The sequence below is a fragment of the Methylobacterium sp. ME121 genome, assembly GCF_000974725.1.
Taxonomy (GTDB): Bacteria; Pseudomonadota; Alphaproteobacteria; order Rhizobiales; family Beijerinckiaceae; genus Methylobacterium; species Methylobacterium radiotolerans.
Genome location: NZ_BBUX01000012.1, coordinates 1 through 111031, shown reverse-complemented (window position 1 = coordinate 111031; position 111031 = coordinate 1). Strand labels below are relative to the sequence as shown.

The 111031-nt window shown below is 71.6% G+C and carries 109 protein-coding genes (1 of these 109 cut by a window edge); 48 read left to right on the top strand and 61 right to left on the bottom strand.

Features of this window, described 5'->3' with window-relative positions:
- Positions 1-828 carry the 3' portion of an acyl-CoA dehydrogenase gene (locus ME121_RS11165; RefSeq protein WP_012321999.1) on the top strand. It extends 402 nt beyond the left edge of the window, so 828 of the gene's 1230 nt are visible here — the last part of the coding sequence; its start codon lies beyond the left edge, outside the window; its stop codon occupies positions 826-828.
- 76 nt (positions 829-904) lie between these two features.
- On the opposite strand, the gene addB is transcribed toward ME121_RS11165, so the two are convergent.
- A complete protein-coding gene (gene addB, locus ME121_RS11160; RefSeq protein ID WP_059408847.1) occupies positions 905-4069 on the bottom strand; it encodes a double-strand break repair protein AddB in 3165 nt (1054 codons plus the stop codon).
- A gap of 121 nt (positions 4070-4190) precedes the next feature.
- Positions 4191-5687 (bottom strand): FAD-dependent tricarballylate dehydrogenase TcuA, encoded by a 1497-nt coding sequence (gene tcuA, locus ME121_RS11155; protein WP_043074920.1) that lies wholly within the window; start codon positions 5685-5687, stop codon positions 4191-4193.
- 114 nt (positions 5688-5801) lie between these two features.
- Here tcuA and ME121_RS11150 point away from each other — a divergent pair, with 114 nt between their 5' ends.
- A complete protein-coding gene (locus ME121_RS11150; protein WP_012321996.1) occupies positions 5802-6455 on the top strand; it encodes a GntR family transcriptional regulator in 654 nt (217 codons plus the stop codon).
- A 13-nt stretch (positions 6456-6468) separates the two neighbouring features.
- Here ME121_RS11150 and ME121_RS11145 read toward each other — a convergent pair whose 3' ends face one another.
- From ME121_RS11145 to ME121_RS11110, 8 genes are all read right to left on the bottom strand, one after another.
- On the bottom strand, positions 6469-7776 hold the full coding sequence (locus ME121_RS11145) for an MFS transporter (RefSeq protein ID WP_024828298.1): 1308 nt from the start codon (positions 7774-7776) through the stop codon (positions 6469-6471).
- Positions 7777-7800: 24 nt separating this feature from the next.
- A complete protein-coding gene (locus tag ME121_RS11140; RefSeq protein WP_024828299.1) occupies positions 7801-9183 on the bottom strand; it encodes a 2-hydroxycarboxylate transporter family protein in 1383 nt (460 codons plus the stop codon).
- Positions 9184-9511: 328 nt separating this feature from the next.
- Positions 9512-11107, bottom strand: a complete 1596-nt coding sequence (locus ME121_RS11135) for a porin (RefSeq protein WP_012321993.1) — start codon at positions 11105-11107, stop codon at positions 9512-9514.
- 965 nt (positions 11108-12072) lie between these two features.
- On the bottom strand, positions 12073-13719 hold the full coding sequence (locus ME121_RS11130) for a porin (protein ID WP_024828301.1): 1647 nt from the start codon (positions 13717-13719) through the stop codon (positions 12073-12075).
- 434 nt (positions 13720-14153) lie between these two features.
- Positions 14154-14843: a hypothetical protein gene (locus ME121_RS11125; protein WP_012321991.1), complete on the bottom strand. Its 690-nt coding sequence runs from the start codon at positions 14841-14843 to the stop codon at positions 14154-14156.
- A 123-nt stretch (positions 14844-14966) separates the two neighbouring features.
- Positions 14967-15245: a winged helix-turn-helix domain-containing protein gene (locus ME121_RS11120; protein ID WP_024828303.1), complete on the bottom strand. Its 279-nt coding sequence runs from the start codon at positions 15243-15245 to the stop codon at positions 14967-14969.
- Between the two features lie 107 nt (positions 15246-15352).
- Positions 15353-15961, bottom strand: a complete 609-nt coding sequence (locus ME121_RS11115; RefSeq protein ID WP_059408846.1) for a HupE/UreJ family protein — start codon at positions 15959-15961, stop codon at positions 15353-15355.
- A gap of 114 nt (positions 15962-16075) precedes the next feature.
- On the bottom strand, positions 16076-16615 hold the full coding sequence (locus ME121_RS11110; protein ID WP_012321989.1) for a PilZ domain-containing protein: 540 nt from the start codon (positions 16613-16615) through the stop codon (positions 16076-16078).
- A 403-nt stretch (positions 16616-17018) separates the two neighbouring features.
- On the opposite strand from ME121_RS11110, the gene ME121_RS11105 reads away from it, so the two are divergent.
- From ME121_RS11105 to ggt, 6 genes are all read left to right on the top strand, one after another.
- The gene (locus ME121_RS11105) at positions 17019-18506 is read left to right on the top strand and encodes an ABC transporter substrate-binding protein (protein WP_012321988.1); all 1488 of its coding nucleotides are present in this window, start codon (positions 17019-17021) and stop codon (positions 18504-18506) included.
- Positions 18506-19450 (top strand): ABC transporter permease, encoded by a 945-nt coding sequence (locus ME121_RS11100; protein ID WP_029359158.1) that lies wholly within the window; start codon positions 18506-18508, stop codon positions 19448-19450. The genes ME121_RS11105 and ME121_RS11100 overlap by 1 nt, the downstream gene beginning before the upstream one ends.
- Complete coding sequence (locus ME121_RS11095) at positions 19447-20376, top strand: ABC transporter permease (protein WP_043074915.1); 930 nt, start codon at positions 19447-19449, stop codon at positions 20374-20376. The genes ME121_RS11100 and ME121_RS11095 overlap by 4 nt, the downstream gene beginning before the upstream one ends.
- Positions 20373-21389 (top strand): ABC transporter ATP-binding protein, encoded by a 1017-nt coding sequence (locus ME121_RS11090; RefSeq protein WP_043074914.1) that lies wholly within the window; start codon positions 20373-20375, stop codon positions 21387-21389. Before ME121_RS11095 ends, ME121_RS11090 begins: the two co-directional genes overlap by 4 nt.
- Complete coding sequence (locus ME121_RS11085) at positions 21386-22309, top strand: ABC transporter ATP-binding protein (RefSeq protein ID WP_012321984.1); 924 nt, start codon at positions 21386-21388, stop codon at positions 22307-22309. The genes ME121_RS11090 and ME121_RS11085 overlap by 4 nt, the downstream gene beginning before the upstream one ends.
- A gap of 202 nt (positions 22310-22511) precedes the next feature.
- Complete coding sequence (ggt, locus tag ME121_RS11080) at positions 22512-24113, top strand: gamma-glutamyltransferase (RefSeq protein ID WP_059408845.1); 1602 nt, start codon at positions 22512-22514, stop codon at positions 24111-24113.
- A gap of 186 nt (positions 24114-24299) precedes the next feature.
- On the opposite strand, the gene prfB is transcribed toward ggt, so the two are convergent.
- A protein-coding gene (gene prfB, locus ME121_RS11075; RefSeq protein WP_106427873.1) for a peptide chain release factor 2 occupies positions 24300-25428 on the bottom strand; the annotation gives its coding sequence in 2 pieces (ribosomal slippage) (positions 24300-25358 and positions 25360-25428; 1128 coding nt in all).
- Between the two features lie 188 nt (positions 25429-25616).
- Between prfB and ME121_RS11070 the strand changes: the two genes are divergently transcribed.
- Entirely contained in the window at positions 25617-25955 is a 339-nt protein-coding gene (locus ME121_RS11070) for a DUF3140 domain-containing protein (RefSeq protein ID WP_024828311.1), read from the top strand.
- A gap of 21 nt (positions 25956-25976) precedes the next feature.
- Here the strand turns inward: ME121_RS11070 and ME121_RS11065 are convergent, their stop codons facing one another.
- The 4 genes from ME121_RS11065 to ME121_RS11050 form a co-directional block, all read right to left on the bottom strand.
- The gene (locus tag ME121_RS11065; protein WP_059408844.1) at positions 25977-26336 is read right to left on the bottom strand and encodes a hypothetical protein; all 360 of its coding nucleotides are present in this window, start codon (positions 26334-26336) and stop codon (positions 25977-25979) included.
- Positions 26337-26449: 113 nt separating this feature from the next.
- Entirely contained in the window at positions 26450-26662 is a 213-nt protein-coding gene (locus ME121_RS11060; protein ID WP_012321979.1) for a hypothetical protein, read from the bottom strand.
- A gap of 134 nt (positions 26663-26796) precedes the next feature.
- The gene (locus ME121_RS11055; protein WP_024828312.1) at positions 26797-28014 is read right to left on the bottom strand and encodes an LL-diaminopimelate aminotransferase; all 1218 of its coding nucleotides are present in this window, start codon (positions 28012-28014) and stop codon (positions 26797-26799) included.
- A gap of 111 nt (positions 28015-28125) precedes the next feature.
- The gene (locus tag ME121_RS11050; RefSeq protein WP_106427872.1) at positions 28126-28512 is read right to left on the bottom strand and encodes a hypothetical protein; all 387 of its coding nucleotides are present in this window, start codon (positions 28510-28512) and stop codon (positions 28126-28128) included.
- 216 nt (positions 28513-28728) lie between these two features.
- Between ME121_RS11050 and ME121_RS11045 the strand changes: the two genes are divergently transcribed.
- Positions 28729-30510, top strand: a complete 1782-nt coding sequence (locus ME121_RS11045) for a PHA/PHB synthase family protein (protein WP_041372857.1) — start codon at positions 28729-28731, stop codon at positions 30508-30510.
- 181 nt (positions 30511-30691) lie between these two features.
- Here ME121_RS11045 and ME121_RS11040 read toward each other — a convergent pair whose 3' ends face one another.
- On the bottom strand, positions 30692-31981 hold the full coding sequence (locus ME121_RS11040) for an OmpP1/FadL family transporter (protein WP_244413137.1): 1290 nt from the start codon (positions 31979-31981) through the stop codon (positions 30692-30694).
- 435 nt (positions 31982-32416) lie between these two features.
- Here ME121_RS11040 and ME121_RS11035 point away from each other — a divergent pair, with 435 nt between their 5' ends.
- The 3 genes from ME121_RS11035 (at position 32417) to bioB (ending at position 35681) form a co-directional block, all read left to right on the top strand.
- The gene (locus ME121_RS11035) at positions 32417-33301 is read left to right on the top strand and encodes a fumarylacetoacetate hydrolase family protein (protein WP_012321974.1); all 885 of its coding nucleotides are present in this window, start codon (positions 32417-32419) and stop codon (positions 33299-33301) included.
- A 219-nt stretch (positions 33302-33520) separates the two neighbouring features.
- A complete protein-coding gene (locus ME121_RS11030) occupies positions 33521-34636 on the top strand; it encodes a methyl-accepting chemotaxis protein (protein ID WP_089231446.1) in 1116 nt (371 codons plus the stop codon).
- Between the two features lie 31 nt (positions 34637-34667).
- Complete coding sequence (gene bioB, locus ME121_RS11025; protein WP_012321972.1) at positions 34668-35681, top strand: biotin synthase BioB; 1014 nt, start codon at positions 34668-34670, stop codon at positions 35679-35681.
- Positions 35682-35807: 126 nt separating this feature from the next.
- Here bioB and ME121_RS11020 read toward each other — a convergent pair whose 3' ends face one another.
- From ME121_RS11020 to mnmA, 4 genes are all read right to left on the bottom strand, one after another.
- Positions 35808-37295: a sensor histidine kinase gene (locus ME121_RS11020; protein ID WP_012321971.1), complete on the bottom strand. Its 1488-nt coding sequence runs from the start codon at positions 37293-37295 to the stop codon at positions 35808-35810.
- 223 nt (positions 37296-37518) lie between these two features.
- Entirely contained in the window at positions 37519-38322 is an 804-nt protein-coding gene (locus ME121_RS11015; protein WP_029359152.1) for a TVP38/TMEM64 family protein, read from the bottom strand.
- Complete coding sequence (locus ME121_RS11010) at positions 38319-38972, bottom strand: class I SAM-dependent methyltransferase (RefSeq protein WP_012321969.1); 654 nt, start codon at positions 38970-38972, stop codon at positions 38319-38321. Before ME121_RS11010 ends, ME121_RS11015 begins: the two co-directional genes overlap by 4 nt.
- Before the next feature lie 25 nt (positions 38973-38997).
- Positions 38998-40152, bottom strand: coding sequence for a tRNA 2-thiouridine(34) synthase MnmA (gene mnmA, locus ME121_RS11005; RefSeq protein ID WP_012321968.1), 1155 nt, complete (start codon positions 40150-40152; stop codon positions 38998-39000).
- 335 nt (positions 40153-40487) lie between these two features.
- On the opposite strand from mnmA, the gene ME121_RS11000 reads away from it, so the two are divergent.
- The 8 genes from ME121_RS11000 to flbD all read left to right on the top strand — a co-directional run bounded on the left by ME121_RS11000 (position 40488) and on the right by flbD (position 48576).
- Complete coding sequence (locus ME121_RS11000; RefSeq protein ID WP_408902481.1) at positions 40488-41972, top strand: flagellar hook-length control protein FliK; 1485 nt, start codon at positions 40488-40490, stop codon at positions 41970-41972.
- 95 nt (positions 41973-42067) lie between these two features.
- Positions 42068-42754 carry a flagellar hook assembly protein FlgD gene (locus ME121_RS10995; RefSeq protein WP_043074908.1) on the top strand — a complete coding sequence of 229 codons (687 nt, stop codon included), beginning with the start codon at positions 42068-42070 and terminating at the stop codon, positions 42752-42754.
- Between the two features lie 91 nt (positions 42755-42845).
- Complete coding sequence (sciP, locus tag ME121_RS10990; RefSeq protein WP_007569077.1) at positions 42846-43121, top strand: CtrA inhibitor SciP; 276 nt, start codon at positions 42846-42848, stop codon at positions 43119-43121.
- 369 nt (positions 43122-43490) lie between these two features.
- Positions 43491-45122: a flagellar basal-body MS-ring/collar protein FliF gene (gene fliF, locus ME121_RS10985; RefSeq protein WP_024828321.1), complete on the top strand. Its 1632-nt coding sequence runs from the start codon at positions 43491-43493 to the stop codon at positions 45120-45122.
- Positions 45123-45147: 25 nt separating this feature from the next.
- Positions 45148-46206 (top strand): flagellar motor switch protein FliG, encoded by a 1059-nt coding sequence (gene fliG, locus ME121_RS10980; protein ID WP_012321964.1) that lies wholly within the window; start codon positions 45148-45150, stop codon positions 46204-46206.
- Positions 46203-46814, top strand: a complete 612-nt coding sequence (locus ME121_RS10975; RefSeq protein ID WP_024828322.1) for a FliH/SctL family protein — start codon at positions 46203-46205, stop codon at positions 46812-46814. Before fliG ends, ME121_RS10975 begins: the two co-directional genes overlap by 4 nt.
- Positions 46815-46824: 10 nt before the next feature.
- Positions 46825-47157 (top strand): flagellar motor switch protein FliN, encoded by a 333-nt coding sequence (gene fliN / locus ME121_RS10970; protein WP_012321962.1) that lies wholly within the window; start codon positions 46825-46827, stop codon positions 47155-47157.
- A 57-nt stretch (positions 47158-47214) separates the two neighbouring features.
- Positions 47215-48576 (top strand): sigma-54-dependent transcriptional regulator FlbD, encoded by a 1362-nt coding sequence (flbD, locus tag ME121_RS10965; protein WP_059408841.1) that lies wholly within the window; start codon positions 47215-47217, stop codon positions 48574-48576.
- A 134-nt stretch (positions 48577-48710) separates the two neighbouring features.
- Here the strand turns inward: flbD and ME121_RS10960 are convergent, their stop codons facing one another.
- Both ME121_RS10960 and ME121_RS10955 read right to left on the bottom strand, forming a co-directional pair.
- Positions 48711-48995, bottom strand: coding sequence for a hypothetical protein (locus ME121_RS10960; RefSeq protein WP_012321960.1), 285 nt, complete (start codon positions 48993-48995; stop codon positions 48711-48713).
- Positions 48996-49100: 105 nt separating this feature from the next.
- A complete protein-coding gene (locus ME121_RS10955; protein WP_059408840.1) occupies positions 49101-50411 on the bottom strand; it encodes a KpsE/RkpR family capsule polysaccharide export protein in 1311 nt (436 codons plus the stop codon).
- A gap of 191 nt (positions 50412-50602) precedes the next feature.
- Here ME121_RS10955 and ME121_RS10950 point away from each other — a divergent pair, with 191 nt between their 5' ends.
- Genes ME121_RS10950 through fliP form a run of 3 tightly spaced genes read left to right on the top strand, consistent with a single transcriptional unit; the run spans position 50603 to position 52963 of the window.
- Positions 50603-51034 (top strand): hypothetical protein, encoded by a 432-nt coding sequence (locus tag ME121_RS10950; RefSeq protein WP_029359980.1) that lies wholly within the window; start codon positions 50603-50605, stop codon positions 51032-51034.
- Positions 51035-51089: 55 nt separating this feature from the next.
- Positions 51090-52157 (top strand): lysylphosphatidylglycerol synthase domain-containing protein, encoded by a 1068-nt coding sequence (locus tag ME121_RS10945; protein ID WP_012321957.1) that lies wholly within the window; start codon positions 51090-51092, stop codon positions 52155-52157.
- A gap of 38 nt (positions 52158-52195) precedes the next feature.
- Positions 52196-52963 (top strand): flagellar type III secretion system pore protein FliP, encoded by a 768-nt coding sequence (gene fliP / locus ME121_RS10940; protein WP_245337839.1) that lies wholly within the window; start codon positions 52196-52198, stop codon positions 52961-52963.
- An 18-nt stretch (positions 52964-52981) separates the two neighbouring features.
- Here the strand turns inward: fliP and ME121_RS10935 are convergent, their stop codons facing one another.
- The 4 genes from ME121_RS10935 to ME121_RS33550 all read right to left on the bottom strand — a co-directional run bounded on the left by ME121_RS10935 (position 52982) and on the right by ME121_RS33550 (position 57942).
- Positions 52982-53461: an AAA family ATPase gene (locus tag ME121_RS10935; protein ID WP_059408838.1), complete on the bottom strand. Its 480-nt coding sequence runs from the start codon at positions 53459-53461 to the stop codon at positions 52982-52984.
- On the bottom strand, positions 53458-55701 hold the full coding sequence (locus ME121_RS10930; protein ID WP_491892833.1) for a hypothetical protein: 2244 nt from the start codon (positions 55699-55701) through the stop codon (positions 53458-53460). The genes ME121_RS10935 and ME121_RS10930 overlap by 4 nt, the downstream gene beginning before the upstream one ends.
- A 1278-nt stretch (positions 55702-56979) precedes the next feature.
- On the bottom strand, positions 56980-57663 hold the full coding sequence (locus ME121_RS10925) for an invasion associated locus B family protein (protein ID WP_012321953.1): 684 nt from the start codon (positions 57661-57663) through the stop codon (positions 56980-56982).
- A gap of 102 nt (positions 57664-57765) precedes the next feature.
- Entirely contained in the window at positions 57766-57942 is a 177-nt protein-coding gene (locus tag ME121_RS33550) for a hypothetical protein (RefSeq protein ID WP_012321952.1), read from the bottom strand.
- Positions 57943-58319: 377 nt separating this feature from the next.
- On the opposite strand from ME121_RS33550, the gene ME121_RS10920 reads away from it, so the two are divergent.
- Positions 58320-59765 carry a homospermidine synthase gene (locus ME121_RS10920; RefSeq protein WP_012321951.1) on the top strand — a complete coding sequence of 482 codons (1446 nt, stop codon included), beginning with the start codon at positions 58320-58322 and terminating at the stop codon, positions 59763-59765.
- Between the two features lie 219 nt (positions 59766-59984).
- Here the strand turns inward: ME121_RS10920 and ME121_RS10915 are convergent, their stop codons facing one another.
- The 3 genes from ME121_RS10915 to ME121_RS10905 all read right to left on the bottom strand — a co-directional run bounded on the left by ME121_RS10915 (position 59985) and on the right by ME121_RS10905 (position 62509).
- Positions 59985-60878 (bottom strand): transporter, encoded by an 894-nt coding sequence (locus tag ME121_RS10915; RefSeq protein ID WP_012321950.1) that lies wholly within the window; start codon positions 60876-60878, stop codon positions 59985-59987.
- Positions 60879-61019: 141 nt separating this feature from the next.
- Positions 61020-61871 (bottom strand): metallophosphoesterase, encoded by an 852-nt coding sequence (locus tag ME121_RS10910; RefSeq protein ID WP_179240004.1) that lies wholly within the window; start codon positions 61869-61871, stop codon positions 61020-61022.
- Positions 61872-61903: 32 nt separating this feature from the next.
- Positions 61904-62509, bottom strand: a complete 606-nt coding sequence (locus ME121_RS10905; RefSeq protein ID WP_012321948.1) for a cation efflux transmembrane domain-containing protein — start codon at positions 62507-62509, stop codon at positions 61904-61906.
- A 189-nt stretch (positions 62510-62698) separates the two neighbouring features.
- Between ME121_RS10905 and croR the strand changes: the two genes are divergently transcribed.
- The 7 genes from croR to ME121_RS10870 all read left to right on the top strand — a co-directional run bounded on the left by croR (position 62699) and on the right by ME121_RS10870 (position 69665).
- Positions 62699-63172 carry a 3-hydroxybutyryl-CoA dehydratase gene (gene croR / locus ME121_RS10900; protein ID WP_012321947.1) on the top strand — a complete coding sequence of 158 codons (474 nt, stop codon included), beginning with the start codon at positions 62699-62701 and terminating at the stop codon, positions 63170-63172.
- A 1-nt stretch (position 63173) separates the two neighbouring features.
- Positions 63174-64049, top strand: a complete 876-nt coding sequence (locus ME121_RS10895) for a TrmH family RNA methyltransferase (protein ID WP_179240005.1) — start codon at positions 63174-63176, stop codon at positions 64047-64049.
- Positions 64050-64188: 139 nt separating this feature from the next.
- Complete coding sequence (locus tag ME121_RS10890; protein ID WP_012321945.1) at positions 64189-65190, top strand: helix-turn-helix domain-containing protein; 1002 nt, start codon at positions 64189-64191, stop codon at positions 65188-65190.
- A 234-nt stretch (positions 65191-65424) separates the two neighbouring features.
- The gene (gene crtI, locus ME121_RS10885; protein ID WP_012321944.1) at positions 65425-67014 is read left to right on the top strand and encodes a phytoene desaturase family protein; all 1590 of its coding nucleotides are present in this window, start codon (positions 65425-65427) and stop codon (positions 67012-67014) included.
- On the top strand, positions 67011-67478 hold the full coding sequence (locus tag ME121_RS10880) for a DUF2141 domain-containing protein (RefSeq protein WP_024828329.1): 468 nt from the start codon (positions 67011-67013) through the stop codon (positions 67476-67478). The genes crtI and ME121_RS10880 overlap by 4 nt, the downstream gene beginning before the upstream one ends.
- A gap of 4 nt (positions 67479-67482) precedes the next feature.
- On the top strand, positions 67483-68460 hold the full coding sequence (locus tag ME121_RS10875; RefSeq protein ID WP_024828330.1) for an ABC transporter ATP-binding protein: 978 nt from the start codon (positions 67483-67485) through the stop codon (positions 68458-68460).
- Positions 68457-69665 (top strand): ABC transporter permease, encoded by a 1209-nt coding sequence (locus ME121_RS10870; RefSeq protein ID WP_012321941.1) that lies wholly within the window; start codon positions 68457-68459, stop codon positions 69663-69665. The genes ME121_RS10875 and ME121_RS10870 overlap by 4 nt, the downstream gene beginning before the upstream one ends.
- Before the next feature lie 29 nt (positions 69666-69694).
- On the opposite strand, the gene ME121_RS10865 is transcribed toward ME121_RS10870, so the two are convergent.
- Positions 69695-70204: a cache domain-containing protein gene (locus tag ME121_RS10865; RefSeq protein WP_012321940.1), complete on the bottom strand. Its 510-nt coding sequence runs from the start codon at positions 70202-70204 to the stop codon at positions 69695-69697.
- Between the two features lie 103 nt (positions 70205-70307).
- The gene (locus tag ME121_RS10860) at positions 70308-70622 is read right to left on the bottom strand and encodes a hypothetical protein (RefSeq protein ID WP_059408836.1); all 315 of its coding nucleotides are present in this window, start codon (positions 70620-70622) and stop codon (positions 70308-70310) included.
- A gap of 198 nt (positions 70623-70820) precedes the next feature.
- Between ME121_RS10860 and ME121_RS10855 the strand changes: the two genes are divergently transcribed.
- From ME121_RS10855 to ME121_RS10840, 4 genes are all read left to right on the top strand, one after another.
- Positions 70821-71669 carry a type 1 glutamine amidotransferase gene (locus ME121_RS10855; protein ID WP_012321938.1) on the top strand — a complete coding sequence of 283 codons (849 nt, stop codon included), beginning with the start codon at positions 70821-70823 and terminating at the stop codon, positions 71667-71669.
- 97 nt (positions 71670-71766) lie between these two features.
- Complete coding sequence (locus ME121_RS10850) at positions 71767-73296, top strand: phytoene desaturase family protein (protein WP_012321937.1); 1530 nt, start codon at positions 71767-71769, stop codon at positions 73294-73296.
- A gap of 95 nt (positions 73297-73391) precedes the next feature.
- Positions 73392-74150 carry a lysophospholipid acyltransferase family protein gene (locus tag ME121_RS10845; RefSeq protein WP_059408835.1) on the top strand — a complete coding sequence of 253 codons (759 nt, stop codon included), beginning with the start codon at positions 73392-73394 and terminating at the stop codon, positions 74148-74150.
- A gap of 67 nt (positions 74151-74217) precedes the next feature.
- Positions 74218-75354, top strand: a complete 1137-nt coding sequence (locus tag ME121_RS10840; protein ID WP_012321935.1) for a glycosyltransferase family 2 protein — start codon at positions 74218-74220, stop codon at positions 75352-75354.
- Positions 75355-75400: 46 nt separating this feature from the next.
- On the opposite strand, the gene ME121_RS10835 is transcribed toward ME121_RS10840, so the two are convergent.
- Complete coding sequence (locus tag ME121_RS10835) at positions 75401-76012, bottom strand: cupin domain-containing protein (protein ID WP_012321934.1); 612 nt, start codon at positions 76010-76012, stop codon at positions 75401-75403.
- A 324-nt stretch (positions 76013-76336) separates the two neighbouring features.
- A complete protein-coding gene (gene cutA / locus ME121_RS10830; RefSeq protein ID WP_059408834.1) occupies positions 76337-76690 on the bottom strand; it encodes a divalent-cation tolerance protein CutA in 354 nt (117 codons plus the stop codon).
- A gap of 143 nt (positions 76691-76833) precedes the next feature.
- Between cutA and ME121_RS10825 the strand changes: the two genes are divergently transcribed.
- Positions 76834-77601 carry an NAD kinase gene (locus ME121_RS10825; protein WP_020090865.1) on the top strand — a complete coding sequence of 256 codons (768 nt, stop codon included), beginning with the start codon at positions 76834-76836 and terminating at the stop codon, positions 77599-77601.
- 2 nt (positions 77602-77603) lie between these two features.
- Positions 77604-78086 carry a GNAT family N-acetyltransferase gene (locus tag ME121_RS10820; RefSeq protein ID WP_029359971.1) on the top strand — a complete coding sequence of 161 codons (483 nt, stop codon included), beginning with the start codon at positions 77604-77606 and terminating at the stop codon, positions 78084-78086.
- 10 nt (positions 78087-78096) lie between these two features.
- On the opposite strand, the gene ME121_RS10815 is transcribed toward ME121_RS10820, so the two are convergent.
- From ME121_RS10815 to ME121_RS10790, 6 genes are all read right to left on the bottom strand, one after another.
- Complete coding sequence (locus ME121_RS10815; RefSeq protein ID WP_012321930.1) at positions 78097-78297, bottom strand: hypothetical protein; 201 nt, start codon at positions 78295-78297, stop codon at positions 78097-78099.
- A 36-nt stretch (positions 78298-78333) separates the two neighbouring features.
- Positions 78334-78702, bottom strand: a complete 369-nt coding sequence (locus ME121_RS10810) for a DUF6481 family protein (RefSeq protein WP_012321929.1) — start codon at positions 78700-78702, stop codon at positions 78334-78336.
- 124 nt (positions 78703-78826) lie between these two features.
- On the bottom strand, positions 78827-79036 hold the full coding sequence (locus ME121_RS10805; RefSeq protein ID WP_012321928.1) for a cold-shock protein: 210 nt from the start codon (positions 79034-79036) through the stop codon (positions 78827-78829).
- A gap of 370 nt (positions 79037-79406) precedes the next feature.
- Complete coding sequence (locus ME121_RS10800; RefSeq protein WP_059408833.1) at positions 79407-80549, bottom strand: beta-ketoacyl-ACP synthase; 1143 nt, start codon at positions 80547-80549, stop codon at positions 79407-79409.
- Between the two features lie 7 nt (positions 80550-80556).
- Positions 80557-81036 carry a 3-hydroxyacyl-ACP dehydratase FabZ family protein gene (locus ME121_RS10795; RefSeq protein WP_012321926.1) on the bottom strand — a complete coding sequence of 160 codons (480 nt, stop codon included), beginning with the start codon at positions 81034-81036 and terminating at the stop codon, positions 80557-80559.
- A gap of 22 nt (positions 81037-81058) precedes the next feature.
- Positions 81059-81367, bottom strand: a complete 309-nt coding sequence (locus ME121_RS10790; protein ID WP_012321925.1) for an acyl carrier protein — start codon at positions 81365-81367, stop codon at positions 81059-81061.
- A gap of 301 nt (positions 81368-81668) precedes the next feature.
- On the opposite strand from ME121_RS10790, the gene ME121_RS10785 reads away from it, so the two are divergent.
- Positions 81669-82787 carry an AI-2E family transporter gene (locus ME121_RS10785; RefSeq protein WP_012321924.1) on the top strand — a complete coding sequence of 373 codons (1119 nt, stop codon included), beginning with the start codon at positions 81669-81671 and terminating at the stop codon, positions 82785-82787.
- 13 nt (positions 82788-82800) lie between these two features.
- Here ME121_RS10785 and ME121_RS10780 read toward each other — a convergent pair whose 3' ends face one another.
- Complete coding sequence (locus ME121_RS10780) at positions 82801-83292, bottom strand: thermonuclease family protein (protein WP_234741058.1); 492 nt, start codon at positions 83290-83292, stop codon at positions 82801-82803.
- 222 nt (positions 83293-83514) lie between these two features.
- Between ME121_RS10780 and ME121_RS10775 the strand changes: the two genes are divergently transcribed.
- Positions 83515-83793, top strand: a complete 279-nt coding sequence (locus ME121_RS10775; protein ID WP_059408832.1) for a hypothetical protein — start codon at positions 83515-83517, stop codon at positions 83791-83793.
- 26 nt (positions 83794-83819) lie between these two features.
- Here the strand turns inward: ME121_RS10775 and ME121_RS10770 are convergent, their stop codons facing one another.
- Positions 83820-84500, bottom strand: coding sequence for a L,D-transpeptidase (locus tag ME121_RS10770; RefSeq protein WP_012321921.1), 681 nt, complete (start codon positions 84498-84500; stop codon positions 83820-83822).
- Positions 84501-84671: 171 nt separating this feature from the next.
- Here ME121_RS10770 and ME121_RS10765 point away from each other — a divergent pair, with 171 nt between their 5' ends.
- A complete protein-coding gene (locus ME121_RS10765; protein ID WP_012321920.1) occupies positions 84672-85112 on the top strand; it encodes a VOC family protein in 441 nt (146 codons plus the stop codon).
- Here the strand turns inward: ME121_RS10765 and ME121_RS10760 are convergent, their stop codons facing one another.
- Complete coding sequence (locus ME121_RS10760) at positions 85113-85556, bottom strand: cyclic nucleotide-binding domain-containing protein (RefSeq protein WP_012321919.1); 444 nt, start codon at positions 85554-85556, stop codon at positions 85113-85115.
- Between the two features lie 61 nt (positions 85557-85617).
- Between ME121_RS10760 and ME121_RS10755 the strand changes: the two genes are divergently transcribed.
- A complete protein-coding gene (locus ME121_RS10755; protein WP_053622342.1) occupies positions 85618-86451 on the top strand; it encodes a thioredoxin domain-containing protein in 834 nt (277 codons plus the stop codon).
- A gap of 16 nt (positions 86452-86467) precedes the next feature.
- On the opposite strand, the gene ME121_RS10750 is transcribed toward ME121_RS10755, so the two are convergent.
- Positions 86468-86665 (bottom strand): hypothetical protein, encoded by a 198-nt coding sequence (locus ME121_RS10750; RefSeq protein ID WP_012321917.1) that lies wholly within the window; start codon positions 86663-86665, stop codon positions 86468-86470.
- A gap of 240 nt (positions 86666-86905) precedes the next feature.
- On the opposite strand from ME121_RS10750, the gene ME121_RS10745 reads away from it, so the two are divergent.
- Positions 86906-87094 (top strand): con-10 family general stress protein, encoded by a 189-nt coding sequence (locus ME121_RS10745; protein ID WP_010683678.1) that lies wholly within the window; start codon positions 86906-86908, stop codon positions 87092-87094.
- Positions 87095-87258: 164 nt separating this feature from the next.
- Here ME121_RS10745 and ME121_RS10740 read toward each other — a convergent pair whose 3' ends face one another.
- Together ME121_RS10740 and ME121_RS10735 are read right to left on the bottom strand one after the other, a co-directional pair.
- Positions 87259-87621: a hypothetical protein gene (locus ME121_RS10740; RefSeq protein ID WP_012321916.1), complete on the bottom strand. Its 363-nt coding sequence runs from the start codon at positions 87619-87621 to the stop codon at positions 87259-87261.
- Between the two features lie 446 nt (positions 87622-88067).
- Positions 88068-88871 carry a response regulator gene (locus ME121_RS10735; protein ID WP_012321915.1) on the bottom strand — a complete coding sequence of 268 codons (804 nt, stop codon included), beginning with the start codon at positions 88869-88871 and terminating at the stop codon, positions 88068-88070.
- Positions 88872-89045: 174 nt separating this feature from the next.
- Between ME121_RS10735 and ME121_RS10730 the strand changes: the two genes are divergently transcribed.
- Positions 89046-89384, top strand: a complete 339-nt coding sequence (locus tag ME121_RS10730; protein ID WP_234741054.1) for a NepR family anti-sigma factor — start codon at positions 89046-89048, stop codon at positions 89382-89384.
- A gap of 206 nt (positions 89385-89590) precedes the next feature.
- On the opposite strand, the gene ME121_RS33545 is transcribed toward ME121_RS10730, so the two are convergent.
- Positions 89591-89767, bottom strand: a complete 177-nt coding sequence (locus ME121_RS33545; RefSeq protein WP_007568853.1) for a DUF1328 domain-containing protein — start codon at positions 89765-89767, stop codon at positions 89591-89593.
- A 205-nt stretch (positions 89768-89972) separates the two neighbouring features.
- Here ME121_RS33545 and ME121_RS33540 point away from each other — a divergent pair, with 205 nt between their 5' ends.
- Together ME121_RS33540 and ME121_RS10725 are read left to right on the top strand one after the other, a co-directional pair.
- Positions 89973-90149 (top strand): hypothetical protein, encoded by a 177-nt coding sequence (locus ME121_RS33540; protein ID WP_012321913.1) that lies wholly within the window; start codon positions 89973-89975, stop codon positions 90147-90149.
- A gap of 271 nt (positions 90150-90420) precedes the next feature.
- On the top strand, positions 90421-91299 hold the full coding sequence (locus tag ME121_RS10725) for an MBL fold metallo-hydrolase (RefSeq protein WP_373866316.1): 879 nt from the start codon (positions 90421-90423) through the stop codon (positions 91297-91299).
- Between the two features lie 13 nt (positions 91300-91312).
- Here ME121_RS10725 and ME121_RS10720 read toward each other — a convergent pair whose 3' ends face one another.
- Both ME121_RS10720 and ME121_RS10715 read right to left on the bottom strand, forming a co-directional pair.
- Complete coding sequence (locus tag ME121_RS10720) at positions 91313-92092, bottom strand: DUF1499 domain-containing protein (RefSeq protein WP_029361197.1); 780 nt, start codon at positions 92090-92092, stop codon at positions 91313-91315.
- A gap of 67 nt (positions 92093-92159) precedes the next feature.
- Positions 92160-93992 carry an AsmA family protein gene (locus ME121_RS10715; RefSeq protein WP_059408857.1) on the bottom strand — a complete coding sequence of 611 codons (1833 nt, stop codon included), beginning with the start codon at positions 93990-93992 and terminating at the stop codon, positions 92160-92162.
- Between the two features lie 307 nt (positions 93993-94299).
- Here ME121_RS10715 and ME121_RS10710 point away from each other — a divergent pair, with 307 nt between their 5' ends.
- The gene (locus ME121_RS10710) at positions 94300-95040 is read left to right on the top strand and encodes a CoA transferase subunit A (RefSeq protein ID WP_012321909.1); all 741 of its coding nucleotides are present in this window, start codon (positions 94300-94302) and stop codon (positions 95038-95040) included.
- Between the two features lie 24 nt (positions 95041-95064).
- Entirely contained in the window at positions 95065-95727 is a 663-nt protein-coding gene (locus ME121_RS10705; protein ID WP_012321908.1) for a 3-oxoacid CoA-transferase subunit B, read from the top strand.
- 227 nt (positions 95728-95954) lie between these two features.
- Here the strand turns inward: ME121_RS10705 and ME121_RS10700 are convergent, their stop codons facing one another.
- From ME121_RS10700 to ME121_RS10640, 13 genes are all read right to left on the bottom strand, one after another.
- Positions 95955-96248, bottom strand: a complete 294-nt coding sequence (locus ME121_RS10700; protein ID WP_059408831.1) for a formate dehydrogenase subunit delta — start codon at positions 96246-96248, stop codon at positions 95955-95957.
- A gap of 9 nt (positions 96249-96257) precedes the next feature.
- Entirely contained in the window at positions 96258-99119 is a 2862-nt protein-coding gene (fdhF, locus tag ME121_RS10695; protein ID WP_059408830.1) for a formate dehydrogenase subunit alpha, read from the bottom strand.
- Positions 99120-99129: 10 nt separating this feature from the next.
- Positions 99130-100689 (bottom strand): formate dehydrogenase beta subunit, encoded by a 1560-nt coding sequence (locus ME121_RS10690; protein ID WP_059408829.1) that lies wholly within the window; start codon positions 100687-100689, stop codon positions 99130-99132.
- Positions 100686-101159, bottom strand: a complete 474-nt coding sequence (locus tag ME121_RS10685) for a formate dehydrogenase subunit gamma (RefSeq protein WP_010684574.1) — start codon at positions 101157-101159, stop codon at positions 100686-100688. The genes ME121_RS10690 and ME121_RS10685 overlap by 4 nt, the downstream gene beginning before the upstream one ends.
- A gap of 399 nt (positions 101160-101558) precedes the next feature.
- Positions 101559-102215, bottom strand: coding sequence for a glutathione S-transferase family protein (locus tag ME121_RS10680; protein ID WP_029361201.1), 657 nt, complete (start codon positions 102213-102215; stop codon positions 101559-101561).
- Between the two features lie 96 nt (positions 102216-102311).
- Positions 102312-102776, bottom strand: coding sequence for a cytochrome c-type biogenesis protein (locus tag ME121_RS10675; protein WP_012321903.1), 465 nt, complete (start codon positions 102774-102776; stop codon positions 102312-102314).
- The gene (locus ME121_RS10670) at positions 102776-104776 is read right to left on the bottom strand and encodes a heme lyase CcmF/NrfE family subunit (RefSeq protein WP_012321902.1); all 2001 of its coding nucleotides are present in this window, start codon (positions 104774-104776) and stop codon (positions 102776-102778) included. The genes ME121_RS10675 and ME121_RS10670 overlap by 1 nt, the downstream gene beginning before the upstream one ends.
- A 10-nt stretch (positions 104777-104786) precedes the next feature.
- Positions 104787-105299 carry a cytochrome c maturation protein CcmE gene (gene ccmE, locus ME121_RS10665; RefSeq protein ID WP_012321901.1) on the bottom strand — a complete coding sequence of 171 codons (513 nt, stop codon included), beginning with the start codon at positions 105297-105299 and terminating at the stop codon, positions 104787-104789.
- Positions 105300-105497: 198 nt separating this feature from the next.
- Entirely contained in the window at positions 105498-106985 is a 1488-nt protein-coding gene (gene ccmI / locus ME121_RS10660; RefSeq protein WP_059408828.1) for a c-type cytochrome biogenesis protein CcmI, read from the bottom strand.
- A 199-nt stretch (positions 106986-107184) separates the two neighbouring features.
- Complete coding sequence (locus ME121_RS10655) at positions 107185-108603, bottom strand: ATP-binding protein (RefSeq protein ID WP_012321899.1); 1419 nt, start codon at positions 108601-108603, stop codon at positions 107185-107187.
- Positions 108604-108618: 15 nt separating this feature from the next.
- The gene (locus ME121_RS10650) at positions 108619-109779 is read right to left on the bottom strand and encodes a 2-methylaconitate cis-trans isomerase PrpF family protein (protein WP_089231452.1); all 1161 of its coding nucleotides are present in this window, start codon (positions 109777-109779) and stop codon (positions 108619-108621) included.
- Positions 109776-110453 (bottom strand): response regulator transcription factor, encoded by a 678-nt coding sequence (locus tag ME121_RS10645; protein WP_012321897.1) that lies wholly within the window; start codon positions 110451-110453, stop codon positions 109776-109778. The genes ME121_RS10650 and ME121_RS10645 overlap by 4 nt, the downstream gene beginning before the upstream one ends.
- Positions 110454-110488: 35 nt before the next feature.
- Positions 110489-110860, bottom strand: a complete 372-nt coding sequence (locus ME121_RS10640) for a PepSY domain-containing protein (RefSeq protein WP_012321896.1) — start codon at positions 110858-110860, stop codon at positions 110489-110491.
- Between the last annotated feature and the right edge of the window lie 171 nt (positions 110861-111031).

Genomic DNA, 111031 nt, shown 5'->3' with positions numbered 1-111031 from the left:
CGGCAGAAGTTCCTGCCGAAGCTCGCCTCGGGCGAGTGGATCGGCTGCTTCGGCCTGACCGAGCCCGATGCCGGCTCGGACCCGGCCGGGATGAAGACCAAGGCCGAGAAGATCGACGGCGGCTACCGGATCTCCGGCGCCAAGATGTGGATCTCGAACGCGCCCTTCGCGGACGTGTTCGTGGTCTGGGCGAAGTCCGACGCGCACGAGGGCGCAATCCGCGGCTTCGTCCTCGAGAAGGGCATGAAGGGCCTGTCCGCACCGACGCTCAAGGGCAAGCTGTCCCTGCGCGCCTCGACCACCGGCGAGATCGTCATGGAGGGCGTCGAGGTCGGCGAGGACGCGCTCTTGCCGAACGTCTCGGGGCTCAAGGGGCCGTTCGGCTGCCTCAACCGGGCGCGCTACGGCATCTCGTGGGGCGCGATGGGCGCCGCCGAGGATTGCTGGCACCGCGCCCGCAGCTACACCTTGGAGCGCAAGCAGTTCGGCCGGCCCCTGGCGCAGACGCAGCTCGTCCAGAAGAAGCTCGCCGACATGCAGACCGAGATCGCGCTGGGCCTCCAGGCCTCGCTCCGGGTCGGGCGGCTGATGGACGAGGGCCGGATGGCCCCGGAGATGATCTCGCTGGTCAAGCGCAACAATTGCGGCAAGGCGCTGGACATCGCCCGCACCGCCCGGGACATGCACGGCGGCAACGGCATCATGGGCGAGTACCACGTGATGCGCCACGCCCAGAACCTCGAGACGGTGAACACCTACGAGGGCACCCACGACGTCCACGCCCTGATCCTGGGCCGGGCGCAGACGGGGCTGCAGGCGTTCTTCTGAGATCCAGGAACGCGCCTCCCACCCGCACCCACATCCTGAGGTGCGGGCGGGATATCACCGCAGCGCTGGGGTGGGCTTACTCCCCGCCCTCGTCGCCGGCGAGCGACCATTCGAGCACCCGGGCCAAGTGATCGTAGGCGCCGTACTTGCTGGCATATTGCGGGTAGGGCCGCGCCGTGTAGGCCGCCTCGCCGGTCATGAACCGGGCCACCAGCCCCTTGAGCCGCGCGGCGTGCTCGGCCACGATCGCCTCCACGCCGCGCTCCTCGCCCCGGGGCGGCTTCACCGGGATCGGGACGAAGGGCTTCCGCCCGCCCGAGGCGTGGACGTAGAGCAGGTCCGGCGTCGTCTTCGCGGCCGGGAGGTCCGCGAAGGCGCCGTGCATCAGCATCGCCGCCTCCAGGGTGAGCTGCGGCGAGAACCCGGTGAAGATCATCTTCGCCGAGGGCGGCGTCCCGGTCTTGTAGTCGACGATGCAGGCGGTGCCGTCCGGCCGCAGCTCGATCCGGTCGGCCCGGGCGCGCAGCGTGAAGGTCTCGCGCCCCATCGGGATCACCCAGCGCCCGGAGACCTCCGGGTAGACCCGGGTCAGGCCGGGCCGGCGCTGCGCCTCCCAATCGAGATAGGCCGAGGCCATGCGCTCGTAGCGCGGCCACCACTCGGCGTAGAGGTTCGGGTACTCCGCCTCGATCTCGCCGAAGGCGTTCACCGCGAGGTTAAGCAGACGCTCCGCCGCGTCCGGCGGCAGGTCCGCCGGGTGGCGTGCGGCGAACTCCGCGAAGACGTCGTGCACCAGGGAGCCGCGGGTGGCGACGCCCGGCGCCGCCGCCAGGGGATCGAGGGGATCGAGCCCGAGAACGTGGCGGGCGAAGATGCTGTAGGGATCGCGCACCAGCGTCTCGATCTCGGTGACGCTGAGCGAGCGCGGGAACAGGGCCGGGTCCGGCTTCGGCGCGGGGCGCTTCAGCCGCGGCTCCGGCGGCGCCGCGTCGAGCCGCGCGGCGAGGCCCGTGAGCCGGCGCCCCGCGCGCAGGACGGCGTCCCAGCGGGCATCGCCCGAGAGGGCGCGCAGGCGCTGGATCAGGCGCGACGGCACGGTCGGCGCGCCCTCGCGCTTCAGCGCCCGGGTGATCACCGCGTCGCGGCAGCCGAGCGCCTGCACGAAGTCGTGGGCCATCTGACCGATCCGCCGCTCGGGCGGGTTGAGGCCGACCCGCTCGCGCATCGGCCGGTTGAGGAACGAGTCGGTCAGCGTGCGCACCGGCCAGACGCCCTCGTCCAGCCCGCCGAGCACCACGCGGTCCACCGAGAGCAGGCGCGCCTCCAGCAGCCCGAGGATGCGCAGGCGCGGATGCGGCGCCTCGCCCGAGCAAGCGACCTTGCGCTCCCGGGCCAGCGACGTGAAGAAGGTGGCGTAATCGTCGAACCGCCCCGGCATCAGGCCGGGTTCGGCCATTTCCAGGTCGTCGAACAGCGCGTCGAGGCAGGACAGAGATCCGTCCGTCTCCGCCGGGGAAGCGTCCTCCGGTCCGGCGATCAGGCGGTCGCACGCCTCCCGGTGCCCCGTGGCGGTGGTGACGAGGTCGCAATCCCCGGCCCCGTCCGGGCCCGGGAAATCCCGGAACACCAGATCCAGCCGGTCCAGCAGGTCCGCCGCCAGCTCCCAGTCGACGTCCTTCAGGCGGCGCTTGGCCCGGGGCCGGTGCTCGGGCGGTCCGGCGCGCTCGGCGGCGAGGGCCTTGCGCAGGCCGTCGAAGCCCGGGGCCGGGACCGGGCCGCGCAGCAACCCGATCTCCAGGGCCGCGGCGCCCCGGACCACGTCGGGGCGCGGCAGCCCGAGATGGACCATCGGATGGGAGAGCAGTGCGATCAGCCGGGCGGGGATCGCGTCGGCCTGATCGCGCGCGAGGTCGGCGGCGAGTTCCGCCGCGAGCCGGGCGAGCCGCCCGGCGGCGCTTCCGGCGAGGGACAATCCGGCGGAATCCTCCGCCACGATGCCCCAGCGCAGCAGTTCGACGGCGACCCGGCCGGCGAGCCCGCGGTCGGGCGTGATGAGGGCCGCGGTGGCGCCGGGGGTCTGGAGGGTCTCGCGCAGCGCCAGCGCCGCGACCAGCGCCTCCTCGCGCTCGTCGGCCGCCTCAGCGAGCGCGAGCCCGTCGAGGCCCAGGCGGGCGACGGTGTCGCGCTCGGCCGGGTCGAGGGCGGCCCACGCATCGGTGGTGTCGGCCGGACGGAGAGCCTGCGACAGGAGCGCGGCCCGCGCCGCCTGGCCGGCATCGGGCTCGCCGAGGGCGACGACCTCCGCGCGGCCGATGTTGAGGTTCTCCGGCCCGAGCAGCCGGTGCAGCACCGCCTGCGGGTGGCCGTGCGCGATCACGCGGGAGAAGCCCTCGCCGGTGTCGATGCCGTCCCATCCGGCCGCGTCGAGGTCGAGATCGAGCCCGGGCAGGACCACGGCGCCGTGGGGCAGCTTGGCCACGGCGGCGATGAGCCGGGCCGTGGCCGGCACGGAGCCCAGCGACCCGGCGACGATCACCGGGTCCTGGGTCGCGCTGCGCGACAGGCGCCGCTCCTCAGCGAGGACGAGCCCGCGGGCGCGGGCGACCGGATCGGCGAGTCCCCGCTCGGCCAGGAGCTTCGGCCAGTTCTCGGCGGCGATCTTCACGAAGTCGAGGGTCAGGCCGAAATAGCGGGAATACTCGGCCTCGACGGCCGCGCCGATCTCCGACCAGGGCAGGCCCTCGACGGTGAGCGCGTCCATCAGGCGCTCGAGATCGCCGGCGAGCCCGACGGCGTCGGCGGGGGAGGACGGCACGAGGAACGGCACCTCGGCATCCAGCGGCAGCAGCGTCCGGTCGACGGTCTTGGCCCAGGCCTGGACGAGGCGGGCCAGGATCAGACGACGCTCCAGCGGCGGCATCGGGATGCTCAGGGGGTCGGCGTTCTCCTCCAGCAGCGGCTCGGCGGCGAGGTCGAGCTCGGCCTCGTCGGCCTCGCCGAGGGGTATCATCCGCGGGAGCAGCGTCGCCCGGCCTGGCGCGTCCCGGCCGACCCTCTCGGCCAGGATCGCGCCGAGGGCCCGGGCCGCGCGGCGGGTCGGCAGGTAGATCGTGACCGCGGCGAGGGCCAGCGGATCGCCCGCCACCGGACCGACGAGGCGGCCGGAGAGCAGCGCCTCGGCGAGCGTCGGCAGGAACGGAACGCCGCGGGAGATGGTGAAGACGGCCTGTCGGGCGGGCATGGGGGCTTCTACGCCCCCGCCGGGCCCGCGGACAGGGGGCGATGGGCCGCTGGGGAAACGATCGCGCGGCTCCCCCCACCCCCGCGAAGGTCAGGGATCCGGGCGCGTTCCGCCGCGGACCTCAGCCCTTCGCCCTCGCGGCGGCGCCGTAGCCGGCGCGGCGGCCGAACACGACGCCGGAGGTCAGCCCCGAACCGCCGGGATAGCCGTTGAAGAAGACGCCGCCGACCATCTCGCCGCAGGCGTAGAGGCCGGGAATCGCGCCGCCGTCCGCGCGCTCCACGCCGCCGTCGTCGCCGACCTCGACGCCGCCGTAGGTGAAGGTGATGCCGCCCGTGACCGGGTAGGCCTTGAACGGCCCGGTCTCGATCTTCTGCGCCCAGTTCGACTTCGGCAGGGCGAGCCCCCGTGTGCCGCGCCCGTCCTTCACGGTCGGATCGAACGGCACGCTCTCGTCCACGGCGGCGTTGAACGCCGCGATGGTCCGCCGCGCCGCCGCCCGGTCGATGCCCTCGAGCCGCTCGAGGAGCCCGTCCAGCGTGTCGGCCTCGACGTAGTGCGCGTCGTGGAACCGGTACTCGCTGTAGAGCAGGTGATCGACCTTGGCGTCGAAGATCTGCCACGCCACGTGCCCGGGCTGCTCCATGATCGAGCGGCCGAACTGGGCGTAGGTGTAGTTGCGGAAATTCTTGCCCTCGTCGACGAAGCGCTCGCCGTTCGCGTTCAGCATCAGACCCAGGAAGTAGCAGATCTTCCGGTAGTGCTTGCGCTCGCCGTGCGGCAGGTCGAGGTTGCCGTAATCGGGGGTGTGCAGGTCCATCGGCGTGGCGTGGCAGCCGCCGTAGAAGCCGTGGGCCTTCGCGCCGAGGTCCAGGGCCATCTGGAGCCCGTCGCCCTGGTTGTGGGGCGTGCCGCGCACCCGCGCCCTGTCCCAGCCCGCGCCGATGAAGCGCGTGCGGAGGGCGGCGTTCGACTCGAAGCCGCCGCAGGCCAGCACCACGGACGCCGCCCGGACCGGCCCCTGCGGCGTCTCCACGCCGACGACGCGCCCGTCCTCCACGATCAGACCCCGGGCCGGGCAGCCGTAGCGGATCTCGCCGCCGGCCCTCGTGAAGGCCTCCAGCTCGGCCCGTGCGAGCCCGAAGCCCTCGTCGTGCGTGGCGAGCGTCAGGCCGCCCCAGAACACGAAGCGCCCGTCCTTCTCGAAGGATTGGCGGGAATAGATCGGCTCGAACTTCACCCCCTGCGTGGCGAGCCAGCGCAGAGCCGCGCCGCTCTCGTCGATCAGGATGCGCTGCTCGCGCGAGAGCGGCCGCCCGTCGTTGAAGCCGAGCAGGTCCTCCTCGAACTTCTGCGCCGTGTAGGCGCCGAAATCGGTCCGCGGCAGGCGCGGATCCTCGGGATCGACCAGCAGCGGAATCAGGTCGTCGTTGCCCGCGTAGACGAAGCGCATGGCGCCGGCCGTGTAGGCGGTGTTGCCGCCGGCGAGGTCCCGCTCGGCCTTCTCGATCATCAGCACCGAGGCGCCGCGCTCCAGAGCGGCGAGACCGGCGCTCATGGCGGCGTTGCCCGACCCGACCACGACCACATCCCACCGCGCATCGTCCGGACGCTGCATCCCTGCCTCCTCTCACCGGCCTCTCTAGTCTCATTGTATACGACTGCATGCAATTGGCGGCAAGCGTTTCGGCCCCCTCGGTTTCGCGCTATGGCCGAGCGAGGAGAGCCGGACATGAAGGCCAGCGAAGCGGAGCGCTCCAGCGGCGCCGGCGCCTATGAGCGGCTGCTGCGGGCGATCGAGGAGGGCGAACTCGCGCCCGGCAGCCGCCTGCGCGAGGCCGAACTCGCCGAGCGGTTCCAGATCAGCCGCACGCCGGTGCGGGAAGCCCTCGGCCGGCTGGAGGCGCAGGGACTCGTCGCCCACGAGCCGCATCGCGGCGCCAGCGTGGCGCAGCTCGACTACGGCCAGGTGAGCGAGCTCTACGACCTGCGCGAGGTGCTGGAGGGGACGGCCGCGCGCCTCGCGGCGATCCACGCCAGCGCGGTCGAGACCGAGATCCTGGAGGAGATGGTCGCCCGGGACCGGACGCTGCTCGGGGACGCGCCCGCGCTGGCCCGGACCAACCGGCTGTTCCACCGGCAGATCCACGGGGCGGCGCGCAACCGCTTCCTGCAGAGCACGCTGGAGACGATGCGGCTGTCGCTGGTGCTGCTGCCGGGCGCCACAACCCTGGCGGCCCCGGATCGCGCCGCGGAGTCGCTCGCCGAGCACGCCGCCATCGTGGCGGCGATCCGGGTCCACGACGGGGATGCCGCCGAGGCCGCCGCCCGGGCCCATATCCGCGCCGCCTTCAAGGCGCGGATCCGGATCTGGCAGGAGAGCTGAGCGGCCCCGGCCCTCAGGCGTGAGCGGGCACGCGCTCCAGTCCCGCCCGGCCCCGGAACAGGGCGAGCGTCGCGACGATGCCGCAGGCGGCCGCCGCCATCAGCCAGTAGCTCGGCGCCGCCCGGTCGCCGGTCTTCTCGATCAGGAAGGTCGAGACCATCGGCGTGGCCGTGCCGAACAGCGCGGTGGCGAGGCTGTAGGCCAGCGAGAAGCCGCTCGCGCGGACGTGCGGCGGCACCACCTCGGAGAGGGAGACCACCATCGCGCCGTTGTAGACGCCGAAGAAGAACGAGAACCACAGCTCGACGGCGAGCATCTTGCCGAAGGTCGGGTCGGCCACGAGCCAGTGCAGGGCCGGGTAGGTCGTCAGCAGCGACAGGGTCGAGATCGTCAGCAGCACCGGCTTCCGGCCGACGGCGTCCGACAGGGCCCCGCCCACGGGCAGCCAGATGAAGTTCGTGATCGCCACGAACAGCGTGACGATCAGGCTGTCGGTCTCGGTGAGCTTGAGGACGTTCCTGCCGAAGGTCGGGGTGTAGACGGTGATCATGTAGAAGGTCACCGTCGTCATCGTGGTCAGCATCATGCCGAGCAGGACGATCCGCCAGTTGGCCGCCACCGTGGTCAGGATCTCGCGGGTGCTCGGATGGTGGGTCCGCTTGGCGAAGTCCTGCGTCTCCTGGAGCGAGCGCCGGATGAAGAAGATGAACGGCACGATCAGGCAGCCGATCAGGAACGGGATGCGCCAGCCGAAATCGCCGATCTGCTGCTTGGTCAGGAAGGCGTTCAGCCCGTAGCCGATCAGGGCGGCGAACATGATCGCCACCTGCTGGCTCGCCGACTGGAACGACGTGTAGAAGCCGCGCCGACCGGGCGTGGCGATCTCGAACAGGTAGATCGAGACGCCGCCGATCTCGACGCCCGCCGAGAAGCCCTGCAGCAGGCGCCCGGCGAGGACGATCAGCGGGGCCGCGACGCCGATCGTGTCGTAGCTCGGGCAGAAGGCGATGAGCACCGTGCCGCTCGCCATGATGGCGAGCGTGATGATCAGGCCCTTCCGGCGACCGATCCGGTCGATATAGGCGCCCAGCACGATCGCCCCGAGCGGCCGCATCAGCGCCCCGAGCCAGAACGTGCCGAAGGTCAGGAGCAGCTCGGTGGTCTCGTTGCCCGAGGGGAAGAACGCCCGCGCGATGTAGGTGGCGTAGAACCCGAACAGAAAGAAGTCGAACATCTCCAGGAAGTTGCCGCTCGTCGAGCGGAGGATCGCGCCGATCCTCGACTGGAGCGTGGCCCCGACGGCCCCGGGATCACCGGCCATGACGACGTCCTTTCCGGGTGCCCATCAGGCACCGATCCACTTCATGGCGACGATCGTGCCGGTCACGGTCAGCGCGCCGCCGATGCGGGTGGCGATCTGCGCGAAGGGCATCAGCGCCATGCGGTTCGCCGCCGTGAGGATCGCCACGTCGCCGGTGCCGCCCTGGCCGCTGTGGCAGGCGTTCACGATGGCGGTCTCGATCGGGTACATCCCGAGCCAGCGGCCGACGAAGAAGCCGACGGCCATCAGCGTCACGACGGTCGACACGATCGTGATCAGATTGACCAGGGTGAAGGCGGCCATCAGCTCGTGCCAGGGGGTGAGCGCCACGCCGATGGCGAAGAGCAGCGGGTAGGTCATCGAGACCTGCACGAACTTGTAGACGACGAAGCCGCCGGCCTGGAGGTGGGGCGACACCGCGCTGGCGAGCTTCGCCAGGACGGCGAGGAACAGCATCGCCACCGGCGCCGGCAGGCCGACGAGGTGATGGGCCATGACACCGAGCAGGTAGAGGGTGATCGCCGTGAGCCCGGCCGCGCCGATCGTCGCGGGGTCGATCTGGCCCTTGGCGGCCTCGGCCCTGGCCTGGGCGTCGCTCGACTTGATGCCGTCGGAATCGGGCTGGAGACGGCCCTCGCCGGTGAGGTGCGGGTAGCGCTTGCCGACGGAGTTCAGGGCTCCCGACAGGATGATCGCGGTCAGGGAGCCCAGCATCACCGGCGGCAGCACCTGGGCGAAGACCACGCCCTGCTGCAGGCCGAGGATCGCCGCGTAGCCGATGGAGAGCGGAATCGCTCCCTCCCCGACGCCGCCGGCCATGATCGGCACGACGATGAAGAAGAACGTCTTGTAGGGGCCGAGGCCGAGCAGTGTGCCGACCAGCGTGCCGACCAGGGCCGCCGCCACCGAGCCGAGGGCGAGCGGCGCGAAGATCTTGAGGAAGCCCTTGATCAGGACCTCGCGGTCCATGCCGAGGATCGAGCCGACGATGATCGTGGCGATGTAGATGTAGAGGAAGTTGGTGAACTTGGTGAAATCGGTGATCGCCTTCACCATCTGCGGCGGCACCAGCGCGTAGTAGACCAGCGCCGACGGGATGAAGGTCGCGAAGATCGCGCCGGCACCGATGTTCTTCAGGATGGGGATCCGCTTGCCGATCTCCGCGCAGGTGAAGCCGCCCATCACCAGCACGGCGATCATGGTCGGCCCGTCGGGCTTGATCTCGCCCTCCTGAACCAGGACGGTGAGGAGGATCGCCAGAATGACGAAGATCGGGAGCGGTATGATGCCGATCTTGAAGTCGATCAGGCGCCACCAGACGTCCGGCCAGAACCGGGCCGCGCGCCCGTTCTCCACCCGCCCCTCTGCCGGCGAGGGGATCGGGCTCGGTGATGCGGTGCTGGTCATGGCGTCCCCCCGGATCTCTGACCGCTTGCGGGCCGTTTCGCCGCGCCCTCGCGACCGCGGCCTGAACCGCGATTCGTCGAGTCCCGCACGATTGGCGGCGGATTGAGTGATCTCCGGCGTAGCAGCGCGGATAAGGGGCGGCAACGCGATCCAGGGAACAAAGGACGCGACCTGTCCCGTCGGCCGGGATTAAGACCCCGGCTCCGTCGTGGTCACCGGGCACGGAGATGGCCCGGTGTCGCCCGGGCCATGACGGCGTCGACCGGGCCATGACGGCATCGCGCGGGGACAGGCGACGGGACCGAGGCCCCGCCGCCGGGATCGTCGATCAGAAGTCGCGCTGGACGCGGAAGCGGACCTGCGAGACCGAGTCCTGCGTCACGGTGCGCGGGACGAAGGTGCCGTTGTTGATGCCGGCGACGTTGGCGTAGGCGGTGGGGCTCTTGTCGGAGTCGATGGCGCGTCCGTGCTTCACGCCGATCTGGGTGTAGAAGGCCTCGACGCCGATATCGAGATCGCGCACGGGCGACCAGATGATGCTGCCGCCGGCGACGAACTGGTAGGTGTCGCGCAGAGCTTGGCTCAACTGGTAGAAGCGCGTTCCGGGCGCGCCGACCGCGTTGGAGCCGAAATTGGCGGCGCCGTTGAAGTTCAGGACGTTGTAGAGCGCGCCCTGGGCGAGGCGGGCATTGCGGGAGAAATCCTGCTCTCCGTAGGAGCCGAAGACCGCCGAGCGCCATTCCGGCGTCCAGTAATGCAGGAACGACGCGACCGCCGAGAAGGATTGCGATGTCTGCAGCTGGCCGGTGAACGGGTTGACCGTCGCGTCCGAGAAGCTCTGGTAGATCTTCTGGCCATGGAAGCCGTTGTTGAGCTGCGTGTAGCAGCCGGTGAAGGCGCAGTACCCCGTGTACATCTGCGCCCCGTCGGCGTAGGCGCCCTGGAGATAGAGGGCATCCCCCAGCGCGACGAAGGGTGCGTTGATCTTCAGGCCGCCCTGCACGGCCCAGCCCTCGACGCTCTTGGTGTGCGCGACGCTGACATTGGCGCCCGGCGCGGGCGTCGCCGCGATGTTGCCCACGTTCAGCTCGTGCACCGCGGCGGAGAGCTGCGCCGAGCCCCAACCCTGATCGACGCGCAGGACGCCGACGACGTCGGGCAACCGCTCGCGCTGGACGCTGTCGATGCTGCTGACCCCGATCGGGGCACCTCCGAAGTAGCCGACGAAGACCGGGCTCGCCGGCGACGCGGTGCCGGCCGGCGCGTAGATCGGGCTGCGCCGGAAGACCGGGTCCTCGACCGACAGCGTCGCCGACAGGCCGTAGCCGGCCGTCACCGTGTAGGCGAGAAGGTTGGTGGAGGAGACATCCGAGCCGGAGGTCGCGCCGTAGATCTCGAAGTCGTGGGCGTAGAAGTCGAAGAACGACGACGCGCGACCGGCCGTGAGGCCGGCGAACTGGATGAACGCCTTGTCCACGTTCATGAATTGCTGCGCGTGCCCGGCCTCGTCGACGCCCGTGGCGTCGTAGGCCTGCCCGATGCGGGCCTGGGTCCCCGAGCGCGCGTACCCGGTGCGGGACCCGGCATCGAGGCGAACGAAGGCGCGCAGCGTGCCGTAGGCGGTCTGCGTGCGGGCATCGAGATTGATGCGCAGACGGCCCTGATAGCCCGCACTGTCACCGGCGTTCGTTCCGGCCTGCCGCGTCGACGCCGTCATGTATCCGCCCTCGAACCGGGCACGGCCGGAGATGCGAAGGCAGGTATCGGTGCCGGGAATGTAGAAGAAGCCTGCGCCGTACGCGCCGCAGACGCGGACGTACTCGACCGGAACACCCTTCCTGATCGGCAAGTCGGCGGCGTGTGCAGCGCCCACGGCCGCGAACGCGGCAGCAGACCCCAACAGCGATGATCTCAATAACGGCATCGACGTCTCCGGATTTTGAAGCTCAAATCTCGCAAACGGATGAGCAAGACCGGAAATTCCAAGTATAATCTGTGATTATCTCACGGACTTCTGGGTCGTTCTAGCTTGCTACGACGGTTCTGTGGCCCATTTGCCGGGATACACTGTGCATCGGCCGTCGTGCGCGCAACAAAGATTCGATCTTTTCTCCGATCTTCCAAGATAATGTTGTACGATCGCAACAAAACGCGCCAAAATAATACAAGAAAGATCGATCATTACTGATTTTATTAGCCGACCCGAAGATTAAAGGCGCAGGTCAGATAGTGTTATTTCAAGCTCTCTCGCGCGATCCCCACCAATCGACGGGCGCCGGTCCGGAAGGCGGGTCAGGGCTGTCGCGCGGGCCGCATCCGGCCAGTGAGTCATCGCGGCCGCGGTCGAAACCGGCTCGGCGTCCCGCAGCGGACCTGCGGCCGCCGGCAATCGATTCGAAGCGCGTGCCGCGCTTGTCCGGCTCGTCGGCCTGAAGACCGGATTGTCCGTCGGATGGCGTGCGCCGCACGACGCGGCGGCACCGTTCCGGCTGGATAGAAGCGGAGCACGCTCGGACAGTGGAGCCGGGCAAACGAGGCCGCGCAGCGTCAGCTGCCCGCGCGCGGCGCGGAGCAGCGCCGGCGCTCCTCACCGGCAGGTCATCGACCGGGGCACGCGCAGCGAGTCGCCCGGCGGGGCGCCGGACCGTGCCCGCCCGGGAACGGAGGTTCCGTCAGCGGACCCGCGCCCGGTCACCGCTCCGCGCGACGCCACGACGGCGCGGCGGCGGTCGCGCCGGATCGCGTCGGCGACCTCGTCCGCGAGCAGACTGCCTCACGGGCCGGGGGCGGCCCGACACAACGAAAAAGGCCCGGCCGAAGCCGAGCCTTGAGGTTTCTGAAGCACGGGGACCGGCGCGGAGGCCGAAGCCCCGGCGCCGGTGGAGTGGCTTAGAAGTCGCGCTGGACGCGGAAGCGGAAGGTGGAGACGCTGTCCGCCGTAGTGGTCCGCGGCACGAAGGTGCCGTTGTTGATGCCGGCGACGTTCGCGTAGGCCGTCGGGGTCTTGTCGCGGTCGATCACGCGGCCGTTCTTGACGCCGATCTGGGTGTAGAAGCCCTCGACACCGATATCGAGATCCTTCACCGGCGACCAGATGATGCTGCCGCCCGCCACGAACTGGTAGGTGTCGCGCAGCGCCTCGCTGAGCTGGAAGAACCGGGTGCCCGGCACGCCGACGGCGTTCACGCCGAAGGAGTTACCGGTCGGGTTGGCGAGCGCGAAGGCCGCGCCCTGGGCGAGACGGGCACCGCTGCTGTAGCTCATCTCACCGTACGACCCGAAGAAGGCCGAGCGCCACTCCGGCGTCCAGTAGTGGAGGTACGAGGCCGTCGCGGTGAAGCTCGTCGACTGCTCCAGTCGGCCCGAGAACGGGTTGATCGTCGCGTCGTTCATGTACTGCGCGAACTTCTGGCCCTGGATGGTGGCCGGGTTCTGCGAGTAGCAGCCGCTGAAGGCGCAGTAGCCGGTGTACATCTGGGCACCGGAGCCGTAGGCGCCCTGCAGGTAGAGGGCGTCGCCCGGCGCGATGAACGGCGTGTTGATCTTCAGGCCGCCCTGCACCGCCCAGCCGTACGAGTTGCTGGTGTGCGGGATGCTGATGTTCGAGCCGGTGCCGGTGCCGGCGCCGCTCTGCACGTTGCCGACATTCAGCTCGTGGACGGCCGCCGAGACCTGAGCCGAACCCCAGGCCTGGTCGAGGCGCAGGGCGCCGACGAAGTCGGGCAGGCGCGAGCGCTGGATCGCGTCGACGAAGCTGAACCGGGTCGGCACGCCGCCGGTGTAGCCGATGAACACTTCGGCGGGCGCGGCCGTCTGAGCGAAGTTCTGGATCGTCGCGTTAACGGTGGCGCCGGTCGGGTTGTTGGTCTGGGAGAAAATCGGGCTTCGGCGGAAGACCGGGTCTTCGACCGAGATCGTGGCGGACAGGCCGTTGCCGAGCGTGGCCGTGTAGGCGAGCAGGTTGGTCGAGGCGACGTCGGAGCCGAGCGTGGCGCCGGCGAACTCGAAGTCGTGGGCGTAGAAGTCGAAGAACGACGAGGCGCGACCGGCGGTCATGCCGGCGAACTGGATGAACGCCTTGTCGACGTTCACGAACTGCTGGGCGCGGCCGAACTGGTCGATACCGAGGCCCGGGAAGGCCTGGGCGATACGCTGCTGGGTGCCGGAGGTGCCGACGCCGGAGTAGCCGGTGCGGGAGCCGGCGTCGAGGCGGACGAAGGCGCGCAGCGTGCCGTAGGCGGTCTGGGTGCGGGCATCGAGGTTGATGCGCATCCGGCCCTGGTAGCCCGACGTGTCGCCGTTGGTGCCCTGACGCGAGTAGCTGGTCATGTACCCGCCCTCGAACCGGGCGCGGCCGGAGAGACGCAGGCAGGTGTCGGTGCCGGGAATGTAGAAGAAACCGGCGCCGTAGGCGCCGCAGACGCGGACGTACTCGATCGGGACCGCCTTCTTGACCGGCAGGTCGGCGGCATGAGCAGCACCCACCGCCGCGAACGCAGCAGCAGACCCGAGCAATGAGCTCTTCAAGAGCTTCATAGACATCTCCAAAGCTTCGAGACCCAATGATGCGGACGTGCCCGGTTATCCGGGTCTAGCCGCACGTTCTGTAGGTTTGGCCCGCGTCTTAAGTGGCAGGCTCCTGCGGGCTCTCGCTTGGCGATGCCCCCGTGCACGATCACCATGTGCGAACGGGTTTCTGCGAGCAACGAGGATTCGCGGCCGCCTCGGCAGTTCCAGCGCGATGTTGCGGCCTGGCAACATTCTCGGGGTGCTTTAGTCGGCAATGGTTCGCCGAATGTGCACGAATGCTGTCCTGAGCGGCTGACCTGCCGCTCCGACGGGCAGCGGCCCGCCCGGACCCGATCCGGGTCCGGGCGGGCTCTCGCCGTCTCAGGCGATTCGTTGGCGCGGCGGCACCGGAAAGCCGCCGCTCGTGGATGTGTCGGGCGGCGGCCTCACCATGGACCGACTCACATGGGCGGCGTCAGTCCATCCTTGCCGACGGCGACGCGCCGGGCGGTGATGCGCCCGTCATCCCCGCGCGCGGCGATCACGAAGACCTTGGCGCCGGGCGTCACGGCCGAGGCGCTGGCGGGCTCGAAGCTGACGACCGGCGCCTGCGGCGGCACCAGGATCTGCAGGGACTGGCCCTGGCCGTAATCGACCGTGAGGGTCCGCTCCGCTCCGCCGCCGCTCGCCTTCACCGTCCCGTTGGTCATCGCGCTCTTCACGCGCGGCGCGTCCGGCGCGGTCGAGCGCATGTCCGCCTTCACCGTCCCGTTGGTCATGGCGCTCTTCACCGGCGCGCCGCCCGCGGTGCGGTCGGGGATCATGTCCCAGTCGTAGTGTCCCTCGCCGGTGCCGCGCATCGCCTCGGGAAACAGCACCACCTCCAGGGCCACCGGCGGCTCGCCCTTCGTGGCGGTGCCGATGAAGACGCCGTCCTTGATCGCGTCGAGGCTCGACGGGACGACCCAGGAGACCTTCGCGTCGGGGGCGAGCGCCACGGTTTCCGACGCGCCGTCGATCGTCTTCAGCGTGAAGCCGCCGCCCGCGACCGCCTCGACGGTGCCGCGCAGGCGCTCGACCTTCGGCGCCGCCTGCGCAGCGGTGGTGACGGCCAGCAAGCCCATCAGGGCGAGCGTCGTGAGTTTTGCCATGGGTACTATCTCTTCTCGCTGCCGGGATCGTCGCGACCGGCGGGACGTGGGGCGGGATCGCGTGACGTCAGCCCTCGAGGGCCTGTGACATCGCACCCGGGTTCGCGCCCGCGCCCGGCCCGGTTACGCGTCCCCGGCCTCTCCCAGGCGACTCAGGAACGGCGCGGCCGCCGCCTCCGCGGCCGCCTCCACAGCGCGGTATCGGCGCACCACGTCGGCGCCCAGGGCGGAGAGGCGCGCGCCGCCGCCGGCCCGGCCGCCGGTCTGCGCCTCGACCACGGGCCGGCCGAAGCCGGTGTTCATCGCCTCCACCAGCAGCCACGCCCGGCGGTACGACATGCCGAGCGCGCGGCCCGCGCCCGCGATGGAGCCGTGCTCGGCGATCATCTCGAGAAGCCGCACCTTGCCGGGACCGAGGCGGTGCCCCGGTCCGAGATCGATGCGGATGCTGAGCCGGGGCGCCTCGCCCGCGGCCGGGGCGGGGCTCCGGAGCGGGCCGGGTGAGGCGCTCAGGCGGGGAGCGCCAGCAGCGCGAGGCCGGCCGCGGCGAGGCCGGCGCCGAGGGCCGGGGCGGCCCGCGTCGCTCCGATCCGCGACGCCGCGACGCCGACGCCGATCCCCGCGGCGTGCAGGAGCGCGGTGGCCGCGAGGAAACCGAGGCCGAAGGAGAGGCCGGAGGCGGTCTCCGGCATCTCGGCCCCGTGGGCGTAGCCGTGGAACACCGCGAAGACGCCGACCAGGGCGGCCAGCAGGGCGACCGGCGCGCGGAGGCCGACGACGGAGGCGAGACCGAACACGACGATGGACAGCGCGATCGCGATCTCGACATGCGGCAGCACCACGCCGGCCAGGCCCAGGCCCGCCCCCACGCTCATCAGCGCCAGGAACGACAGGGGCAGCGCCCAGAGCGCCCGCCCGCCGCGCAGGCTGGCGAGGAGGCCGACCGCGACCATCGCGAGCACGTGGTCGGCGCCCAGAAGCGGATGGAGGAAGCCCGCCTCCGCGCCCGTCGCGGCGCCGTGGCCCGGATGGGCGAGCGCCGCCTGGGGCAGCAGGATGAGTGCCGCCGGCAGGAGCGCCAGGGATGCGGCGGGTCGGGAGGAGAGCAGGCGCTTCATCGAGGATCCTTCGCTGGACCCGCGAAGATGTAGCGCCCTTCCGCCGCCGCTGCGAGGGGCCGGCGAACGATGATGCGGCCGCGCGGCCGCGCGGCGGCGCCGCGAGCCGGGGCCTCAGAGCGACATCGCCTCGTGGACCGCGGATGGGGCGAACGGCTCCGAGAAGGCGGCCCCGACGCCGTGGGTGAAGTGGCGCATCACCGTGGCGGTCTTTCGCCCGACGCGGATCATCGCTCCGATCTCCAGCTCGTGGTCGACGAGCAGGGCGACGCCGGAGGCCGAGACATTGAGGACGTGGCCCTGGAAGGCCTCGCCCGTCGCGGTCGTGACCTGGACGATCTTCTGCCTCGGTACGATTCGCCGGTGAGCCCGGACCGGCTCGGGCTGCAGATCCTGGGCGCGCGCCAGCGTCACGAACTGCCGGGCGAGATCGGTGAGGATCGCGCGCCCGCCCCGGACACAGACGATGAATTCCTGGCCGGCCACGCGGGCGATGCGGGCCTCGAGTGTCCCGATATGGCGGATGCTGCAGGTGAGATCCTCACCCGGCGCCAGGAGCGAGGAGGATCGGAACCGGATGCCCTCGGTCGAGACGTCGGCGGTCACGGCGTAGAAATCGCGACGCCGCTGGTTCCAGCACAGAGCAGGCAACATGACGATGTGCCGCCGAACCATCGCACCCGTATCATCATGAAGAAGACATCGGTGACCTTCTGGGGCCCGAGATTTTTCCGGGCTGTTCAGACAAACCGTAAAATTGGCCTGATCCCAATCTCCGGCGGGCCGCGTTCCCGATGCCGGGCCGCACGGCGCGGAACCAACCTTTCCGTCCCACCTGGGCGATCGGCGCGGGTTGCGCGAACGCCGCGCTCCGAGGGCCGCCGACCGCGGCGGTGCGATCGCGCCACCAACTGAATACAAGATGCATCTTGACCCTATGGCACGGATGCTGCCTTGGGATTGTGCATGCCACACGGCCGCGCAACACTGCCGGTCGCCCCTGGAACGGACGCGGCCGATCCGCACCGCTCCTCCCGCCTCCATCCGGACCGGTCTCATGTTGCGTCTCGCCGCCTGTCTCCTCGCCGGGTTCGTCCTCGCCGGCCCCGCCGCCGCGCAGACCCTGCGCTACGGCATGATGGAGGATCCGGACGCCCTCGACCCGACGCTCGCCCGGACCTTCGCGAGCCGGATGGTGTTCGCGGCGCTCTGCGACAAGCTCGTGGATATCGGGCCCGATCTGAAGCCGGTGCCGCAGCTCGCCACCTCCTGGGAGCTGTCGCCCGACGAGAAGGCGCTGACCATGCACCTGCGCCCGGGTGTCCTGTTCCACGACGGCGAGAAGCTCGACGCCGCGGCGGCCAAGTTCTCGATCGAGCGGCACATGAAGATGCCGGGCTCGCAGCGCCGCTCGGAGATCGCGCCGATCGACTCGGTGGACGTCGTCGACGACCTGACCTTCCGGATCAACCTGAAGCAGCCGTTCGCGCCGTTGCTGGCGCAGTTCACCGACCGGGCCGGCATGATGGTCTCGCCCAAGGCCGCCGAACGGCTCGGCGACAAGTTCGCCACCGCGCCGGTCTGCGCCGGTCCGTACAAGTTCGTGGAGCGGGTGCCGCAGGACCGGATCGTGGTCGAGCGCTTCCCCGACTACTGGAACAAGGACGCGATCCACATCCAGCGGATCGAGTTCCGCCCGATCCCCGACGCCACCGTGCGGCTCACGAACCTGCGCGCCGGGCAGCTCGACCTGCTGGAGCGGCTCGCCCCGACGGACGTGGCGCAGGTGAAGCGCGACGCCAAGCTGAAGCTCGATTCGACCACCGAGCTCGGCTTCCAGGAGATCCTGTTCAACCCCAACAAGGCCGGCTCGCCGGTTTCCGACCCGAAGGTGCGCGCCGCCTTCGAGGCCGCCATCGACCGCAACGCCATCAATCAGGTGGTCTATAACGGCGAGTTCCTGGCCGGGAACCAGTGGGTCAACCCGAAGAACCCGAACTACGTCAGCGAGTACCCGATCCCCAAGCGAGACGTCGCCAAGGCGAAGGCCCTGCTCGCCGAAGCCGGCAAGCCGAACCCGCAGATCACCCTGACCGTCTACGCCAACAGCGAGTCGCCGCAGGTGGGCCAGGTGATCCAGGCCATGACCAAGGAGGCGGGCTTCGACGTGAAGATCCAGGCCGTGGACTTCACCACCGCGCTCGATGCCGCCGACAAGGGCAATTACGAGGCGCAGCTCTATTCCTGGAGCGGCCGCTCGGACCCGGACGGCAACACGTTCAGCTTCCTGGCCTGCAAGGCGGCGCTGAACTATCCCAAGTACTGCAGCCCCGAGGCCGACGCGGCGCTCCAGGCCGAGCGCGGCACCGTCGATCCGGCCAAGCGCAAGGCCGCCTGGAAGGCGCTCGCCGACCAAGTCCTGAAGGACCGGCCGGGCATCTACATCCTGCACCGCAAGCTGCTCTGGGCCTACAGCCAGAAGATCACGGGCTTCGTGCCCTACCCGGACGGGCTGGTGCGCTTCACCGGGCTGAAGCTGAACTGATGCTGCGGTTCCTGGCGCGTCGCCTCGCCCTGGCGGTCCCGACCCTGATCCTCGCCTCGATGATCATCTTCGCCCTGCAGCAATTGCTGCCGGGCGACGTCGCCACCGCGCTCACCGGCGAGGAGCGCGACCCGCAGGTGATCGCCTTCATCCGCGAGAAGTACCACCTCGATGAGCCCCTGCCGGTGCGCTACGCGTACTGGGCCGGCGGCGTGCTGCGGGGCGATCTCGGCGAGTCGATCCGGCTGCAGAAGCCGGTCTCGGAGCTGATCGTCGAGAAGCTGCCGGTGACGCTAGAACTCGCCTGCCTCGCCATGCTGGTGGCGCTCGCCATCGGCGTGCCCATGGGCGTGCTCTCGGCGGTCAAGCGCGGTCAGGCCGCCGACACGATCGCCAACGGCGTGGCCCTCTGGGGGCTGTCGGTGCCCAATTTCTGGCTCGGGATCCTGCTGATCCTGCTGTTCTCGGTCGAGCTCGGCTGGCTGCCGGCCTCCGGCTACGTGTCGCCCTTCGAGAGCCTGTCGGACAACCTCGCCGCCATGGTGATGCCGGCCTTCGTGCTCGGCAACGCCATCGCGGCGGTGATGATGCGCCACACCCGCGCGGCGATGCTGGGCGTGCTGGGTTCCGACTACGTCCGCACCGCGCGCGCCAAGGGCGTCTCGCCCCTGCGCGTCACGCTGCGGCACGCGCTGCCCAACGCCGCGATCCCGATCATCACCCTCGGCGCGCTGGAGTTCGGTCAGCTCCTATCCGGGGCGGTGCTCACCGAGCAAGTGTTCTCCGTGCCGGGCTTCGGCAAGCTGATGGTCGATGCCGTCTTCAACCGGGACTTCGCCACCGTGCAGGGCGTCGTGATCTGCACGGCCGCCACCTACATCGCCCTGAACCTCGCCGCCGACCTGCTCTCGGCCGCCGTCAATCCGAAGCTGAGGCGGGCATGAGCACCGGCAGCGAGATCGCCCGCGCCGAGGCGGTCGGCCTGGAGTCCGCCCCGTCCGGTACCCCCGCCCACGCCATCCTTCAGGAACCCGGCACCCTCGCGGCCTTCTGGCGGCGCCTGCGCGCGCGCAAGAGCGCCGTCGCAGGTCTCGTCATCGTCGGCCTGCTGGTGCTGATGGCTGTGTTCGCGCCCTGGATCGCCCCCTACGACCCGACCGCCACCGACTGGGGCAACGTCCGCGGCGCGCCGAGCCTCGCGCACCCGTTCGGCGGCGACGAGGTCGGGCGCGACGTGCTCTCGCGGATCATCTTCGGCGCCCGGGCCTCGCTCGGTGCCGGCCTCGTCTCGGTGGCGCTGGCCGTCTCCCTCGGCCTGCCCCTCGGCCTGCTCGCCGGCTACGCGGGCGGCTGGATCGACGGCGCGATCTCCCGGCTCACCGACGCGCTCCTGGCGATCCCGTTCCTGATCCTGGCGATCGCGCTGGCCGCCTTCCTGGGCCCGAGCCTCGTCAACGCGATGATCGCCATCGGCCTGTCGGCGACCTCGACCTTCATCCGGCTAACCCGGGCGCAGGTGCGCGCCGTGGCGGCGGAGGAGTTCGTGGAGGCGGCCCGCGCCATGGGCAACCCGCCCTGGCGGATCGCCCGGGTCCACATCCTGCCCAACATCGTCCCGGCGATCCTCGTCCAGGCGACCCTCACCATCGCGGCCGCGATCATCGCGGAGGCGAGCCTGTCCTTCCTCGGTCTCGGCCAGCAGCCGCCGGAACCGTCCTGGGGCGCGATGCTCAACACCGCCAAGAACTTCATGGACGAGGCGCCCTGGATGGCGATCTGGCCGGGCCTGTCGATCTTCCTGGCGGTGCTCGCCTTCAACCTGTTCGGCGACGGATTGCGGGACGCCCTCGACCCGAGGCAGCGCACATGACCAAGCCCCTCCTCGACGTCCGCGACCTCGCGGTCGCCTTCGACACCGACGGCGGCGCGGTCCACGCGGTCAACGGCGTGTCCTACACCCTGCACGAGGGGGAGACGCTGGGGATCGTCGGCGAGTCGGGCTCCGGCAAGAGCGTGCACGTGCTCGCCATGTTGGGCCTGATCCCGCGCCCGCCCGGCCGCATCACCGGCGGGCAGGTGCTGTTCGAGGGCCGCGACCTCCTCGCCCTGAAGGAGCGGGAACTCCGAAAGATCCGCGGCGGCGCGATCGGCTTCGTCTTCCAGGACCCGATGAGCTCGCTCAACCCCGGCATGACCGTGGCGGCGCAGATCGTCGAGCCCCTGCGCATCCATCTGGGCCTCGACGCCCGCGCGGCCCGCGCCCGGGCGAAGGACCTGCTCGATCTCGTGCGCATCCCGAACGCGGCCGCCCGCCTCGACCAGTACCCGCACGAGTTCTCCGGCGGCCAGCGCCAGCGGGTCATGATCGCCATCGGTCTCAGCTGCCGCCCGAAGCTGCTCATCGCCGACGAGGCGACCACCGCCCTCGACGTCACCGTCCAGGCCGAGATCGTCGCCCTGGTGCAGGAGCTGAAGCGCGAGCTCGGCATGGCGATCATCTGGATCACCCACGATCTCGGCGTGGTGGCCGGCATCAGCGACACCGTGCAGGTGATGTATGCCGGCCGGATCCTGGAACGCGGCCCGGTCGACGACATCTTCTCGGATCCGCGCAACGCCTACACGCTGGGGCTGCTGCGCTCCCTGCCGGACCTGTCCGGCGGCCGGGCCGGGCGGCGGCGCCTGCACCAGATCGAGGGCGCGCCGCCGGACATGCGCCACCCGCCGCCGGGCGATCCCTTCGCGCCGCGCAACGCCTTCGCTACGCCCCGCTGCCGGGCCGAGATGCCGCCCCTGGCGCAGGCGCCCGGTGCCGCTCCGGGCCACCTCGTCGCCGCCTGGTACGACCTGCCGAAGCTCCTGAGCCGGGAGGCCGCACGATGAGCGGGCAGGATTACCCGGTCGTCTCGGTGCGCGACCTGTCCAAGCACTATCCCCTCCGCTCGTGGTGGGGCGGCAAGGCCTCGGTGTTCCGCGCCGTAGAGGGGGTCAGCTTCGACATCCGCCCCGGAGAGACCCTCGGCCTCGTCGGCGAATCCGGGTCCGGCAAGTCGACCATCGGCCGGGCCGTGACCATGCTCAACCCGCCGACCTCGGGCACGATCGCCTTCGAGGGCACCGACCTCGCCAAGCTCTCGGCGGGGGCGATGCGGAGGATGCGCGCGCGCATCCAGACCGTGTTCCAGGACCCCTACGCGGCCCTCAACCCGCGGATGAGCGCCGGGGAGTACGTCGCGGAGGCGTTCAAGCTGCACCGGCGGGATATGCGGGGTCCGGAGCGGCGGGAGGCCGTAGCGGCCCTGTTCCAGCGGGTCGGACTCGATCCGCGCTTCATGGGGCGCTACCCGCACCAGTTCTCGGGCGGCCAGCGGCAGCGCATCTGCATCGCCCGGGCGATCGCCCTCAAGCCGAGCTTCATCGTCGCCGACGAGCCGATCGCGGCCCTCGACGTCTCGATCCAGGCGCAGGTGGTGAACCTGCTACAGGATCTGCAGGACGAGATGGGCCTCTCCTACCTGTTCATCTCCCACGACCTGCGGATGGTGCGCTACCTCTGCCACCGGGTCGCGGTGCTCTGGCGCGGGCGGATCGTCGAGCTGGCCGAGGCGGACGCCCTCTACGAGGATCCGCGCCATCCCTATACCCGCCGCCTGCTCGCCGCGGTGCCGGTCCCGCACCCGGCCGAGGAGCGCGCCCGCCTCGCCGCGCGGGACCTCGCCGGCCACGACCAGCCGCCGGACGGGCCGCTCATCGAGGTCGCGCCGGGGCATTGGGTGGCGCTGCCCGCGGGGCAGCACGCGTGACAGGCTTACATTCTCTTTCCCGCCCTCCTCCCTCATCCTGAGGTGCGAGCGCAGCGAGCCTCGCGGGATAGCTCAGGCCGGCCTTGGGATCCCTGAGGCCCTCCTCCGAGGCCTCCGCTGCGCTCCGGCACCTCAGAATGAGGTCGCGTCTTGGATCAAGCCATCCCGTCTCCCTGAGGCGGTCATCACAGCAGGACATCCCGTGAGAGACTTCTCCGCCCCCGGCCGCTCCCCGGTCTACGCCGCCAACGCCGCCGTCGCGACCTCGCACCCGCTGTCGACGCTCGCCGCCGTCGAGGTGCTGCGCGCGGGCGGCAACGCCGTCGATGCCGGCATCGCGGCGGTGGCCGTGCAATGCGTGGTCGATCCGCTGATGACCGGCATCGGCGGCGACTGCTTCGCCCTCTACGCCCCCGCCGGCGCCAGCAAGCCGATCGCCCTCGACGGCTCGGGCCGGGCGCCGGCCGCCGCCACACCCGAATGGTACGCCGAGCACGGCGTCGGGATCACGCCGACCTCGCCGCACGCCGTGACGGTGCCGGGCGCGGTCGCGGCCTGGGACCTGCTGGTGCGCGAGCACGGCACCCGCTCCCTCGGCGAGCTGCTCCAGCCGGCGATCCGCTACGCGGAGGACGGGTTCGTCGTCCAGCAGCGGGTGGGCTGGGACTGGCTGCGCGGCGCCGAGCGCGTCGCCGCGGACCCGCACGCCGCCGAGACCTACCTGCCCGGCGGGAGACCGCCGGCGATCGGCAGCGTCGTCCGTCTGCCGAAGCTCGCCGCGACGCTCCGGGCGATCGCCGAGGCGGGTGCGCGCGCCTTCTACACAGGCCCCGTCGCCGAGGACATGGTGAGCCGGCTGAACGCCCTCGGCGGCCTGCACACCCTGGACGACTTCGCGGCCGCCAGGCCCGACATCGTCACGCCGGTCTCGACCCGCTACCGCGGCTACGACGTCTACGAGTGCCCGCCCGCCGGCCAGGGGCTGGCGGCGCTGATGATGCTCAACGTGCTCTCGCACTACGACGTCGGCGCCCTCTCGGACCTCGACCGGCTCCACCTCTTCGCCGAGGTGTGCAAGCAGGGCTACCATCACCGCGACGTCCTGTTCGGCGACGCCGCCCTCGCCAACGTGCCGATCGAGCACCTGCTCTCCGACGCCTGGAAAGCCGCCGCCCACGGGGCGATCGACATGGGCCGGGCCCGGGAGCCCGAGATCTATCCCGAGATCGCCCGCGAGATGGCCGAGGGCCGCGCCCACAAGGACACGGTCTATCTCTGCGTGGTCGACCGGGACGGCAACGCACTGTCGCTGATCAACTCGATCTTCCAGGGCTTCGGCTCCGGCATCCTGGCACCCGAGAGCGGCGTGCTGCTGCACAACCGCGGCCTGTCGTTCCGCACGGAGGGCGGCCACCCGAACAGCGTCGGGCCGGGCAAGCGGCCGATGCACACGATCATCCCGGGCATGCTGATGAAGGACGGGCAGGCCGTCGCGCCGTTCGGCGTCATGGGCGGCCACTACCAGGCCATGGGCCATGTCGAGCTGCTCTCCGGCCTGCTCGACCGGGGCCTCGACGTGCAGGAGGCCCTCGATGCGCCGCGCAGCTTCGCCTACGGCGGCAGCCTGGAGGTGGAAGGCGGGATCCCCGATGCGGTGATGGCGGGGCTCAAGGAGCGCGGCCACCCGGCGATCCGCGCGCCGCTGCCGCTCGGCGGCGGCCAGATCATCTGGATCGACCGGAAGGCCGGCACGCTGGCGGCGGGCTCGGACCCGCGCAAGGATGGGGCGGCGCTGGGGTATTGATGCGTATGTGAGGATGGGCGCCTCCGGCGCTCATCCTTCGGTGCGGGCAACGGCGAGCCTTGTCAGCACATCGTCTTTGCGAGCGGAGCGAAGCGATCCCGGGTGGCGCCACGCTGAGCGATCGCGTGCTGCCCTGGGCCACTTCGCTCCGCTCGTGATGACGGCGTTGCGGATCGAGACCGCCGATCAGTCGATATCCTCGACCGCCTCGCCGCCGCCGTAGACCCGCTGGGCCAGCGAGGCCTCCATGAACGGGTCGAGGTCGCCGTCGAGCACCTCGTCCGGATCGGTGGACTGGGTGCCGGTGCGCAGGTCCTTCACCAGCTGGTACGGCTGCAGCACGTAGGACCGGATCTGGTGGCCCCAGCCGATATCCGTCTTGGCGGCGGCCTCGGCGTTGGCCTTCTCCTCGCGCTTCTTCAGCTCCAGCTCGTACAGGCGGGCGCGCAGCATGTTCCAGGCGGTCGCCCGGTTCTTGTGCTGCGAACGCTCCTGCTGACACGCCACCACGATCCCGGTGGGATTGTGGGTGATGCGCACCGCCGAGTCGGTGGTGTTGACGTGCTGGCCGCCGGCGCCGGACGACCGGTAGGTGTCGATCCGGCAGTCGGATTCCTTGATCTCGATCTCGATCCGGTCGTCGATCACCGGGTAGACCCAGACGCTGGCGAAGCTGGTGTGCCGCCGCGCGCTGGAATCGTAGGGCGAGATCCGCACCAGCCGGTGCACGCCGGACTCGGTCTTGAGCCACCCGTAGGCGTTGTGGCCCTTGATCAGGAGCGTGGCGCCCTTGATCCCGGCCTCCTCGCCGTCAGTCATCTCGACGACCTCGACCTTGTACTTCCGGCGTTCGGCCCAGCGGGCGTACATGCGCTGGAGCATGTTGGCCCAGTCCTGGCTCTCGGTGCCGCCGGCGCCCGCATGCACTTCGAGATAGGTGTCGAAGCCGTCGGCCTCGCCGGACAGTAGGGTCTCGACCTGCCGGCTCGCGGCCTCCTTCTCGACGGCCAGGATCGCCGCCTCGCCCTCTCGGATCGAGGATTCGTCACCCTCCATCTCGCCGAGTTCGATCAGCGTGGCGCCGTCCTCGAGGTCGCGCTCGAGCTTCTTGATCGCCGTGACGGCCTCGTCGAGCTGCTGGCGCTCGCGCATGACCTTCTGGGCGGCCTCGGCATCGTTCCAGAGGTCGGGGTCCTCGGAGGCTGCGTTCAGCTCCGCGAGGCGTTTATCGACTGTGTCCCAGTCAAAGATGCCTCCTCAGCAGCCCTATAGACTGCTTGGCGGCATCCGAGGCTTGCTCGATCTCGGCGCGCATCTGGTTTTTCGGGGATGGGGTGCGGGGAAGGGGTTTGGTGTCGGGCGGGGGTGATAGCCCCCGGGGACCGACCTGTAAACGCCGCCAAGCCGTCCAACCCTCCCCCCGTGCGGCGCCCGACCGCAGGGATGCGCGCGAGCCGGTCCGCGCCGGGCGCGTTGTCGGGCACGGACGAAGGAGGCTTGTAGATGGCGGATGACGATCACGCGGCGACGTGGAAGGACTTCAACGAGGCCGTCAACATGACGCCGGCCGCGCTGAAGAAGCACCTCGACAGCGACGCCAGCAAGGAGGTCGGCCAGAAGAAGGACGGCGATGAATCGACCGGCCACGAGATGGGCCGGCGCATCCTGGCCATCAAGGACAAGAAGAAAGCGGATCTGACCGACGACGACTACACTGCCATGCGCAAGGTCGTGGGCTACGTCCACCGCCACCTCAAGCAGGGCGGCGCGGCCCGGAAGGATCCGGACTCACCCTGGCGGATGTCGCTGATGAACTGGGGCCACGATCCGCACAAGGATTGAGGCCCCGGAGCGCCCGGCGGCTCAGTACCGCGGCGGCACGATGTAGGACGGGGCGATCACGTACTCCCGCGGCCGCTTGCGCGCGCCGAACCGGCCCTCGGTGATCTGGTCGTTGTAGTAATCGAACCCGGTGTAGCCGAAGCCGCCGCCGTTCATCACCTCGGCCACCGGGACCGCCGGCTGGGCGAGGTCGGGCCGGCCCGGCGGTACGACGACCTGGCAGCAGCCGTCGGTCTCCAGGACGGTCGGGCCGTTCGGGGCGGTGAACACGAAGGCGCGAGGTTGGAAGGGCGCCGCCGGGTAGGCGGCGTCCGAGGCCGAGGCGCCCTGCCCCGCAAGGAGGGCGAAGAGTCCGGCGGCGATCAGGGTCTTGGTGCTCACGCGATGCTCCGTCAGGGGGCCGGACGAGCCGGCATCTGGCCTACAGTCTAGCTGATCGCGGGCGGCTTGTCCGTCGGATCCGAATCGACCGGTTACCGAAATCCCGGGCGGGATCAGCCGCGCGCGCGCAGCACGACCTGCGGGCTCGCCGGAACGGGGCGGCAATCCGTCATGAAGGCGTTGACCGGCAACGGCTTCGAGTCGCACGCGTACACGTCCGCCGGTCCCGGCGCGGGGATCGGATCCCGGGCGATGATCGGGTTCGGCGCGCAGGCCGAGGCCGCGGCGGCGAGCAGCAGGGCGGCAATCAGGTTCAGGCGGCGCATGCGACACTCGGGACGCGGGAAGACCCCCGCACCTGACCCTGGCCATCGCGCCCCGCCCTGACAAGCGCCGGCGCGGGGCGCCGACACCTTTGACCGGGTCTGTCGCCCCGCGGCAACAATCTGCGCGGGCCCGGCTACCCGGCCCGGGCCATCGGCACGACGTTGTGCAGCGTCTTGTCGGTGCCGTCGAAGAACCGCCGGATGTTTCGCGCCGCCTGCCGGATGCGCTGCTCGTTCTCCACGAGGGCGATGCGGACGTACTCGTCGCCGAACTCGCCGAAGCCGATGCCGGGCGCGACCGCCACGTCGGACTTCTCCAGCAGCAGCTTGGAGAATTCGAGGCTGCCCAGCTCCCGGTAGCGCTCGGGGATCGGGACCCAGGCGAACATCGAGGAGGCGGGCGACGGGATGGTCCAGCCGGCCTTGCCGAAGGATTCCACCAGCGCGTCGCGGCGCTTCCTGTAGATGCTGCGCATCTCGTGGATGCAGTCGTCCGGCCCGTTGAGCGCGGCGGTCGCGGCGACCTGGATCGGCGTGAAGGCGCCGTAATCGAGGTAGGACTTCACCCGGGTGAGTGCCGCGAGCAGGCGCTCGTTGCCCACCGCGAAGCCCATCCGCCAGCCGGCCATCGAGTAGGTCTTCGACAGCGAGGTGAACTCCACCGTGCAGTCGATGGCGCCGGGCACCTGCAGGACCGAGGGCGGCGGGTTGTTGTCGAAGTAGACCTCCGCGTAGGCGAGGTCCGACAGCAGGATCAGCTCGTGCTGCTTCGCGAAGGCCACGAGGTCCCGATAGAAGTCGAGGCTCGCCACGTAGGCGGTCGGGTTCGACGGGTAGCACACGACCAGCGCCACCGGCTTCGGGATCGAGTGGCGCATGGCCCGCTCCAGGGCGGGGAACATCGCGGGAGTCGGCTCGGCCGGCACGGAGCGGATGACGCCGCCGGCCATCAGGAAGCCGAAGGCGTGGATCGGGTAGCTCGGGTTCGGCACCAGCACGACGTCGCCCGGCGCGGTGATCGCCTGGGCCATGTTGGCGAACCCTTCCTTCGACCCGAGGGTCGCCACCACCTGGGTGTCGGGGTTCAGGGTCACGCCGAAGCGCCGCTGGTAATAGCCCGCCTGGGCCTTGCGCAGGCCCGCGATGCCCTTGGAGGCCGAGTAGCGATCCGTGCGCGGCCGCCCGGCCGTCTCGCACAGCTTGGCGATCACGTGCTTCGGGGCGTCCAGATCCGGGTTGCCCATGCCGAGATCGATGATGTCGGCGCCCTGCGCTCGGGCGGCGGCCTTGATCCGGTTGACCTGCTCGAAGACGTAGGGCGGCAGTCGCTTGATGCGGTGGAAGTCGGTCATGGGCGTGTCCATCGGCGCGTCCCGGATCCGGCGTCTCTCGTCTGGGCCGGTCGGGCGAACCACTTGCTCTAGCAGAGTTGCGGGCCGTCGCCGACCCAGAAAAAGGGCCGGCTATTGCGGCGCCGCCGGGGCCGGCTTGATGGTGGCGGCCGCGCCCCGCCCGGCGCTCGCGGCGGCGCGGCCCCGGGCCTCGTTGCGTCCGCGGGCGCCCTCCAGCTCCGCCTCCAGGGCCTTCTGGCCCGTGACCGACTTGGCCCGGACCGGCCGCTTCGGCGCGTCGACGCCCACCGGCATGAAGTCGGGCTGCACCTTGCTGCGCGTGTCCGCGACGAAATCCGGGGCCGCGACGACCCGCGGCCCGTAGCCTGCATCGGAGGCCAGCGAGCGGACGACGTCGCCCGAGCAGGCCCCGAGCGCGCCGACCAGCACGCCCAGGCCGGCCACGCGCGTCAGGCGGCGCAGCGGACCGGCGCGACGCGGGCGGACGGCGGGGTTCAAAATGGCACGATCCATCGTCACATGCGTATGAAAAGATCGGCCGGATGTTTCGGCGACGTCCTGAGCCGGGCTGGCGAAAACTCTGGCTCGCTCCTTATTTTGTCGGAAACGAGGCCCGCGCCATCGGGTCAACAGATGAAGCACAGGGAGGCACGTTTGACGAGCCCGCAGGCGCCGGATCGGACCGCCCCTCCGAAGTCGGTCTCGAACGGCGCGATGCCGGACGGCACGGTCGCCCCGATGCCGGATTTCGAGGCGCTCTCCCGAAATGCCGGGCAGTTCGTCGAGGCGATGGGGCGCAACGTCGCCCGCCTCCTCGGGCCCGAGGGCCAAGCGGGCGCGCCCGGCAGCGAGATGAACGAGGCGGCCAAGGTGCTCGGTCAGGTGGCCGAGGCCTGGCTCGCCGACCCGAACCGCAGCGCCGAGGCGCAGGCCCGCCTGGCGCAGGCCTTCCTGTCGCTCTGGGGCTCCACCTACCTGCGCCTGCAGGGCCAGCCCGCCGATCCGGTGGCGCTGCCCGAGCCCCGGGACGCGCGATTCGCCCATGCCGAGTGGTCGACCAACCCGTATTTCGATTTCATCAAGCAGGCCTACCTGCTCGCAACCCGCTGGGCCGAGAGCCTCGTGGACGAGGCCGAGGGTCTCGACGCGCATACCCGCCACAAGGCGCAGTTCTACCTGCGCCAGCTCACCAGCATGCTGTCGCCCTCGAACTTCCTGCCGACCAACCCGGAGCTGATCCGCCACACCCTGCAGGAGAACGGCGCCAACCTCGTCCGCGGCCTCAAGATGTACGAGGAGGATCTGCAGGCCGGCGGCGGGCAGCTGCGGGTACGCCAGACCGACCCGAGCGGGTTCGAGGTCGGCCGCAACATGGCGGTCACCCCCGGCGAGGTGGTGTTCCGCAACGACCTGATCGAGCTGATCCAGTACGCGCCGACCACCGAGACCGTGCTGCGGCGCCCGTTCCTGATGGTCCCGCCCTGGATCAACAAGTTCTACATCCTCGATCTCAACCCCCAGAAGAGCTTCTTCAAGTGGATGGTCGATCAGGGGCTGACGGTCTTCTGCATCTCCTGGGTGAACCCGGATACGCGCCACGCCGACAAGGACTTCGAGTCCTACATGCGCGAGGGGATCGAGGCGGCCATCGACGCGATCGGCGTCGCCACCGGCGAGAACGAGGTCACGGCGGCGGGCTACTGCGTCGGCGGCACGCTGCTCGCCGTGACGCTCGCCATGCAGGCCGCGACCGGCAACCGCCGGATCAAGAGCGCGACGCTGCTCACCACGCAGGTCGATTTCACCCACGCGGGCGACCTGAAGGTCTTCGCCGACGAGGAGCAGATCCGCCAGGTCGAGGCGCGCATGGCCGAGCAGGGCTATCTCGAGGGCGCCCGGATGGCGAACGCCTTCAACATGCTCCGGCCGAACGACCTGATCTGGCCCTATGTCGTGAACAACTACATCAAGGGTAAGGCGCCCTCGGCCTTCGACCTGCTGTACTGGAATTCCGACGCCACCCGGATGCCGGCGGCCAACCATTCCTTCTACCTGCGCAACTGCTACCTCAACAACACGCTGGCGCAGGGCCGAATGGTGCTGGGCAACGTCCGCCTCGACCTCCGGAAGGTGCAGGTTCCGATCTTCAACCTCGCCACCCGCGAGGACCACATCGCGCCGGCGCTGTCGGTCTTCGAGGGCTCGAAGGTGTTCGGCGGCAAGGTCGATTTCGTGCTCGCGGGCTCGGGCCACATCGCCGGCGTGATCAACCCGCCGTCCAAGCCGAAATACGGCTACTGGACCGGCGGCCCCGTGAAGGGGACGCTCGAAGAGTGGATCAGGGCCGCGGTCGAGACCAAGGGCTCGTGGTGGCCCTACTGGTTCCAGTGGATCGAGGCGCAGGCTCCGGAGCGGGTGCCCGCCCGTCAGCCGGGCGGCGACGCTCTTCAATCCCTGGGCCCCGCGCCCGGGACCTACGTGCGGATGCGCGCCTGAGGCGCGCGACGCGCGTTGGTCGACGGGTGATCGGCCGCGACGATCACGGAGCCGCCCCGCCATCACGAGCGGAGCGACGTCACCCAGGGCAGCGCGACACCTGTCAGCGCGGCGCTGCCCTGGATCGCTTCGCTGCGCTCGCAACGACGGCGGCAGCGAAGCACGCAACCTGAGCTGGCTGTCAGTACTTCCGCACGAGCGGCGCCGGAGCCGGGGCCGGCGGCGCGCCGAAGACGTAGCGGAAGCCCACCGAGACGATGTCGGCGCTGGAATCCACCACGCCCGCGAAGGCGATGTTGCTGATGTTGTAGTCGCGGCCGATGCCCGCGAGGATCCGCGAGCGGTCCAGGAAGAAGTGCGAGTAGGCGAGGTTCAGCGTCAGCTGCTGGCTCCAGCGGTAGCTCGCGCCGACCGAGACGTTGTACCGGTCGCCGTCCGGCAGGCGCACCGAGCGGTTCCGGAAGTCGATGGGCGAGGTCTCGTAGGCGAAGCCGGTCCGCAGCGTCAGGTTCGGCGAGGCGTCGTACTCGGCGCCGATCGCGTAGGTGAACCCGTCCTTGTAGTTGAGCGGCAGGTTGTTCACCGGCAGGCCGATCGTCTTCGACACGATGCCGATGGTGCCGAGCCTCGACCAGTTGTCCCACTCGAAGCCGAGATTCACCCGCGCCACCGGCGAGACCGCCTGGGTCAGGCCGACGCTCAGCTTGTCGGGCGTGTTCAGCTTGGCGCGGACCTGCCCAGCCAGCGGCGCCAGGGCGACGAGCGGCACGCCGATCGAGCCGTCGATGTCGTGGTGCACCGAGGAGCGGTAGCCGATGCCCAGCACGGTCCCGTCGCGGGGCGTCAGCGTGGCGCCGGCGGTGAAGCCCGCGCCCCAGGACTCGCCCTTGAGGAAGGAGCTCGGGTACGAGGTCGGCAGGATGCCGGGGATCGGCAGCGCCTGCCGGAGGGTCAGGCGGAAATACTCGATGTTCGGGCCGGCCGCGATCGAGAGCCACTCGTTGACCTTGAAGCCGATGACCGGGTTGATCGCCAGCGAGAAGATCCGCGACGAGCGCCCGTAGACCTCGCCGGCCCACACGTCGCGCGGCTTGGTCACGAGGCCGAACGGGGCCCCGGTGGAGAGGCCGAGCCAGAGGCGGTCGTTGAGCTGATAGGACGTGGCGCCCGCCGGCACGACGGCGCCCTGGCCCAGCTCACCCGAGCCGCCCAGCCGCGCGAAGCCCGGATTGGTGCCCGGCGCGGGCCGGATCTCCGAGGAGAGGCCGATATAGGTGAAGTTCTGCTCCGCGACGAAGCCCGGGTTCATCGTGATCGTCGCGGGATTCCAGAAGATCGACGAGACGCCGCCCGATCCCGACGCCGCGCCCGCGAAGGCCAGTCCCTGGGCCTCGGTGCTCTGCTCCCGGATCCCGAACGCCCCCGCCTGCACCTGCCCGGCGCCGAGGATCACCGCCGTCGCCGCCAGCATCGCAGCGCGAACCGTCCCGCCCATCTGTTCCCCCAAGCCTTCGTTCTGCTGGGCGCCGTCGATTGTTCGAGACCCGTTATGCGGCGACCTTTCGTGCATGGTGCCGTTTTCGGGCGCAGGACCGCAATGACCCTGATCATTTTCGGCACCGAGAGGAATAACAGTAGATTACGATCGGTAAACGGCACCTTCACAAGCGAAAGCGCGCGATCATCGAGACTCTTCAGTCTTGATCCGGGGTCTCGCACCGAGACGGCGGCAGGAACAATATATCCAGATGTCGCCGACCCTGCACTTTTCCGCCGTCCTGTGGCCCGGCTGCGACACCCGATGGGCGGACCCGTAGCCGCGGCCGGCCTTGCACCCGGGTCGAGGCCCGGCCATGGTCCCGGCGTCCGGCGCAGACCGGTTCAGGGAAGGATGAGGAGTGCGACCATGAAGCTCTTCCGGCACGGCCCGAGCGGCGACGAGAAGCCCGGCCTCGTGGATGCCAGCGGGGGGCTGCGCGACCTGTCGGGCATCGTGCGCGACATCGCCGGGCCGGCCCTCGCGCCCGACTCGCTCGCGCGGCTGCGCGCGCTGGATCCCGAGACCCTGCCGAAGCTGCCTCCGGACGTGCGCCTCGGCCCCTGCGTCGGCGGCACCCGGAACGTCGTCGCCATCGGCCTGAACTTCGCCGATCACGCCGCCGAGACCGGCTCGCCGATCCCCGCGGAACCGATCATCTTCAACAAAGCCCCGTCCAGCCTGTGCGGGCCGAACGACACGGTCATCATCCCGAAGGGGTCGCACAGCACCGACTGGGAGGTTGAGCTCGCCGTGGTGATCGGGCGGCGCGCCAGCTACGTCCACGCCAACGAGGCGCTGAGCTACGTGGCGGGCGCCTGCATCTGCAACGACGTCTCCGAGCGCGAATGGCAAATGAACCGCGGTCCGACCTGGACGAAGGGCAAGAGCGCGCCGACCTTCGGCCCCCTCGGGCCCTGGCTGGTGACGCTCGACGAGATTCCCGACCTGAAGAACCTCGCCATGAGCCTCGACGTGAACGGCGAGCGCCGGCAGACCGGCTCGACCGCCACGATGATCTTCGACGTTCCCCAGCTCGTCGCCTACACGTCGCACTTCATGCTGCTGGAGCCGGGCGACGTGATCACCACCGGCACGCCGCCGGGCGTCGGCCTCGGCATGAAGCCGCCGCGCTACCTCAAGGCCGGGGACGAGATGGTCCTGCGCATCGACCGGCTCGGCGAGCAGCGCCAGAAGGTCATCGCGTTCGACGACTGGACCGCCAAGGTCTCGGCCGGGGAGCCGACGGACTGACAGGCTGGGCCGCCGCCTGCGCCCGGGCGGCGGCCTGTTCTCCGGGACACCCCACCGATATCGGTGATCGCCCGACGCCGGGTCCGGACGGGGTTTCTACATACCCTCGATTGAATTCTGATTTTATTTTAACGTTGCAAGTTAGATCAGGAATATCGGCCAATTAAGACAGCGTTATAGCATCGATGTAAAATGCCCGCATCGCCAATCGGGCCCGACATGACGACCAAGATTGATTTTTCAAGAGGCCGGACGTTCAGATCGGAGTCCGAGCCGCCGACGCTCAGGTCGATCGAGATCCTGGCCGATGCCGTGAAGCAGGCGGCTCAGGAGAAGACAGGTCGGATCCGGCGGATCACGGCGCGGACCAAGATCCTCGCCCTCAACGCCCTCATCGAGGCCGCACGGGCGGGAGACGAGGGACGCGGCTTCGCGGTCGTTGCCCAGGAGGTGCGCGCCCTCGGCGAGTCCGTGGACGTCATCGCCGGCGAGCTGGAGCTTCACCTGGCGGGCCGCATCGTCGAGCTGCAACGCACCGTCGAGACGATGGCGGGCCGCGTCCAGGGTGAGCGGCTGGTCGATCTCGCGCTCAACGCGGTCGAGCTGATCGATCGCAATCTCTACGAGCGCACCTGCGACGTGCGCTGGTGGGCGACCGACGCCGCCGTCGTGGCCTGCGCGGCCGATCCCGGCCCGGTCGCGGCGGCCCTCGCGGGCGAGCGCCTCGGCATCATCCTCTCGGCCTACACCGTCTATCTCGATCTCTGGGTCTGCGACCTGGACGGCCGCATCCTCACGACCGGCCGCGCCGATCGCTATCCCGGCCTGCGGGGCCGGAGCGTCGCGGGGGAAGCGTGGTTCCGGGACGCGCTCGCCCTGCAGAGCGGCGACGCCTTCGTGTGCGCCGACGTGCGTCGGGAGGAGGCGCTGGGCGGCGCGCAGGTGGCCACCTACGCGGCGAGCGTGCGGGCGGACGGCCGGGCGAACGGCGCCCCGCTCGGCGTCCTGGCGATCCATTTCGACTGGGCGCCGCAGGCGCACGCGATCGTCTCCGGGATCCGCGTCGCGCCGGAAGACCGCGACCGCACCCGCGCGCTGCTGGTCGACGCCGGCGGCCGGGTGCTGGCCGCCTCGGACCAGGCCGGGCTCCTGACCGAACGGGTCTCCTGCCGGATGGACGGCCAGACGAGCGGCGTCGCGCGGGATCCGCGGACGGGCACGGTCACGGCGTTCCATCGGACACCGGGCTACGAGACGTATCGCGGGCTGGGCTGGTACGGCATGATCGTCCAGACCGACCCCTCGGTCGGGCGTTCGGGCGCGCGGCCCGCTTGATTTCTGGCCGCCGATCCGGCTCAAACACCGGATGAGCGCGACTTCCCTCCCCGGTTCCCAGCAGCCTGACCTCGGCGAGATCCGCCACGACTGGAGCGTGGCGGAGATCCGCGCGATCCACGACCTGCCGCTGATGGACCTCGTGTTCCGGGCTGCACAGGTGCACCGCCGGCACAACGACCCCGCCGACATCCAGCGGGCGTCGCTCCTGTCGATCAAGACCGGCGGCTGCCCGGAGGATTGCGCCTACTGCCCGCAATCGGCCCACCACAAGGGCGCGGGCGTCGCCCGCGAGCGGTTGATGCCGGTGGAGACGGTGCTGGCCGAGGCGGCCGCCGCCAAGGCCGCCGGCGCCCAGCGCTTCTGCATGGGCGCCGCGTGGCGCCAGCCGAAGGACGGCCCGGAATTCGACGCGGTGCTCGCCATGGTACGCGGCGTGCGCGGCCTCGGCATGGAGGCCTGCGTGACGCTCGGCATGCTCACGCCCTCGCAGGCCGGGCGCCTCGCCGAGGCCGGGCTGACCTCCTACAACCACAACCTCGACACCGGCCCGGACTTCTACGAGGACATCATCTCCACCCGGACCTACGACGAGCGTCTGCAGACCCTCGCGAACGTCCGCGAGGCCGGGATCGGCGTGTGCTGCGGCGGCATCGTCGGCATGGGCGAGGGCGTCACCGACCGCGCCGCGATGCTCCAGGTGCTCGCCAACCACGCCCCCCATCCGGAGAGCGTGCCGATCAACGCCCTCGTGGCAGTGCCCGGCACGCCGCTGGAGGATCAGCCGGCGGTCGATCCGTTCGATCTCGTGCGCATGTGCGCCACGGCGCGGATCGTGATGCCGCGCTCCCGCGTGCGGCTCAGCGCCGGCCGCAAGAGCCTCACCCGCGAGGCCCAGGTTCTGTGCTTCCTCGCCGGTGCCAACTCGATCTTCTACGGCGAGCGGCTCCTCACCACGGCCAATAACGGCCAGGACGACGACGCGGCTCTGCTGGCCGATCTGGGCATCCGGGTCGGCGAGCCCGTCCGGGCCGCGGCCGAGTAGGCAACAGGTCGCCGTCTCGCCGCTTCCCGGTCCCTGCGTGCGGCGCCACAGCGGCGCCACGGAGCCCGGCATCGCCCCCCGACCGGGCCCCTCCCGGTTCACGGCGGTCGCCCGCGGGCGATCGCGTCAGCCCTCCGGCAGCACGATCCGGAAGCGCGCCCCGCTCGTCCCCTCGTCCTGGCAGGCGTCGAGGGTGAGGGTTCCGCCGTTGATCCCGATCAGTTCGGCGGCGATCGGCAGACCGAGGCCCGTGCCGCCGGACCGCATGGATCCCTGGAACGGCGCGAACAGGTTCTCCCGGGCGCGCGCCGGCAGGCCGGGGCCGTTATCGGTGACCAGGATCGTGATCCGACCCGACGCCGCGCGCGAGGCGACCACGCTCACGGTGGCCTCCGGCACGGCGGCCCCGTCCAGCGCCTGCACGGCGTTGCGCACGAGATTGGCCAGCGCCCGACCGAGCTGCTCCGGATCGGCCTGCACGGAGAGATCGCCCGCCGCGACCTGGACGCTGACCGGGTGCGCCGCCAGCGCGGCGAGATCCGGGAGCTCCGCGAAGATCGGCGCCAGCGGCGTGCTGGTCAGGAGCGGCGTCCGCTCGGAGACGCGCCCGTAGGCGAGGGTCGCCTCGCAGAAGCGGATCGCGCGGGCCAGCGTCCCGACGAGGCGGGGTGCCACGCGCTGCACCGTCGGATCCTCGGTACCCTCCAGGCGGTCGCCCAGGAGCTGCGCGCCGGTCAGCAGGTTGCGCAGCTCGTGGCTGATCTTGCTGACCGCGAGACCGAGCTCGGCGAGACGCCGCTTCTGCCGGAGCTGGTCGGCGAGGCTGCGCTGCATCCGCCCGAGCGCCCGCTCGGCCTGGCCGATCTCGTCGCTGCGGCGGGACGGGGCGATGATCCGGCCGGCATCCTCCGGATCGTCCGCGAAGACCGTGATGCTGGTGGCGAGGCGCCGCACCGGCCGCACGATCAGCACCTGCAGCACCACGAAGACGAGACCGGCCGCGGCGGCCGCGATGATCAGCGAGGAGACCAGCAGGCGCAGCGCGTAGTCGATCATGGCGGTGCGCAGCGGCGCCTCGTCGAGCAGGATCTCGACACGGTCGAAGCCGATCCCGCCCTCACCGACCACGCGGATCGGCTCGTGGACCGGCGCCACGAGGGTGCGCCACGCGCCCCGGATCGCCGACAGGGCCGTGACGTCGCGCAGGTCGACGGTGTCGGCGACCTGCTCGGGCATCGGCTCGATGGCGAGCAGGCGCTGGGCGCCGCCCCCGCGGACCGCGATCGCCCGGGCGTTCACGCCGGCCAGGAGGCGGCTCTCGAGCGGCTCGGAGACCGGCTCGCCGGTCCGGCCATCGAGGACCAGGGCGGCGACCTGCGCGGCCGCCAGCCGGTCGGACATCCACTCGATCCGGTAGTTGGCCACCGCCGGCACGTAGGTCAGCACCTCGGCCACCACCACGAACGCGACGGTCACGAGGAACAGCCGCCCGGACAGGCCGAGGCGCGCCGTGCGCCGCTCGGGCAGGTCGCGGGCCGGAGCGGGCGCCGGCGTCGCCGGTGCCGCGGCCTGATCGGACTTGACGGACACGCCGGTCACGCTCCGCGCGGGCATCGCGGATGAGGATCGGCGGAGAGAGGATTGAGAAAGCTCGAGCCGGGTCCGGCCTTCGCGGGATACATGTTCGCAAGCCACAGATTCGCAGGCGGGAATACAGGCTCTCGGCGGCGAGCACTATACGATATCCACCCCCACGCGGTTGCATGTGACCTTAGACACGGAAAAACGGATCCGGCGGTGGATCGCGTATCCCGGCGGCGCCTGTCAGCCGTGCCTGTCAGCCGCGCTTGGCGCGCCGGCTCAGCAGAATGCTGACCAGGGCGAAGGCGGCCAGCATCCCGAGACCCGCCACCATCTTCGGCGTGACCAGGGCGCGCAGGGTCAGAGCCGTGTCGCAGCCGCCCGACCCCGCCGCCAGGCAGGCGGCCTTCGCGGCCTCGTGGGCGGCGACGACGTCCTCGATGCCGGCGCCCGTGGTGGCGTACACGAGAGCCCCCGGCAGCAACCCCAGGAACGTCGCGAGCACGAAGACCCGCATCTTCACCCCGAAGGCGGCGGGTGCGAGGTTGGTCACCCAGAATGGGAACAGCGGCAGGAGGCGCAGCACGGCGATGTAGCCGAAGGCGTCGCGCCGGAAGCCCTCGGCCAGCCCGGCGAGGCGCGTGCCGCCCATGCGCCGCAGGAGGTCGGCGCCCGGCCCGCGGCCGATGGCGAACACGATGGCCGCTCCGGTGGTGGCGGCACAGACCGCGGTGAGCGCCCCCGGAACGATGCCGAACAGGAAGCCGCAGACCATCGTCAGGATCAGCGTGGCCGGCACAGACACGACGACGGCCCCGACATAGAGGCAGTAGGCCGCGACCAGCGCGCGGAGATAGCCGGCCTCGACGAAGCCCCGCAGCCAGAGGCGCGAGGTGAGCAGGCGGTCGAGGCTGAGGAGCTGCGCGGCCCCCGAAACCAGGACCACCGCCGACACCGTCAGGAGCAGCACGAGCGGGAGCCAGCGCCGCAGCCGCTTCCAGCGTCCTTCGCGGCTCTCCGCGCGACCCTCGGCGACGGGCGCGTTGCCGGTCTCGCTCACCCGGGCTTGCGCATCCGCAGGATCTTGAAGAACCCGCCCGGGAAGGTCGGCTTCAGGCCCAGGACCTCGACGCCGTTGCGCCGGGCCCAGGCCTCGATCCGCGTCGCCTTGAAGTCCGACGACCAGCCGATCTTCGTGCAGAGCGGCGCCACGATCTCCTCGACCCGCGCGACCGGGCCCTCGCTCTGGCCGAAATGGTTGGCGAGCACGATACCGCCGCCCGGGCGGACCACCCGCAGGAACTCCGACAGCGCGGCCTCGGGATCGGGAACCAGGGTGATCAGGAACTGCGCCACGACGGCGTCGAAGCTCGCGTCGGCGTAGCCCAGGTGGCAGACGTCCATCACCTGGAGGCCCTTCACGTGCGCCAGGTTCCGGCGCCGGACCTTGGCGCGGGCACGCTTGAGCATGTCCTCGGAGAGGTCGACGCCGCAGACGAAGCTCGCCTTCGGATAGTAGCCCAGCGCCAGCCCGGTGCCGACGCCGGCCTCCAGGATCCGCGGCCCGTGCTCGGCCGCCGCCTCCACGGCGGCGCGAGCCGCGGGCTCGGTGAGCTTGTCGTAGACCACGTCGTAGACGGGGGCCCAGCGGGCATAGGCCTTGCGCATCAGGGCCGTGCTCGGCCCGGCCATCTGCGGCTCGCTCAGCATCGTTCGCAATTTCCAGAGGTTGAGATCAGGCGGCCTCGCGGGGCCGGGCCGACAACGCGTCGACACGCCGGATGGTGCCGCCGCCCAGGACCCGGGCCCGGGGGCCGTCATCCGCGTAGATCGCGCAGGCCTGGCCCGGCGACACGCCGTCCTCGGGCTCGGCGAGCACGACCTCGACCGCGCCGTCCGGCCCGACCGTCAGCGTCGCCGGGCGCGGCGGCCGGGTCGAGCGCACGCGGACCGCCACGGGCAGGTCGCGCACGGCTTCCGCCGGCCCCTCGCCGAGCCAGTTCAGGTCCGACAGTCGGATCCGGGTCGTGGCCAGCGCCGTGCGCGGCCCGACCACCACCCGGGCCGCGTCCGGCTCCAGCCGCACCACGTAGAGCGGCTCGGGTCCGGACAGGCCGAGGCCCTTCCGCTGGCCCACCGTGTAGTGCACGATCCCGTCGTGCCGGCCGAGAACGTGGCCATCGAGATCGACGATCTCGCCGGGCCGCGCCGCGTCGGGGCGCAGACGCGCGATCACGTCGCTGTAGCGGCCCTGCGGCACGAAGCAGATGTCCTGGCTGTCCGGCTTCTCGGCGAGCGACAGGCCGAGTTCCTTGGCGAGCGCGCGGGTCTCGGTCTTCTCCATCTCGCCCAGGGGGAAGCGCAGGAAGTCCAGCTGCTCCGCCGTGGTCGCGTAGAGGAAGTAGCTCTGGTCGCGGGCGGGATCGAGGGCGCGGTGGAGCGCCCGGCCGCCGCCAGGAAGCGCCCGGCTGGCCACGTAGTGGCCGGTGGCGAGCGCGTCGGCGTCGAGATCCCGGGCGAGGCCCAGCAGGTCGCGGAACTTCACCGTGCGGTTGCACTCGACGCAGGGGATCGGCGTCTCGCCCGCGAGGTAGCTCTCGGCGAACTTCTCGATCACCTCGTCGCGGAAGCGGTCCTCGTAGTCGAGGACGTAGTGCGGGATGCCGAGATGCTCCGCCGCCGCCCGGGCGTCGTGAATGTCCTGGCCGGCGCAGCAGGCGCCCTTGCGGTGGCTCGCCGCGCCGTGGTCGTAGAGCTGGAGCGTCACGCCGACCACGTCGAAGCCCTGCCGCTTCAGCAGGCCCGCGACCACGGAGGAATCGACGCCGCCCGACATGGCGACGACGACGCGCGTCTCGTGGGGGGCTTTGGGAAGATCGAGGGCGTTCATCGCGAGGGTCCGCAGCCGCCGGCCCGGAAGCTCCCCGGCTGCACGGGCCGTCTATAGCGGGACTTCGCCCGGCTTTCCAGGGCGGCCGGGCCGGACACTCGGCAGATCCTGCCGGGCGGGCGGCAGCTTCGATCAGGCCCGCTCCGCGCATCGCGAGAAGAGAACGAACGTTTCCAGTACCTTAGCGGACCGTCCCGGTGGCGCGCGCCTTGCTGCGGAGCGGCTCAGAGGAGTCCGGTATGGCGAGCGGCGCGGCGGATCGGTTGGATGTCACCACGTGGATTCCGTCCGCGCGGAACGCGCAGGCGCCGCGTTCGGGCTGGGAGGCCGCGGGCGTGGCGGCCCGCGCCGGCAATTCCGCGCAGGACCGCTTCGGCGCCGCCCTGAGCGCGGCCCAGGCCCGCGACGCCGCCGCCGCGGCGCGGGCCCGCGCCGCCGATCAGCGCGACGTCACCGACGCGGCCCGCGCCCGGCAGGCCGACCTGCGCGATCAGGCCGACGCCGCGCGGGTGGCCAGCGACCGCGCGCGGGATGCGGCGCTGCGGAGCGAGGCCAGGGCCGCAGACAAGAAGGCCAGCCTCGCCAAGCCGGCGGACGCCGCGGCCCCGGCGGAAGCCGCGGCTCCGGCGGACGCGGCGGCTCCGGCGGCGCGGGCCCGGCAGGCCGAGGGGCAGCCCTCCGTCGCGGGTGCGCGCACCGCCGAGACCGGACGGACCGAAACCGCCGGTCGGCAGGGTTCCGAGGCCGCCGCGGCCGGGGAGGTTCCGGCCTCCGAAATGGCCGCCACGGCAGACCACGAGGCCGCGTCGATCGACGCGGCGGCGCTGCCGCAGAAGGCCGAGACCGCCGCGCAGCCGGCGGGGTCGAGCCCGTCCGCCTCCCTGCTGGCCCTCATCGCCGCGCTGTCCGAGGGCGGCGCCGCGACCGGGACGGTCAAGGTCGAGGCGGACGGGGACACCGGCACCGCGCCGGCGCAGGACGGCGCGGCGGCGCTCCCCGGAACCGGCGTGGCCGCGGGTCCTCCCGGCACGGACGCGCGGGGCAGCGGCCGCGCGGGCGGAGCCGTCTCGGGGGTCGCCGGATCCGGCCCCGCCACAGCGTCGGCCGGCGGTCACGAACCCGGCAAGGTCGGGCCGGGCAGCGTCCCCGTCGACGGCCCGACGGCCGGTGCCGGCGGCGCGGCGGCCGCGACGTCCGACGCGGCGACCCAGGACTTCCTCACCGTTCTGACCGACGCGGGCCAGGGCGCAGGCCCGCTTCAGACGATGCCCGCGGCGGCGCAGGGCGGTCCGACACCGCCCATACCGACCGGCCAGGCCGTGGACACGTCGCGTGCCGCTCAGGAGGCTGCCGCGCCGAACCAGAGCGCCGCGTCGGTCCGGACCGATCCGCCCATCCCGATCGGCCAGGTGCCGATGACCATCGGCCTGAGGTCCCTGCGCGGATCCAACGAGTTCCAGATCCGCCTCGATCCGGCCGAACTGGGACGCATCGACGTCAAGCTGGAGATCGACAAGGCGCACGGCCGCGTCATGACCCACTTGGTGGTCGACCGGCCCGAGACCCTCGCGCTGCTCCAGCGCGATTCCGGCCAGCTGCAGCAGGCGCTGTCCCAGGCCGGCTTCGATCCCGCGGCCGGCGGCATCAACCTGTCGCTGCGGGGCGACGGAAGCGCCCAGAGCGGCGGCAGCGGTGGTCAGCCGGGCGATTCCCCGCGCGGGGGCGGCACAGGCTGGTCGCGCGATCAGGCGGACGCCCCGCAAGAGATCGCCCCGATCCGCCACCTGCGCGGCTACGGCGGCGTCGACATGAGAATCTAGGCGGGGCGCAGGGCGCCCGCATCGCGGACCGACACGGACACCGACACAGCGCGCATCCGGCCCCTGCGCCAGGACGCGGCACGGGAGAGATCAGCATGACGAGCGGCATATCCAGCCTGACCAGCACGACGAACACCACGGGCTCGTCGACGAGCAGCAGCGGCAACGCCACCGAGATCGCCAGCAACTTCACGCAGTTCCTCACGCTGCTGACCACGCAGCTCAAGAACCAGAACCCCCTCGACCCGATGGACACCAACCAGTTCACGCAGCAGCTGGTGCAGTTCGCCGGCGTCGAGCAGCAGCTGAAGACCAACGACCGCCTCGACAGCATCCTCAGCGCGTCGCAGTCGGCGAGCTCGGCCTCGGCCACGAGCTACATCGGGAAGACCGTGACGGCGGACGGCAGCGCGTCGCAGCTGTCCGGCGGCTCCGCCTCCTGGACGCTGAACCCGGCCCGGGCCGCCTCGAAGGCGGTGATCACGGTCCTGGACTCGAAGAACAACGTCGTGGCCACGCAGACCACCGCCCTCAGCGCCGGCAGCCAGACCTACACGTGGAACGGCAAGACCTCGGCCGGCCTGACCGCGCCCGACGGGAACTACTCGATCAAGGTGGCGGCCACGGACGCCACCGGCTCGAGCGTCGCGGTCGATACGAGCCTGACGGGGGCCGTCGACGAGGTCGATCTCAGCGGAACGTCGCCGGTGCTGGTGATCGGCTCGCAGAGAGTGCCGCTGTCCAGCGTGCAGACCATCGGGTTGTCCACAAGTGGCACTTAACGAATCACATCCGAGTGACTCGCTTCAACATCTCTTAAGCGGGCACAAGTACCTTCAATGCTCGACAGGTCAGTCGAGTGTAGAGCGTATCATGACCGAACCGAGCCGCCCGAGAGTGAAGTACGTGATCGGGCCCGACGGCAGCCCCCTGACGATCGCGGACCTTCCGCCCCCGAGCACCCGTCGCTGGGTGATCCGGCGCAAGGCCGAGGTCGTGGCCGCGGTGCGCGGCGGTCTCCTCAGCCTGGAGGAGGCGTGCAAGCGCTACACGCTGACCACCGAGGAATTCCTGAGCTGGCAGTTCTCCATCGACCAGCACGGCCTTGCCGGCCTGCGGACGACCCGGATCCAGCATTACCGCCACTGATACGCGACGCCCCTGCCGGGCGCCATCGTCCCGGGACGCCGCAGGCGATCCCGGGGCCCATCGAGACCGAGGGTGCCGAGACCCGGCGCATCGGCGGCTCTGGTCGAGGGACTCGCCTCGCGGCCCCGGACCGACGCGAAGGCCTCACGCCCGCAGCGACGACCCGAGACGGCGCCCAGGGACTGGCCCGGTCGACTCCGAGATCCCACGAAGCCGCGTCCGGACCCCGGGCGCGGCTTCGTGCCGTTCCGGGCCCGCCTCCGGACCGGCCGGACCGTCGGCATTAACGACCCGCTAACCACGACCTGGGCAATTTCTGCCGAGCGGACCGCCGGGGTCCGCCAGCGTTAGAGTGCAGCGAATCCTCCCGTGAAGCCGGTTCTCGATCTCGTCACGAAGTTCGGACCGGCCCGAATCGCCGCCATGGCGGCGGTGACGCTGACGCTCATCGGCTTCTTCGCCTTCATCATCCTGCGGGTCTCGCGCCCCGATATGGGCGTGCTGTTCTCCGACCTGTCGATGCAGGACTCCGCGTCCGTGGTCCGGGAATTGGACAGCCGCGGGATCCGCTACGAGACGCGGGGCGATGCCGGGCAGACGATCCTGGCCCCGCGCCCGGACCTCGCCAAGCTGCGCATGGACCTCGCCGGCAAGGGGCTGCCGACCCAGGGCGGCGTCGGCTACGAGATCTTCGACAAGGGCGACGCGTTCTCGTCCACCAACTTCGTTCAGAACGTGAATCACCTGCGCGCCCTGGAGGGCGAGCTGGCGCGCTCGATCCGGGCGATCGGCCGGGTCCAGGCGGCCCGTGTCCACCTCGTCCTGCCGGAGCGCCGCCTGTTCGAGCGGGACCGGGAAAGCCCGAGCGCGGCGATCGTGCTGAAGCTGATGGGCGACCTCGATGCCGGGCAGGTCCGGGCGATCCGCCATCTCGTGGCCTCCGCCGTGGAGGGCCTCAAGCCCGAGCGGATCTCGATCGTCGACGAGCGCGGCCGGCTCCTGGCGGACGGCGCGCGGGATGCCGCGACCGACGTCGCCAGCGGGTTCGAGGACCGGCAGGTCGCCCTCGAGCGGCGCCTGCGCGGCCAGATCGAGGACGTCGTCGCCGGCATCGTCGGCCCGGGCCGGGCCCGCGTCCAGGTCAACGCGGAACTCGACCTCAACCGGGTCGAGAGCCGCTCCGAGACGTTCGATCCCGAGAGCCGCGTCGTGCGCTCCGCCCAGACCCGCACCGAATCGGCGGTCACCGGCAATGCCGAGGGGCAGGTCAGCGTCGGCAACGAGCTGCCCGGCGCCAATGGCGGCGACAAGGCGCCGACGCCCAAGGACGCGACCAACAAGAACGAGGAAACCACGAATTACGAGATCTCCCGGGTCACCAAGACCGAGATCGCCGAGGGCGGCCGGATCAAGCGCCTGTCGGTCGCGGTGGTGCTCGACGGGGTCTACGCCGCCGCGCCCGACGGCAAGCAGACCTATAGCCCGCGCACGCCCGCCGAGATCGAGCGGATCACCGCCCTGGTCCGCGGCGCGGTCGGTTTCGACAAGGCCCGCGGCGACCAGATCGAGGTGGTGAACCTGCGCTTCGCGGAAGCGCCGAGCGTGCCGCAATTCACCGAGCCGACGCTGATCGAGTCGCTGCTCGCCCCCACCAAGGACGACGTGCTGCGCATGGCCGAGCTCGCCGTCCTGGCGCTGCTGACCCTGATCGTCCTCCTCACGGTGGTCCGCCCCCTGGTGCGCCAGGTGCTCGCGCCGGTGCCGGAAGCGCCAGCCCTGACCGCGTCGGGACTGGCGATCCCCGGCGACGCCGCCGTGGTCGCGGGTCCGGGCGGGACCGTGACGGTCATCGACCGCGACAGCCCGACCGCGCGGCTGATGGAGTTCGCCAAGATCAACGGCCAGGTCCAGGCCGAGACGGTCCAGCGCGTGGTCGACATGGTCCGGGCGAGCCCGTCCGAGACCGTCGAGGTGCTGCGCACCTGGATCCAGGAAGAGTGAAGCGTAGGGCGTCGAGGGCAACACGATGGCGGCAGGTGCGGGACAGGGTCTGGCGAACACGCTGGCGACGGCGGGCGGCGATTCGTTCGCGTCGATGCCCGGCCCGCAGCGCGCCGCCGCGCTCCTGCTGATGCTCGGCGAGGAGGAAGGCGCGCCGATCTGGCAGATGCTCGAAGAGGAGGAGATCAAGAAGGTCAGCCACGCGATGGTCCAGCTCGGCACGCTGGAGGCGACCACCGTCGAGAAGCTGATCATCGAGTTCGTGACGAAGCTCAGCAACAGCGGCGGCATCTCGTCCAACTTCGAGCGGACCGAGGCGCTGCTCCTGAAGATCTTCCCGAGCGACCAGGTCTCGCTGATCATGGCGGAGATCAAGGGCGCGTCCGGCAAGCGGGTCTGGGCCTCGATCGCCCAGGTCGATCCGGAGATCCTCGCCTCGTTCCTGCGCAACGAGTACCCACAGACCGTGGCGGTGGTGCTGTCGCGGGTGCGAGCCGACTACGCCGCCAAGGTGCTGACCATCCTGCCCGAGGATTTCGCCATCGACGTCCTCAACCGGATGCTGCGCATGGAGACGGTGCAGAAGGAGGCCCTGCGCCACATCGAGGAGACCCTGCGAGTCGAGTTCGTGTCGACCATCGCCCAGACCCAGCGCCGCGACGCCCACGAGATGATGGCCGACGTGTTCAACGCCTTCGACCGGCAGACGGAGGGCCGCTTCCTCGCCGCGCTCGACCAGGCCAACCGCGGCTCGGCCAAGCGGATCCGGGAGCTGATGTTCACCTTCGAGGACCTGCTGAAGCTCGATCCGGGCAGCGTCCAGACGCTGCTGCGCGGCATCGACAACGAGACCCTGTGCCGCGCGCTCAAGGGCGCCAACGAGCCCACCCGCGGCTTCTTCCTGAGGCAGATGTCGACCCGCGCGGCCAAGAACCTCACGGACGAGATGGCCTCGCTCGGGCCGGTCCGCCTCAAGGAGGTGGACGAGGCGCAGGCCAAGATGACCGAGATCGCCAAGGACCTCGCCGAGAAGGGCGAGATCATGATCGCGAAGAATAGCGCCGAGGAGGAGCTGGTCTATTGAGCGCCCAATCCGCCCGGAGCGCGAAGCCGTTCCTGTTCGAGACCGACTTCCGCAGCGCCCGCCCCAGCGCAGAGGCCCAGCGCGCCGCCGAGGCCGCGGCCCGCGCCGAGGCCGAGGCCCACGCCCGCGGCATGCAGGAGGGCCGGGTCCAGGCCGAGGCGCAGGTTCAGGGCAGGCTCGCCGATGCCATGACCCGCTTGGCGCTCGCCACCGCGGGCCTGATCGCCCAGGCCGACGCGCGCGACCTCGAGCGCGAGGCGCAGGCGGTCGAGGTGGCCATGCTGATCGCCCGGAAGGTGGCCGGCGACGCCCTCGACGCCGCCCCGCTCGCCGGGATCGGCGAGGCGGCCCGGACGGCGCTCCAGCACCTGCGCGGCGTGCCGCACTTGGTGGTGCGGGTGCACGACAGCCTCGTCGAGGACGCCGAGGCCCTGGTGAAGCGCCTCGCCCGCGAGCGCGGCTACGAGGGCCGGCTCGTGGTGCTGGGCGATCCCGACATGGCGGCGGGCGACGCCCGCATCGAGTGGGCGGACGGCGGCATCGTGCGGGAGCGCGCCCGCATCGAGGCGGCGGTGCTCGACGCCCTCGGCCTGCCGACGAGCCCATGAGGAGATCCTGATGTCCGACGATTTCAGCCTGCCCCAGCTCGGCGAGCACGACACCGACTACGCGGCGGGCTCGATCCGCGACGCGCCCACCACGCCGAAGACGGCGGCCGACTTGGAGCAGCTCTTCGACGTGCCCGTGATGGTCTCGGCGGTGCTGGGCTCCGCCCGGATGCCGATCGGCGACCTGCTCCGGCTCGCGCCCGGCGCGGTGCTCGAACTCGACCGGAAGGTCGGCGAGGCGATCGACGTGTTCGTCAACAACCGGCTGGTCGCCCGCGGCGAGGTCGTCCTCGTCGAGGACCGCCTCGGCGTGACGATGACCGAGATCGTCAAGGGTGAGTGATTGTTCGGTGCGGATGCCGGGGGGCTGTCCGCGCCCGGGTTTTGAGAGGGACGAACCATGCGGCTCCTGATGATCGGGCGGCTCAACGGCGAGCTGATCACCGCCTCGAAGATCGCCATGCAGCGCGGCGCCGCCGTCACGCAGGCCGACGCCGTTCCGCAGGGCCTCACCGTCCTGCGCGCGCGGGGCGCCGACCTCATCATGATCGACGTGGGGCTGCCGATCCGGGAGCTCGTCACCGCGTTGGAGGGGGAGCGGATCCGCACGCCGGTGGTCGCCTGCGGCGTCTCGGCGGACGCCTCAGCCGCCGTGGCGGCGATCCGGGCGGGCGCCAAGGAATACATCCCGCTCCCGCCCGATCCCGAGATGATCGCGGCGGTGCTGGAGGCAGTCGCCACCGACCGCGCCGCCTTCGTCTGGCGCGACCCGTCCATGGAGCGGGTGGTCAAGCTCGCCGAGCAGGTCGCCCGCTCCGAGGCCTCGGTGCTGATCACCGGCGAGAGCGGCACCGGCAAGGAGGTGCTGGCCCGGCACGTCCACCAGAAGTCCAACCGGGCGGGCAAGCCCTTCGTCTCGGTGAACTGCGCGGCGATCCCTGAGGCCCTGCTCGAGTCCGAGCTGTTCGGCCACGAGAAGGGCGCGTTCACCGGCGCGGTCGCCCGGCGCATCGGCCGGTTCGAGGAGGCCAACGGCGGCACGCTGCTCCTCGACGAGATTTCCGAGATGGACGTGCGCCTGCAGGCCAAGCTGCTGCGCGCCCTGCAGGAGCGGGTGATCGACCGGGTCGGCGGCACCGCCCCGGTCCGGGTCGACATCCGCGTGCTCGCCACCTCGAACCGCAACCTCGCCGAGGAGGTCCGCAAGGGCACGTTCCGCGAGGACCTGCTCTACCGCCTCAACGTCGTCGGGCTGCGGCTCCCGCCGCTGCGCGAGCGACCGGCCGACATCCTCGAACTCGCCACTCACTTCGCCCGGAAATACGCCGCCGTGAACGGGATGCCGGTCCGCCCGCTCTCCGCGGAGGCCCGGGCGCTCGTGCTGCGGAACCCGTGGCGCGGCAACGTGCGCGAGTTGGAGAACACCCTGCACCGGGCGGTGCTGCTCGCCTCGGGCGACGCGATCGGCCCGGAGGCGATCCTCTCGCCCGAGGGCGAGACCTTCGCGGCGGAGGGGCCGGCCGCGCGCGCCGCGCAGGCCGCCGAGGCCGCCACCCGCGGGCTGGTGGGCCGGACCGTGGCGCAGGTCGAGTGCGACCTGATCCTCGACACGCTGGACCATTGCCTCGGCAACCGGACCCACGCGGCCAAGATCCTCGGCATCTCGATCCGGACCCTGCGCAACAAGCTCAACGAGTACGTCTCGGCCGGTCTCGACGTGGCCGAGCCCGGCAGCGTCCGGGCGAGCGTCGCCTGCGGCTGACGCGCGTGTCCCTGTAGGGGCTTCGGGATCGGCTTCACCCCGCCATCCCGGGGCCGGGCAGCGGAGCCCGGGATCCCGACGCGCCAGCGCAGGGCGGACCCGGGCCGTGACGGGAGCGGAGCGGGAGAGACGCTCTAGCGCCGCCCGCCCTGGGCCGCCTTGTGGGCCTCGGCCTGGGCCGCGAAGGCAGCGTCGAGCTTGCGCAGGGATTCGTAGCGGGCGACGTCGCCCTCGACGTCGCGGATCGTCTCCTCGACGAGGTGGCGCTGAAGGGCGACCCGCGGATCGTCGGGCGGGAACGCCTCCCGCTCCTGCAGCCGGAGCACGGCCTGCCGCACGACCGTGTAGACCGCCTCGCGCTCCTCACGGGTCATCGACGGCTGGATCGCCTTCGCGACGAGATCGGAGAAATCCGACATGGACCGTTAGACTTCGCTCATCCAGGGGCGCCCGGTTCGCCGGGCCGCCTCCCTCTACAGATCGCGCGCCCCGGGATCCAGATCCCGGGGCCGCGGTCCCCGCGACTACATCCGCTGGTCGCGGATGCCGGCGATCAGCAGCGCGGACGAGCTCCAGATCACCAGGAAGCAGAAGAACGACACCAGCAGGGAGTGGCCCCGCTCGGGATAGAGGCTGTCGGTCGGCAGGACCGGCGGCACGAACGTGGCCAGGAAGATGTGCTGCTTGCTGGCCGAGATGCGGGCCCGGTCCAGCAGGCTGTGGGCCGACTCCTCGAGCTTCTCGGCGATGGTCCGCTCGACCAGCAGGCCCTCGTACTGGAGCAGCGCCTCGGTCATGTTCTGGCCGCCGGCAGCGGCGTTGGCGCTCGTCAGCTCGTCCTGAAGCGCCTTCATCTGCTGATCGATGGCCGCGATGTTGGCCACCAGCGTCTGGATCGAGCGCGAGCGCTCGTCGAGATTGGAGCTGCGCAGGACCTGCAGGTCGTTCTCGGCCTTCAGCTTGTCCTTCCGCAGGAGGGTCAGCGTGGTCAGCGTCCCCTCGGCGGTCTTGATCGGATCGATCACGCCCCACTGGTTGCGGAACGCCTGGAGCGCCACGTGCGCCTTGCTCAGCCGGTCCTGCGCGGTCTTCGCGTCGGCCTCGGCCTGGGCGACCATGTCGGCCTGCGCGCGCTTCGAGATGTCGTTGATCAGCGCCTCGGAGCGCGACACCACCGCCTGTGCGATGGTCAGGGCGTCCTCGGGCGTGAAGGCGCGCACGGACAGCCGGATCACGCCCGAGATCGAGTCGATATGCGCCTCGACGTGCTTGCGCCAGTATTTGGTCAGGTCCTCGATGGGATCACTGGGGTCGAAGCGGGCCCAGAAATCCGCCTCGGACCGGGAGAACATCTTGGAGATGCCGATGCTCTTCTCGAGCGCCTCGACCAGCGTCTGACTGTTGATGAAGTCGCGGACGATGAAGCTGTCCTGGCTGTTGTGCTTCTGAATGAGGTTCGTGTACTGGCCGAGCGAGATGTTCTCCATCGGCTCGACATTGCCGCGGACCGCGAACTGGGCTTCGGCGACGTACTGGTTGGACGCGAACGCGAACAGGTAGAGCCCGACCACGAGGGTCGGCAGGAGCACGAACAGGCCGACGCGGCGGATGATCCGCGCGCCGTAGGTCGAGGTGTCCTCCTCGCGGGGGCGCAGGCCCGGCAGACGGCTCCAGTCGAGACGCTGCCGCACCGTGGTCACGAGGGCCCGCGCGGTGCGCTTCTCCGGCACCGGCCGGATCGTCTCCGCACTGCGCCGCAACTCCGTCATGGTCGGAGCGGCGAACGTCACGATCTCGCCTTCGCGCGTGTCGTCCTTGACGTCGTCGAAGCTCATCCGCTCTTTGTTCCTGGGTCTGCGCCGGTTCCGCTGCCGCGGCGCCGGCCGAGGGGCGGCCCGTGCGCGGTGACCGGGATCCCGTTCTTTTAGGCCCTTTTTATGGCGCCCGGCCCGACCGCCTCTCGGCTGCTGCACCGCGGCGACGGGGGCCGTAGCCCGGGACGGGTATCGCGTCCTACAGTCTCTGGATGATGACAGAACCGCGTGCCGCGGCCCCGGATGGCCGCCCGGCCGGCCGCACGGCCAAGACCAACCTGTCCGAGATCGTGGTCGTCTGCTCCAAATGCGCCAAGCGGCAGGGCCTGCGCGGGCGCGATCTCCGCGCGCTGCTGAAGAAGGCCGGGAAGCGGGCCGCCCGCGACGGGGGAGCCGGGCGCCGGCAGAAGCTCCGCATCGTGGAATCGGGCTGCCTCGGTCCCTGCCCGAAGCGCGCCGTGGCGGTCGCGACCGGCGCGAGCCTGGCCGCGGGCCGGGTCGTCCTGCTCGACCCCGCGGCCGATGCCGCCGAGGCGCTCGCCGCGGTGCTTAATCCCGTCCTGCCGCGCCGTGCGGTCCCCGAATTCGGCCCCAATACGACTCTAGCGGCGATACCACCCGACGAATCGCCGCCGGTCCGCTGACCGGCACAACCTGGAGCGCGCTCTTGCCCGCCTCTCGACGCGAGGCCCTCACACCGTGACCGGCGACCGCGTTTCCCGGAAGCGGCGGGCGGCCCACGCCGCGCTGCGTCGCCTGCCGCTGTTCGGCACCCTGATCGGCCTCGGCCTCGCGGTCTGGCTCGTGGCGACCAACGATCTCGCCGCCGTGGCCGCGGCCTTCGGGCGGATCGGCGTGGCGGGCTTCGCCGGCGTCACGCTGGTGCGGATCCTGGTCATCCTGCTCTGCGGGCTCGCCTGGGCGCGCATCCTCGACGGTCTGGCGCCCGCGACGGCTCCGGCCTGCCTGATCCTGCGCTTCGTCCGCGAAGGCATCAACGTGCTCCTGCCCGTGGCCTCGGTGGGCGGGGACGTCCTGGGCGCCCGCCTCCTGACCTTCTGGGGAGTCGCCGGCTCCCTGGCGGCCGCCTCCGTCCTGGCCGACATGCTGTTCCAGGTCGGAACACTCGCCCTGTTCGCCGGGCTCGGCGCCGGCCTCCTGAGCCGGGTCGAGGGCGCCGAGGCGGCCGCCCTCGCCAGCTGGACGCTGCGGACGCTCGTCGTGGCCGGGCTGGCGGTGGCGGCGTTCTTCGCTCTCCAGCGGACCGGCATCGTGCGGGTGCTCGAGGACCGCGTCGCCGCCCTCGGACGGCGCTTCGTGCGCGAGGCCGAGGCCCGCCCCGAGCCGAACCGCCGGATCCAGGGCGCGCTGGACGCGGTCTGGGCTCCGGGTCGCCGGGGCCATCTCGCCCAGTCCTTCGCCCTTCACGCCCTGGCCTGGCTGCTCGGCACGGCCGAGGTCGCGGTCGTCCTCGCCTGCATCGGCGTGGACCATGTCGGCTGGGCCGACATCCTGGTGATCGAGGCGCTGAGCCAGGCGATCAAGGCCGCTGCCTTCCTGGTTCCGAGCGGGCTCGGCGTCCAGGAAGGCGGGCTCGTGCTGGTCTGCGGCCTGTTCGGCATCGACGCCGGGACCGCCCTCGCCCTGTCGCTCGCGCGCCGCGTGCCCGACGTGGTGCTCGGCCTGCCGGCCCTGCTCGTCTGGCAGAACCTCGAGGCCCGCCGCGCCGGCGTGCGCGCGGCCACACCCAGTTGCGACCGTCCGTGACCCGAGACCTTCCCGTGCCGACACGCCCGATGCGCCGGATGCGCGAGGTCCCGAAGCCGCGCCTGCTGCGGATCGCGCTCGCCGCGCTCGCCGCACTGGGCGCGGTGGCCGGAGGACTGCTCGCCGCCGGACCGGCCGTCGCGCAGAGCGTCACCCTCGATCTCGGTGCCGGCGGCACCACCGAGCGCGCCCTCCAGCTCGTGGCGCTCATCACCGTCCTGGCGGTGGCCCCCTCGGTGCTGGTGATGGCCACGGCCTTCACCCGCATCGTCGTGGTGCTGTCGATCCTGCGGTCGGCGCTGGGCACCCAGACGGCGCCGCCGACCGCGGTGCTCGTCAGCCTCGCGCTGTTCCTGACCGCCTTCGTGATGGCCCCGACCGGCCGCGCCGCCTACAGCGCCGGCATCGAGCCGCTGATCGCCGGCCGGATCACGCAGGCGCAGGCGTTCGAGCGCGCCTCGGCACCGTTCAAGACCTTCATGCTGCGCAACGTCCGCGAGAAGGACCTGAAGCTGTTCCTCGACCTCGCCAAGGTGCCGGCGCCGAAGGGCCCCGAGGATGTCGGCCTGGAGATCGTGACACCGGCCTTCATGATCTCGGAACTGCGCCGCGCCTTCGAGATCGGCTTCCTGCTGTTCATCCCGTTCCTGATCATCGACCTCGTGGTCGCCTCGGTGCTGATGGCCGTCGGCATGATGATGGTCCCGCCGGCCACGGTCGCACTGCCGTTCAAGCTGATCTTCTTCGTGCTGGTCGACGGCTGGACCCTCGTCGCCGGATCCCTGGTCCAGAGCTACGGCGGATGACGGCGGCGTCCCGGGCCGTCAGTCCGCCCGGGACGCCGCGTCGACGATCCGGACCGCCGCGAAGCCCTCCGCGCGCGAGGGCGGCTCGAACAGTCGGTCGACGGAGCGGACGCTCGCCTCGGGAACCTGCCGGTCGGCGGTGCGCCGCCGGTTCCGTTCGAGGGCGACCGCGAGCGGCGCGCGGATCCAGACCGCCTCCGCGGCGACACCGCGGGCTCGCGCGATGGCGAGGATCGGCGCGCGGTGCTGCCGGCCAGGCAAGGCCGCGTCGAAATAGACGCGGCCGAGCTGAGGTCGCTGCCGGGCGATCCAGGGGGACTTGCCGGCCCCCTGCAGCCCGCACACGACCACGAGCCGCTCGACCGAGTCCGCCGCGAGCGCCGCGCGCAGCGCCGCGAGGGCCAGCCGCCACGCCTCGGCGTTCCGTTCGGGCGTCCAGACGCGGCCGCGCTCGGTCTCGAGGAAGGCGTCCGGGTCGATGACGACCGCCGCGCTCACCCGGGGGGCGTACCGGGTGTCTCCGCGCTGCTCTGCTGCTGGCCGCCCTGCGCACCGTCGGCCGCCGCCTCGCCGCCCGCCCCCGGCGCGTCGGGGCGGCCGCGATCGGGGGCGGCGGCATCCGGATAGCGCTTGCGATACTCGGCCAGGAAGGCCGACAGCGTCTGGACCTTCGTGGCGCGCGCCGCGATGTCCCGGAAGCCCGGTGCCCGGGTCGGGTCGGTGCCGGTCAGCAGCGCGAAGGTGCGGGCGTCCGGACTCGCAGCCATCCCTTCCGAGAACTTCGCCTTGAGCCGCTCCAGGCCCATGGCCTCGTGCGCGAGATCGTAGGCGATCGCGGCGCGCACGACATCGGCGCGCGCCTGCTCGTCCAGCGGCTGGCCGGACTGCCACGCGTCGCCGAGCAGCGCCTCGTGGGCCTCCCCGGCCTCGCGCCAGCGGCGCGCGCCCCAGTAGATGTCGGCGCGGAGACGGTCGATGTCCGGGCCGCTCTCGTCCTCGATCGTTTCCAGCGCCAGATCGGTGCGGGTGAGGTCCGACAGGGCCCTGGCGCGGACGAGCCCGCGGGCGCGCCTCAGCTCGCCCGGTAGCTCGGGGAGCTCGGTGGCGTCGAGGACCTTCAGGGCCTCCATCGGCTTGTCGTCCATCAACCGGATCGTCGCGAGCCGCGCCGCTACCGCGGATCGCGCCGGGCCGGTGAGGCGATTGTCGATCTGGTACTGCAGCAGGTCGGCGGCCGGATCGAGGAGGTCGAGGGTCACGAGGCGGTCGGCCAGCCGGCGCACCACCTCGTCGCCGCGCCGCCCGATCGGGCTCAGCTCGCGGAAATCGAGGAAGAGCGCCACGGCCTCGACCCCGGGCAGCGTGTTGCCCCTGTCGGTGAGGTAGAGGTTCTCGAAGGCCGTCTGCGCCTCCCGCGTCAGGGCCGCCGTCCCGGGGGCGTTGGGGGCGGAGACGTTGGCCCGGCGCACCGCCGCGAAGGCGTCGCGCCACCGGCCGGCGGCGAGGTAGAGGCGGGCGAGGCCCGCGGTGATGCCATCCTCGGTCGGGCCGCCGTGCCAAGTCAGGCCGAGCCGCTCCAGCTTCTCGATGGCGGCCTCGGGGGCCAGCTTGCCGGAAGCCTGAGCCAGGAGCGCGCCGCGCAGGGCGGCCTCGACCGAGACCGGGCGCACGGCCGAATCGTCGAGCCGGGCATAGGCGTCCAGGGCCGCCTCGGTCTGGCCGGTGGCCTCGGCCACGCGGGCGCGAACCAGGGCCAGCCGATCACGGATCCAGGGCGGCAGGGCGCGCTCCGCCTCGGCGCGCGCGGCGGCGGTCTCGGCATCGCCGTTCTCGATCGCCGATTCGGCGGCGCGGGCCCGGATGAGCTGCGCGACGTCCGCGGGATAGCCGTTGGCCAGCGGCAGCACCTTGAGGAAACCCAACTCCGCCGTCTTCCAGTCGCCCGCCCCGGCCGAGGCCATTGCCCGCCACAGAGCGGCCTCGCGGTCGTCGACCAGGGGCGGGACGCTGAGGGCCTTCAGCGCCTCGGCGTTCCGGCCGATCCGCACCAGGGCGATGCCCCGCAGGAGGGCGGTCTCGCGCTGCGTGGCCAGGAGCGGATCGTCGGCGGCCGCGATCTCGAGGGCGATCAGGCCCTCGTAGTCGAGGCCGTTGGCGAGGTCCGCGCGTGCCAGCGCGAGGCGGGCCGGGCCGCGCTCCGACGGCGGCGCCGCCACAGCCGCGTCGAAGAGGCCGCGCAGGGTCTCGCGGACATTCCCCATCCGGGCGCGCTCCCAGGGCTCCCGCGCGATCGCGAGGGTTCCCGCGTCGGTGAGCACCGTGTCCGGCTTGCGCGCCGCCATCGAGGCGGCGAGGCCGCCCTCGCGGCCGATCGAGACGCCCTCGAACTCGGGCCGCACCGCCAAGTCGTCGGCGCCGGCGAGCACCGCGAGGCCGTGCCGGCTCGGCAGGATCTCGAAATCGACGAAGCGACGGTTCTTGGGATTGCCGACGGGGCGCTGCGCGGCCGACGTGACCACCGCGATCCGCTCGTCGTCGAGGGCGAGCCACGTCGTCGATCCGGGATGCGGCAGAGTCAGGGTGACGGCGATGCGGCCCGACGGGTCGGGCTTGCGGACGGGATCGATCGTGTCGCTCGGACTCAGCGTATCCCCCGCCGAGAGTTCCCAGGCCACGCCGGTCCCGGTGGTGACGGCGTTGAGATCGACGAGGCGGCCGGGCGGGACCGGGAACCGCACGACCGTGAGCGGACCGGTCCGGGTGGGCGCGCCCGTCGGTGCGAGACCCTGGCTTGGCGGCGGGACGACCACCGGCTCGGCGGTCTCGAAGGCCAGCGTCGCGATGCCGCCGCGCTCGAACAGGACCGCCGGCGGGAGGGTCTTGAACGGGAAGAGCAGGCCGCCGCCGGCCCGGCGCGTCGGCGGCGGTTCGGGCGGGCGAGACGCGAGTGCCGGCGCCGGGACGGGGGCCGGACGCGGCGCGACCGGGGGGCGACGGGGCCGGCTTCGCGGCGGCGGGCCCCGGCACCTCGACGGCGGCCGTGGCCGGCTCCAGCGGCTTGCGGCGGACCACGTCCACCAACATGGCGCCGTCCTCCCGCTCCGTGCCGATCGTGAACCCGTCCTCGGGCGTGATCAGGAGGCTCGCCGAGTTCGCGTCGGTCTCCGTCGCCAGCTTGGCGATCCCGGGCCGCGGACGGCCGCGGGTTCCGCTCGGATCGATGGTCCAGGCGCCGATCACCCGCACGCGCGTCGCGGGCCCCTCGGCGGTCACCGCGGAGACGGCCTCCGCGGGCAGACGCAGCGACAGCCGCGTCAGGGTCGGGAGCAGCGCCAGCTCGAGCGAAAGCGTCCGGCGCACCGGTTCCGGGGTGCGCGCCCTGAGCGCCTCCTCGGCAACCCGGGCCCGACGGGCGAGCTCGGCAACCACCTCGGGCGGCAGCGGCGGCATGAGGCCGGACCACCCTTCCGGAAGCAGATCCACGAACACGCGCTCGCCGGCCGACTGGACGTTGACCCGGCGGGGACGCTGCAGGGCGAGGCGGAGACCCGTGCCGTCGGGATCGCGGCGGACGCTGGCGATGAAGGCCGGCATCTCGTCCACGAGATGCTCGGGTCCGGGCGCGACCCGCTCGCCGTAGCTGACGAGCAGCACGCCGCCGGCGAGCTTCGCCTTGACCGTGACCGGCTTGTCGAAGGTGAGCACGATCCGGCCGTAGCCGCCGGCCCCGGTGCCGGCCTCGCTGCCCTTCATGCTGACGAGCCGCGCGGCCAGCGCCGGAGCGAGCCCGGCTAGGAGGGCGAGCAGCGCCAGCGACGCGGTCAGCAGCCGCGCGCCACGTCCTCGACCGACCCGGGGTCGCCCGCCAACCGATCCCATCGCCTCGCCGATCCGAACCCGGCGCGCGGCCCCCGAGGGGTTCGCGGCGCGCGGCGCCACATCTCGGCGGCATCGTGATCGACCGCGGCTAACACTGGCTTAACCGTAACCGGAAAAGGCCGCGGGCCGCGGCGGGCTCAGCCGCTCAGGGCGACGGCGCGGTCGAAGGCCTGCGGGAAGCCTGTCAGCGGCACCGTGATGGTGGCCGGCTCGGTGCCGCCGGCCTTCTCGCCGGTCACGGTCAGCGCCTTGGCGGTGCGCATGCCGTCGAGGGCGAGCGTCGGGAAGCTGATCGCCACGATGCAGCCCTCGGCGCTGCAGGTCGTGTAGGGGGCGCCCTTGCCGAGGGTCTGCTCGTCGAGCTTGAAGGTCACGCCCGGCTCGATGGCGAGCCCGAAGGGCATCAGCACGATCCCCTCGGCCCGGCCGTTCGCGGGCGTCTGCAGCTCGAAGCCGAACTTGCGCCGGCCGGTCCGCGAATCGCCCTGCGCCTGGGCCACGATGCAGGTGACCTTGTCGCTCGGGCGCGTGCAGGTCATCGTCCAGTCGCCGTAGCTCTCGCTGACGGTGCTGGCGCCGGTGGGCCACGCGGCGTGCGCGGCCGCAGGCGCGGCGGCCTCCTCGGGCTTCGCCGCCTCGGCTGGCTTGGCCGCCTTGTGGGGAGCCGGCTTCGGCCGCGGTTTGGGCTTGGGCTTCGCGGGCGCTTCGGCGGCCGGCGCGGCCGCGGGCTCGGCATCCTGCGCGCGCGCCGCCAGGATCGGGACCGCCGTGAGCGACGTCGCGATCAGGCTGAGACGCAGAAGCGCACGAAATGTCGGCATGGAATCACGATCCCCCGGAGAGCCATTGGGCGGCAGTGCCGCCTAATGCTCAAGCCGGGGCGACGCAATCGCCAGGGGCAGCGCCGGTGGGTTGCGCGCTTCTCAGAGAGGATTCGGGCCGCCGATGGAGCGGGCGAGGGCGCAGCGGCGCGCGAAGGCACTCTCTGCGCCGCTGCGCACCGTGCGGGCGACCGCGAAGACGAGGGTCAGGAAGCCGGGATCGCGATCGGCGGTCTCGACGGCCGGGCCGGGGATCCGGGATGTGATGAGCGCGAGCATGGCGGACTCCAGATGCGAGGTGCCGGGCGTTTCGGAGTTCCCCAGTTCCTGCGGTCCTTTGTGCGACCTTGCTGCACCGCAATATGAGACCTGCATCCCGAGCCTGCCACTGAGCAGACGTTGGGGGACGCATGCATCGAACTCATGGTTCGCGCCGCGTCCGGGAAAGGACGCGTTAACGAACGGTCGGGCGGGCGCGGTTGACCGGCGACGGGCGAGCCGCCATTGAGCGCGTTTCCGGCGACTCGGACCCTGGACCGCCCCGGCCCCGCCCCGGCGGCGCGGGCCTGTCGCCGCACTGTCACACGCGCGCCATAACCCGCCCGCGAGCCAGATGAGCGGACGCGCCCGGCGCCCGCCAGACGAGGATGTCCCGCATGACCGATCAGCCGACCCGTCACCCGATCCATGGCCGCATCACCGGCCCCATCGTGATGATCGGCTTCGGCTCGATCGGCCGGGGCACCCTGCCGCTCATCGAGCGCCATTTCGAGTACGACCGCGCGCGCTTCACGGTGATCGACCCGGTCGACACGCATCGGCCTCTCGCCGAGAAGCACGGCCTCCGGTTCGAGAAGGTCGCCCTGACGCCGGAGAACTACCGCGCCGTGCTCACGCCGCTCCTCACCGAAGGAGGCGGCCAGGGCTTCTGCGTCAACCTGTCGGTCGATACCTCCTCGCGCGCCATCATGGAGCTCTGCCGCGAGCTCGGCGCCCTCTACATCGACACCGTGGCCGAGCCCTGGCCGGGCTTCTACTTCGACAAGACCAAGAGCCAGGGCGACCGCACCAACTACGCGCTCCGCGAGAACATCCTCGACGCGCGCGCGCAGAAGCCCGGCGGCACCACCGCGGTCTCCTGCTGCGGCGCCAATCCCGGCATGGTCTCGTGGTTCGTCAAGCAGGCGCTCCTGAACATCGCCCAGGATACCGGCCTCCAGCGGCCGGAGCCGAAGACCAAGGCCGAGTGGGCCGCCCTGATGAAGGACCTGGGCGTGAAGGGCGTCCACATCGCCGAGCGGGACACCCAGCGCGCCAAGACCCCGAAGCCGCGGGGGGTCTTCGTCAACACGTGGTCGGTCGAGGGCTTCGTCTCCGAGGGCAATCAGCCGGCCGAGCTCGGCTGGGGCACGCACGAGACCTGGAAGCCCGCCAACGCCCGTGAGCAGGAGAAGGGCTCACGCTGCGCGATCTACCTGCTGCAGCCGGGGGCCGACACGCGGGTGCGCACCTGGGTGCCGACCGCCGGCTCGCAGTTCGGCTTCCTCGTGACCCACAACGAGGCGATCTCGATCTCCGACTACTACACGGTGCGCGAGGGCGATAAGCCGGTCTTCCGGCCCACCTGCCACTACGCCTATCACCCGGCCGACGACGCCGTGCTGTCGCTCCACGAGATGTTCGGCAAGGCGGCCCAGGTGCAGGAGCAGCACCACATCCTCGACGAGACCGAGATCGTCGACGGCATCGACGAGCTCGGCGTGCTCGTCTACGGCCACGAGAAGAACGCCTACTGGTACGGCTCGCAGCTCTCCATCGAGGAGACCCGCCGGGTCGCCCCCTACCAGAACGCCACCGGCCTGCAGGTGACCTCGGCGGTGCTCGCCGGCATGGTCTGGGCCCTGGAGAACCCGGAGGCCGGCATCGTCGAGGCCGACGAGATGGACTTCCGCCGCTGCCTGGAGGTCCAGACCCCGTATCTCGGCCCGGTCGTGGGCGTGTACACGGACTGGACGCCGCTCACTGACCGTCCGGGCCTGTTCCCGGAGGACATCGACACCAGCGATCCGTGGCAGTTCCGCAACGTGCTGGTGCACGGCTGAGCCTCCGCGCCGAGCGGGCGCGGGCCGCTGTCGGCGGCGCGGATGTCCGGCAAGTCCGAGATCCGCGCCGGCCGTGACCGGGTCGCCCCTGCCCCGCCGCGATGGGTCACGGCCCGACGGCGGGGCTGTGCCAGACCGGGCGGTGCCTCCCCTCGGCCCCGCGCCGCGGAAGCACGGACACCGCGGGCCGCGAGCGATCGCGGCGCGTCGATGGTTCGGCTACTCGGCCTGACGCCGCGTCACGAGGGTCCGACCCGGCTCGACCTCGTTCTTGTCCTGGTACAGCGGCACGATCGCGCGCAGCCAGCCGCGGACCTCGCGGCCGCCGTAATTCCGCTCGACCACGTCGTGGGTGAGGTAGGCCTGCAGGTTCACCGGCCCGAAATTGTAGCCGACGAGCCCGCCCACCGCGATCTGGCCCTGCGGCCGGTAGCTCGCCACCCCGGTGGGAAGGTCCGTCGAGCCGAAGGCCACCGCGCCGATCTGCCAGGAGCCGAATTTCTTCGTCATGGTCAGGTCGAGGTTCATGTAGTCCGGGTAGAGGGTGCCGCTGGGCGAGCGCGTGTCGAGGAAGACGCCGTAGAGCAGGTTCGCCGTCAGGTTCCAGCCCTGACCGGTGTAGCTCAGCGCGAAGCGGTGGGTCAGAGAGGCTGACTGCGTCAGGAACCGCGTCTGGATCGGCAGGTAGCCGCCGAACAGGTAGCTGAAGCCGACATCGCCGCCGAGGTCCCAGGCGAGCTGGGCGGCCAGCAGCTGCTGCCCGACGCCGCTCTGGTATGGGGCGCCCCGGCTGCTCGCCGCCGCGATCGGCTGGGTGAAGAAGAACTGGAGGCGCGCGCCCGCGACGTTCCAGGGCGTCGCCCACGCGAAGGTCGGCAGGTTGACGTTGGTCGACGAGTCGCGCGGGAGGGTACCGCGCACGCCGAAGCTGGACAGGTTCACGAAATACAGGCCGACCGGCAGCTGGTCGCCCACCGGCAGGCCGACCGTCTGTCCCGGCTGCGCCGCGGACGCCGCCCGCGCGGTCGTCGCCGTCGACGCGGCGGTGATCGGAGCCGAGACGGCAAGAGCCGCCGCCGTGATCCAACGTGACGTCAGGCTAAAACCGGCCATGGGAACCCTGAACCCGAGCCCCGTCATTCGGGGCCGATCAGGGTTTGACGGGCGCTCACTCCGACAGCATCCCGCCGTTACGGCCAAGCTGTGCGCGATCGCACCGCTTCGACAGACCGATCTCTCGGCGGGGGGACTAAATCACTGATCCTCGACTTCGACGACGAAGTCGCTGCGATAGGTCGTGCCCTCCACCGGGTTCGAGATCCAGCGGCAGCGGCCGACCCGCACATCGTGGCCGGCGTGGAAATGCCCGGAGATCCACAGCCCCGGCCGCTCGGTCTCCGCGAGGTCGTCGAGGGCCGTGCTGGCGTAGAAGGCCGGCACCCACCAGGGGACGCCGGGCGCGTCCCGGAAGCGATCGGCCGCGAGCGGGCTCGCGGGGTGATGGGTCACCACCACGGTCGGCCCGTCGTGCGGGGTCCGGAGCGCCGCGTGCAGGGCCGCCCGCTCGATCCGGTGCTCCGCCATCGCGTCCGCCGGCTGCCACGGGCTGCCGTCGGCCTTGCGGATCGAGCCGAGATACTCCCGCGAGCCCGTCACGGGGTCGGTCATGCGGGACGCCGCGTAGGCCACCGGATCGTCGGGCCGGTTCGGCGCGTCCGGTCCGAGCCAGCGCCCGGCGAGCGCCCAGTCGCTCCAGAGGGTGGTACCGACGAAGCGGACGCCGTCGATGACGCAGCTCCGCGCGCGCTGGAGCAGGTGGATCCGCGCGCCGAGCCCGTTGAGGCGGCCGACCTCGGCCTCGAGGGCGGCGAGCAGCTCCGGCGCGGTGCGCCGATCCCCGGTCGGCGCGTAGCGCTCGTGGTTGCCCGGCACCAGCACGACCGGCCGCCCCTGCGCGAGATGCAGCAGCGCCGCGAGCCCCCGCTCGGGATGCCCCTCGTGGAGGTCCCCCGGGCAGGCGAGCAGGTCGAACGGTTCCGCGGGCGGCGCGATCAGGTCGAGGCGCCGCCGCTCCAGATGCAGGTCCGAGATGGGGAAGATGCGCATGATGGTCGCTGCCGTGTCGCCGCTCGGGGCCGCTAGCCCGCGGCTCTGCGCTCGGCCGCGGCCGCCTTGAGGATGTCGGCGGCCGAGTCGGCGTTGAGGATCGCGATCCCGGCCGCCACGACGAGGTCGGGCCAGGGGGACGGGTGGAGGGCCGTCACCAGGCCGGCGGCGATGATCGCCAGGTTGGCGACGGCGTCGTTGCGCGCCGAGAGGTAGGCCGCCCGGGTCAGGCTGCCCGAGCCGGAGCGGTGCCGGGCGAGCATGAGCGCGCAGGTGAGGTTGACGGCGAGCGCCCCGAGCCCCGCGAGGGTCAGAGGCAGAGCGGCGGGGGCAGTGAAGTCGGCGATCTTGCCGTAGGCCGCCCAGGCCCCCGCGAGCGCCGGCAGGAGCAGGATCCCCGCCATGGCGGTGCCGAGGCGGGCGCGGTTGCGCGCGCTCCAGCCGAGGCCCGCGAAGATCAGCAGGTTGATCGCCGCGTCCTCGAGGAAGTCGAGACTGTCGGCGATCAGCGCCACCGAGCCGATGGCGAGCGCCACCGCGATCTCGATGCCGAAATAGCCGAGGTTGAGCGCCGCCACGCGGGCGACGACCGGGCGGAGGGCGGGCGGCGCGGGCCGGGGCGCATCATCGGCGATCACGGGACGCCTCTTCGCCGACGCGCGCGGCCCTGTCGAGCGGCTGTTGAGAAAAGCCTGTCCGCGGCTCAAGAAAGTTCGAGGCCGTTACGCCTTTGTCCGGGTGGATTCGGCGCCGCGATCGTGCGACGCCGTTGCCGGAGCCGGCAACACGAGACGCATGACCGGCCGGAACCGGAGGTCTGCCGCGTCATGCTGCCCGAACTGCGCGTGCTCTATTTCGAGGATCTCGAGGTCGGCCTGTCGGAGACCCTGTCGAAGACCATCGCCTCCTCCGACGTGGTGGGCTTCGCCGAGATCACCGGCGACCGCAACCCGATCCACCTGTCCGAGCACTTCGCCGCGCGCACGCCGTTCGGCACCCGCATCGCCCACGGCCTCTACACGGCCGGGCTGATCTCGGCGGTGCTCGGCACCCGCCTTCCGGGGCCCGGCGCCGTCTACATCTCCCAGACCCTGAACTTCCGCGCCCCGGTGCGGATCGGCGACGTCGTCGACGTCACCGTGACGGTGGCCGAACTCATGCCCGAGCGGCGGCGCGCGCGCCTCGCCTGCCGGTGCTCGGTGGGCGGCGAGACGGTTCTCGACGGCGAGGCGCTGGTGAAGGTGCCGACCAAGGCCGAGGCCGACCCGCTGGCGAACCGCTCCGACCGGTCACAGGGCTGAGGTGGCCCCGGCCCCGGAGCCCCTCAACGACCCGGACGACCCCCGCCTCGAGCCCTACACCCGGATGCGCGAGCGCGACCTCGTGGGCCGCGCCGGGCGCTTCATCGTCGAGGGCGAGGTGACCCTGCGGCTGCTGCTCGGCCGCCGCAGCCGGTTCCGCGCCGAATCGATCCTCCTCGCGCCCGAGCGCTGGCCGGGCCTCGCCGCCGACGTCGCCGCCTGCCCGGAGCCGCCGCCGATCTACAGCGCCTCCAAGGCGGTGATGAGCGCCGTGACGGGTTTCCCGATCCACCGCGGCGTCCTCGCGGTCGGCCTGCGCGGGCCGGGGCCCGACGCGGCCGCCCTCGTGCCGCCGCCGCCCGCGCCCGCCCTGGTGGTCGGCCTGGCCGGCCTGACCAATCACGACAATGTCGGCGCCGCCTTCCGCAACGCGGCGGCCTTCGGGGCCGACGCCGTTCTCCTCGACGGGGCGACTTGCGACCCGCTCTACCGCAAGAGCATCCGCGTCTCGGCCGGGGCCGCCCTGATCCAGCCCTTCGCGCGGCTCCCGGACGGGCAGGACTGGCTGCGGCTGGCCGAGACCCTCGACCTCCGGCCGCTCGCCTTCAGTCCGGGGGCGAGCGAGACCCTGGACGCGCGCGCCGCCCCGCCGCGGGCGCTCCTGATTCTCGGCACCGAGGGCCCCGGCCTCGACGCGGCGACGCTGGCCCGGGCGCGGCCGATCCGGATCCCGATGGCCGCCGGCTTCGACTCGCTGAACGTCGCTACCGCGGCGGGCATCGCCCTCTACACCATCGCCCGCGGCCAGGGGCGCCTCGGCGAACCGCGAGCGCGCCGCGGCGGCGAACCGTTCGACCCGGGGCCGGCAGGTTCTTGAAGTCAGTATTCCCCGCGTAGACGCCGCGGAACAGGGCCGGAGAACGCGCCTCCAGCTGGAACACATTGACATCTCGACGCCGCGCGCGGGCGCGCGCAATCTGAGATCCGACGACCGTCCCGACGCCGCGCCGGATCGCATGTCGAATATCCCGACGCTTCACTTCAACACCGATCATCTCGACCCCGCGCACGCCTTCGCGGCCTGGCGCGACCTGATGGCGCCGATCGTCCGGGTCGAGCGGATCGCGGGGGCGCCGGTGCCCCGCGGGAACCTGTCCTGCACGGTCCTGGGGGATATCCTCGCCAGCCGGATGGTCTTCTCCGCCCAGCACATGGTCCGCGATCGCCGCCACGCCGCGGCGACACCGGATCACTTCACGTTCATGCTCTACGTGTCCGGAGGCCTGTCCGGCGACGTCGCGGGCAGCCCGGTGGTGCAGCAACGCAACCGGATCATGGCCGCCAACATGGGCCGGGAACTGGATGCCCGCGGGGTGCGCTCCAGCGCGATCGGACTGACTGTACCGCGTCGTCTGCTGCCAGACTGCACGATCGAGCGGATACCGATCTTCCTCGACAGGGAACGGAACCGTCTGCTCGTCGCGCGGCTGCACGCCCTGTACCGGCGGCTGCCGACGACCACGGCCGAGGAGGAGCCGGCGATCGCGGGCGAGCTGGCCGGTTTCGTCCGCCGCCTGTTCGATCCATCGGCGGCCTCGGACGTCCTGCGGGGCCCGGAATTCGACGTCGGCTTCGTCGCCCTGGCCGAGCGCCTGATGGACCTCCATCTGGCCTCACCCGACCTCTCGCCGGACTGGCTCGCCGACGCTGCGGGCGTCTCGCGGACGGTGCTGTACCGCGCCTTCCGGAGCACCGGGGGCGTCATGCAGCGCGTCTGGGAGAAGCGGCTGGAGGCGATCCGGCTCGCCTTGGAGGATCCGCTGGAGACCCGGGCGCTCGCGCGCTTGGCGAGCGAGCACGGCTTCAAGGATCCCGCCCATCTGAGCCGCGCATTCCGCGCCCGGTTCGGGGAATCGCCGCGGGCATGGCGCCGGACGCGGGGAGCCCACGGCGTCCGGACCTTCGAGCGGACGCCGGCCCGGGCCCACGCGTGGTACGAGCGCCTGGGCCAGCGCTGAAACGCCTCCGCGGGCCAGGACGAACAGGACACCGGATCCTGCGCTCGCCAGGCTGCCGCTCAGAGCCCGCGACGGCAGGCGCCGCATCCGGCCTTCACAAACCTTACGGATGCGTCTCCACGGTATGATTGTGTACAGCGTTCTGCGCGCGACAAACGGCTGCAATTGCCGCCCGATGATGCGAAGCTAGCTTGGCCGCATGGGGTATCGGGATTCTGTGAGGAGTCGAGGACGTTGCTTCAGTCTGGGGACGGGTTGCGGGCGCTGACCGGACGCCGGGTGGCCGTGGTCGGGGCTGGGCCGGGCGGACTGGCCGCCGCCCTGCTGCTCGCGCGGGCCGGGATCCACGTCACCATCTTCGAGAAGGACCCGCAGGTCGGGGGTCGGACGAAGACCGTCGAGGCGCCCGGCGGCTACCGGTTCGATATCGGCCCGACCTTCTTCCTCTATCCACAGATTCTCGCGGACATCTTCGCGAGCTGCGGCGAGCGGCTGGAGGAGCACGTCAAGCTCGAGCGGCTCGACCCGCAGTACCACCTCGTGTTCGAGGGCGCGGAGGGCATCACGGGGACGATCAGCGCCACCGGTGACGTCGAGCGCCTGGAGCGCGAGATCGCCCGCCTCGCGCCGGACGACGCCAAGAACGTCAAAGACTTCTTCGCCGAGAACCGGACCAAGCTGAACTACTTCAAGCCGGTCCTCGAGCAAGCCTTCCACACCCTGCGCAGCATGGCGAGTCCGGCCATGCTGGCCGCCCTGCCCTACCTGCATCCGGGTCGGAGCGTCGACCGCGACCTGAAGCGACACTTCGCCGACCCGCGGGTGCGGCTCGCCTTCTCGTTCCAGACCAAATACCTCGGGATGTCGCCGTTCCGGTGCCCGAGCCTGTTCACCATCCTGTCGTTCCTCGAATACGAGCACGGCGTCTACCACCCGGTGGGCGGCTGCGGCGCCGTCTCCGAGGCGATGGCGGGCCTGGCCGGCCGCATGGGCGTCGATCTCCGGCTCAACAGCAACGTCGAGGAAGTGCTGTTCGACGGCAAGCGCGCCAGCGGTCTCGTGGCGGACGGTGAGACCTTCAACGCCGACGCGGTGCTGATCAACGGCGACTTCGCGAAGGTCGTCCGCGCCCTCGTCCCGGAGCGGCACCGGCCGCGCTGGCGGAATGCCAAGATCCGGAAGGCCCGGCTCTCCTGCTCGACCTTCATGCTGTATCTCGGCCTCGAGGGGAAAATGCCCGACAGCCTCGGGCACCACACGATCCTCCTGGCCGACGGCTACGAGAAGAACATCCGCGAGATCACCGAGGGCACGCTGCCGATGCAGCCGTCCCTGTACGTGCAGCACGCGGGCTACACCGATGGCGGCATGGCGCCGCCCGGACACACGGCCCTCTACGTGCTGGTGCCGGTGCCCAACCTGAAGGCGGGGATCGACTGGGCGGCGATGCGCGAGACCTACCGCGCCCTGATCCTGGACCGGCTGAAGCTCCTCGGGATCGACGATCTCGAGTCCCGCATCCGCTACGAGCGGATCATCGACCCGACCCAGTGGGAAGAGGATTTCGCCGTCCACGAGGGCGCCACCTTCAACCTCGCCCACGACCTCCTGCAGATGCTGTATTTCCGGCCGCACAACCGCTTCGGACCGGGCCTCTACATCGTCGGCGGCGGCACCCATCCGGGCTCCGGCCTGCCGGTGATCTACGAGGGCGCCCGCATCTCCGCCCGGCTGCTGATCGAGGAACTGGCGGGCGCCCGCGCCGCCGCCGCGGCCGGCATCCCCGATACCGCCCCGCTGGCGACCTCCGGCGAGGCCTCGTGAGCGCCGCGTCCGGCCGGAGGTATCTCCGGAGGCTGGCAGGCCGCGCGACGGTTGCCTCCGCGGTCTGGCTCAGCGCCGCGACCGTGCCGGCCTGGGCCGCCGCCGTGCAGGTCGAGGTCGACGGGATCGAGCCCGGCGGCGGCCAGGTGCGGGTCGCCCTCTGCCAGGGCGGTCTCTCGGAGTCGTCGTGCCTGCGCGGCGACGACGCGCCGGCCACCGCCGACCGGGCGCGGTTCACCTTCCGGGATGTCCCGCCGGGCACCTACGCGGTCGCGGCCTACCAGGACGCCAACGGCAACGGGCGCCTCGACCGCACCGGTCTTGGGCTGCCGCTGGAGCCCTACGGCTTCTCGGGTACGGTCGGGCGGCGGGCGCGCCCCGATTTCGCCGAGGCGGCCTTCGCCCTCCGGGAGCCCGGCGCCGCCGTGCGGGTGCGCCTCGGCCGTGCCCTGCCGAGCCGGTGAACCGATGGACGATCCCCTCGTCCGGCTCGCGGACGTCGGCCTCGACCTCCGCGGCCGACGGGTGCTGGATCATGTCGATCTCGACCTCGGGGCCGGCGAGACCCTGGCGCTGCTCGGACCGAACGGAGCCGGCAAGTCCTCGCTGATGCGCCTCGTGGCGGGGCGTCTCGCCCCGAGTGCGGGGTCGGTGCGCGTGGCCAAAGCGGATCCGTACCGGGCGGGACAGGCCCGCCGCGCCATCGGGTGGGTGCCGCAGGAGATCGCCCTCTACCCGCGGCTGACCGTCTCGGAGAATCTCGGCGTGTTCGGGCAATTGGCGGGGGTCTCCCGGCGCGAGCGGAAGGCGGCCGTGGAGTCCGCCCTGGCCATGGCCGACATCGCCGACGTGGCCCGGCGCCCGGTCGGCGTCCTGTCGGGGGGGTACCGGCGCCGGGTGAACATCGCCGCGAGCCTGATGAACCGGCCCCGGCTCGTGCTCCTCGACGAGCCGACCAGCGGCGTCGACCTCGCCGCGCGGGCCGCGATCCACGCGGTGCTCGACCGCCTGAAGGCCGCCGGCACCGCGATCCTGATCGCCACACACGATTTCGCCGAGGCGGAGCGCCTCGCATCCCGGGTGGCGTTCCTGGCCCAGGGGCGGGTCGTGCGCGCCGGCCGTCTCGCCGAGCTGCTCGCGCAGCTGCGGACCGGCGCGCCCGAGCGGGAGCTGAGCCTCGCCGGTCCGGCGTCGGGACCGGCCGAGGGCGTGCTGCGCCGGGCCGGTTTCGTGCCCGCCGAGGCGGGGGGCCTCGTCTGGCGGTCGGTCGAACGGTCCGGCCTCGACGGCGCGGCCTTGCTCGGCGCCCTGCGCGCCCAGAACGTTCCGGTGGCCGAGATCCGGGTGCGGGCGCCGCGGCTGGAGACGCTCTATCTGGACGCCCTCCGCCTGCGGGAACTGACGGATCCCGAGGCCGCCCCGCTCCGGGCCGGGACCGCCGGATGATCGGCGCCGCCTTCCGCGTCATGCTCCTGACCCTCCTGCGCGACCGGGCCGCGCTGGTGATGGCCTTCGTGCTGCCGACCGTGATCTTCTCGATCTTCGCGGCGATCTTCTCGGGAGCGATCGGCGACCGGATCCGCATCCATCTCGGTCTGGCCGACCTAGCCCACACCGCGGCGACGGGGCGCCTCGCCGACGCGCTCGCGGCCGATCCCTCCCTCCGCGTGACGCGGTTGCCCGCGACCGACATCGACGCCGTGGCGCAGGCGGTGCGGGGCGGCGAGGTCGACGTGGCGCTTGTCCTGCGCGGGGACCTGATCGCCGCACCTGCGGAGGCGGCGTCCGGCGCCGCGGATCAGCCGGTGGTGCTGGTCGAGAACCCCGCCAAGGCACTGGCGACGCCGATCGCCCTCGGACAGCTCCAGAGGGTCCTGAACGAGGCGCTGCCCGACGTGGTCCTGTCGCGGGTCGTCGCCGACGTCGAGCGCACGGGCAAGATCGGTCCCGACGAGCGCCGCTTCCTCGACGAGGCCTTCGCCGAGCAGCGCGCCAAGAAGGAGCCGTTCAGCTTCGCCTCCCTGGTGGAACGCCGCAGCACGGCGTCCGGGACCGCCAATGCCCGGGTGAGCTACTACGCCGGCGCGATCACCGCGGTGTTCCTGCTCTTCGCCGCCATGCAGGGCGCGATGTCGCTGGTCGAGGAGCGCGAGACGGGCCTCACCGAGCGTCTGATGGCCGGGCCGGGCGGTTTGCCCGTCGTGGTGCTCGGAAAGTTCGCCTTCCTGACGCTGCAGGGACTCGTCCAGGCCGGGCTGATCTTCCTGGCCGCCGCCCTCCTCTACGGCGTCGAGATCGGGCCGCACTGGCCGGCCTTCCTGGCCGCCTGCCTGCTGGTCTCCGCGATGGCGGCCGGCCTGGCGCTCGCGGCCTGCGCGCTCGCGGCCTCGCGCCAGCAGGCGCATCTCGCGTCGACTTTCGGCGTGCTGCTGCTCTCGGCCGTCGGTGGCTCCATGGTCCCGCGGTTCCTCATGCCGCCCTGGCTGCAGCAGGCCGGATGGCTCACCCCCAACGCCTGGGCGATCGAGGCGTACCAGAGCGCCCTGGGCGAGGGGTTCTCCGCCGCGGCCCCCGCCCTGGGGGTCCTGGCGGCGCTGACCCTGGCCGGTCTCGGCTTCGCCCTGGCGCTGGCGGCGCGGCGGACGGCCTAGGACCCGGCGCCGTCCCGACCCGGACGGCGCTACTCCACGTAGACGCCGGCACCGACGAGCGCCTCGACGCCCGCCACGCGCGTCGCGCAGACGTAGCTCCACTTCACGCTCGGCGCCGCCTGGCCGGGCTTCGGGAACATGTAGTCGACCCAGCCGGACCCGAACCGCGTGACGGCGTCGATGAAGTCCTGGTGGAACTGCTTCCCGTCGGCGTCGCGCTCGTGGAGCAGGTCGTGCCCCTCGCGGTTCGGGTGGGCGGCGTTGAAGAGAACGATCCCCCGCAGGTCGACAACGAACAGGTAGACGTCCCCGTATCGCCAGACGCCTCCCCGACGCCGGAACGCGTCGAACGCCCGCGCGCCCTCACTCTCCAGCACGTCGGCCGCCCTGTTGACGAGGGCTTCGATCTCGGCCGCCCGGTGCAGCGGCGGGGGCGTTCGTCGGGCGTCGGCCGGAATGGCCGCGTCCGGGACGAGCAGCAGGACCCAGATCAGCAGGGCTCTCGCCAGGCCGGCGTACCACCGCGCCGCCGGCCCCACCGGATCTCCCCGTCGCGCGCGACAGGGCTCCCCGCGCGAGATCCGGCCGATCGCGAGCGCGCTGACCGGCATGCGCGGGATCGGACGCCCCGCCGCGACGGCCCTAGGAGTGCGCCTCGATGCCATGGCCGGGGTGCCCGCCGCGCGGCCGGAGGAAGATCAGCCAGTTCCGCCTCTGCGGCGGGGGTGGGCCCGGGGTCGGGCCGACCGCGTTGGGCAGGGACTGGAACGTCAGGCGCCTGCGATGCCGCTCGATGATGCGCTCGAGGTTCCGCAGCGCCGTGAGGCCCTGGCTCGCCATCATGCGGTGCCCCTCGCAGGCACCGCTCCGGCCCAGGTCGTGAACGATGGCCTCCGCGTGGGCGAGGAGGTCCCGAGCTTCCGCGCAGTAGAGCTCCACCTCGGCGAGATCCGGCATCCTGTCCTCCGCGATGATCGCTCCTCGAAGTCCGACGCGGCAGAGGTAAACCCGGCGCGGGGGCGCGCATCACCCGTTTGAAGGAGCCGGGCTCGATTTCGACGCCCGCCTCCCGCGACGATCCGCGCCGTTCCTGCGACGCGGTGCGCACCGACATAGAGGCGCTTCCGCTACGGCCGCGCTCCCCGGAAATCCCGCATGCTCCGCCTGCTCATCGCCGACGGCAACGATCGCGCTGCCCGCGACCGCCACGTCGCGGCCACCGGACGAACCTCGGCCGAGTCCTACGCGGCGGTGGTGCGGGACCTCGCGCCGGGCTCCGTCTGCCGGCACGTCAACGCCGCCGACGCCGACGCGACGCTGCCGGCAGACCTCACGGATTTCGACGGGCTGATCTTCACCGGGTCGACCCTCAAGGTCTCGGAGGGTACGCCGGCCGTGATCCGGCAGCTCGACCTGATGCGCGCGGCCTTCGAGGCCGGGCGCGCGGTCTTCGGCTCGTGCTGGGGCGTGCAGGTCGCGGCTACGGTGGCGGGTGGCCATGCCGCCGCCAACCCTCGCGGGCCGGAATACGGCTTCGCCCGGGCGATCACCCCAACCGAGGAGGGTCGGACACACGCCCTGCTGGCCGGCCGTCCGGCGACCTGGGATGCCCCGGCGATCCACTCCGACGCCGTACTGGAGCCGCCCCCCGGCGCCCGCGTTCTCGCCGGCAATCGCGTGCTCGGCATTCAGGCCATCGAGATCCGCCGGGAGCGCGGCTGGTTCTGGGGCACCCAGTATCATCCCGAACTCGACCTCGACGAACTGGCCGCGATGCTGCGCCTCTGCGACACCGCCATCGTCGCGGCGGGGCTCGCCGAGAACCCGCGGGCCGTGGCGGCCTACGCCGACGAGATCGCGACGCTCCAGGGACGCGACCCGGAAGCCGCGCGCCGCCTCGCCTGGCGTCACGGCATCGGGCCGGAGGTGATGGAGGCCGGCCTCCGTCGCCGGGAGATCGGCAACTTCCTGGCTCGCCTGTCCACAGGCGAGCGCCGCCGGTAGGCTGCCGCGACCGGGTGGCGCGTTGACCCGCCCGGCCTCAAGTCTAGCTTCGCCCTGCGGGCCACACCTTCTTCGGCCCGGGGAGCCAGCCAGCAGGATGAGCCAGGATTCCACGGTCGCCGTCATCGGCAGCGGGCTCGGCGGACTCGCCGCCGCGTGCGTCGCCGCCGCGCGGGGCCACCGCGTGACGGTCTACGACAAGAACGGCTGGCTCGGCGGCAAGGCGGCGGTGCTGCACGAGGGCGGCTTCCGCTTCGACATGGGCCCGACCATCCTGACCGTTCCGCGGGTGCTGGAGCGGATCTTCGCGGAGGCCGGCCGCTCGGTCCACGACTACATGGACCTGCGCCGCCTCGACCCGCAGTGGCGCTGCTTCTTCGACGACGGAACCCACATCGACCTGATGCAGGACGTCGAGCGGATGGCCGGCGACATGGAGCGCTTCGCTCCCGGCACCGGCGAGGGCTACAAGAAATTCCTCTCGATCTCCGAGCATCTCCACGGCGTCTCGGAAAAATTCTTCTTCTGGAAGCCCGTCGAGGACCTGTTCGACACGATCAACATCCGCGCCAACATGAACCCGGGCACGCTGCGCGACGTGCTGTCCCTGCGCATGCACGCCTCGGTGGCCTCGACGATCCGCGGCAAGGTCAAGGACGCCCGGCTCGCGCAGATGCTCGACCACTTCGTCCAGTATGTCGGCTCCTCGCCCTACGGCGCGCCGGCAGTGCTCTGCGCCATCGCCCACATGCAGACGGCCGACGGCGTCTGGTACCCGATGGGCGGCACGCGCGCGGTCGCGGAGGGCTTGGCGAAGCTCGCCCAGGAACTCGGCGCCACCTGCAAGACCGACACCGAGGTGACCGGGATCGAGACCGCCAACGGCGCGGTCCGGGGCGTGCGGACGGCCGCGGGGGTCACGCCCTACGACGCGGTGATCTCCAACATGGACTCGGTGCGCACCTACCGCGAGCTCGTGGGCGGCGAGGCCGCCAAGGCCTACGCCAAGAAGAATCCCGAGCCGGCCTGCTCGGGCGTGGTGCTCTATCTGGGCCTGAACAAGCGCTACGAGCACCTGAACCACCACGATTTCGTCTTCTCTCGCGACCCGGAGGAGGAGTTCGACTACATCTACAACAAGGGCGAACCGGCCCCGGACCCGACCGCCTACCTGGCCGCCCCCTCCTCGACCGACCCGAGCGTGGCGCCCGAGGGCGGCGAGGCGCTCTACGTCCTCGTGCACACGCCGTATCTGCGGCCGCACCACGACTGGCGCCCGGACGGGCCGCTGTTCCAGAACTACCGCCGGACGATCCTCGACAAGCTCAAGCGCACCGCCGGCATGCCGGACCTCGAGGAGCGCATCGTCGTCGAGCGCCACCTCACGCCGCAGGACATCCACGAGCGCTACAAGGTCCTGAACGGCGCGATCTACGGCCTCGCCTCGCACGGGCGCGTGATGGGCGCGTTCAAGCCCGGCAACCGGTCGCGGCAGGTGCGCGGCCTCTACCTCGCGGGCGGCGCCGCCCATCCGGGACCCGGCATGCCGATGGTGATGATGTCGGGCTGGATCGCCGCCGACGCGCACGACCAGGACGCCCGCGGCGCCCTGCGCGCCTCGGCGTGACCGCGACGCCGCCACCTCCGCCCCCCGGTGCGGGGGGCGGGAGAGGCACGCGCGGCGCCCCGCTGCCCCCGGTCTCGCCCCGGATCCGCGCCTTCATGGTGGCGTGGTTCGAGCGCTACCTGCACCGCCACCTCGACGCCCTGCGGCTGCCCCTGTGGAGCACGCCGCCCGTCGCGAGCCATCCCGGCGCGATCGTGGCCTACTGCAACCATCCGGCGTGGTGGGACGCCGCGCTGATCATCGTGCTGGCCGGTCGCCTCTATCCGGAGCGGGCGAGCCGCGCGCCGTTCGACGCCGCGATGCTGGCGCGCTACCGCATCTTCGAGCGGATCGGCGCCTTCGGCGTCGACCTCGACAGCCCGCGCGGGGCGGCGCAGTTCCTGGCCGCCGCCCGGTCGATCCTGGGGGCGCCCGACGGCATGCTCTGGATCACCGCGCAGGGCCGCTTCGCCGATGCCCGCGCGCGTCCGCTGGCCCTGCGTCCCGGCGTGGCGCGGCTCGCCGAGATCGCTCCCGACGCGCTCTTCGTCCCCCTCGCCGTCGAGTACACCTTCTGGGACGAGCGCGGCGCGGGGGCCTTCGCGGCCTTCGGGCCGGGGATCGCCGGATCCGAGCTCGCCGCGCTCCCGCGCGACCAGCGCCTCGCGCGCCTGGAAACCGCCCTGACCCAGACCCTCGATCGCCTGAGCGCCGACGTGATCAGCCGGGACCCGGCCCGCTTCCGCACCCTGGTCTCCGGCCGGAAAGGCGTCGGCGGCCTCTACGATCTGTGGCGGCGCCTCGCGGCCCGGCTCTCCGGCCGACGGTTCGATCCGGCGCACCGCGCGGCGGGTGGACAGGATCGCGCCGGATGAGACCTTCCGCTCGCGTCCGGCCCCGTGCGATGCCTCATCGCGGCGCGACACCTTCCCGGCGGGGATGATGACCGACTCGATCCTCACGGTCCTGGCCCTGCTCTGCCTGATCGCGGCCCTCCTGCCGGCCGCGCTGGCGGCGGTGAATCTCTCGGTCCTGCGCCGGCCCGCGGCGGAGAGCGGCGCGGGCCTCGTCTCGATCCTGATCCCGGCGCGCAACGAGGCCGGCAACATCGACGCCACCGTGCGGGCGGCGCTCGCCAGCGTCGCGGTTCCGGTGGAGGTGATCGTCGGCGACGACCATTCCACCGACGCGACCGCCGAGATCGTGCGCGCCGTCGGAGACCCGCGCCTGCGTCTCGTCTCGGTGCCGCCCCTGCCCGAGGGATGGACGGGCAAGAACCACGCCTGCAGTCACATGGCCGGGATCGCCCGCGGCGACCACCTGCTGTTCATCGACGCCGATGTGCGGCTCGAGGCCGGGGCGGCCGCCGCCCTCGCGGCGCAAGCCCACCACACCGGCGCGGCTCTCGTCAGCGGCGTGCCCCGGCAGCGGACCGACACGGTCGGCGAGATGCTGACGGTGCCGATGATCGACTTCCTGCTCCTCGGCTTCCTGCCCGTGCCGCTGATGCGCCGCCTGTCGGACCCGTCGCTCGGCGCGGCCTGCGGTCAGTTGATCCTGATCGAGCGGGCTGCCTACGCGGCCACCGGCGGCCACGGCGCGATCCGCACCTCCCTGCACGACGGGGTCCGGCTACCCCGGCTGCTCCGGGCCGCGGGCTACCGGACGGATCTCGTGGCCGCCGCCGCGCTGGCCACCTGCCGGATGTACGAGGGCTTCGCCCAGGCCTGGGCCGGCTTCTCCAAGAACGCCCACGAGGGCATGGCCACGCCCCGCGCCCTTCCGATCTGGACCCTCCTCCTTGGCTGCGGCCAGGTTCTTCCGCCGATCCTCGTCCTGGCCGGGCTGCTCGGGCTGCTGCCGGCCTCCGCCCTGGCCCCGGCCGCGCTGGCCCTCGGCCTGTCCCTGGCGACCCGGACGGCCGTCACCGTGGCGGTCCGGGCGCCGTGGGCGACGATCCCGCTCCATCCGGCGGCGGTCGCGGTGGCCCTGGCGATCCAGTGGAACGTGCTTCTGCGCCGGGAGCGGGCCGGCGCGGCGACCTGGAAGGGCCGCAGCTATCCGGTGAGCGGCGGCTGACCCGCGCGGGCCGGCGGACCGGAGGGTGCCGGCCCGCGCCCGGGCCTCACGGCTGGGACGGCTGGCACGGATCGGTGGAGCGGGCCTTCCCGGCCTGCGGTTTCAGGGAGACGATGAGCTGGACGTTCGGCACGTCGCCGACCTGCCGGGTCAGGTGTCCGACGTGGCCCTCGGGCCCCTGCGGCGTCGATCCCATGTCGGCGTTGAACTCCACCTCCCCGGGGCCCTGCTCCAGCACAGCCCCGTCCGTGGCCTCCACGGACCAGCGGCCCGACAGGGTGATCACCCATTGGGGACCCGGCGCCGTGTGCCACGTGCCGACATAGCCGACCGGCAGGACCGCGTACTTGATCGACGTCACCTCACCCGGCGGAAAGCCGACATATTGCGGCGCTGCCGGAGGCGCGTAGCTCTTGAAGATGAAGTTCTTCAGGTCGCAATACTGGACATGACTGTGGCCCTTGTCGTCGGCATAGAGCACCCCGTACCGCAAGGCGGGCGGGTCGGCCGATGCGAGGCCGGCCGGACCGGACGGCGCCGGCGCGATGGTCATCAGCGGCTCGCTCTTCGGCGCCCCGGCCGCGTGCCCGTGCAAGACACTTACGGCCGACGCGAGCAGGGCCAGCTCGACCCGCCCAGCATTCCTGAACCATCCCATGATTTCCCCTCCGCGCCGTCTCGCGCACGGCGAACGCGCGAAGATTTTCTAGGTCGTCAGATCGACATAATGCAATCTAACACCCAGCTTGCCTGGAAAGATTGCTTATGATCATAAATCTATTCTGGATACTATACTGGCGGATGAACAGGGTTTGTTCACACATATCGGGATTCACGGGCGCGGCGTCGGTACTGCTCTCCGATGGGCCGTCGAGGCCACCGTACCGGCGGCGCGGCGCGCTTGTCCACAGCCGTCTGCCCGCCGGTCCGGGGCCTTGCCAGGACCGGCCGGGGCGGAAGCGACGCGGCTCGGTCGGGTGGATCAGTCCGCCTGAGGCCCGGCGCCGGCCGGCCCGCAGGGCCGCGTTTCCGCCTGGATCCAGGCGGCGGTGTCGGCGTCCGCCCCGGCGACCGGCAGATGCAGGATGATCGGCGTATCGTAGGGGTGGCGCGCCTTCAGCGCGACCGCCAGCGCGTCGGCCAGCCCCTCGCGGCTCTTGAGGATGGCCGCGACCTCGGCGCCACGCTCCACCGCGCCCTTCCAGCTGTAGACGGACTGCATGCCCGGAAACACGTTGATGCAGGCGATGAGACGCTCGCGGACCAGGGCCTCGCCGATGTTCATCGCCGAGGCGAGGTCGGGGAAGGTGGTGTAGACGAGGAGCGGACGCTCCATGCTATGCCTCCGTCGGCGCGTGTGCTCGCGGAGTGAGGCGCATGCCGGGTAAGGACGTCAACCGGGCGGTTCGCTCGCCAGACTGGAGCCGTGACGTGAACCCTGAGGCGATCCCGACGCGCCTGCGCGGCTGCGCCTGATCCATGCCGCGCTTCCAGAAGATCGCCTTCGTGGCGAGCCCGACCGGCTACGCCCGCGAGGCCGCGGCCGCGCTGATGCGGCGCTACGACCACGTCCCGCCCGAGGAGGCCGACGTCGTCGTGGCCCTGGGCGGTGACGGACTGATGCTCCAGGTGCTGCACCGCTTCATGGACCACCCGAAGCCGATTTACGGGATGAACCGCGGCACGGTCGGCTTCCTGATGAACGAGTTCCGCGACGACGATCTCCTGGAGCATCTGGAGAATGCCCAGCGCAGCGTCATCCACCCGCTCGTGATGGACGTGCTCGATACGGAGGGCCGATCCCACCGGGCGCGGGCGATCAACGAGGTCTACCTGCTGCGCCAGACCCACCAGACCGCCAAGCTGAAGATCGCCGTCGACGGCAATGTCCGGCTCGATCTGCTGATCGCCGACGGCGTGCTCGTCGCCACCGCGGCGGGCTCGACGGCCTACAACCTGTCGGTCGGGGGCCCGATCCTGCCGCTCGACGCCAAGCTGCTGGCGCTGACACCGATCTCGGCCTTCCGCCCCCGACGCTGGCGCGGCGCACTTCTGCCGGACTACGCCCGGATCCGGATCGACGTCCTCGACGCACCCCACCGCCCGGTGGCGGCGGTCGCCGACCACACGGAGTTCCGCCGGGTCTGCACGGTGGAGACGTCCCTCGACCGAGCCACCGAGCTGGTGCTGCTGCACGATCCCGGCCACAGCCTCGACGAGCGCATCCTGCGGGAGCAATTCGGGTGAGTCTGCACATCCGGGCCGCGCGGGCGGCCGACCACGCGGCCATCACCGGCATCATCGTGCCGACCATCCGGGCCGGCGAGACCTACGCGCTGGACCGCGACCTCGGCGAGGCCGAGGCCCTCGCGTACTGGACCGGCCCCGACCGCGAGACCTTCGTGGCCGAGGAGGCGGGCACGGTGCTCGGCACGTATTATCTGCGCGCGAACCAGGCGGGCGGGGGCGCCCATGTCGCCAATTGCGGCTTCATGACCGGCGCGGCCGCTCTCGGCCGCGGCGTCGCCCGGGCCATGTGCGCGCACGCCCTCGATCGGGCGCGGGCGCGGGGCTTCACGGCGATGCAGTTCAACTTCGTGGTGAGCACGAACGTCCGGGCCGTTCGCCTGTGGGAGAGCTTCGGCTTCGATGTGGTCGGCCGGCTACCGGGCGCCTTCCGGCACCCGGACCTCGGGCCGGTCGACGCGCTGGTGATGTTCCGGACGCTCTGAGGCGCCCGGATCAGGGCCGCGGGGCCGCGACGAGGTCGCCCTCGCGGATCGCCCGCTCGCCGGTCTTCGTGCGGATCCGGTAGCTCGGCTCGCCGGTCTGATCCTCCGGCATGAGCCGCAGGATCTCGAACACCTCGCCCTCGCCCGTCTCGCCCGGGATGCCCAGTCGGGGTCGGCAGACGCGCTCGCCGATCTTGAACTTGTGGGACATGCCGGGCTCCTGGACAGGTATGGCTGCGGTCGCGCCTCAGCGCTTCTTCTGAGCCTTCGCCTTGCGGGCGAGATAGCGCGCGTCGCGCTGGGCCTTCTGCTCGGCCTGCAGCGCCTTGGCGCGCTCCTGGGCGGCCAGTTGCTCGGCGTGCTTGCGCTCGATCTCGGCGAGGCGTTCGGCCTCGGCCAAGGCGGCGGCGCGCTCGATCTCGGCCTGACGCTGGGCAGCGCGTTCGGCCGCGCGGGCCTCGCGGGCATCGACCACCGCGCGGCGGGCGGATTGGCGGGCGAGGACGGCCGGATCATCGGCGGACGGGCGCGCCCGGAACCGGGCCAGCATCTCGGAGCGCGCCTTGGCGGCGGTCTCGAGGCGATCGGCGACACCCTGCTTGTTCAAAAAGCTCACAGACACTCCTGGATCGGGTGCGGCGAAGACCGTCACCCGCAGAGGGGAAAGTAGAAACACGACGGCAGATACGAAGAAGCCGCTCCCAGAGGAGCGGCTTCCGGAGAAACGCTGAGGACGGCGATCAGGCCGTCTGGAGCTGACCGGCGGACTGCTTGCCGCTGCGACGGTCGGTCTCCAGCTCGTAGGAGACCTTCTGGCCCTCGTTCAGGCCGCGCAGGCCGGCGCGCTCGACGGCCGAGATGTGGACGAACACGTCCTTGCCGCCGTCATCCGGCTGGATGAAGCCGTAGCCCTTGGTCTCGTTGAACCACTTGACGGTTCCGGTGCTCATGGAAGTCCTTGATCTTCGCAGGCATAGTGAGAGATGGCGCCCTCCCGAAGGAGCGGGCGCCGGCATCGACCGATAGCGATAGGAAAGTCAGAACCGCCCTGCGAAGGCGTAACGGTCCAAGATATCCGGACACGTGCCGATGCGGTAGAAGTAGACCGCCGGCGGTTCTTTGGCAAGCGCGGGGAAATATTTCCCCCGGCCAGCGCCGCAGCGATGCGGGAAATTCTTTCCGCAAATTCCGGTTGAGCAACGCCAGAACGGTCGCTTGAACAACGGGATAAGGGATTTCGATGCGGCGCGGCCGCGCGAAATCTGTGCTGCCGACCGGACGATCGGACGCGGCCGGCGCGCACCCGGGCGGCGGGTTCGCTCAGGCCGGGACGAGGCGCAGGACACCCTCGCCGCGCCGGTGGCCGACGGCGGTCACGGCGACCTCGCGGGCGCGGCCGTCGGCGACGAGGGCGGCGGCGAGCGCCGCCCCGAAGGGCGCCGCCACCTCGAGCCCGTGCCCGATCACGTCCCCGAGGGCACGCAGGCGCGCGCGCGGCGCGAGCTGCGCCAGCGCCGCGCGCTCCTCCGCGGTGATCGGGGCGACGCCGGTGGCACCGGACAGGACGTGGTCGGGAGCCGAGAGGCCAGCCCGCCGCCGCCAGAGGGTCTCGAGGCTACCGGCGACGCTGCCCGGCACGCGCCGGGTCCGGTCACTCGCCACCGGCTCCAGCCGGGCCAGGGCGCGGGCGCCGCGGGCGGCAGCGTGCGCGGCGGATTCGAGCATCAGGAAGGCCGCACAGCTCCCGAGGATGAACCCGCCCGCCTCGCCACCCGCGTCGCCCCGCGCGAAGACCGGGCGATAGGCGTCGCGGGCGAGATAGCCGCCCATCTCGTGGATCACCAGAACGTCCGGCCGCTCGGCGCTGTAGGAGCCGCCGACCAGGATCGCGTCGATCTGGCCCGAAGCCACCCGCGCCTGGGCGATCCGCAGGGCGTCGACGCCGGCGGATTCCTCGCCCATGAACGTGCGCGAGGCGCCCGTCACCCCGTGCACGATGGCGATGTTGCCGGCGAGCAGGTTCGAGAGCTGGGCGAGGAACAGCGTCGGACGGAGATCGTTCTGAAGGCGCTCGTTCAGGTAGGCGCCCGGATCTGCGGCGTCGCGCAGACCGGTCAGGATCGCGCCGTCCGCCGCGTAGTCGCGCTCGCCGCCGCCCGCGGCCACGACGAGGTGAAGCGCCTGCTTGAAGGCGGCGTCGTCCTTCACGCCCGCCTCGTCGAGGGCGAGGCCGGCGGCGTAGACCCCGAGCCGCTGCCACGCCTCCATCTGCCGCTGGTCGCTGCGCTTGGGGATCTGGCCGTCCCACGCGATCGCCGGGGCCGGATGGACCGGATAGGGCGCGAAGGTCTCGCTGTCGGTGCGCGGGGCAGCCTCCCCGGCGAGGGCGGCCAGGTGGGCGTCGACGCCCTCACCCGCGCAGGAGACGAGGCCGAGGCCGGTGACGACGACGGGGCGGCTCATGGCTGACTCAGGGCTCGCGTTCGGCCGGCGCCGAATCGGGAAACAGGCCGATCGTCCGCGCCCGCTCGCGCATCGGCGCGTCGAGCCCGTCCGGGAACGGCATGGTGCGGAAGCGGAGCTCCGCGTCGCACAGCGCCTTGCCGTCGTGGCTGATCGCCGCCTTGGTCACCGCGTAGCCCGAGCCGTCGTGCTCCAGGGTCGCCGTGACGAGGAGGTCCGCGCCGGGCCCGACGAAGGACCGGAAGCGCGCCTTGTCGACCCCGGTGAGGAACGGCATCCGGGCGAAGTCGAGATGGGCGAGCACGAGGTACCCGGAGGCCTGGGCCATCGTCTCGGTCAGGAGCACCCCCGGCACGAGGGGATGGCCGGGGAAATGCCCCTCGAAGACCGGGCTCGCCATCGGAACCCGGGCGAGCGCCTCGATGCGGCCGGCGGCCCTGTCGAGGAGCCGCACGGAATCGATCATCTCGAAATATTCGAGGCGCATGACGGGTCGGATCGGCCTTGGTTCAGACCTTGGCGGCCTTCTCGGCCACGAGGCCGTCGATGCGCGCGCACAGGTTCTTGAGGACGAAGTACTCCTCGGCCGGGACCTTGCCCTCGTTCACCTCCTGGGTCCACCGCTCGAGCGGCAGCTTGATCCCGAAGGCCTTGTCCACCGCGAAGGCGATGTCGAGGAAGGCGAGGCTGTCGATGCCGAGGTCGTCGATGGCGTGACTCTCGGGCGTGATCTTGTCCCGCGGGATGTCGGCGGTCTCGGCTATGATGTCGGCCACGCGCTCGAAGGTGGCGCTGCCGTGGACGGGCTCGTCGGACATGTCTACTCGCGGGCTGTTCGAGTTCCGGATCGGTCGTGCGGGAGCCCCCTCGCCGCCCGGGCAGCCCGGCGCAAGCGCCCCGCGCGGCCGCCCTACGCGTGGACGGGCCCTGGAACGCGGCCCGGTCGAATGGCGGCGACCTCTACACGAGGGTGTCAGAAGCGGCAACCGCGGCGCTTCCCCGGCGTTTCAGCGCCTGTCCACAGGCGTGCGCTGCCCGGTGCGGGGGCGCGCGTACGCTCCGGACGCGCGGGCCCTAGCTTGACGGCGAGACGAGGCGCGTCCTCAGGAGACCAGACGGATGCCACCGATCACCAAGCCCGCCGCGCCGCCGGCGCGGATCGAGACGCCGCCGCTGCCGCCGCAGGAGCGCGCGCGCTCCCAGGGAGCGGCCCGCGTCCTGCTGGTCCTGGCCCTGACGGCCCTGGGCCTCTGGATCCTGCACGAGTTCCTGCCGGCGCTCGCCTGGGCGGTGGTCCTGGCGATCGCCCTCTGGCCGATCTACCAGCGGCTGGAGCACCGCTTCCCGCCGGGCAAGCACAACATCCTGCTGCCCACGCTGATGACCGCGGCCGTGGCGCTGGTCTTCCTGGCGCCGCTCGCGATCCTCGGCATCCAGGCCGCCCGCGAGGCCCACGACGTGGCGGAGTTCGTCCGGAACGCCGAGGCGAACGGCATCCCGGCTCCGGAATTCCTGCAGCACCTGCCCTACGGCGCCGCGCAGGCGACCGCGTGGTGGAACGACAATCTGGGCCACGCGCAGGCGGGCTCCGATCTGCTGCGCCGCTTCGAGAATCACTCGGTGCTCGGCGCCTCGCGCAATGTCGGCCGCGAGGTGGTGCACCGGATCGTGCTGTTCGGCTTCAGCCTCGTGGCGCTGTTCTTCCTGTTCCGCGACTGGCGGACGGTGCGGGACCAGTCGCTCACCGCCTGCCACCGCCTGTTCGGACCGCGCGGCGAGCGTGTCGCCCGCCAGATGGTGGCCTCGGTGCACGGCACGGTCGACGGGCTGGTGCTGGTGGGCCTCGGCGAGGGCTTCGTGCTGGGGATCGTCTACCACTTCGCGGGCGTGCCCCACCCCGTTCTGCTCGGCGCGTTCACGGCGGTGGCGGCGATGATCCCCTTCGGCGCCGCCGTGGCGATCGCCGTCGCGGCGCTCCTCCTTGTGGCGGCGGGGTCGGTGACGGCCGCTCTGGTGGTGGCGGCGGCGGGCCTCGTCGTGACCTTCGTGGCCGACCACTTCATCCGTCCGGCGCTGATCGGCGGCACGACCAAGCTGCCCTTCCTGTGGGTGCTCCTCGGCATCCTCGGCGGCGTCGAGACCTTCGGGCTGCTCGGCCTGTTCGTCGGGCCGGCCGTGATGGCCGCCCTGGTCTTGCTGTGGCGAGAATTCACCGAGGGACAGGACGCGACGGCCTGAGTCGCGCGAGCCGCTAGTCGGCCGCGCTCGTCCCGGCCGCGGCCTCGACCCGGCGCCGATCCTGGCGCCAGTCGGCCGGCTTCTCGAAGGTGCCGGCCCAGATGCCCCGGCGGGTCGCCCAGGCGTGGCCCTCCTGCCGGATGTAGGGGGCTGTCACCTGGCGGCTGGCCAGCGCCAGCCCCTGGCCCACCATCCAGGCGGACAGATCCTCGCCCTGGACATGGCAGATCCCGGCGACGCGGCCGGCGACAGTGCCCTCGCGCCGCTCGCAGGTGACCACGCCGCCGCCGATCCGCGCGCGCAGGGCCTGCGCGGCCTCGCGGCCGCAGCGATACTCCCGCCCCTTGGCGGTCTCGCAGCTCTGCGCGGTCTCGGGGGCGTCGATGCCGTAGAGATGGATGCGCGTGCCCTGCACCTCGATCGTGTCGCCGTCGATGACGGTCGCCGGGCCGCTGACCGTCCCGGCCGCGGCCGCGGGGCCGCAGAGGAGGAGCAGGGCAAGCATCGGTCTGATCATAACGGGGATGTCCACGCGGGTGGCGAGAATCTGGTGACGAGTTCGTCGGGCCCGAGACGGTGCCCGGCCAATGTGGCGAATTTGCCGGGCGACCGAATCGGCCTCGCAGGCGCGTCGCCGAGTTTCGGCCGTCATGGTTGCCAAAGCGTTCCGCCCGCCGGAGCGAAGCTTGGCAACGGAACGACGGCCCGGAGCCGCTCGTTATGAGTCATGACCTTCCTCAAGACCCTGCTGGCCAGCCTGGCCCTGTGCGCGGCTCTCCTGGTCTGGGCCGGCTTCGAGATCGGTCCGGAGCGGCCGACCGGCAGGACCGGACCCGGCCTGACCGCCGCCGCGGTTCTGGCCAGCGACGGCATGGCGCCGGACGGTCGGCCGGGCGGGCCCGCCGCGGACGGTGGCGGCCCGGACCGTGCAGCTCTGGCCCGCCTCGCCGGACGCGTCTCCGGAGAGGTCCGCGACGCGTCCGCCGCGGCAGCGCCGGCCGGCTGACCGGCCCGGCGATCGGCGTCGGCCGCTCAGGTCCGGTACTTGCCGTTGCGCTTGATGAGAACGCGGGTGCCCACCGGCACGCGCTCGTACAGGTCGGCGATATCCTCGTTCAGCATCCGGACGCAGCCCGACGACATCTGCTCGCCGATGCTCCAGGGCTCGTTGGTGCCGTGGATGCGGAACAGGATGTCGCGGTTGCCCTGGTAGAGGTAGAGGGCGCGGGCGCCGAGGGGGTTGTCCAGGCCGCCCTTCCGGGTGCGCGGCAGGTCGGGATGCAGCGAGACCATCGTGACGGTCGGGCTCCAGTCCGGCCAGACGCCCTTGCGCCCGACCCGCGCCTCGCCCTTCCAGGAGAAGCCGGCCTTGCCCACACCGACCCCGTACTGCATCGCCGTGCCGTCGGCCTGGACGAGGACGAGCTGACGCTTGTCGATGTCGACCACGATCGTCCCCGGCTGCTCGGGACCGTTGTAGCTGACCTGCTGCCGGCGATACTTCGGATCGAGGCGCTGCGTGTCGACCAGCGGAATATCGAAGGGCTTGTCGGGTTTGCTGCCGATGTACCAGGCCGACTCGTCGTCCTGGGCAACTTGGACCGGACGGGTCTGGCACGCCGCCAGGGGGGCGATCGCCACGACGGCGAGGAGGACTCGCGAGAGAACGATCCGGCGCAGGCGGCTCCAGGCCGAGGGAAGCGTGGCGATCATAGGTCCTGTCGTGCGGGATACGGTCGTCGCGCCATGCCTACCGTCTCCGCGCCTGTGACGATGTAGCTTTTCCGCCGCAGCCGGCCGCGCGCGGGCCGCTCCCGCGGCCACGGTTGCGCCCTAATTCTGAATCGCAGAGGCGCTCTATTGCGCCCGGCGCGGAGGTGAGCGATGCCCGAGACCGAAACTCTTCCGACCGAGGCGACGGTCGCCCCGGATGTCCCGCTCAGACCGGCGATTCACCTCGATCACTGCGTGATCCACGTCAGCGACTGGGCGCGCTCCAACACCTTCTACCGGGACGTGGTGGGTGCCGAGATCGTCGAGCGCGGCGCCGGCTTCGCCTACCGGTTCGGCGGCGTCCAGCTCAACTGCCACGGCCCGGGCGTCGAGGCCGTGCCGGTGGCGGCGACTCCCGTCCAGCCGGGCAACAGCGACCTGTGCTTCCGCTGGTCGGGCGCGATCGAGACCGCGATCGCGCATCTCGAGGCCGCCGGGGTCCCGGTGGAACTCGGCCCGGTGGAGCGGCACGGCGCCGCGGGTGCGGGGATCAGCGTCTACTTCCGGGATCCGGACGGCTCGCTCCTGGAGTTCATCACTTACGCGGGATGATCAGCCCCGGCTCTCGGCCAGCGCCTGATTGGTCTGCTCCAGCCGCAGCGCCAGCACGCGCATCAGGGCGATGCTGATCTGCGGAAACTGTGCCAGGAGTTCCAGGAACACGCCGCGGTCGATGCGCAGGGCGGTCACCGCGGATTGCGCCGTCACGGTGGCGGAGCGGGGCTGCTCGGCCAGGATGCCCATCTCACCGACGAGGGCGTCCTGGCCGAGGAGCGCCAGCCGCACCGGCCCGGCGGGACCGTCGATGCTGACCTCCGCCGTGCCCGAGAGGATCACGTAGGCCGCATCCGCCACGTCGCCGCGGGCGAAGAAGCGTTGCCCCGGCTCGAAATGCACCCGCTCGCTGGTGAAGGCGAGGAGCTTCAGGCGCGCCGGCTCCACCTCGCGGAAGAGCGGCACCTGCTTCAGGGAGGAAACCTCGGTGTCGAGGGTCATTCGGGGGCTCCGCGACGGGTCTCGCGCCCAGGACGGCGGGGCCGGACGGGCGCGCTTATCCATGCGGTTCGTCAGGCACTTGTCCAGCCCCGCGCCTGCCGCAACCTGTCGGTGTGGTCTCGGCGCCGTCCTGGCGGTGGGCCTCGCCCTGGCGTCGGGCCCGGCCGCGGCACGCCTCGTCCAGGCCGATCTCGCCCGCGTCGCGGTCGCGCCGCCCCCAGGTGCCCGGGTCCCGCTCGACCTCGCCGCGACCGACGCGCGCACCGACCGGCCGACCACTCTGGGGCAGGCCGTCGGGGGCCGCGCGGCCCTGCTGCTACCGGTGGACTACACCTGCGGGAATGTCTGCGACCCGATGCTGTCCATGTCGGCGGACGCCCTGGCGGCCACGGGCCTCCCGATCGACGACTACGCCCTCGTGCTGGTCGGGATCGACCCGCGCGACGATGCCGCGGCCGCGCGCCGCATGCTGGTCGAGACCCTCGGGGACCGGGCGAAGACCGTCCGGCCCCGGGCGCTCCTCGTGTCGGACGGCGCGCTGGCGCGCCTCACCGGCGCGCTGGGCTACAAGGCGGTGTACGATGCCGGGACCGACAGCTTCGCGCATCCCGCGGCGGCGCTTCTCCTCGCCGCCGACGGCCGGCTGTCGCGGGTCCTGTCGCCCCTGGCGCTGACCGGGCGCGACCTCCGCCTCGCCCTGATCGAGGCCGGAGAAGGCCGGATCGGCAGCATCGCCGACCGGCTCACCCTGCTCTGCTACGGCTACGATGCCGCGCGCGGTATCTACACGCCGCTGATCCAGCGGATCCTGACGGTAGCCGGGATCGTCACGATCCTGGCAATCGCCCTCCTGATCGCGGGCCTGACGCGCCTCGCGCGCCGGCGTCAGGCCTGAGACCTCTCCGTCCGGCTCAGCGCTTCGTGGCGAGGCCCAGACCGCCGGGAGGGGGCGCGTCGCGCTTGAGACTGGCATTCAGGTGCGGCGAATCCGTCGGCTCCTCGCGCGTGGTCGGCGTGGCGGAATCTTCCGGCGCGGGCATCGGCGGCAGCGGTGGCGTGTTCGGCCGCGGCGCCGAGGCCTCATCCTTGACCATGTTGCGGTTCGTCATACGCGAAAACCTTTCCCTCGCGCCGCGCGGCGGCGCCATCCACCCGGAACAAGCCGCCGAACCTCCGGGGCAGCCGGAGCGAACGCGGACATCAACCAGCGTCGAATGTCGACCAACGCGGGACACAAGTCCGGGTTGCTGCCAAGCTTAGCTGGCGGAAGCTTGAGCAGGTCTCAGGATAGGAACCTTGGTTATTGCTGAAGGTTGTTGCGGGGTGAAGCGAAGCCTGAGGAGGAACTGATGGCATCCGGAAATTCGACCTCGAAGCGGGGCTTTGCCTCGATGGATCTGGAGCGGCAGCGCGAGATCGCCAGCAAGGGCGGCCGCAGCGTGCCGGCCGAGAAGCGCTCTTTCTCGCAGGACCGTGAGCTCGCCTCGTCCGCCGGCCGCAAGGGTGGCCAGTCCACGGGGACCGGCCGGGCCGAGTGAGGCCGCTGCCGAACCGAACCGCGTAGCGGCGCCGCGTCCCCCGGGACCGGCGCCGTTCTCGATTCCGGCCCCGGGCCGAGAGAGTCGCGCCAGCGTCGTTCGCACAGCAAAAGGCCCCGCCGAAACGGCGGGGCCTTTTGCTGTGCGGCTCCCGTCGGCGCCGATCAGGAGATGCAGCGGCCGGGGGTCATGCGCCGCGCCTCGGGGCCGACCAGTGAACTCAGGGCCGCCTCGCACCCCTCGCGCATCCGCCGCGGCGGCTGCCGCAGGATCGGCTTGATCTCGAGATCCTGGGCCTCACCCGCGACGGGCGCGTTCCGGCTCTCGAGCCGCTGCACGCCCGCCACCCGCGTCGGGCTGATCGACAGGGACACCGGGCGCATTCCGGGCAGCGGGGCCTGAACGGTCTGAGCCGTGGGAACCGGCATCGTCCAGCGATCCGCCGTGTCGCGAACCACCGGCTGGATCAGAACGGTAAGAAGAGCGGCAGGAGCACTCACGCCCAGAATGAAACCAGACCGCAGCATCGCCCCGACCTCATCGCGAGAGCTTGACAGGATGTTCGTACAACGCGCCCTGCAATCGCAGGTTCCTAGACTGTGCCGCGTCTACGCATCCTGAGTATTCGAACGCAGCTCGGCCGTTGGTGCGGCGGCGCACGCCCGCTATCCACAGACCCGGACCGTTGCCGAAAAACCACTCGCTACGAAAAATCGCCCGCCCTGGAACCTCCTGGGCCGGCACCCGTTCCCTCTGCACCCGGCCACCTGGTCCTCCCCGCATTCCCCTTGTGCATCGGCCGGAACCTTCGCGACGGGCTGGAGCCTTCTCCGGCCCGTTTTTTTGCGCGCGTCCGGACACGGGCGGCGGCCAGGCAACAAAAAACCCCGGCTCGCGCCGGGGTTTTTTGTTGCCATCGTTCCCGGTCGCGGGCGGCCCGGGCGAGCCCCGGGCGCGACCCGACAGGCCGGCCTCAGGCCGTCTTGGCCTCGCGCCGACGGGCGGTCTGCTGGAAGAACAGCGCCTGGCTGATCACCGCCGAGACGTTGGCGGGCTGGAACGGCTTGGCGATGAGGAAGGCCGGCTCGGGCCGCTCGCCGGTGAGGAAGCGCTCCGGATAGGCGGTGATGAAGATCACCGGCACCTCGAAGGACTTCAGGAGGTCGTTCACCGCGTCGAGGCCGGAGGAGCCGTCGGCGAGCTGAATGTCGGCCAGGATCAGGCCGGGACGCTTGCCCTCGCCGGCGATCTTGATCGCCTCGGTACGGGTGCGGGCAACGCCGATGACGTTGTGGCCGAGACCCTCGACCAGAGCCTCCAGATCCATCGCGATCAGGGGCTCGTCCTCGATGATGAGGATCTCGGTCGCCATGTCGGCGGCGAGCTCGCGGCCGGCCTCGTCGACGAGGTCGCGAACCTCGGACACGTCCACGCCGAGGATGATGGCCGCGTCCTCCTCCGAGAAGCCCTCGAGGCAGGAGAGCAGGAAGGCCTGGCGCGGCAGCGGCGTGATCTGACCGAGGCGCACCTCCGCAGGCAGGTCGTGCTGGACCTGCTCGCTGCGGCCGTTGACCGAGAGCGAGTTCCAGATCCGCGTGAAGACGCGGAACAGGTCGGCCTTGATGTTGGTGCTGCGACCGAGCGTGTCCGGCTCGTTGACGAGGGTCTCCAGGGTGGCGGCGACGTACGCGTCACCCGCCACTTGGCTACCCGTGAGCGCGCGCGCGTAGCGGCGCAGGTACGGCAGGTGCTGTACCACGAGTTGCGATGTCGACATTCGATCCCCTGTGCCTCGCCGTGTTGCCCGGCCGCGAGCGCCTCGATCCGTTACCGAGGGCCTGCCGGGGCCGGCTCTGTGTCCTGCGCAGCCTACCGCCCAACGCGGAGGCCCGCACTCCGTTCCACCCCCCGGCGGAACCGATGCCGGCGCGCAGGCGTTGCCGGCGCAGCCATGGCGTATGTCGAGCCGCAGCACAATGCGGCCGGGCCGACTTCGGCAACAAGGGGCGTGTTGATGGTGGACCAGGGGAAGGAGGCAGGTCTTCGCGCGCGCGATCCGCACGCCGAGACTGCTTCGGATCGCTCATCGGCGCCCGAGAACAGCTCCGGTGACGCATCCGCTTCCGACCAGCCCGACCGCGCCCGGAGCAGGAACGGCCTGAGCGATCAGACCCGCAATCGCATCGCCGCGCAGTTGCGCGCGATGTACGACACGGTCACGCAGCAGCCGGTCCCCGACCGCTTCGCCGAGCTGATCGCACAGCTCGACAGCGCCGACCGCAAGGGCTGAGCCGCCGACGGATTGATCGGCCTGCATGCGAGCAGCGCTCGGACCGCCCCCACCTGTCCTCACACGATCGTGGAGACCGGCCCGGCCAATCACCATCGCGCGCGGCGGCATCATCCCGACGGAAGAAGCCGCCGCCCTGAGGCGACGGCTTCTCCTGCGTGCCCGTGCGCCGGCCCGCGTTCGGGGCCGGCATATCCGGTCAGTCGTCAGAGGGTCGGCGAACGGCCCCGCATCAGGCCGACGACGGCGGAGATAGCGAACAGGACGATCGCCACGAAGAACACCAGCTTGGCCGCTTCCATAGCGGTGCCGGCGATGCCGCCGAAGCCAAGCAGAGCGGCCACGAGGGCGACGACGAGAAAAGTTACGGCCCAACCGAGCATGGTTCGTATCCTTAGAAAGTACCAACGCGGGCGGGCCGCGTCGTTCTGAACACGAAAACGCCAAGGTTTAGCTCCGGTTCCGCCCCTATTGCGAAGTCCTGTGAGTCCCTACGGCCGCGCGCGCCGTCCGCGACACGGGGTGACGGAACGAGACAGGGGCGCTAGCGTTCGAAGATAGGTCTCCAGGCTCGATCCGGGATTTGCGATGCTGCAATCTGCCAAGAGTGCCGTTCGATCGAAGGCCGCCGCGATGGCGGCGCGCGTGACCGAGATCGTCGACAGGGCCGGCGATGCCCTGCGCGCGGCCGCGCTCGGACTCGTGCCGGCACCGGCGCCCGTACCGGTCCGCGTGCGCGCGCGCCAGCCGCGCCGGCAGGACTGACCGCACGGCGGGCGCGCCCCGCGGGATCGGACGCGGCCCCCTCCGCGTCCATCCGGCTCGGCGCGCGGTGGGATCGCCACCCCGGCCGCGATGGCCAGCACCGCGGACGGGTCCTGACGGCGACCGACACTCCCTTTGCCGTGGCCGCCGATCCGCACAGCCTTCGGGGTGATTGCCACGCGGCCGCCGAGCGTCCATGGAACCGCCGTTTCGATCGCACGGGATCGCGATGGCGGACACCGACGAGACCACCCTGACCTTCGATCCCTCGATGCCTCCGGCCGGCCGGCTGGACCGGGTCGCGCCGCTGATCCGCCGACGGGTCGCGCCGAACGGCGGCCCGTTCACGGCGAGCGGCACCTGCACCTACGTGGTGGGCCAGGAGCGCGTCGCGGTGATCGATCCGGGCCCGGACGATCCGGCCCATGTCGACGCGCTGCTTCAGGATCTCGGCACCGAGCGGGTCGAGGCCATCGTGGTCACCCACACCCATCGGGATCACTCGCCCGGAGCAAGGCTGCTCGCCGCGCGCACCGGCGCGCCGATCGTCGGATGCGCGCCGCACAGGGCCGCGCGGGCCCTGTCGGAAGCGGAGACCCCGATGCTCGACGCGAGCGCCGACCGGGCGCACGCGCCGGAACGGATCATGGTGGAGGGCGACGCCGTGTCCGGCCCGGGCTGGACCCTCGTGGCCGTCGAGACCCCCGGTCACACGATGAACCATCTCGCCTTCGCGCTGCCGGAGGCGCGGGCGCTGTTCTCGGGCGACCACGTCATGGCGTGGTCGACGACGATCGTGGCCCCGCCGGACGGCGCGATGCGGGCCTACATGGAGTCCCTCGACAAGCTGCGCGGTCGCGACGAGGCGGTCTACTGGCCGGGGCATGGCGGCCCGGTGCGCGAGCCCGCCCGGTTCCTCCGGGGACTGGCCGGGCACCGCCGCCAGCGCGAGGCGGCGATCCGCGCACGGCTGGCAGCCGGCGACGGGCGAATCGCCGACATCGTCGCGGCGATCTACCAGGGGCTCGACCCCCGGCTCCGCGGCGCGGCGGCCCTGTCGGTCTTCGCCCATCTGGAGGATCTGGTCGGACGCGGGCTCGCGTCCTGCGACGGCGCCCCCCGGCTCGACGGCACTTACGCGCCGGCCTGAGGCGCGCGGCGGCTCACTTCACCGCGAGGGCGAGGTTGGCGACGTCGTCGAGATAGGCCCGGATCCGGTCGGCGTTGCTGCCGAAATCCCGGCCGCCGAGCCGCGAGGCCGAGCGCACGTCGATCCGCGCCCCGTCGGCACGGGGGCGGATGCGCACGGTGACATCGTCGGGCAGGTTCAGGATCAGCCCCCGGGCCACGGCCTCGATCCGGCCGTTGCCGGTCCGGCCGCCCGGCCGGATCGCCTCGACGATCTGCCAGTGCCGCTTCAGGGCCGCCTGCCGGGCGAGTTCGAACGCCTCGTCGGCGCCGATATCGAGGGTCAGCGGCGCGATCTGCGGATAGGCGCCGCGCTGGCTCTCGCGTGCCGCCGGGCTCGGGTCCGCCGGGTAGCGTCCGCCGCGGGCCGCGAAGGCCGCCCGCGAGCGCGAGAAGGCCGGCGGATTGTCGATGTCGGTGGTGATGTCAGACAGGGCCGGCAACCGCAGGCCGCGCAGGCCCAGGAAGGCGGGGTAGCCCAGCACCGCCAGCGCGAGGACCAGCCCGGCGAGGGCGGCCCCGAGGCCGCGGGCGCCCTCGCGCCAGACCCGCACGAAGGCGAAGATCGCGGCCGCGGCCGCCAGCAGCGCGACGCCGAGGCCGGCCAAGAGGGCCACGAGGGCGGCGTTCGTGTCGGAGCGCGGATCCCGGACGAGGACGAGGGCGATCCCGGTGGCGATGACGGCGAACACGGCGAGCCGCCGGGCCAGCGGCCCCGCGCGGGTGACGGGTTCCTCGATGAGCAGACGGCGCATGGGGATCATGGAGGCGTTCGAGGCCTGATCTTAGAGCTTGGCCGGGGCCGGCACCATGGCGCGGCCGTCACGGGGCATAGGCGCGGGCGTTGCCGGGCAGTCCGAGCGTCGCGGGCAGCTTGAGCGGATCGGGGAGCATCGCGTCCCCGTACCGGCCGGCCGGGTCGGAGGCCTCGCTGTGGGCGACCGTCTGGGCCGTCAGGGCGCTCCAGGGCCCCGTGACCGCGAACAGGATCCCGCGGGAGGCGTCGGCGGGCGGGCGCAGGACGAGGTCGCCCTTGGCATCGAGCCGCCGCTCCGGCAGCGAGACCTGACCGTGCAGGGTCGCCCCGACGCTCGGCCCCAGGAGCCCCGATTCGGCGATCTCGCCCACGCCGTCGACGAAGCGCAGCGTCACCACGGCCCGCTCGAAGGCCGTCCGGCCGTTCCGGCGCGCCAGGGCTCCGGACGCCACCGCACCGTTGCGGTGGACGACGTCGGCGAGGTCGAGGCCGGCGATGGCACCGCCGTCCATGGCGAGCGTGGCCCGACCATTCAGATGCGCCAGCAGCCCGGCCGTGTCGCGGGCCCTGGAATCGAGGGCGAAATGCCCCTGCACGGGCCCGATGACCCACCGCGCCGCACCGATCTCGCCGAGGAGCGCGCCGAGATCGACGCGATCGAGGCTCCCCTGCGTGCGCAACTCGGTCGCGGCCGGGTCGGCGCCGCTCGTCAGGTTGACGCGCCCCTTGAACGTGCCATCCTGGATCCGGGCCCGGTTCACCGCCACTTCTAGGGCGGCCTCCCGCACCAGGACGCTCGCCGCCAGATCCTGCACCCGGACCGCGCCGGCGCGTCCCTCGGCCGCCGACAGGCGCAAGTCGAGGTCGCCCCGCGTGAAGGGCGCCAGGGCGATCGACACGGGCGCGGGGTCGAGGAGTCGCGACAGATCCGCGACGAGCGGCGTGAGATCGAGTGTCTCGGCCGCCAGGGTCGCCTGCACCGAGAGGCGCGGCGCCTTGCCGGGCCCGAGTGCGACGGCGCCGGCCCCCTCGAGCACGTTCTGGCCCAGGCCGATGCGCAGGCTCGGCCACGAGACGGACCGCTCGGCCGTCTCGAACCGGCCGTCGACCGAGAAGGCCCCGGCGAGCGGCGCCAGCGGCACGTCACGGCCGATCCAGGCCAGGCTCTCCGGCAGGAATCGCGTCTCGAACCGGACCTGCCCGGACATGACGGGCAGCGCGCCCCCCTCCGCGGGCGGCGCCAGCGTTCCGTCCGCCGCGAGGCTGCCGTTCGGCCACGTGATCTCCGCGGTGAAGGGGCTGCCGCGGCGCTGGGCCAACGCGGCCGGACGCAGGTGAGTCAGGGCGATCCGGGTCGGTACGCCCCGCCAGATCAGGCTGGCCCGGCCCTCGGCGGCCCTGCCCCAGAGCGGCCACGCGATGTCGAGGTCGATATCCCGGGCCGCGTCGCCGGCGGCGAGGCGCGCGTCGCGCAGGACGATCCGGCGCGGCCGGGCCGTCTCGCCGGACCGGGCCTGCTCGGCGAGGCGCGCGAGGGCTGCGTCCCAGCCGACGGGATCGTCCGACAGCCGCGCGCCCTCCAGGCGGAGGCCGCTGACGGCCGCGCGCCCCCCGAGGAGGCTCAGCGGGTCGAGGTCGATGGTCAGGCGGCCCTCCTCCGCCAGGACCGGGCCGGCGGAACCGGCGGCGAGCCGGACGCGGTCGAAGGTCAGGCGCGGCCAGGGCAGCACCGCGAGGCGCGCCGGCCCCTCCAGCGTCAGACCGAGGCCGTAGGCATCGAAGGCGCGGCGGGCGAACGCCGTGACCCGGCCGTCCTCCACGGGCCAGTCGCGCAGGCCGAGGCCGGCAGCGATCAGGCTCCCGAGAGCGAGGACGAAGATCGGGCGGCGCAGCGACATCATGCTCCGAAGGGGCGGCGGCTGTGGCCGGAAGCCGGGCGCCGCGCCGGCCCCTCGGGCTGCCACGGCCCGGCAGGGTCTGCACGTCGAGGGGGCAACTTAGCGTCCCCGGCCGGCTTTGTCTGCCGCGCCCGCGCAGGGCCGCCCTGCCCTCCCCAACGCAGTGCCGGTTACGGATCGCCCGGGACCGCACGGACCGGTGCGGCGCACCACTGGATTTCGCGCGCGGAATCGGGGAGAGCAGGCGCGAGGACACGCGCTTCCCAAGGTTTCGGCCGGTCGGATCCGGCGGGAAAAGGACGGTTCGATGAAGAAGGTCTACACGGATGCCGCCGCCGCCCTGGCCGGCCTCCTGCACGACGACATGATGGTGATGTGCGGCGGCTTCGGCCTCTGCGGCATCCCCGACGAGCTGATCGAGGCGGTGCGCCTCTCGGGCGTCAAGGGCCTCACGGTCGTGTCGAACAATGCCGGCATCGACGGGGTCGGCCTCGGCAAGCTCCTGGATACCCGCCAGGTCGCCAAGATGATCTCGTCCTACGTGGGCGAGAACAAGGAGTTCGCCCGCCAGTATCTCGGCGGCGAGCTGGAGATCGAGTTCAACCCGCAGGGCACGCTGGCGGAGCGGATCCGCGCCGGCGGCGCGGGCATCCCGGCCTTCTTCACCAAGACCGGCGTCGGCACCAAGGTCGCCGAGGGCAAGGAAGTCCGCGAGTTCGACGGCGAGCAGTACGTGATGGAGCGCGGCCTGTTCGCCGACCTCGCCCTGGTCCACGCCCACACCGGCGACACCGAGGGGAACCTGCGCTACCGGATGACCGCCCGCAACTTCAACCCGATGATGGCCACCGCCGCCAAGATGACGGTGGCGCAGGTCGAGCACCTCGTGAAGCCCGGCGAGATCGACCCGGACACGATCCACACGCCCGGCATCTTCGTGAAGCGGATCATCGACGTCGGGCAGCGCGACAAGCGCATCGAGCAGCGCACCACGCGCAAGCGCGGCGACAGCACCCCGGCCGCGGCGGCCGGCGGCGGCACGCACTGATCGGACGGGAAGGGAGCGAGAACGATGGCCTGGACCCGCGAGCAGATGGCGGCGCGCGCCGCCAAGGAGCTGGAGGACGGCTTCTACGTGAACCTCGGCATCGGCATCCCGACGCTGGTGTCGAACTACATCCCCGAGGGCATGTCGGTGCAGCTCCAGTCGGAGAACGGCATGCTGGGCATGGGCCCCTTCCCGTACGAGGGCGAGGAGGACCCGGACCTGATCAACGCCGGCAAGCAGACGATCACGGCGCTGCCGACGACGAGCTACTTCTCCTCGGCCGATTCCTTCGGGATGATCCGCGGCGGGCACATCAACCTGTCGATCCTCGGCGCCATGCAGGTGGCCGGCAACGGCGACCTCGCGAACTGGATGATCCCCGGCAAGATGGTGAAGGGGATGGGCGGCGCCATGGACCTCGTGGCGGGCGTGAAGCGCGTCGTCGTGGTGATGGAGCACGTTGCCAAGAACAAGGACGGCACCGAGAGCCCGAAGCTGCTCAAGGCCTGCGACCTGCCGCTGACCGGCACCCGCGTGGTCGACCTGGTGATCACCGATCTCGGCGTGTTCGAGATCGACAAGAAGGGCGACGGCGGCATGAGGCTGATCGAGCTCGCCGACGGCGTCACCGAGGACGAGATCCGCGGGAAGACCGAGGCCGACTTCACGGTCGTCCTGAAGAACTGACGCCCCTGGGCCCGGCGGCCGACGTCGCCGGGCCCGTCGCGGGACGCGTTACCGGGGTCGGACGACCGATCGTCGAACGGTCCCGCGGACGCGGCCGACGCGCCCCTCACGCCTCGACTCGGACGCGAAACACCCCCTGCCACGTTCGGAACAGGAGGTGTTTCGCGCGGTCAGTGCAGGCCCGGCCGCGGGGCTCGATCCCGTGAGTCCGTCCGGCCGCGGCCGTGTCAGCCCGCGTCGCTGGCGCCCGCACCCGCGAGCTGCGGGTCCCGGGTCGCCGGGCGCACCGGGCTGTCGGCCGCCGGCTCCGCGCCGTGCAGCGCCCGCCGGACGTAGCCGTCGATCCGGTCGCCCTGCTCCGGCAGGGCAGCCTCGAGATGGGCGATCATCTTGGGCGTCCAGAACGCCTTGATGTGCTTCTGGATCCCGGCCACCGCCTCCTCCTCCGGGTAGGACCGGAAGAAGGTGGCGATCTGGTTGGCCATGCGGACGAGCTTGTCCGCCTGCGTCACGGCGCTCATCGGGTACTCTTACTCTGCCGCGTCCAGGGTCTGTGCGATCCGGGTCAGGGAGAAGTCCTCCTCGTAGAACTTCGCCTGCCAGTCGGAGGGCCGGTTGGTCCGCCGGACCTGCACCGCCGTCACCTTGTACTCGGGGCAGTTCGTCGCCCAGTCCGAGTAGTCGGTGGTGATGACGTTGGCGCCGGTCTTGGCGTGGTGGAACGTCGTGTAGACCACGCCCGGCTGCATCCGCTCGGAGATCTTGGCCTTCAGGGCGATGTCGCCGGAGCGGCTCTCCAGGGCGACGAGGTCGCCGTCCACGATGCCGCGCAGTTCCGCGTCGAACGGGTGGATCTCCAGCACGTCCTCCTCGTGCCAGCGCGAGTTTTCGGTGCGCCGGGTCTGCGCGCCGACATTGTACTGGGAGAGGATCCGGCCCGTGGTGAGGATCAGCGGGAACTTCGCCCCCGTCCGCTCCTCGGTGGCCACGAACTCGGTGATCATGAACCGGCCCTTGCCGCGGACGAACCGGTCGACGTGCATCATCGGCGTGCCGAGCGGCGCCTTCTCGTTGCAGGGCCACTGCACCGAGCCGAGCTCGTCGAGCTTGGCGTAGGACACGCCGGTGAAGCTCGGGGTGAGCGACGCGATCTCGTCCATGATCTCGGACGGGTGGCTGTAGGTCATCGGGTAGCCGAGCGCGTTGGCGAGCAGCACCGTGCCCTCCCAGTCGCCGTAGCCGCCCATCGGGGCCATGACCTTGCGGACCCGCGAGATGCGGCGCTCGGCGTTGGTGAAGGTCCCGTCCTTCTCGAGGAACGAGGCGCCCGGCAGGAAGACGTGGGCGTACTTGGCGGTCTCGTTCAGGAACAGGTCCTGGACGACGATGCACTCCATCGCCATCAGGCCCGACGTCACGTGGTGCGTGTCGGGGTCGGACTGCGCGATGTCCTCGCCCTGGATGTACATGCCCTTGAACGAGCCCTCGACGGCCTCGTCCAGCATGTTGGTGATGCGCAGGCCCGGCGCGTTGTCGAGCTTGGCGCCCCAGAGGGCCTCGAAGCTCTCGCGGGTGGCGTCGTCCGAGACGTGGCGGTAGCCGGTGAGCTCGTGCGGGAACGAGCCCATGTCGCAGGAGCCCTGGACGTTGTTCTGGCCGCGCAGCGGGTTCACGCCGGCGCCGAGCTTGCCGATATTGCCGGTGGCCATGGCGATGTTCGCCATGCCCATGACCATGGTCGAGCCTTGGCTGTGCTCGGTGACGCCGAGCCCGTAGTAGATGCCGGCCGCGCCGCCTTTGGCGTAGAGCCGGGCCGCTCCGCGGACCTGCTCAGGGTCGAGGCCGGTGAAGGACTGCTGGTTCTCCGGGGAGTGTCGCTCGTCGGCGATGAACCGCGCCCAGGACTCGAACTCGGCGAGGTCGCAGCGCTCGCGGACATAGGCCTCGTCGATCAGCCCCTCGGTGACGATCACGTGCGCCAGCGAGTTGATGAAGGCGACGTTGGAGCCGGGCTTCAGCGGCAGGTGATAGTCGGCCTTGATGTGGGGCGACTTGACGAGGTCGATCCTGCGCGGATCGGCGACGATCAGTTTCGCGCCCTGCCGGAGGCGCTTCTTCATCCGCGAGCCGAAGACCGGGTGGCCGTCGGTCGGATTGGCGCCGATCACCAGGATCACGTCGGAATGCTCGACCGACTTGAAGTCCTGGGTGCCGGCCGAGGTGCCGAGCGTCGACATCAGGCCGTAGCCGGTCGGCGAGTGGCAGACGCGGGCGCAGGTATCGACGTTGTTGTTGCCGAAGGCGGCGCGCACCAGCTTCTGGACGAGGTAGGCTTCCTCGTTGGTGCAGCGCGACGACGTGATGCCGCCGACCGAATCCTTGCCGTACTGGGCCTGGATCCGCTTGAACTCGGAGGCCGCCCGATCGATGGCCTCCTCCCAGGAGACCTCGCGCCACGGATCCGTGATCTTCTCGCGGATCATCGGCTTGGTGATGCGGTCCTTATGGGTGGCGTAGCCGTAGGCGAAGCGGCCCTTGACGCAGCTATGGCCCTCGTTGGCCTTGCCGCCCTTGTACGGGACCATGCGGACGACGCGCTCGCCCTGCATCTCGGCCTTGAACGAGCAGCCGACGCCGCAATACGCGCAGGTCGTGACCTCGGCGTGCTCCGGCTGGCCGTACTCGTGGATCGACTTCTCCTGCAGGGTCGCGGTCGGGCAGGCCTGCACGCAGGCGCCGCAGGACACGCACTCGGACTCGAAGAAGTTGGTCGGGCCGGCCGCCACGCGGCTGTCGAAGCCGCGACCCGCGATGGTCAGCGCGAAGGTGCCCTGCACCTCCTCACAGGCGCGGACGCAGCGGTTGCAGACGATGCACTTCGACGGGTCGTAGGTGAAGTACGGGTTCGACTCGTCCTTCGGCAGGTACTTCTCGGAGCTCGGCCGGACGTGGTTGTCGCCCTCGTAGCCGTAGCGCACGTCGCGCAGGCCCACGACGCCCGCCTGGGTCTGCAGCTCGCAGTCGCCGTTCGCCGCGCAGGTCAGGCAGTCGAGGGGGTGGTCGGAGATGTAGAGCTCCATCACGCCCTTGCGGAGCCTGGCGAGCTTCTCGTTCTGGGTGTGGACCACCATGCCGTTCTCGGCCGGCGTCGTGCACGAGGCGGGCGTGCCGCGCCGGCCCTCGATCTCAACGAGGCAGAGGCGGCAGGAGCCGAACGGCTCCAGCGAGTCGGTGGCGCAGAGCTTCGGGATCTGCGTCCCGGCCTGCATCGCCGCCGCCATTACCGAGGTGCCGGCGGGCACCGTCACCGACATGCCGTCGATCTTCAGCGTCACCGTCTGCGCGCTGACGCGGATCGGCGTGCCGTAGTCGATTTCTTTGATGAGGGCCATGCGCGCCGCCTCACTCAGCCGCCGCAGGCAGCGAGCCCGCACGGCGAAAATCTTCGGGGAAATGGGTGATCGCGCTCATGACGGGCATCGGGGTGAGCCCGCCCATGGCGCAGAGCGACCCGTCGGTCATGACCTCGCAGAGGTCCTCGACCAGCTTCAGGTTCGCGTCCGGCCGGATGCCGGCGATCACCTTGTCCATGGTCTCGACGCCGCGGGTCGCGCCGATGCGGCAGGGGGTGCACTTGCCGCACGACTCGGTGGCGCAGAACTCGAAGGCGAAGCGGGCCTGGGCGGCCATATCGACCGTATCGTCGAACACCACGATGCCGCCGTGGCCGACGAGGCCCTTCTTGGCCGCCATCGCCTCGTAGTCGAGGGGCGTGTCGAGGAGATGGTCGGGGAAGTAGGCCCCGAGCGGCCCGCCGACCTGCACGGCCCGGACCGGCCGACCTGAGCGGGTGCCGCCGCCGAAATCCTCGATCACCTGACGGAGGGTGATGCCGAAGGCCATCTCGATCAGGCCGCCGTGCTTGATGTTGCCGGCGAGCTGGATCGGCAGGGTGCCGAGCGAGCGGCCCATGCCGTAATCGGCGTAGGCCCTGGCGCCGTTCTCCAGGATCCACGGCACGGCCGTGAAGGTCATGACGTTGTTGACCAGCGTCGGCTTGCCGAGGAAGCCCTTCAGCGCCGGGATCGGCGGCTTGGCCCGCACGATGCCGCGCTTGCCCTCCAGGCTCTCCAGCAGCGAGGTCTCCTCGCCGCAGATATAGGCCCCGGCGCCGAGGCGCACGTCCAGGTGGAAGCTCTTGCCCGAGCCCAGGATGTTGTCGCCGAGCACGCCCGCCGTCACGCCGTTGGCGATCGCCTCCTTCAGGGTCGCGAAGGCCTGCGGGTACTCGGAGCGCAGGTAGATGTAGCCGCGGGTGGCGCCAGTGGCGACGCCCGCGATGGTCATGCCCTCGATGAGGTTGAAGGGATCGCCCTCCATCATCATCCGGTCGGCGAAGGTGCCGGAATCGCCCTCGTCGGCGTTGCAGACCACGTATTTCTGGTCCGCCTCGGCGAGCATCACGGTGTTCCACTTGATGCCGGCGGGGAAGCCGGCACCGCCCCGGCCGCGCAGGCCGGACTCGCGCACCGCCGCGACAATGCCCTCGGCATCGAGCTTCAGGGCGGCCTCGAGGCCGCGGTAGCCGCCATGGGCCCGGTAATCGTCCACGGAGACCGGGTCGATCACGCCGCAGCGGTGGAAGGTCAGGCGCTGCTGCCGGGCGAGGTAGGGGATTTTTTCAGGATCGCCGAGGCGCAGGGCGTGGTCGCCGCCCGTGGTCAGGCCGGCATCCAGCAGGGCATCGACGTCCTTGACCGTCACCGGCCCGTAGGCGACCCGCCCCTCGGGGGTGCCGACCTCGACCATCGGCTCCAACCAGAACAGGCCGCGGGAGCCGGTCCGGACAATGGTGACGTCCAGGCCGCGGCGCTCGGCGCCGGCGAAGAGGGCGCGGGCGACCTTGTTGGCGCCGAGCCCGAGGGCGACGGCGTCGCGCGGAACGTAGAGCGTGACGCTCACTGGCGCACCTCCGTCAGGGCAGCTTCGAGGGCGTCGGCGGTCAGGTGCGCGACCGGCTCACCGTCGACCAGCGCGGCGGGGCCGTTGGCGCAGAGGCCGAGGCAGTAGACCGGCTCGACCGTGGCGCTGCCGTCGGCGGTGGTCTCGTGCCAGCCGCAGCCGAGGCGGCCGAGGATCTCGCGGTGCAGCTTGTCGGAGCCCATGGCCTGGCAGGCCTCGGCCCGGCACAGCTTCACCTCGTGGCGGCCGGCGGGGTGGGCGCGGAAGTCGTGGTAGAAGGTGATGCAGCCATGCACCTCGGCGCGCGACAGGTTCAGCGCGTCCGCGATCAGCGGCACGGCGCCGGAATCCACGTAGCCGAAGGTTTCCTGCAGCGCGTGCAGGATCGGCAGCGTGGCCCCTTCGAGATGGGTGTGCTCGGCGATGATCCCGGACGCGCGCTCCGCGCTCCAGGGCTCGTGACGCGCCATGGTTTCCAGCCCAGTCTGTTCCTGTTCTAATGCGAAGAGGAACAGAAATGCCGAATGGCATCAATCGCGCTGTCCGGTCGGGCGACAAAGGACGTTTGTCGAGCTGTAACGCGCAGGCCAGACGAGCGGAGACACTTCGTTAACCTGTTGCCGCAGCGCGATTTTTCAGATCCTATACGCGGTCAGAATTTGTCGCGTGCATCGCAACATAAATTTGTGCCATGCAAGAAACTGCATCCTGTCACGTCGGGTCCGGAACGTCCGCTCAGAGCCCTCCGTCCTTGCGAGCGGAGCGAAGCGATCCAGGGCAGCGCGACCTCGGCAAGCGTGGCGCGACTGGATCGCTTCGCTCCGCTCGCAAGGACGGCGGCGGGCTCCGAGACCGGAGCCTCGGCCGCCTCAGAACTCCATCTCGAGCTCCTCGATCTCGTCCGGCTCGTCGGCGGCGGCCTCAGCCCACTCGACCATCAGCGGCCAGTGCAGGATCGTGTCGCGGTAGGCGGCGGCCCGGGGCGGCAGCGCGACGTCGTAGGTGCGGAAGCGCGTGCAGACCGGAGCGTACATGGCGTCGGCCAGGCACGGCCGCGCGCCGAACAGGTACGGACCCTCGTAGCGGTCCAGGCAATCGTCGAAGATCGTGACGATGCGCTCGATATCGGCCTTCGCCCCGTTGAACACCCGGAAGTCGGGGTGGAAGGCGCGCAGGTTCATCGGCAGCGCCGAGCGCAGATTGACGAAGCCGGAATGCATCTCGCCGGAGATGGACCGGCAATGGGCGCGCTCCGCCACGTTGCCGGGCAGGAAGCCGGCCTCCGGGAAGGTCTCGGCGAGGTACTCGGCGATGGCCAGGGTGTCCCAGACGACCACGTCGCCGTGGCGCAGGCGCGGCACCAGGAAGGACGGCGAGAGGTGAAGCAGCTCCGCCCGGGTGGTGGCGTCGGCGCCGGACAGGACCTCGGTCTCGAAATCGAGACCCGCCATCCGGCAGATGAGCCAGCCCCGCAGGGACCACGAGGAGTAGTTGCGGCTCGAGATGGTGAGCGTAGCGGCCGTCATCGTCCTGCCCCGGGCGCGTCGCCGATCGTGCGGTCTGCGAGGCCCGATCCAAGACTCGTGCCGAACGGGGCTGGCGAATCGCTTCCGCCCGCGATTCTACTCCCGTCGCAGCAGCGCCGCGACCTCCGCCTCCTCGGCCGCCGACAGGTTCCGGGCCGGCGCGGGCGGGCGGCGGCGGGCGAGGCGCCAGATTCCCAGCCCGCCGAGCAGGACTGCGAGCACCGGGGTGAGCCACAGCAGCAGGGTGTGCAGCGCGAAGACCGGGCGCAGCAGCACGAACTCGCCGTAGCGGGCCACGACGTAGTCGAGCACCGCCGTGTCGCTGTCGCCCTTCTCCAGCCGCTCGCGGACGATCAGGCGCAGATCCTTGGCAAGCGGCGCGTCGGAATCGTCGATCGACTGGTTCTGGCAGACGAGGCAGCGCAGTTCGGCCGAGATCTCCCGCGCGCGATGCTCCAGGACGGGATCCTTCAGCACCTCGTCGGGCTGCACCGCGAGGGCCGGCAGCGACGCCAGCAGGGCGAGCGCCGCCAGCGCGGGCCGGAGCGAGCGGCGCGCCATCACTCGGCCGGCACCGCGACCGGGAGCGGCCGCGCCTTCGCCTTGGCGGGGACGCCTACGCGCATCCGCCGGTCCGTGAGCGACAGGCCGCCGCCCACGGCCATCACCACCGCCCCGAGCCAGATCAGCAGGACCAGCGGCTTGTAGTAGAGGCGCAGGCCGACGCCGCCGTCCTGCCCGATCTCCCCGAGACTCGCGTAGACCTGGCTGGCGCCGACGGTCAGCAGGCCCGATTCCGTCACCGCCATCTTGCGGCTCGGGTAGAACCGCTTGCCGGTCTCGACCTGCCCGACCTCGTCGCCGCCGCGGGTGCGGATGGTCAGGTAGGCGGCGGCCTCCTCGTAGTTCGGTCCCTTGCGCGGCGCGACGCGATCGAGGGTCGCCACGTAGGGTCCCGTCGCCAGGCTTTGGCCGGCCTTGAGGGTCGCCAGCCCCTCGGTCGCCCAGCCCTGCGCGGCGATGCCCAGCACCACGACGCCGACCCCGGCATGGGCGATGGCGGTGCCCCAGGCCGAGCGCGGCAGGCCGACGGCGCGGCGGCCGATCTGGCCGAGGGAGCGGGCGCGGCTCGCCCCGTAGCCCCGGGCGCGGGTGACGATCTCCAGGGCGGAGCCGATCAGCAGGTAGGCGCCGAGGCCGATCCCGACCGGCGCCATGACCGGCCCGCCCCAGGTCAGCGCCAGCACCCCGAAGCCGACGACGAGGGCGACCGCCAGCGCGGCGAACAGGCGCTGGGCGGCGGCGAGCACGTCGCCGCGCTTCCAGGCGAGCGACTGCCCCATGGGCACGATCAGCAGGAGCGGGATCGCCAGCGGGACGAAGGTGGAGTTGAAGAAGGGCGGCCCGACCGTGATCTTCTCGCCCGTCAGCATCTCCAGCACGAGCGGGTACAGGGTGCCGACCAGCACGGTGGCGCAGGCGGCCACCAGGAACAGGTTGTTCAGGACGAGCGACCCCTCGCGAGAGATCGGCGCGAACAGGCCGCCCTGCCGCAGCAGCGGCGCCCGCCACGCGAACAGCGTCAGCGAGCCGCCGATGAACAGCACCAAGATCGCCAGGATGAAGACGCCGCGGGTCGGGTCCGTGGCGAAGGAATGGACCGAGGTGATCACGCCCGAGCGGACCAGGAAGGTGCCGATCAGCGAGAGCGAGAAGGTCAGGATGGCGAGCAGCACCGTCCAGACCTTCAGGGCGTCGCGCTTCTCCATCACCACGGTGGAGTGCAGCAGCGCCGTGCCGGCGATCCACGGCATCAGCGAGGCGTTCTCCACCGGATCCCAGAACCACCAGCCGCCCCAGCCGAGCTCGTAATAGGCCCAGTAGGAACCCATCGCGATCCCGAGCGTCAGGAAGCACCACGCGGCCAGCGTCCAGGGCCGCACCGCCCGCGCCCAGACGGCGTCGATCCGCCCGTCGATCAGCGCGGCCACCGCGAAGGCGAAGCTGATCGAGAAGCCGACATAGCCGACGTAGAGGAGCGGCGGGTGGATCGCGAGACCGGGATCCTGCAACAGCGGGTTGAGGTCGTTGCCCTCGAGCGGCGCCGGGATCACCCGGGTGAACGGGTTCGAGGTCGTGATGATGAACAGCACGAACACGAAGGTGATCAGCCCCTGCACGCCCAGCGTGCTGGCCCGCAGCCGCGGCGGCACCGAGTTCTTCGCGGCCGCCACGCAGGCGCCGAACAGGGTGAGGATCAGGACCCAGAGGAGCATCGAGCCCTCGTGGTTCCCCCAGACGCCCGAGATCTTGTAGATCAGCGGCTTCTGCGTGTGCGAGTTCTCGACGACGTTCTGGACCGAGAAGTCCGAGGTGACGTGCGCGTAGGTCAGCGCCGCGAAGGCGAACAGCACGCAGGCGAACGCGCCGAGCGCCGCCTGCGAGGCGATCTGGCGGAGCGCCGGATCGCCCGAGCGGGCGGCCCAGATCGGCATCACCACCTGGACGAGGGAGATCGCCAGCGCGAGCGCGAGGGCGAAGTGGCCGGTCTCGACGATCATGCGGGTTCCCTCACCGCTCGCTGCGGGGACCGAGGGTGCTGTCCGCCGCCGCGGTGGCGGGCTTCGGCGCCGGGCCGCCCCTGTTCGGGCCGCCCTCCTGCCAGCGCCCCTGCGCCTTCAGCGCGTCGGCCACCTCGCGGGGCATGTAGGATTCGTCGTGCTTGGCGAGCACCGTGTCGGCGCGGAACTGCCCGCCCGGCTCCAGCACGCCCTCGGCGACCACGCCCTGCCCTTCGCGGAACAGGTCCGGCAGCAACCCCTTGTAGTGGACCTCGACGGTCTCGTTCGTGTCGGTGACGGCGAAGTCGACCGTCTGGTCGGGACCGCGCCTGAGCGAGCCGTCCTTCACCAGACCGCCGAGCCGCAGGCGCGTGCCCGGGGCGATGGCCTGCTTGGCGATGTCGGTGGGCGAGCGGAAGAACACGATCGAGCCGCTCATGGCGTACAGGATCAGCCCCACGGCGAGCGCCAGGACGCTGCCGCAGGCGGCGATCAGGATCAGGCGGCGTTTCTTACGCGTCACGATACTTCCACCCCGCGGTCCGGCGCGCGGAGACCCGCCCCGACCGGAACCGTTCTCATTCTAGCCTTGAGGGTGTCGGCTCCAGGCGCCCGCGGGTCAAGGGCGGGCGTCGGGACCGATTGTCGTACGGACCGCTCGGCGGAGGCGGCCTCACGATCTCGTGGTGCCGGGGCTGGGCCTGGCGGGGGGTCCGGCCTGTCAGGGATTGGGCTTGGCGGGCAGGTCCAGCTCCCGGGCGAGGCCGTCGAGCCGCGTCACCGCCTCGCTGTTGGCGGCCAGCGCCATCCGGGCGCGGTCGAGGGCCTTCACCGCTTGGTCCCGCTCGCCCAGCGCGCTGTAGGAGCGCACGAGGCGCATCCACTCGTCCGGCGTGCCGCCCCGCGCGGCGAGGCGCCGGTCCAGCCCCTCGACCATCCCGCGAATCGCCGCCTGCTGCTCAGCCTGCGGCATGGCGCGCACGGCCGCCATCGCGGCCTCCTTCTCGGATTGGGCGCCCGATCCCGGCTGGCCGGATCCGGCCGGCGCGGGCGCCTCGCCCTCCGCGCCGAGCCCCACGGCGCGGGCGCCCTGCTCGACCTGGGCGAGCCCCTGCGGGTCGCCCGCCAGGGCCGCGCGCGCCCGGGCCAGGGCGTCGGCCGCCTGCTCGCGCTCGCCGAGGACCGCCCGGGACCGGACCAGCCGCAGCCACTCGTCGGGGGTGCCGCCGCCGGTCTTGAGCCGGGCGTCGAGCCCGTCGACCATGCCGCGGATCGCCGCCTGCTGCTCCGCGGGGATCTGCGGGGCGGTCTGCGGAGCTGCGGGCGGCGGCGGCTCGCCCTTGAGCCGGGCGAGGCTCTGCTTGACGATCCCGAGCCAGGGGGCATTCGGCGGGCTCGACGCCTCGAGCTCGGTGAGCTGGCGGATCGCCTCGCCGGTGTCGCCGGCCTGCTCGGCCGCGCGGGCCAGGTAGAATCGGGGCTTGGGCGCGTTCGGCTCCTTGGCCTGCGCCTTCTCGAACAGCGCCCTGGCCTCGGGCGAGACCGTGCCGTTGCCCGCCGCCGTGAGGGCCTCGCCCTGGTCGGCCAGCAGATCGGCGGTCTCACCCTTGATCCGCGCGATGTTGGCGTAGGCGCGGGCGGCGTCGTCGAAGCGGCCGGTGCGCATGTAGACCGGGGCGAGCACCGCCCAGCCGCGGGCGTCGTTCGGGTCCCGGGCGAGGCGCGCCTCGATCTGGCTGACCGCCTTCATCAGCTCGTCGGCGCCGCCACGGGCGGCCTGCCGGTCGGCCTCGGTCTGTGCCGGCACCTCGGGCGAGCCGTAGAGCCCGTAGGCGATCAGCGCCACGAGGGGGATGGTGGAGAGCGCGAAGGCCGAGGCGGCGCGCCGGCGGCGCAGGCGCGGCTCGGCCGGGCGCGCGGCCTCGGCGATGCCGGCATCCTCGGCCTCGCGCTGCGCCTCGCGGCTCGACCGGAGCAGGCGGCGGCCCGCCTCGGCCTTAGCGGTCTCGGCCTCGTCGGGGGCGATCAAGCCGCGCTCGAGGTCGCGCTCGATCTCGGCGATCTGATCCTCGTAGAACGCCGTCTCGGTGGCGAGCCCGCTCCCGCCCGCCTCACCGGTCGGCACGGCGGCGCGGCGCGACATCGGCCAGAGCAGGCCGAGCACGGCCGCCGCGGTCATGGCCGCCAGGATGAACCAGATCGCCGTCATGGACCTTATCGCCAACGAGCCGGACCGGCCCGCCCCTCCCCACGCCATGTGGAGCCGGCAGCGTGACGCCACGACGCCTCCCGGCGGCGGCACGGTGTCACGCAACTCTGTTGCGAAGACAAGGGGCCGGGCGGAGCCATGAGGCCGCGTCCCGCAGCTCGATCCGTGCCCGGCCCGTACCCGGAGGCGGCGGAGGGCCTCAGTGGGTCGGGGTGCCGACCGGCAGGTCGCCCGGCACCTCCAGCACCGCCCGCAGGCCGCCGAGCGCCGCCTCCTCCAGGGTGAAGCGTCCCCGGTACAGGGCGGCGAGGTCGGCCACGATCGACAGGCCGAGGCCGGAGCCGGGCTTCGATTCGTCGAGGCGCCGCCCGCGGCCGAGCACGGCCTGGCGGGCCTCCGGGGGCAGGCCGGGGCCGTCATCCTCGATGGCGACGACGAGGTGGGGATAATCGTTCGTGTTCACCGCCTCGGCCCGGATCGCGACGCGGCCGTGGGCCCATTTCGACGCGTTGTCGACGAGGTTGCCGACCATCTCCTCGAAATCCTGGCGCTCGCCGCGGAAGCGCAGGCCCGGCGGCACGTGGACGTCGTAGGCGATGTCCTTGTCCCGGTAGATCTTCCCGAAGGTGCGCACGAGGCCCGCGAGCGCCGGCTCCACCTCTGTCGAGGTGCCGAGCGTGCCGGCGAGGGCGGCGGCCCGGGCGCGGTCGAGGTGGTAGTTGACCTGATCGCGCATGACCGCGGCCTGCTCGCGGATCTTCTGCGCGAGCTCCTCGGGGGCGTCGGAGGCGCCGACCTCGTTGACGATGATCGAGAGCGGCGTCTTCAGGGCGTGGGCGAGGTTGCCGACCTGGGTCCGGGCGCGCTCCAGGATCTCGCGGTTGGTCTCGATCAGGAGGTTCACCTCGCCGGTGAGCGGCGCGATGTCGCGGGGATAGGTGCCGGTGATGCGGTCGGCCTCGCCCCGGCGGACGGCGCCCAGCGCGGCGCGCATCTTCTTGAGCGGCGCGAGGCCGAACCGGATCTGTAGCAGGGTGGTGATCGCCAGCGACAGGCCGAGCAGGCCGAAGGTGATGGTCAGCGAGTTCCGGAACCGGTCGACGTCGTTGACGATCTCGTCGGCGGGGCCGGCGACCCGGACCGTGTAGCGGCCCTCCTCGCCGAGATCGACGTCGCGCTCCATGATGCGCAGGAGGCGTCCGTCCTGCCCCTTGCCGTAGCCCTGACGGATCTGCCCGACCCCGACCTTGCCGTCGGAATCGGTGGCGGGCGGGAGCGGCACACCCACGAGGGAGCGGGAGGTGCGCACGTCGCGCGGCTTCGCGTCGGGCTTGCCGACCTGCCAGTACCAGCCCGACAGGGGCAGGTCGAAGCGCGGGTCGCCGAGCGAGAAGGTCCGGCTCTCGGGATCGTTGGGCGAGACGAGGTCGGTGGCGAGATTGTTGGCGAAGACGAGGAGCCGGCTGTCGAAGGAGCGCTCGGTGTTCTCGCGGTAGAGGGTCGTGAGGATCCAGGCCGCGATCAGCAGGATCGCGGAGCTCGACAGGAACGCCGACACGGCGAGCCGCACCGCGATGGAGCGGCGGCGCAGGGAGAAGAGGCCGATGAGGTCGATCATGGATGCGTCGGTCGCTCAGACGGGCGGCGGCGCGTCGTAGAACACCGCGCCGCGCATCAGCGGGCGCGCCGTGCGGAAGAAGGCGCCGCGCTCGGCCCGCCAGCCGTCGGCCCCGCGGGTCACGGCGGCGTCGGCGGTGAGGATGCCCGACGGCATGCCGACCCGCAGGGCCGCGCCGGTGGGGCGGGCGGCCTCGTGGACGAGACTGCCTTCGAGCCGGGCGGCGACCGCGAGGCACAGGGTGGCGGTCAGCGGCAGCGCCTGATGCGGCACGCCGTTGGAGATGACCCGGGCGGTCAGGTCGATCTCGGCGGCGCGGATCGCGTCGCCGGAGAGGCTGCCGGACTCCTGCGGCGGGGCGACGAGGCCGACGAAGGGCACGTGGACGACGCGCGCCGCCGCCTCGACGTCCGGCGCGATGCCCATCGCCACGGAGCCGGCCCGGCGGATCCGCGCCAGCCGGTCGAGGAGGCCCGGCACGGCCTCCAGGGCTGCGGGCAGCTCGGTGCCGGCCAGCCCGAGATCGGCGGCGCGGACGAACACGCAGGCATTGGCGGCGTCGATCAGGGAGGCCTCGATCGCGCCGAGGCCCGGCACGTCGAGCCTCTGGCGGACGGTGCCGGTCGGGAGCAGCCGGCCGGTCGTGGCGCCGCCCGGATCCAGGAAGTCGAGCTGGATCGGCGCGCCGGTGCCGGCGACGCCGGGGATCGCGAGGTCGCCGCGGTAGACGCTGCGGCCGCCCTCCACCGCGAAGGTCGCCGCGATCCGCTTGCGCGTGTTGGTGTTGAAGATCCGCAGCCGCACCGGGCCGTCCGGGACCTCGACGAGCCCCTCATCGACCGCGAACGGTCCCGCGGCGGCGAGCATGTTGCCGCAATTGCCCGACAGGTCGATGCGGCCGTCCCGGACCACGACCTGCACGAAGGTGTAGTCGATGTCGGCGTCCGGCCGCGCGGAGCGCTCCACCACGCAGATCTTCGAGACCGACGAGACGCCCCCGCCCATGCCGTTGAGCTGCCGCCCGAACGGGTCGGGGCTGTCCATGGCGGAGAGGAAGACCGGCTCCCAGGCGGCGAGATCCCCCGGCACGTCCCGGCGGTGCAGCATCAGCGCCTTGCTGGTGCCGCCGCGCATGAACACGGCCGGCAGCGTGCCGGAACGCGGAGCCGCGCTCACATCCGCGCCGGAGGCTGGTTGGGATCCACGAGGTAGCCGAGGCCGCGCACGGTCTGGATCAGGTCCACCGCGAGCTTCTTGCGCAGGCGGCCGACGAACACCTCGATCGTGTTCGAGTCGCGGTCGAAATCCTGGTCGTAGAGGTGCTCGGTGAGTTCGGCGCGGGACACGACCCGGCCGGTATGGTGCATCAGGTAGGAGAGCAGCCGGTACTCGTGGCTCGTCAGCTTCACCTGGGCGCCGTCGACGAAGACCTTGCCGGAGCGCGTGTCGAGGGTCACCGGCCCGCAGGCGATCTGGCTGGTGGCGTGGCCGGCGGCGCGGCGCAGCAGGGCGCGCACCCGGGCCATCAGCTCCTCCATGTGGAAGGGCTTGGTGACGTAGTCGTCGGCGCCGGCGTCGAAGCCGTCGACCTTGTCGGACCAGCGGTCGCGGGCCGTGAGGATGATCACCGGGGTCTTCACGCCGGCCCGGCGCCACTTCTGCAGCACCGTGACGCCGTCGGCCTTGGGCAGGCCCATGTCGAGGATGATGGCGTCGTAGGGCTCGCTCTCGCCGAGATAGCCGCCCTCCTCGCCGTCATAGGCCTTGTCGGCGACGTAGCCGGCCTCCTCCAGCGCGGCCACGACCTGCCGGTTGATGTCCTTGTCATCCTCCACGACCAGCAGACGCACGGCTCACTCCCCTCCGAAACGGTTCCGGCGCCCGCTCAATACTGTCCCGCCACGGTGCCGGTGCGCGCGTCGACAATCACGTGCACGAAATGCCCGTCCCGGCGCAAGGCGGTGAGCATGTAGACGAGGCCGTCCGCGTGACGGCAGAGGCTCGCCCGCTGGATCTCGGCCCGGGGGATCACCGTGCGGGCCGCGCGGATCGCCGCGACCGGCGGGATCACCCGGCGCTCGCCGACCTCCTCGCGCAGGTCGGCGGGGGACAGGCAGCTCTCGATCCGCAGCGGCGCCTGGCTGGACACCGCGCCCGTCTGGGGGGCCGGCCCGTCGTCGGCCATGGAGCCAAGGCCGCCCGCGGCGAGGGCCGCGGCGGTCAGGCTGATGGCGACGAGGGCGATGGCGTAGCGCATTGGCAGATGATGTGCGCCCAGGGCACTGAATGCGTCCTGAATACGTGGCCGTGCGCCGCCCCCGGCGGTCGTCGGTGGCGGTCCGGACATTCCTCGCGCGGTTGACGCGGCTGACTTGGCGGCGGACGGCATCGTGCGGACATGACGGCCGAGGCGGCGCCCGGTTCCACG

Coding starts and splice junctions, on each gene's coding strand:
- ME121_RS10710 (WP_012321909.1), top strand. CDS start 94,300: ATGAAGAAGGTCTACACGGATGCCGCCGCCGCCCTGGCCGGCCTCCTG.
- ME121_RS11105 (WP_012321988.1), top strand. CDS start 17,019: ATGTTGCGTCTCGCCGCCTGTCTCCTCGCCGGGTTCGTCCTCGCCGGC.
- tcuA (WP_043074920.1), bottom strand. CDS start 5,687: ATGCAGCGTCCGGACGATGCGCGGTGGGATGTGGTCGTGGTCGGGTCG.
- ME121_RS11130 (WP_024828301.1), bottom strand. CDS start 13,719: ATGAAGCTCTTGAAGAGCTCATTGCTCGGGTCTGCTGCTGCGTTCGCG.
- ME121_RS11085 (WP_012321984.1), top strand. CDS start 21,386: ATGAGCGGGCAGGATTACCCGGTCGTCTCGGTGCGCGACCTGTCCAAG.
- ME121_RS11035 (WP_012321974.1), top strand. CDS start 32,417: ATGAAGCTCTTCCGGCACGGCCCGAGCGGCGACGAGAAGCCCGGCCTC.
- ME121_RS10770 (WP_012321921.1), bottom strand. CDS start 84,500: ATGATCGCCACGCTTCCCTCGGCCTGGAGCCGCCTGCGCCGGATCGTT.
- bioB (WP_012321972.1), top strand. CDS start 34,668: ATGAGCGCGACTTCCCTCCCCGGTTCCCAGCAGCCTGACCTCGGCGAG.
- sciP (WP_007569077.1), top strand. CDS start 42,846: ATGACCGAACCGAGCCGCCCGAGAGTGAAGTACGTGATCGGGCCCGAC.
- ME121_RS10925 (WP_012321953.1), bottom strand. CDS start 57,663: ATGCCGACATTTCGTGCGCTTCTGCGTCTCAGCCTGATCGCGACGTCG.
- ME121_RS10995 (WP_043074908.1), top strand. CDS start 42,068: ATGACGAGCGGCATATCCAGCCTGACCAGCACGACGAACACCACGGGC.
- ME121_RS33550 (WP_012321952.1), bottom strand. CDS start 57,942: ATGCTCGCGCTCATCACATCCCGGATCCCCGGCCCGGCCGTCGAGACC.
- ME121_RS11060 (WP_012321979.1), bottom strand. CDS start 26,662: ATGCGCCGCCTGAACCTGATTGCCGCCCTGCTGCTCGCCGCCGCGGCC.
- ME121_RS10750 (WP_012321917.1), bottom strand. CDS start 86,665: ATGACGAACCGCAACATGGTCAAGGATGAGGCCTCGGCGCCGCGGCCG.
- ME121_RS10775 (WP_059408832.1), top strand. CDS start 83,515: ATGACCTTCCTCAAGACCCTGCTGGCCAGCCTGGCCCTGTGCGCGGCT.
- ME121_RS11045 (WP_041372857.1), top strand. CDS start 28,729: ATGCCGGACGGCACGGTCGCCCCGATGCCGGATTTCGAGGCGCTCTCC.
- ME121_RS10850 (WP_012321937.1), top strand. CDS start 71,767: ATGAGCCAGGATTCCACGGTCGCCGTCATCGGCAGCGGGCTCGGCGGA.
- ccmI (WP_059408828.1), bottom strand. CDS start 106,985: ATGACGGCGATCTGGTTCATCCTGGCGGCCATGACCGCGGCGGCCGTG.
- ME121_RS11010 (WP_012321969.1), bottom strand. CDS start 38,972: ATGCTGAGCGAGCCGCAGATGGCCGGGCCGAGCACGGCCCTGATGCGC.
- ME121_RS10675 (WP_012321903.1), bottom strand. CDS start 102,776: ATGGCGCGCCGCTCGCTCCGGCCCGCGCTGGCGGCGCTCGCCCTGCTG.
- ME121_RS11150 (WP_012321996.1), top strand. CDS start 5,802: ATGAAGGCCAGCGAAGCGGAGCGCTCCAGCGGCGCCGGCGCCTATGAG.
- ME121_RS11125 (WP_012321991.1), bottom strand. CDS start 14,843: ATGGCAAAACTCACGACGCTCGCCCTGATGGGCTTGCTGGCCGTCACC.
- ME121_RS11030 (WP_089231446.1), top strand. CDS start 33,521: ATGACGACCAAGATTGATTTTTCAAGAGGCCGGACGTTCAGATCGGAG.
- ME121_RS10845 (WP_059408835.1), top strand. CDS start 73,392: ATGGTGGCGTGGTTCGAGCGCTACCTGCACCGCCACCTCGACGCCCTG.
- addB (WP_059408847.1), bottom strand. CDS start 4,069: ATGCCCGCCCGACAGGCCGTCTTCACCATCTCCCGCGGCGTTCCGTTC.
- ME121_RS10765 (WP_012321920.1), top strand. CDS start 84,672: ATGCCCGAGACCGAAACTCTTCCGACCGAGGCGACGGTCGCCCCGGAT.
- ME121_RS10960 (WP_012321960.1), bottom strand. CDS start 48,995: ATGTCGGATTTCTCCGATCTCGTCGCGAAGGCGATCCAGCCGTCGATG.
- ME121_RS10685 (WP_010684574.1), bottom strand. CDS start 101,159: ATGGCGCGTCACGAGCCCTGGAGCGCGGAGCGCGCGTCCGGGATCATC.
- ME121_RS10735 (WP_012321915.1), bottom strand. CDS start 88,871: ATGTCGACATCGCAACTCGTGGTACAGCACCTGCCGTACCTGCGCCGC.
- ME121_RS10825 (WP_020090865.1), top strand. CDS start 76,834: ATGCCGCGCTTCCAGAAGATCGCCTTCGTGGCGAGCCCGACCGGCTAC.
- ME121_RS11090 (WP_043074914.1), top strand. CDS start 20,373: ATGACCAAGCCCCTCCTCGACGTCCGCGACCTCGCGGTCGCCTTCGAC.
- ME121_RS10655 (WP_012321899.1), bottom strand. CDS start 108,603: ATGATCGACCTCATCGGCCTCTTCTCCCTGCGCCGCCGCTCCATCGCG.
- ME121_RS10730 (WP_234741054.1), top strand. CDS start 89,046: ATGGCGTATGTCGAGCCGCAGCACAATGCGGCCGGGCCGACTTCGGCA.
- ME121_RS10870 (WP_012321941.1), top strand. CDS start 68,457: ATGATCGGCGCCGCCTTCCGCGTCATGCTCCTGACCCTCCTGCGCGAC.
- ME121_RS10720 (WP_029361197.1), bottom strand. CDS start 92,092: ATGCGCCGTCTGCTCATCGAGGAACCCGTCACCCGCGCGGGGCCGCTG.
- ME121_RS10670 (WP_012321902.1), bottom strand. CDS start 104,776: ATGATCGTCGAGACCGGCCACTTCGCCCTCGCGCTCGCGCTGGCGATC.
- ME121_RS11115 (WP_059408846.1), bottom strand. CDS start 15,961: ATGAAGCGCCTGCTCTCCTCCCGACCCGCCGCATCCCTGGCGCTCCTG.
- ME121_RS10955 (WP_059408840.1), bottom strand. CDS start 50,411: ATGAGCTTCGACGACGTCAAGGACGACACGCGCGAAGGCGAGATCGTG.
- ME121_RS10725 (WP_373866316.1), top strand. CDS start 90,421: ATGCCTCCGGCCGGCCGGCTGGACCGGGTCGCGCCGCTGATCCGCCGA.
- ME121_RS10855 (WP_012321938.1), top strand. CDS start 70,821: ATGCTCCGCCTGCTCATCGCCGACGGCAACGATCGCGCTGCCCGCGAC.
- ME121_RS10760 (WP_012321919.1), bottom strand. CDS start 85,556: ATGACCCTCGACACCGAGGTTTCCTCCCTGAAGCAGGTGCCGCTCTTC.
- ME121_RS11135 (WP_012321993.1), bottom strand. CDS start 11,107: ATGCCGTTATTGAGATCATCGCTGTTGGGGTCTGCTGCCGCGTTCGCG.
- ME121_RS10815 (WP_012321930.1), bottom strand. CDS start 78,297: ATGTCCCACAAGTTCAAGATCGGCGAGCGCGTCTGCCGACCCCGACTG.
- ME121_RS10755 (WP_053622342.1), top strand. CDS start 85,618: ATGCGGTTCGTCAGGCACTTGTCCAGCCCCGCGCCTGCCGCAACCTGT.
- ME121_RS11110 (WP_012321989.1), bottom strand. CDS start 16,615: ATGTTGCCTGCTCTGTGCTGGAACCAGCGGCGTCGCGATTTCTACGCC.
- fliN (WP_012321962.1), top strand. CDS start 46,825: ATGTCCGACGATTTCAGCCTGCCCCAGCTCGGCGAGCACGACACCGAC.
- ME121_RS11100 (WP_029359158.1), top strand. CDS start 18,506: ATGCTGCGGTTCCTGGCGCGTCGCCTCGCCCTGGCGGTCCCGACCCTG.
- ME121_RS10835 (WP_012321934.1), bottom strand. CDS start 76,012: ATGGGATGGTTCAGGAATGCTGGGCGGGTCGAGCTGGCCCTGCTCGCG.
- ME121_RS11140 (WP_024828299.1), bottom strand. CDS start 9,183: ATGACCAGCACCGCATCACCGAGCCCGATCCCCTCGCCGGCAGAGGGG.
- ME121_RS10640 (WP_012321896.1), bottom strand. CDS start 110,860: ATGCGCTACGCCATCGCCCTCGTCGCCATCAGCCTGACCGCCGCGGCC.
- ME121_RS10920 (WP_012321951.1), top strand. CDS start 58,320: ATGACCGATCAGCCGACCCGTCACCCGATCCATGGCCGCATCACCGGC.
- ME121_RS11095 (WP_043074915.1), top strand. CDS start 19,447: ATGAGCACCGGCAGCGAGATCGCCCGCGCCGAGGCGGTCGGCCTGGAG.
- ME121_RS10745 (WP_010683678.1), top strand. CDS start 86,906: ATGGCATCCGGAAATTCGACCTCGAAGCGGGGCTTTGCCTCGATGGAT.
- croR (WP_012321947.1), top strand. CDS start 62,699: ATGCTGCCCGAACTGCGCGTGCTCTATTTCGAGGATCTCGAGGTCGGC.
- ME121_RS10915 (WP_012321950.1), bottom strand. CDS start 60,878: ATGGCCGGTTTTAGCCTGACGTCACGTTGGATCACGGCGGCGGCTCTT.
- ME121_RS10715 (WP_059408857.1), bottom strand. CDS start 93,992: ATGTCGCTGCGCCGCCCGATCTTCGTCCTCGCTCTCGGGAGCCTGATC.
- ME121_RS10890 (WP_012321945.1), top strand. CDS start 64,189: ATGTCGAATATCCCGACGCTTCACTTCAACACCGATCATCTCGACCCC.
- ME121_RS10950 (WP_029359980.1), top strand. CDS start 50,603: ATGATGACAGAACCGCGTGCCGCGGCCCCGGATGGCCGCCCGGCCGGC.
- ME121_RS10795 (WP_012321926.1), bottom strand. CDS start 81,036: ATGCGCCTCGAATATTTCGAGATGATCGATTCCGTGCGGCTCCTCGAC.
- fliG (WP_012321964.1), top strand. CDS start 45,148: ATGGCGGCAGGTGCGGGACAGGGTCTGGCGAACACGCTGGCGACGGCG.
- fdhF (WP_059408830.1), bottom strand. CDS start 99,119: ATGGCCCTCATCAAAGAAATCGACTACGGCACGCCGATCCGCGTCAGC.
- ME121_RS10705 (WP_012321908.1), top strand. CDS start 95,065: ATGGCCTGGACCCGCGAGCAGATGGCGGCGCGCGCCGCCAAGGAGCTG.
- ME121_RS10860 (WP_059408836.1), bottom strand. CDS start 70,622: ATGCCGGATCTCGCCGAGGTGGAGCTCTACTGCGCGGAAGCTCGGGAC.
- ME121_RS11055 (WP_024828312.1), bottom strand. CDS start 28,014: ATGACCGACTTCCACCGCATCAAGCGACTGCCGCCCTACGTCTTCGAG.
- ME121_RS10785 (WP_012321924.1), top strand. CDS start 81,669: ATGCCACCGATCACCAAGCCCGCCGCGCCGCCGGCGCGGATCGAGACG.
- mnmA (WP_012321968.1), bottom strand. CDS start 40,152: ATGAACGCCCTCGATCTTCCCAAAGCCCCCCACGAGACGCGCGTCGTC.
- ME121_RS11070 (WP_024828311.1), top strand. CDS start 25,617: ATGGCGGATGACGATCACGCGGCGACGTGGAAGGACTTCAACGAGGCC.
- ME121_RS10805 (WP_012321928.1), bottom strand. CDS start 79,036: ATGAGCACCGGAACCGTCAAGTGGTTCAACGAGACCAAGGGCTACGGC.
- ME121_RS10700 (WP_059408831.1), bottom strand. CDS start 96,248: ATGAGCGCCGTGACGCAGGCGGACAAGCTCGTCCGCATGGCCAACCAG.
- ME121_RS10740 (WP_012321916.1), bottom strand. CDS start 87,621: ATGCTGCGGTCTGGTTTCATTCTGGGCGTGAGTGCTCCTGCCGCTCTT.
- ME121_RS11040 (WP_244413137.1), bottom strand. CDS start 31,981: ATGCTGGCGGCGACGGCGGTGATCCTCGGCGCCGGGCAGGTGCAGGCG.
- ME121_RS33545 (WP_007568853.1), bottom strand. CDS start 89,767: ATGCTCGGTTGGGCCGTAACTTTTCTCGTCGTCGCCCTCGTGGCCGCT.
- ME121_RS33540 (WP_012321913.1), top strand. CDS start 89,973: ATGCTGCAATCTGCCAAGAGTGCCGTTCGATCGAAGGCCGCCGCGATG.
- ME121_RS11145 (WP_024828298.1), bottom strand. CDS start 7,776: ATGGCCGGTGATCCCGGGGCCGTCGGGGCCACGCTCCAGTCGAGGATC.
- ME121_RS10780 (WP_234741058.1), bottom strand. CDS start 83,292: ATGCTTGCCCTGCTCCTCCTCTGCGGCCCCGCGGCCGCGGCCGGGACG.
- fliP (WP_245337839.1), top strand. CDS start 52,196: ATGCGCGAGGTCCCGAAGCCGCGCCTGCTGCGGATCGCGCTCGCCGCG.
- ME121_RS10790 (WP_012321925.1), bottom strand. CDS start 81,367: ATGTCCGACGAGCCCGTCCACGGCAGCGCCACCTTCGAGCGCGTGGCC.
- flbD (WP_059408841.1), top strand. CDS start 47,215: ATGCGGCTCCTGATGATCGGGCGGCTCAACGGCGAGCTGATCACCGCC.
- ME121_RS10680 (WP_029361201.1), bottom strand. CDS start 102,215: ATGACGGCCGCTACGCTCACCATCTCGAGCCGCAACTACTCCTCGTGG.
- cutA (WP_059408834.1), bottom strand. CDS start 76,690: ATGGAGCGTCCGCTCCTCGTCTACACCACCTTCCCCGACCTCGCCTCG.
- ME121_RS10875 (WP_024828330.1), top strand. CDS start 67,483: ATGGACGATCCCCTCGTCCGGCTCGCGGACGTCGGCCTCGACCTCCGC.
- ME121_RS11020 (WP_012321971.1), bottom strand. CDS start 37,295: ATGCCCGCGCGGAGCGTGACCGGCGTGTCCGTCAAGTCCGATCAGGCC.
- ME121_RS10840 (WP_012321935.1), top strand. CDS start 74,218: ATGACCGACTCGATCCTCACGGTCCTGGCCCTGCTCTGCCTGATCGCG.
- ME121_RS10800 (WP_059408833.1), bottom strand. CDS start 80,549: ATGAGCCGCCCCGTCGTCGTCACCGGCCTCGGCCTCGTCTCCTGCGCG.
- ME121_RS10910 (WP_179240004.1), bottom strand. CDS start 61,871: ATGCGCATCTTCCCCATCTCGGACCTGCATCTGGAGCGGCGGCGCCTC.